Consider the following 115,343-nt stretch of genomic DNA (forward strand, 5'->3'; position numbering starts at 1 on the left):
CTCGATGGTCCGCACCACATGGCGCCCTCCTGCGGCGTCCGGGATGTCCAGCCTGCGGGGGCGGATGCCGGTCGCGACGACCAGCCCGTCGTAGGCTTTCTCGCTGCCGTCGGCCAGCGTGACCGTGCCGGCAGCGAGATCGGCGGCGACGGCGCCGTTGCCTGTGGTGATCGAGACGTCCGCCATCGAGCGCTTGAGCCTGAAGGCGAGCTTCCCCAGCGCGGCCGCGGTGTCCATGGCCTCGTCGGTGAGGATTTCCTTGGAAAGCGGCGGCCGGTTGTAGGGCGGGTGGATCTCATCTCCGATGACCTCGATGGCCCCGTCCCAGCCGGCCGAGCGCAGCTGCTCGGCGGCGCGCAGGCCGCCCATCGATGCCCCGACGATCAGGATCTTCTTCTGGCTGGTGTCCATGGCTCGTTCTCTTCTCCTTTGGCCGGGATGGCTCTATAGGTTGCCTTCGCCGTTGATGAAGATCGCCTGCACCGGGCAGACGTCCATGGCTTCTTCCATTTCATCCATGTAGTCGTCCTCGAAGGTCTCGGTGTACTCGAGGATGCCTTCATCGTTCATGCGGAAGACTTTTGGTGCGGCAATGGCGCACTGGCCGTGGTTGTCGCACAGGGAGCGGTCGACGTAAACGGAATTCAGGGTTGTCTGGGTCATGGTCTTGTCCTTTGCGGAAGGTCGCTGGTTGGTTCTCGGCGCAGGCTAGCGGCGATCGAAGGCGATGGGCAACTTGACCGGTCCGGTGTTGCCGGAGTCCGGCATCCACACGTCCTGGCCATTCACGCGCATGTTGGTGATGCGGCTGGCGATCAGCGGCAGCGCCTCGCTCATGTCGGCGCGTGCGATGAAATGGCCCAGGCAGTGGTGCACTCCGCCGCCGAAGCCGTAGTGCGGCGGGTGCTCGCCGAGCAGGTCGAGTTCCGGGTTGGGGAAAGCCTGCGGATCGGTGCCCGAGGTCTGGGTGAACAGGTGCACCGTGGTGCCCTTTTCGATGACCAATCCGTTGTGCTCGAAGGTCTCGACGGCCTCGCGGGTTACCCAGGTGACGGTCGGGTTGGTGCGCATGACTTCCTCGACGGCCTTGCCGCCCAGGTCCGGACGCTCGGCCAGCAGGTCCCACTGCTCGGGGTGGCGCATGAAGGACTGGAAGGCCAGCCCGATCTGGTTGCGGGTGGTGTCCATGCCGCCGAAGATCAGCAGCACCACTGCGTTGCGCAGTTCTTCGTCGGTCAGGCTGTCGCCATCGCGATTGGCCAGCACCAGCTTGGACATGAAGTCGTCGCCCGGGTTGGCCTGGCGGTCGCGGATCAGCGCCTCGGCGTATTCGTAGAGTTCGGCGACTGCGGTTTCGACCTTTACCAGGTCTTGCTTGAACGTCACGCCCAGGGCCAGGCCCACGGTGGAGGCGAGCCGCGCGATGGTTGGCCATTCGCTTTCGTCGATGCCCAGCAGGATGGTGAGCACCCGCGTTGCGTAGGGCTCGGCGAAATCGGCGATGACGTCGCACTCGCCCTTATCGATGAAGGCGTCGATGAGCTCGTTGGCCAGAGCCTGGAAGCGCGGGCGCAGACCCTTGACCATGCGTGGAGAGAAGGCAGGGTTCAGCAGGCGGCGGATCCGGTGGTGGTCCTCGCCTTCGAGGACCAGCAAGTTCTTGGTCCACCAGTCGAAGAACAGGCCCGAGTGCACTCCGTTATGTGCCGGCCACTTGGCCGAGCCCTGGATCAGTTTGGGGCTCTTGAGCAGCTTGGCTACGTGTTCGTATTGCAGGACTGCCAACCCGTAGTTGGTGGTTGCGTACCAGCTGGACTCACGGGCGTTGCGCACCTCTTCGGACTGCATCGCGAAGTCCGGGCTGGAAATGTCAAAGTGCGGCACTTGCAGGGTAGGGGTCGGCACGGCTCAACCTTTCACTTACATGGAGTTGTCGATTCAGGCGCCACCCGTTGGATGGGAGTGTGTCTTACGCCATATCGATCATCTTGTTGATGCAACTATGTATCACCACAAGAAACAGTGTCAAGAGATTCGGGAAATATTCGGCGATCTTGCGTAACGCAGATCACCTAGCTGAAGTTGGAACATTTCCTTAATTTTCCGCAAATAAATGGCTTGACCAGCGATTTAATCCCATCTCGCGGCGATTTGGCGCCGGGATGCAGGCATCTCCGTCTTCGAAACTAAACATTAAAAAGCTAATGTTTTGATCACTTGCTACCGTCTCGAATGGAAAGACCGAAGGTGAACCATGGCCTACCAAACCCTTGATCCCGCCACCGGCGAAATCGTCGCCGATTTCTCCACGTTGACCGATGCCGAGGTAGGTGAGGCCGTTGCGCGTTCGGCACGTGCCTACACCACCTGGCGCGCAACCCCGGTTGCCGAGCGTGCGCAGCTGCTGGAGACCCTGGCCGGTTTGTACGAACGTGATCGCGAAGAGCTCGCCCGTATTGCCACCAATGAAATGGGCAAGCCAGTGGATCAGGCACTGGGCGAGATTTCGATGGTGGCCGATATCTACCGCTATTACGCACGCCATGCCGATGAACTGCTGGCCCCGGAAACGTTCACGTCTTCCCTCGGCGGGCAGGCCGAAGTCTCGTTGCAGCCCAATGGCACCGTTCTGGGCATCATGCCTTGGAACTACCCGTACTACCAGGTCGCCCGACTGGTCGCGCCGAACGTCCTGCTGGGGAATACCATCCTGCTCAAGCACGCGGGAAACGTCCCCCTCGCCGCGCTGGCCCAGGAGCGGCTGATGCTGGAGGCCGGATTCCCGGCAGATGTCTACGTCAACTTGTTTGCCACGAGCAGCCAAATCGCAGAGATCGTCATCCCGAACTCCGCGATCTGCGGGGTGTCGCTGACAGGTTCGGAGCGTGCCGGCTCGGCCGTGGCGCAGGTGGCCGGACAGCACCTGAAGAAGGTCGTGCTGGAACTGGGCGGCTCCGATGCGTTTATCGTGCTTGATGACCATAATCTGGACTGGGTGGTGGAACAGGCCGTGAACGGCCGCGTCCGCAATGCCGGCCAGGCCTGCACCGCGGCCAAGCGGATGATCGTCCTCGATGGCGTGTACGAGAAGTTCACGGAGAAGTTCAGTGCCGCGCTGAAGTCGGTGATCCCCCAGGACCCCACCGGGCCTAACGTGCTGCTCGGTCCGCTCTCCTCCCATCGGGCCTTGGATGAGGTCATGGATCTGGTCGAGGACGCGGTGGGCAAGGGGGCCACGTTGCTGGCCGGCGGCCAGCGGGTTCCCGGCCCAGGGGCTTTCATGGAAGCTACCGCACTGGCAGGTGTCACCGAGCAGATGCGAGCCTACCGTGAGGAAATTTTCGGTCCGGTGGCAGTGGTCTACCGGGCGGCGGATGTTGCCGATGCGATCCGCATCGCAAACGACTCCCCCTATGGCCTGGGTGGGCAGGTATTCTCTGCCGATGTAGCAGCTGCTCGTTTCGTCGCCGAGGCGCTGGATACGGGGATGGTGTTCATCAATTCGCTCTCGGAGACGGCACCCGACCTGCCTTTTGGCGGAACCAAGCTTTCCGGGGTGGGACGCGAACTGGGCAAATGGGGATTGGAAGAGTTCGCCAATAAGAAACTGATCCATCTGCCAGAAGCTCGAAGCTAGGAAGACGGCCCGCCCGTCGTCTCGGCGGGTAACGCACAATTCGAGTCCTGGGCTCGAAACGCCTCCAGCACTATGAATTGGCCAAATATTTGGATGGCCACCGATCCAGGGATGGCCATGCACCTGCTCTCCAGGCACCGAATACCGTTGTGAACCAACAATCGAAGCCCGGACATGCAAACGCTTGGATCCGCGAGATTCCGCGGATCCAAGCGATCTCAATGCTGCTACTTCACCGCCGGGAGGACGATACCCAGAAGCATTACCGGCTCCGTGCAGGCTAGATCCGCACCTTCTGGCGCCGCGACAACCCCACGCCGACTGCCAATGCGGCAACGAGCAGGAACAGCACGCCGAAGGAGGATGGGCCGTAGCCGTCCTCCCCCACCAAGCTGGGCAAATTCAACAGGATGATCGCCAGGAAACCGAGCAGTCCGGCCAGCCCCAGCGAGGGGGCGATGCGCCGTTGCCACACCGGACCGCCGGGTTGCTTCGTTGCGAAGAAGGCCAGTACCGCCACCGATGTCAGGGCGAGCAGCAGGACCACGCCCACCGAGGAGATACCGCCTAGCCAGGTGTAGAACTGGTTGATCGGTTCCAGCTTGAGCAGCACGGCCAGCAAGATCAGCACCCCAGTTGCCGTCGAGGCGAGAACCGAGGCCTTGGCCGGGGAACCGAGCTTCGGATGCGCCTGGCCCAACGCCGCTGGCAGCACCTTGCGTGCACCGAGCTGGAAGAAGTACCGCGAAGAAATATTGTGGAAAGACAGGATGCAGGCGAACAGGCTGGTGACGAACAGCAACTGGACGATATGCCCGCCGACCGCTCCCAAGTAGGTTTCCGTGGTGCTCTGCAAGAGGGTACCGGCGTTCTGCTCCGCCTTGGACACGATGGTGCTTTCCCCGTTGGCGCTGATCAGCACCCAGCTGGAGAGCGTGTAGAACGCCCCGATGGCGATCAGTGAAATATAGGTAGCTCGCGGGATGGTGCGATCCGGATCCTTCGCCTCATCGCGGAACACCGCAGTAGCCTCAAAGCCCACGAATGACAGGATCGCAAACAGGATGCCGATGCCCGGCGCCCCGGAGACAATTTCCGCCGGACTCACGATGCCGGTGGAAAAGCCCTCCGGTCCGCCGCCGGAAAAGATAACCACCGCATCCAGCACCACGACGATCGCGACCTCGGCAATCAGCAGCACCGCCAGCAGCTTGCCTGACAGCTCGATATTCCGGTAGCCCAGCACCGCAACCAGCACGAAGCAGGCAGCCGCCCACAACCACCACGGCAGATCCGGGCCGCCATAGGATTTCACCAGCTCGCCCATGCCCGGGCCGAAGAGCCCGAAGACGCCAGCTTCCAGGGCCAGGTAAGCCAGCAAGGCGACGAATGCAGCACCGAGTCCGAGACCGCGGCCCAGCCCGGCACCGATGTAGGCATAGAACGCGCCGGCGTTGGGAACAAAACGCGTCATCTGGGTGAAGCCCACCGAGAATAGCAGCAGGACCACCGTGGCAATCACGAAGGAGAAGGGGAACCCGGCCCCGTTTCCGCCGGCGATGCCCAGCGGCACCGGACCGCCAATCACGCCCAGGGGCGAAGCCGCGGCGACGACAATGAAGACGATGGAAGCCACCGAGAGGTTGCCGCGCAGTGATTGGGCAGGAGCCGTTGCAGTGGCTGTCGGAACTGCAGTGAGGAATTGGGCCATCGGAGCACTCCACTAGAACGATTGCGAGAATGTTCCCACCCTAGATTCCGATTCCTGTGTTGCCGAAGCGCTTGAAAAAAAGAGTCATGGTGCGAAACAACTGGCTCCGCAAAGTCATTTTCGGCGGCCGCGCTAGCCGTACCGCGGTCATGTTTTGTCATGCAGCCGTCACGCCGCCAAGAGGTTCCGACATGTTCTGGACAGCAGGTTGTCCCGGAGCCTAGGGCTCCGGGGCAACTTGCTGCTGGCAAAGGGTCAGGAGAATTCAGGAACCTTCGGCAAAGCCATGTTCTGCGCGAAGAACTCGGCCAGTTCCGCACGGGCAGCCAGCGGCAGCACCTGGGCTACATACATGTCCTGGCGGACGACGACCAGGGCGCCTGCCCGGTCGATCCCGCGCTCGGTGAAGATGTCCTGGTGCCCGATCGCCGTGTAGACCTTTTCCCAGTCCATGATCTGTGCCTGGCCCACCTTCGGGAGGAACAGCCGCGGCACCTTATTGATGTCCACGTCGTGGCAATCCTGCTGGTAGATCACCTTGGCATCGAAAACGCTGTCGATATCTTGGCCCTCAGCGGTGTACGCGGTGATTGGCGAATCGGCGGAATGCTCCAGCCAGTCGGCGAGCGCGGCAACCTCCTGCCCCGATTCGTCGGCAAAGGCGTAGAGCCGCCAGCGCCCATTGGCACGGAAGTGGTGCCCCAGGTGCACCGTGGTGGTATCGCACACGCGGGAGACCTGCGCGGACTTGAAGCGCATGCCCACCGGGAAGCCTTCGGCCAGCTGCTGGTGCTCGGTGCCGCCGGTCAGCGAGGACTGCTCGTATCTGGTGTCGAAGCCGCCCGGGAAGTTGGCGGTATTCACGAAGAAGTCGACGATCTCGTGCGGGCCCTCCATTTCCTCCGGGCTGCGCGACATCATCGCCGACCATTCCTTGTCGTAGTCGATGAGCTTCTGCGCTACGTCCTGGCGCTCTTCGTTGTAGGTTTTCAGCAGGGACCCGTCGCTGCGGATCATGGTCACATGATCCCACCGGTTGCCCGCGGGCAGAAGCCCGGGCATCCACTCAGTGGAAGCCGCGGACTTCTATCCCGCACACACCCTAGAGGATCGCTTCGACGATCGGCATCTTGCCGTCGTAGAAGTTCACCGTGGTCCGGCGTGCCGCATTGTTGGCCACCACATGGGTGATCACTTCCGCGACATTCTCGCGGGAGGTCTGCATCCCCTCGCCGTCAGCGTCCGAATCCTTGAGGTTCCCCGCCTCGTCGGCCAGCACCACATGCTTGCTTGCAGGCTCCAAAGTCAGCGCGCCCGGGCCCAGGATCGTGTAGTCCAGGTCGGTGCCGCGCAGGAAGGCATCCGCGTCGTGCTTGGCCTTGGCATAGGGGTAGAAGGAGTTGGACGGGTCCAGGTTGTCCACGTCGACCAGCGCACGGCTGTAGGAGACCATCACGAAACGGTCCACCCCGGCCTGCTTGGCAGCCTTCATGGATCGCACTGCCGCCTCGTAATCCACGGCGCGGGTGCGCTGCTCGTTGCCGCCGCCGGCTCCCGCCGAGAACACAATGGCACTGGCACCGGTGAAGGCTTCCGCCAGCTGGTCCACCTCGGCGCTCTCGATATCGAGGACCACCGGCTTGGCACCTGCTGCCTTGATGTCGGCGGCGTGCTCGGGGTTGCGGATCAGCGAATCGACCGCGTAGCCGCGATCAGCCAGCTTGGGAGCCGCCAGCAGGGCGACCTTCCCATGTCCGCCAATGAGTACTACTCGATTTCCTTCAGCCATGAATTGCTCCTTCTGATTGATGCTCGTATCTGGCACAACGAGGCCTGCCTTGAGCCTATTCCCTTTACTCGCGCCGCCGACCTCTTCCTGAGTGGCAGCTCAATTGACAGCATTCTTGCTGGCAATCGGCGTATTCTCTGCTTTATAGCATTCGCACTCAACCGAGGATGAAGCTCATGAAGCATAAAACCCTGAATTTGGAACTCAGCAACGACCAGTTCGCAGATTTGGCCAATGCCCTTGAAGACCATCGGGACTACTTCAAGAAACGTGCCGATGAAGCGTCCCTCGGTTTCGGGCTCGATACCGGTTACTGGCAGTCCCGCGCTGCCGAGGTCCAGGAGCTGCTACAGCTGGTGCTCAGCTCCGCCAAGCACGAACAGCACTAGCCCGTTTCCTATCCTCTTCCAGGGAGCCAGCACTTTGCCCGCCAGGATTTTCACCATTGGACACTCAACAAGATCCATTGAGGATTTCCTCGCTCTGCTGATGCAGCACGGAATCATGCAGGTGGTGGACGTTCGCAAGCTGGACGGATCCCGCAAGTTCCCGCAGTTCAACTCCGATGCCTTGCAAGCCTCGTTGAAAGCGGCAGGAATCGGCCTGCATCGCGAGGAGGCTCTAGCCGGCAGGCGCCCGGTGAGCCAGAGCGTCGATTTCGAGGTCAACGCGTGGTGGAGGAACCGCAGCTTCCATAATTACGCCGACCACGCACTCGGCGATGATTTCCTCCACGCAATCCAGCAGCTCCAGGAGCGGGCCGTCGGCCAGAAGATTGCGATCATGTGCGCCGAAGCGGTGTGGTGGCGTTGCCACCGCCGAATCATTGCCGATTACCTCTTGGCCCGCGGCGCCGAAGTCCTCCATATCATTGATGGACCCGAGGCCAAGGCCGCTGAGCTGAGCCCTGGCGCCGTGATTGGCCCGCAGCTGAGGATTACCTACCCGGCCGCCTGATACGCGGCGGGAAAGATTAGGCAATAATGCCCTTTATTCCGTCATGGAAATCGTTACCGGTGCAATTCATGACGTTCCCTGACGCGGCCGCCGAAGCAATATGGACTAATTAAACAAGGCTGATGGTTTTTATTTTTCTCGGAAATCTCCCAGTCAACTGGGGTTAGGCTCAGCAAACGCCAAGTTTCACGTCGATCAACCTTGCTAAACAGCGCTTTAAAGTGACCGGGCTAACATAAGGGCGACTTAGCTTAATTAGATCAGATAAGGCTAAGCTAAGTGACAGATCACTTAATAGCGCAACCAACGTCGGTTGCTGTTCGAAGAAGGAATACATGTCCTCCATGAAGCTTCGCGCTGCCGCACTGCTGAGCATCGCCGCACTGTCCCTGACCGCTTGCGGATCCGCAACCGATACCGCTGCCGAGGCCAAGGCCGGCGACGCCAAGACTGTCACCATCACCGACAACGAAGGCGAGAAGACCATCCCGGTTCCCGCCAAGTCCGTCGTTGCAACCGACAACCGCACCTTCGAGACCCTTGATTCCTGGGGCATCGAGCTCACCGCAGGCGCCGTGTCCCTGATGCCGGACACCATCTCCTACACCAAGGACGAGAAGATCCTGGATTTGGGAAGCCATAAGGAACCCAACCTGGAATCGGTAGTCACCGTCGACCCTGACCTGATCATCAACGGCCAGCGCTACACCCAGCACGCCGAGAAGTTCAAGGAACTGGCACCAGAAGCCACCATCGTTTCCCTCGACCCACGCGAAGGCGAGCCATTCAACACCGAGCTGGAACGCCAGGTCACCACCCTGGGCGAAATCTTCGGCAAGCAGGCCGAGGCCAAGAAGCTCGTTGAGGAATTCCAGGCCGCCGAGAAGCGCGTAACCGATGCCTACAACAAGGACGAGACCGTCATGGGCTTGATCGCCTCGGGCGGCGAGCTGGGCTACTCGGCTCCGACCACCGGCCGCACCGTCGGCCCGATGTTCGACTTCCTGGGCCTGACCCCGGCGCTGGAGCTCGAAGAGTCCTCCACCGACCACGAGGGCGACGACGTTTCGGTCGAGGCCATCGCCAAGTCGAACCCTGACTGGATCATCGTCATGGACCGCGACGCAGCTGTTGCCGCTGATGGTGCAGACTACCAGCCTGCCAAGGAACTGCTGGAGAACTCCGAAGCGTTGCAGAACGTCACCGCCGCCAAGGAAGCCCAGGTTATCGTGATGCCGGCTGACACCTACACCAACGAGAGCATCCAGACCTACACCGAGTTCCTGAATGATTTCGCTGACGCCCTGGAAGCTGCCAAGTAAGCGTCTTGAACTCCCCTGGCCTCTAGTGGCGAAGCCGGATTCCGGCTTCGCCACTAAAGCTGTATTCCCACCACATATTTCCACGGCGGCATTATGACAAGCACGACCCTCCCGGCCCGGACCAAGAGCAAGGTCCTCACCGGCAAACTCGCACTGGGCATCCTCGCGGTGCTCGTGCTGCTGGCGTTCTCCCTGTTCACCGGCGTCTACGACATCTTCGGCAAGGACGACGGCGCGATGATGTTCGCCGTCACCCGCATTCCGCGCACCATCGCACTGGTGCTCGCCGGTGCCGCCATGGCCATGAGCGGATTGGTCATGCAGCTGCTGACCCAGAACCGCTTCGTGGAGCCGACCACCACCGGCACCACCGAATGGGCCGGACTGGGCCTGCTGACCATGCTGGTCTTCTTCCCCACCGCCACCTTGCTGGCCAAGATGAGCGTGGCGATTGCCTTCGCCTTCATCGGCACCATGATCTTCTTCCTGTTCCTGCAGCGAGTTTCGCTCAAGGCCTCGCTGACCGTGCCGATCGTGGGCATCATGCTAGGCTCCGTGGTCGGCGCCTTCTCCACCTTCTTCGCCCTGTCCACCGACAAGCTGCAGTCCATGGGCATCTGGCTGGCCGGCTCCTTCACCTCGGTGATCCGCGGGCAGTACGAGGTGCTGTGGATCGTGGCCATCGTGGCAGTAGCCATCTACATCGTTGCCGACCGTTTCACCGTGGCCGGATTGGGCGAGGAAATCGCCACCAACGTGGGCCTGAACTACCGCCAGGTGATGCTGCTGGGCACCGCGCTGATCGCGGTCGCCACCGGCGTGGTCACCGTGGTGATTGGCAATCTGCCATTCCTCGGGTTGATCGTGCCGAATATCGTCTCGATGGTCCGCGGCGACGACCTGCGCAGCAACCTGCCCTGGGTCTGCCTGCTGGGCATCGCGATCACCACGATCTGCGATCTTGTAGGCCGCACCATCATCATGCCGTTCGAGGTTCCGGTCTCGCTGATCCTGGGCGTGCTCGGCGCCGTCGTTTTCATCTTCCTGCTCCTGAGGCAGCGGAAAATTGGCTAATCTCATGACTCACCCCGCCTTGGGCACCCATCACGCCGGCCGCAGCGCAGGACCGCTTCCCACCAAGCAGGTCCGCAAGCGCTACTGGATCACCCTGTCCATCATGATCGGGCTGGCCCTGTTCTTCGGCATCGGCCTGCTGGCATGGGACAACCCCATGCCGTTCGGCTCCGACGGCTTCTGGATCATCGCCAAGCTGCGCGCCAGCAACATCCTGACCATGGTGATCGTGGCGGCCTGCCAGGCCATCGCCACCGTCGCCTTCCAGACGGTCACCAACAACCGCATCATCACCCCATCGATCATGGGCTTCGAAGCCTTGTACCGCGTGGTGCAGACCGGCGCGGTCTTCGTGCTGGGCGTGGCCGGCGTGACCTTCTTTACCGGGGTCAGCCAGTTCGTGTTGCAAGTGGCGATCATGGTGGGCCTGTCGGTGGCGCTGTACGGCTGGCTGCTGTCCGGCAAGCTGGGCAACATCCAGATCATGCTGCTGGTGGGCATCATCATCGGCACCGGGCTGGGTTCCATCGCCACGTTCATGCAGCGCCTGCTGACCCCGAGCGAATTCGACGTGCTCACCGCACGCCTGTTCGGCTCGATGGCCAACGCCGACATGAGCTACATGCCGGTGGCCATCCCGCTGGTGCTGATCGCCGGCGGCTACCTGGTGCTGTCCTCCAAGAAGATGAACATCCTCGCCCTGGGCAAGGAAACCACCATCAACCTGGGCATCAACCACCGCCGCGAAGTCATGAAGAGCCTGTTCTTCATCTCCATCCTCATGGCCGTCACTACCGCGCTGGTTGGCCCGCTGACCTTCCTCGGCTTCCTGGTGGCCACCTTGGCGTACCAGCTGGCCGACACCTATGACCACCGCTTCATCTACCCGATGTCATTCCTCATCGGCTTCGTGGTCCTGGCCGGCGCCTACTTCATCATGAAGAACGTCTTCTACGCCGAAGGCGTGGTTGGCATCATCATCGAAGCCGTCGGCGGCATTACCTTCTTAATCTTCATCCTGCGAAAGGGCCGGCTGTGATTACCCTCAATTCCGTCAGCAAGCAGTACAGCTCCACGGTCTCCATCGGCCCGGTCAGCTTGGAAATCCCCACCGGCGGGATCACCGCGCTGGTTGGCCCGAATGGAGCTGGCAAGTCCACCATGCTCACCATGGTCGGGCGCCTGCTGGGCATCGACCAGGGCTCCATCGAGGTCTCCGGCTACGACGTGTCCAAGACCAATTCCAAGGACCTGGCCAAGATCGTCTCGATCCTGCGACAAGAGAACCACTTCGTCACCCGCCTGACCGTGCGCCAGCTGGTGGGCTTCGGCCGCTACCCGCACTCCAAGGGCCGGCTAACCCAGGCCGATGAAGAGATCATCTCGCGCTCCATCGACTTCCTGGATCTGGGCGAACTGGAAGCCCGCTACCTCGATGAGCTCTCCGGCGGCCAGCGCCAGCGCGCTTATGTGGCCATGGTCCTGGCCCAGGACACCGATACGGTGCTGCTCGATGAGCCGCTGAACAACCTGGACATGAAGCACTCCGTGGTGATGATGCAGCACCTGCACCGTGCCGCCCGCGAGCTGAACCGCACCATCGTGATCGTGCTGCACGACATCAATTTCGCCGGGCATTATGCGGACTACATCTGCGCCATGAAGCAGGGCAAGGTGGTGCACTTCGGCACCCCAGCGCAGATCATGCAGGACGAAATCCTCAGCGAAGTTTTCGAGACCCCAGTCAACGTCGTTCCGGGCCCCAATGGCCCGCTGGCGGTGTACTACTGAGCCCGCGCAACTTCTGCACAGCAAGACCCCATGTGCACAGCAAGACCCCATGACCGCCGCTGGTCATGGGGTCTTGCTGCAACTGTGCACCTTATGCCCCAGCATTTTCGACTAAGCCTTTGGCTTCCCCAGCGCATTTACCGCATCGACGATTGTTGCACCCGGGTGCTCAACGCGATAGTCCTTGATGTCCTGAGCCGACAGACCCGAAGCGTCGCCGGTGACTTCCTGGGGCTTCAGGCCAGTCCAACCCCAGAACATCAGTGCCCAGCAACCGGCAAGCAGCCCCCAAAGGGAATCCTCCAGCAGCGTCATCAGCAGCATTGAGGCTGCTGCCAGCGCCAAAAGAATACTGGTGCGCATTGGCTTTCCCACGGGACCGCCTTCTCGCTGGAATGCCGTTTTGTCTTCCAGCTTCCCAAAAAGCACACAGGCAATCAAGGATGCGGCCCCATCCTTTGGCAGTAGGACTAGTCCACCCACTCCTCGGACAGCAGCGCATAACCCATGGAATCCATCCATTCCCCGCTGCGGTGAAGGCTGTCCTTGCGGCCATGGAATTCTTTGCGCATCCCCAAACGCTCCATCAATCTCCACGATGGCTCGTTGGCGGCAAAGCATTCGGCAGTGACCCGATGCAGACCCAGAGGGCCGAAGCATAATCCAATGGCAGCGTGGACGGCTTCGGTGGCGTAGCCTTTCCCGCCGTAAGCCGGGTCGAAGCTCCAGCCGAGGTTGCCTTCAACCCCCTTGGCACGCTGCGCAATTTCGCTCTGGCCCCAGCCATCCACGATGTTCAGCATGACCGTCCCAATCAGCTCGCTCCCCCGGCCGCTGTCCAGTTCCACTGCCAGATTCTTCAGCGGGTAGTCCTTGGCGAAGAACATGGCGCGGAAATCTTCCAGATTTTCCGGGCCAGCGGTGATCCACTCGGTAACTTCTGCAAGCTGACGGTAGCGCCATAGGGATTCCACATCAGCCGAATTCACCCGGCGCAAACTCAGTCGTTCAGTGCGTACCGGCCAGCTGATCTTCTTCAGCGCATCTTCCATGCTTCAAGAGTAGACGTTCGTTTTCCGGGCATTTCCGAATGCCGTATTCCATTTGCTGCGGTTGACCGTTTGCGGCCCGGACAGCGGCCATGCAAGGCCAAGGAGCAGGCAAATGGCCACAAAGCATGACGCCTGAATACGTGATTAAGGCGACAGTGAAATCAACGTGCCATAAGCATCACTTCAATAAACTGCATTTTTGGTTAAATTGCTGAATTCTCTGGTCGGATAATCCATGGCCGCTAACACGTGTGCCTCCCATCACTAACTTCCTCCCCTTCCGGACTGCCTTATTTGAAGTAAATTAAGTAATTCTACAATCCATTTCATTCCATGTACGTGGACTTCATTTGTGATCCAGATTAACGTTCACTGATAGCCGGATCACCATATATCCGGACCGAGTGACCGGGAGCAAAACGCGCGGCACAACGAGATGTAGGAATGATGATGAACATACAAGCCGAATGGATGCGCGGAGGCACCAGCAAATGCTGGGTCTTCGAATCCGAGCATTTGGAGCAAACGGCGATCAGCCTCGACGAACTGCTGCCCCGGCTCTATGGAAGCCCGGATCCACGGCAGATTGATGGCGTGGGCGGAGCCACTTCCACGACCAGCAAGGCCGTGATCCTCCGCCCGTCCACCGATGCAGGGATCGACGTGGAGTACACCTTCGCCCAAGTCGGGATCGAGGAAGCCACCGTCGACTGGGGCAGCAACTGCGGCAACTGCTCGGCAGTGGTGGGACTGTACGCCATCGAGCACGGCTGGGTCGCCCCGGAAGCAGACGTCACCCGGATCATCACCCGCAATACCAATACCGGCCAGATCATCATCCAGCGCGTAGATACTCCCGACGGGGCCTTGCCGATTGTCCCGCAAGCCCAGATGCCCGGCGTCGTGCGGCCTGGCTACAAGGTTGGGCTTGGCTTCCGCGACCCTGCAGGCAAGACCACCGGCAGCCTGCTGCCCACATCGAACCCCACGGACACCTTGCGCATCGACGGCCGCAACTGGACCGTATCCATGATCGATGCCGGTGCACCGGTCGTCGTCGTCCGCGCCGAGGACCTAGGATTGAATACCGGAAACTACGACTCGTGGATGGCCGCTGTCGAGCTGCAACTGGGCACCTTGGATGAGGTGCGCCGCGAAGCCGCAGTACGCATGGGGCTGGCCGCCACCCTTGGCCAGGCCGCGCGTGCCATCCCGAAGCTGGCGATCGTGGCAGCGCCGGAAGAAGGCTCCGGCAACGATGCCAATGCCATGATGCTCTCGATGGGCAAACCCCATCCAGCACTGGCAATTACCGGAAGCATCGCCTTGACCCTAGGTGCCCGCACACCGGGGACCGTGCTCAGCAGCATCGTGCCTGGCGAACCTCGTGCGACGCTGCGCCTGCGTACCCCGGCTGGCATCATCGAGACCTGGTACGAAGAACGCGATGGCTCGATGACCATCGGCGTGGAACGCACTGCCCGATCCATCGCGACCTCCACCATCCACCTCCCCGAGTCCCTGGGCAACGTCGCCGGGGCCGAGCTAGCAACCGCGAGTCGCTGAGGAGAGCCCCATGACTAAGACTTTGACCGAAGCCGCGCCGCAAGCCGAACCGGGCGACATCGATGTGCAGACCGTAGACCCACGACGGGCCAACCAACGCAAACGACGCAACCTGCTGATCGCGGTCGCAGTGCTCGCCGTTGCGGTGGTTGCCGCACTGCTGGCCGGGCCCGCGCTGTTGGGCTCTCCCCCTGCGCCCGACTCCCAGAATGCGATGACCGCAGATCAGATCATCCCGCTGGTGGTCCTGGTGATCATGTTCATCGTTGCCACCAAGTGGCCGGTGAATATCGGCGTCATGGGACTGGTGGCCGCCTTTGGCGTCGGCTATTTCATGCTCGGCATGAGCGACAAGGAGATCCTGGCGGATTTCCCGGCCAGCATCGTGCTGACCATCATCGGCGTGACCTACTTCTTCAGCATGGCTCAGCACAACGGAACCATCAACGTCATCGTGCAGAACTGCGTACGCATGGTGCGTGGCAGGACCATGCTGCTGCCCTGGGTCTTCTTCCTCGTGGCCGCCGCGCTGACTTCGCTGGGCACGTTCTCTCCGGCAGCGGTTGCGCTGCTGGCCCCGGCTGCCATCGGCTTTGCCTACGAGTCGCGCATCCACCCGCTGCTGATGGGCGCTTTCATCATCAATGGCGCTCATGCCGGCGGATTCTCGCCGCTGTCGGTGTCCGGCGTCCTGGTCCATGACATTGCGATGGAAAATGGTTTCCCGGTTTCGGCCAACGCCCTGTTTGCCGCCAGCTTCGCAATCAACCTGGTCCTCTCGATCCTGACGGTGATCGCCTTCGCACTCATGGGCAAGCTGCGTGCCGGCGATGGTGTCTCGCATACCGAGCTGGATGATTCGCGCAGCACCCGCCCCCGCGGCCAGCAGATCTACACCCTGGTGCTCATCGGGGCCATGCTGGTTTGCGCTCTGGGCTTCGGGTTGCCGATCGGCTTTGTCGCCCTCACCGCGGGCTTGCTGCTGGCGCTGCTGAACATCAAGGAGCAGCACAAGTTCGTTGCCGGGATCTCCTGGTCGACCGTGCTGCTCGTGTCGGGCATGATCACCTACGTTTCGTTGCTCACGCATGTGGGCGTCATCGATACCCTGGCCCACAAGGCGCTGGCGCTGGGTGCGCCGATCCTGATCGCGTTGGTGCTGTGCTACGTGATCGGCGTTGGTTCGGCCTTCGCGTCCTCCACCGCGCTGCTGGCGGCCTTCATCCCGCTGGCCGGGCCGCTGCTGGCAGTCAGCTCGCTGAGCGCCTCCGGCACCGTGGCGGCCATCGCCATCGCGGCAACCGTGGTCGATGTATCCCCGTTCTCCACTGCGGGCGCTCTGGTGGTGGCGAACGTGAAGGAAACGGACCGCCAGCTGGTCTACAAGCAGTTGATGATCTACGCGGGGGCCGTCGTGCTGCTTGCACCCGCGCTGTCTTGGGCACTTCTGGTTCCCACAGGCATCATGTAGGCCTCGCGGCAGAGGAATACGGGCGGGATCCACAAGGATCCCGCCCGTTCCCATTTCCCAATGCCATCTGGTCGTGTGCACTCCGTTTGAGGCAATCGTGCCGTCCGCGACTATTGCTGTTCTAGGCCGTTCGTTCCTACCAATCCGGTCTAGGGAACCGCGTTCAGTCCAGCGGGCAGGCTCAACTGATGGACGGGGAAATTATTCTTCCAGTAGCTGGCGTTGCCGCTCGATGAAACTTGACATGCCCGGAGCGGTGAATGCCACCCAGCCATGTTGCGGCGAATAGATAGTGCCTTCGGCGATCAAGGATGCACACACGGGTGCCAAGCCCTGCGCCGTCTTGCCAAGCACTTGGGCGATGGCTGCACTGCGTGTTCCTTCGTCGCCGTCCATAGCCATGGCTCGTAGATACTCGCGTTCGGCAGGTGTCGCCCGTTCCCAACGGGCGGGAAAGAACCCAGAATCCAGCTGTGCGCGACCCAAGACTTTAGCTGCATGAGCGTTCTCAGCCGTGAAGGGAGACGCAGTTGCCACAGTCCAAATAGCGCTCACGAACGCTTGGAGGAAGTACGGGTAATTTCCCTCTTCGACTGTCAGCTGGTCAAGAGCAGCTTCCGTAAATCTCGGCCCCATCTTGGGCGGATCCTACCAGTGATTCACGCGCGGCGGAATCATCAAGTTTCCTAGTACCATCGGCGTCACTCCCGCACCCGGATGATTAGGGTTTCAATGCAGCGTCCAAATTCATCTGCCTCAAAGTATAGAGAAGTACAGCTATGTATAGAACATATCTATAGTCTTCTATACTTCGCTATACTCATCACCCCTTCATGTTCCGTCAACGGCAATTTCTGCGGCACCACCAGATAAGCACCGGGCCCGGAACATTGACATCGCATCCAGTTGGAAGCACAGGATGCAAGAACGCCGACGCAAGGCTACTTCACAGACGTTCAGTTCGCGGGGGTTTTCCGCGCAGCACCGGCGAGCAAATCAGCACCACCAGACCCGCGATTGGAAACACCAGCAGGGCCAGCCGCAACCCGATGTTTTCGGCAAGGAATCCGACCAGTGGCGGCGAGAGCAAGAAGCCCAATCGCATGAGCCAGGAGACAATGCTCAGGCCAGTTCCCGGGGACAGGCCTGGCAGCTTGTCAGCTTGGTCCATCACCGCCGGGACCAGAGTTGCCGAGCCGAATCCAGCCGCCGCGAATCCCAGCAAGGTGCCCGGCACGCTGGGGAACAGCAAAGCCAAGCCCATGCCGAGCGCTATCAGCGCGCCGCCGAACTGGGCCATGCTGCGCTGGCCAAAGCGGTTGACCATCCCATCGCCGAGGATTCGGCCAACGAACTGGGCGCCAACCAAGGCGATGAACCCGCTGGCCGCCAGCGCCGCTGGTGCCCCGAGCTCACCCAGATACAGTGTCGACCAGGAATTTCCGGCATCCTCGACCATCACTCCAGCCACGGAGATCAAGACCAAGGCGCTCATCATCAGCAGCAGCCGGCCGCGGGACCCTGCTGGGCGCGCGGTCAGGATGGCCTCGGCAGCCGGCGGCGCAACGGGTTCGATGGCCGCCTGTTCAGCAGACCGGGGAAGGCAGAATTTCAATGCGATCAGTGCCACCACTGCAAACAGCCCCATCGATATGCCCAAATGCACCGGCAGCGCCAGGTTCAGCTGGATCGCCCCGGCGGCCATCAAGCCGCCAAGCACCGCTCCGACAGACCACAAGGCGTGGAAGGAGTTCAAGATCGAACGTCCATATCGACGTTGCACCACCAAGCCGTGCGCGTTCTGCCCGACATCCGTAATCGAGTCCATTGCACCGCCCACTGCGAAAGCCAGCACCACCCAGAGCACCCCCGGGGCGCTGCCGGCGGCAAGCAATGCCGCACCGGTAGCCATGGTTCCGAAGACGGCAACTTGCGCGGAACCGAATCGGCGCACCAGCGCACCGGCGGCCAACCCGGCAAGGATCGCCCCGATGGGCCACGCCGTAACCAGCAAGCCGTAGCTTGCGGTGTCCAATCCCAGATCCCGCTTCAACTCGGGAAGACGCGGCGCCATATTGGCAAAAAGCGCTCCATTGGTGAGGAACAGGGCAGCGACTGCTGCACGGGCGCGGGAGTTGGCACTGGATTCGGTGGCTGTCATGGGGCCTTTCACCGCAGCTGGCTGCGGACTGGTCACTGGCGAATGCTGCAATGGCATCCAGCGTCGAGAGTACCAGTGCCGCTGCGGCTGCATGGCGGCACCGTGCCGATAAGCCCGGGAGTTGGGTTTCTCCGGATGGTCAGCCCTCCAGCCAGCTCACCTCTCCGGTCTCCAGGTCGTAGACCGCCGGCACCACCCGGGTCCGCTGTTCTTCCACCGCCTTGCGGATGATGGCAGAGCGCTCGAGCAGCTGCTCAACCACGGCTCGGGCATTGGCCTGCACCACCGTGTCCACCGCTTCGCGTCCCGATCCCTCGACTCCTGCTGTGCGGGCTACGGGTGCAATCTGTGCTGCGAAGTCTTCCATTTCCCCGGGCAACTGCGGGTTCCCGGCATCTTTCTCCATCGCCTTCAGCGTGCCCGTCACCGCGCCGCAGGCGGTGTGCCCGAGGATCACCAGCAGCGGTACCGAATACGGACTGGAGACAGCGAATTCCATGCTGCCCACCAAGGTGTCATCGAGCACGGCACCGGCTGTCCGGGTGACGAACAGGTCTCCAATCCCCTGGTCGAACAGGAGCTCGGGGGTGACGCGGGAATCCACGCAGCCGTGAATCAATGCGAAGGGGCTCTGGTGCTCGGCTTGATCGCTGCGCCGGTCAAGTGCCTGATTGGGGTGCTCCGGCGTGCCGGCGCAATAGCGCCGGTTTCCGGCGCGCAGCACCTGCAGCACTTCGTCGGGGGTCTGCGGCGGTTCGGCCAGATGCGCGCGATCCGCGTCGGGGGCTTGCGGCGAAGCGCAGGCTGCCAGTCCGGCCAGGGCAAGGAACCCGGAAGCGCCGGCGAGCAGACCGCGGCGCGAAGGGCCGGTCGAGGTTGCATCGTTGCATTTGGGGGTTGCTGATTCGGGTTGCGGCATCATGCCTTCCTGTGGCGTCTGATGAGCTGAAAAGCCGGATTATCTATAGCTTGTCAGTAAATAACATCAAGCAGTCTATTGTTATGCATTTGATTCATGAATAGCAGGCGTCATATTTCGGCGAGATTTAATATGCCGGCAACAGGAGGCTGTGATTGACACCACAGCCGTTCTTCGGTTGGATGGGGACTGTCAATCGATTGATTGGCTTTTGAGTCACAAGGTGGTGTCCATGGAACTGGGAAAGGTCCAGCAAGCAGCCGTAGCCTGCTTTGCCCAGCGCGGCTTCGCCGCCACGGGCATCCGCGAACTGGGCAGCGCGGTGGGGCTGAACTCGGCCACCCTCTACCACTATGTCGGCGGCAAGGAAGACCTGTTGCTGGGCATCATGAACGACTGCCTGACCGCCATGATCTCCGGCGCCAAGCAGGCGCTGGATGGCAGCGCAGATCCGGTGCGCCAGCTTGCTTTGCTCGTCGCCTTCCATGTCGGATTCACCGCCACCAACCCCAGCACCGCACGCGTCACCGAATACGAGATGCGCGCGCTGTCGCCCGCCGGCCGCGAGCAGATGCAGGCGCTGCGCGATGCCTACGAGCAGCTCTTCGCCGACGCGCTGCAGGCCGGCGAGCGCCAAGGCAGTTTCAACACCGTGGATTTGGGCATTGCCCGCCTGGCCCTGATGGAAATGGGCACCGGCGTTTCGCACTGGTATCGCAAGGACGGCCGGCTCTCGCTGGCCGAGGTGCAGCTGAACTTCATCTCCCTGGCCATGCGCATCCTCGCGGTGCCCGTCGAATTCCCGCTGCCACCGCAGCAGCTGCCCGTACCCCAGGTAATCGCCAGCGAACCGACCAGCAAGGACTGACTTCGTGAAGACCCTTTCCTCCCAACTGAACCCCGAGCAGTTCCAGCGCAATGCCGCCGACCAGGCGCCGCTGCTGGCCGAACTGCACGAACGGCTGGAACGCGCCGCCCGTGGCGGCTCCGATAAATCCCGGCAGCGGCATGTGGATCGCGGCAAGCTGCTGCCCCGCGAGCGGGTGGACGCGCTGCTGGATGACGGCTCGCCGTTCCTGGAAATCGCCCCGCTGGCCGCCGAGGGCATGTACGACGGCGCGAGCCCCGGCGCCGGAGTAATTGCCGGCATCGGCCTGGTGCATGGGCGGCACGTGCTGGTCATCGCCAATGACGCCACAGTCAAGGGCGGCACCTACTTCCCGATGACCGTCAAGAAGCACCTGCGCGCCCAGGAAATCGCGTTGGAGAACAACCTGCCGTGCATCTACCTGGTGGATTCGGGCGGAGCGTTCCTGCCGATGCAGGACGAGGTGTTCCCCGACCGCGAGCACTTCGGGCGCATCTTCTACAACCAGGCGCAGCTTTCGGCGGCCAAGATCCCGCAGTTGGCAGCGGTGCTCGGCTCCTGCACTGCCGGCGGCGCATACGTGCCGGCGATGAGCGACGAGACGGTGATCGTGCGCAACCAGGGCACGATCTTCCTCGGCGGCCCGCCGCTGGTGAAGGCTGCCATCGGGGAAATCGTCACGGCCGAGGAATTGGGCGGCGGCGACCTGCATGCCAAGACCTCCGGGGTGGTGGACCACCTGGCCGAGAACGACGAGCATGCGCTGATGATCATCCGCGATATCGTCTCCACCCTGCCGGCCAACCCGGCCCCCGCCTGGGGCATCGAGGGGCAGGTGGCCGAGCCGCTGTACCCGGGCAGTGAACTGACCGGCGTGGTGCCGGTGGATGTCAACGCGCCCTACGACGTGCATGAGGTCATCGCCCGCATCGTCGATTCCAGCAAGTTCCACGAGTTCAAGGCCGAATACGGCACCACCCTGGTCACCGGCTTCGCGCACATCCACGGGCACCAGGTGGGCATCATCGCCAATAACGGCGTGCTGTTCTCGGAATCCGCGATGAAGGGCGCGCACTTCATCGAGCTGTGCGACCAGCGCGGCATCCCGTTGCTCTTCCTGCAGAACCTCGCGGGGTTCATGGTGGGCCGCGACTACGAGGCCGATGGCATTGCCAAGCACGGGGCGAAGATGGTCACCGCGGTGGCCACCGCCCGGGTTCCCAAGCTGACCGTGATCATCGGCGGCTCCTTCGGCGCCGGCAACTACTCGATGTGCGGCCGGGCCTACTCCCCGCGATTCCTGTGGATGTGGCCGAACGCGCGGATCTCGGTGATGGGCGGGGCCCAGGCTTCATCCGTGTTGTCCACGGTCAAGCGCGACGGGATCGAGGCGGCCGGCGGCAGCTGGAGCGATGAGGAAGAGGAAGCGTTCAAGGCGCCAATCCGCGAGCAATACGAAACCCAGGGCAACCCCTACTATTCCACCGCCAGGCTATGGGACGACGGGGTCATCGACCCGGCCGATACCCGCCGGGTGCTCGGCCTGGCCCTGGAGGTCTGCGCCCGCCAGCCACTGCCGGAGACCAGCTTCGGCCTCTTCCGGATGTAGTGCGAGGAAAGAACCATGACTGCCAAGCTCTTTGATACCGTCCTGATCGCCAACCGCGGGGAAATCGCGGTGCGCATCATCCGCACCCTGCGCCGCCTGGGCATCGAATCCGTCGCCGTGTACTCCGACGCCGACGCCGGGGCCCTGCATGTGTCCGAAGCCGACCGCGCGGTGCGCATCGGCGCGGCCCCGGCCAATGAAAGCTACCTGGATATCGACGCGGTGATCGCCGCCTGCCGGCAAACCGGCGCCCAGGCGGTCCACCCGGGCTACGGGTTCCTCTCCGAGAACGTGGACTTCGCCCGCGCCTTGGAAGCCGCCGGCATCACCTTCATCGGACCGCCGGTGAACTCGATCAACCTGATGGGCGACAAGATCCGCTCCAAGAACCACGTGCTCTCCCACCAGGTGCCGGTGGTTCCCGGCATCGCCGAACCCGGCCTGGGCGACGAGCAGCTGCTCGCGGCCGCCAAGGAAGTCGGCTTCCCGCTGCTGATCAAGCCCTCGGCCGGTGGCGGCGGCAAGGGCATGTTCGCGGTGGAATCCGCCGAGCAGCTGCCCGAGGCGCTGGCCAGCGCCCGGCGCACCGCGCGCAGCGCGTTTGGCGATGACACCCTGTTCCTCGAGCGGCTGGTGCGCAATCCGCGTCATATCGAGGTGCAGATCCTGGCCGACGCGCATGGGAACACCGTGCACCTGGGCGAACGCGAATGCTCCTTGCAGCGCCGCCACCAGAAGGTCATCGAGGAAGCCCCGGCCCCGCTGTTCGAGAACCTGGAGCACGGCGCGCAGATCCGCGAGCGCATCGGCGCCGCCGCGGTAGCCGCCGCGCAGTCCGTGGGCTACGTCGGCGCGGGCACCGTCGAGTTTCTGGTCAGCGACCAGAACCCCGACGAGTTCTTCTTCATGGAAATGAATACCCGCCTGCAGGTGGAGCACCCGGTCACCGAGGAAGCCGTGCGGGTCAACGGGGAAAAACTGGATCTGGTGCAGTGGCAGGTGCGCATCGCGGCCGGCCAGGCGCTGGACTTCACCCAGGACCAGGTGGCGCTGTGCGGCCATGCCATCGAGGCCCGGCTCTACGCCGAGGACCCGTCCTCGGGCTTCCTGCCTTCGGTGGGCACCGTGCTGCGCGTGAGCGAGCCGGAGAATGTCCGCGTGGATTCCTCGCTGCGCGACGGCTTGGAGATCAGCGCCCACTACGACCCGATGCTCTCCAAGCTCATCGCCTGGGGCGAGGACCGCACCGAGGCGCTGGTCCGGCTGGATCAGGCGCTGGCCGGCACCGTGGTGCTGGGCGTGCTGGCCAACAGCGAGTACCTGCGGCTGCTGCTGGCGGACGAGGATGTGGCGGCCGGACGCCTGGACACCAACCTGATCGAGCGGAAGCTGGACCAGTTCGCCTTCCGCCAGATCAGCGATCGCGAACTGGCACTGGCGGCGCACCTTGAGGACCAGCGGATTCCTGCGGCGAAAACACCCTGGGGCCTGCGTGATGGCTGGCGGGCCCAGCATCGCCGGGCCAGCATCCAGTACTTCGATGCCGAGGCGGCCGAGGGCAAGACCGCGCTGCTCAGGGAGCAGGATACCAGCTTGGTGCGAGTAGGCGGCGAGGATTTCACTGTGCGCCAGGAGCCGGATGGAACCCTGTCCGTCAACGGCCAGCGCACAGCACTCCAGCATGCCTTCGCCGAAGACGGCACGCTGTGGCTGTGCGAGGACGGGTGGACTGCGGCGGTGCGCAAGCTTTCCCGCGAAGAAGTCCTCGAACGCCACCTGGCCACCCTCGCCATCGAGTCCGGGACCTTGTCCCCGCATGTCGAATCCCCCATGCCCGGCACCGTGATCAGCGTGCAGGTTGCCGATGGCGATGAGGTCGCCGCCGGCCAGCTGCTGCTGAGCATCGAGGCGATGAAAATGGAACACCAGCTCCTATCCCCCGCCGATGGCATCGTGCGGATGACCGGCCTGAAGTCCGGGGATCTGGTCAAGGCCAAGCAGGTCGTGGCCACCGTGGAAGCAATGCAGAGTACCGAAGCGAAGCATCAGGAGCAGGACGCATGAGCGAGCAAACCCCCAACCGTGTCGAGCAGCGCGGCCTCTACTTCGACGAGCTGCAGCTCGGCGCCACCTACGTGCACAAGCCCGGACGCACCTTGACCGAAGCGGACAACGTCGCCTTCACGACGATGACCATGAACAACCAGGGCCTGCATCTGGACGCCGCGTGGGCTTCCACCCAGCCCTTCGGCAAACCGCTGGTCAACTCGCTGCTGACCTTGAGCACCATGATCGGCCAGTCGGTGGGCCAGCTGACCGAAGGCACCATCGTGGGGCAGCTGGGCATCAACGACGTGAAGTTCCCGCACCCGATGTTCCACGGCGATACGCTCTACACCGAAACCGAGATCACCGCACTGCGCGAATCCAAGTCGCGCCCCGGCCAGGGACTGGCGTCCATGACGCACACCGGCCGCAACCAGCACGGCGACATCGTGGCAACCGCCACCCGCACCTGCCTGATGTGGACCAGGCAAGCGCACCAGGACTCACTGGAAGCCAAGGGGGAAAATACCGATGGCTAGCTTCCTGATGGGTCCTTCCCTGCTGTTCTGCCCAGCCGACCGGCCCGAGCGCTATGCCAAGGCGGCGCAGCGCGCCGACGCGGTCATCATCGACCTGGAAGATGCGGTGGCGCCCGCGAACAAGGACGCTGCCCGCAGAGCCTTGGTGGAGACCCCGCTGGATCCCGAACGGGTGATTGTGCGCGTGAACCCGGTGGACAGCGAGCACTTCGCCAAGGACTTCGAAGCGCTGGAGCAGACCGCCTACCGCACCGTGATGCTGCCCAAGTGCGAGTCCGCGGAGGATCCGTCCGCGTTGGCCGGATACGACGTGCTGGCGCTATGCGAAACTGCCAAGGGCATCACCAATGCCGGACAGATTGCCGAGGCGCCGAATGTCGTCGCACTGATGTGGGGCGCCGAAGACTTGATCGCCTCGCTCGGCGGCACCTCCTCGCGCGGAGAGGACGGCAGCTACCGCGAGGTGGCGCGGTTCGCGCGGTCGCAGGTGCTGCTCCATGCGGCCACCCACGGCAAAGCCGCCGTTGATTCCGTGTACCTGGACATCCCCGACCTGGAAGGCCTAGGCGCAGAGTCCCGCGATGCCAAGGCTTCGGGATTCGCGGCGAAAGCCTCGATCCACCCCAACCAGATGCCGGTCATCCGCGAGGCGTTCGCGCCCACCGAAGCGGAACTGGACCGCGCGAGGCGGATCCTTGACGCCGCCAAGGAGAACCCAGGGGTGTTTGCCTTCGAGGGGCAGATGGTCGACGAACCGCTGCTGCGCCAGGCCCGGGCCACCTTGGGCAGATAACCCGTTTTCCGCCATGCACTAAAGTGTGTAGCAATGACCGCCGACAGCTGGCCAACGGAGGTTCACATGGCTGTGGTGAAGAAACCCGGTGCCGATGCCCTGGTGTACTTCTGGTTTGCGATTTCACTAGCCGTGCTCGGCGTAGTGATCGGGCAAATCGGCGCGGTCATGATGCTAAACGGCACGTTGGAGCTGAACGTCCTGAACGTGACCACGCTGCACCTGGTTGCCTGGGGCTGCTATGCCGGAGCGGCGATTTTCACCATCGTGGTCATGCACAAGGCCCTGGCAATGCTGATCTATCTGGTGCACCACCAACGCCCGCTGCCTCCACGCAGGATGCCGGTGATCCGCGATGCCCCGGTCACCGCCCAGACTTCCGAGACGAGCCCAGTAAGCCACGCATCAGCTGGCCCGACGGACCTGGCGGATCCGCTGGGCAAGGATGAGCTGCCCTCCGGGTCCAAGCCGAAAACCTTCCCGCGGCAGGCGCTGGGTGCACTGCCCGCGCAGGACCGGCGTCCTCGCAACCGGCGCCAGAACTCCGGCAAAGGCGACGACCCCGCATAGCGAACCCTGCGTCCGCTGCGCTTCGGCAAGTGCAGCAAGTCCCGGTAATGCAAGGCTCTCCACAACCGGGGGAGTCAATATTTGTTCCGCGGGTGTCATGAACTTCGACGCCTGTTGGCCCCGGTGCAATGCTTTAAGCATCGTCTATAAGGAGCGTGCGATTGAGTTCCCGGAAGCTATCGCGGATCCACCGAGCGTGGCTGGTCGCCATCGTGACCACACTGGCACTCGTTGCCACGGCAGCTTTCCGCTCCACCACCGGAGCGTTCTTCGAACCGCTCGAATCCGAATTCGGCTGGCTCCGCTCCCAGCTGTCGACCGCGGTGACCATCAACCTGGTGGTCTACGGCCTGGCGGCACCCTTCGCCGCGACCTTGCTGGAACGCTATTCCATGCGCAAGGTGGCCGCCATTGCCCTGGCGCTGGTGGCTTCGGGCGCCGGATTATCGGTGTTCATCAGCCAAATCTGGCAGTTGTGGGTGCTGTGGGGCGTGCTGGTTGGACTGGGCACCGGGGCGATGGCACTGGTTTTCGGTTCCGTGGTGGCCAACCGCTGGTTCTCCGAACGCCGCGGCCTGGTGATGGGCATCTTCTCCGGCGCGAATGCCGCCGGCCAGTTGGTGTTTCTTCCGAGCATCGTGGTGATCATCGAGCAGTATTCATGGCGGATCGCTGCCCTGGTGGTTGCCGTTTTCGCGGTGCTGATCATCCCGCTGCTGCGCTGGCCTTTTGCCAACTCCCCTGCCGAAGCCGGGGTGCTTCCCTACGGCGGAACCGAAGCCGTTGCCGCTCCGGCAGGCGAACCCCAGCAAGGGTCGATGGCCGCCGCGACGCTCAAGGCCCTGTTCTCGGCTTCGCGCTACCCGGCCTTCTGGGTCCTGGCGATGACCTTCTGGATTTGCGGCTGGTCAACCAACGGCCTGGTACAGACGCACTTCATCCCTGCGGCGCACGACCACGGCATGCCGGCCACGACCGCGTCCGGACTGCTGGCACTGGTAGGCATATTCGACATCCTCGGCACCATCTTCTCCGGGTGGCTGACCGACCGTGTACGCCCGTGGCTGCTGCTTGCGGTGTACTACGCGCTGCGCGGCCTCTCGCTGCTGTTCCTGCACTCGCTGATGGGGCCCACCGTCGAACCGCTGCTGTGGATCTTCATCATCTTCTATGGCCTGGACTGGGTGGCCACGGTGCCGCCTACGGTGGTGCTCTGCCGCCAATACTTCGGTCCGGTCAAGGCAACCGTGGTCTTCGGCTGGGTCTTCGCCTTCCACATGATCGGCGCCGGCGCAGGTTCGCTGACCGCGGGGCTGTCGCGGGAAACCACCGGCAGCTACCTGGCCGCATGGATTACCGCCGCCGTGCTGTGCTTCGCGGCGGCCGTGAGCCTGCTGTTCCTGCCGCGCATGCGCAAGGCCTACGAGGATCCGCAGCTCGAGGAAGTCCGGGTATAGCCCTCACGGCAACACTTGGGCACATCCGTTTAACGCAAAGAACCTCGCAGAGCAGATCATTGCTGATCGTTCTGCGAGGTTTTGCGCATCAGGCTCAAGCCACTGCTACGTCCTTGGAAGGAACGTGCAGCTTCTTGTTGCCGTAGTGCACGGAGAAGAACCAGCCGATGCCGGTCACGATATGGATCAGGCTCAGGCCCACTGCGGTAGCGGCATCCGCTGCGTGCATGATCGGGAAGGCGATCGATGCGACAGCTATAACCAGGCCGACCCACTGCGCGATCTTGCAAATGCCCTTGTTTGCCCGTCCAATCAGGAATACCACCAGGCCGAAGAACAGGATCGGGATCAACGTGAACTGAAGCAGGTGGTCGAAGGCGACAACATCGGTTGGATTCGGACCGATCCGGCGGGATGCTCCAGCGGCGCCAGCCAGGAAGAAAATGATGACGTTCAGGTAGCTGGTGCCCAGCGCCCCGATAATCACTTGGATGAAATTGAATGGGCTGTTGGGCTGTCCCTGAGCCGTCATGGCACTCCTAGAATTGTTGAAAGTTCTCAACCATTCTATTCCTGACCGCCTGTGCCGCGGCTCTCAATAACCCGTGAGAACCGCGACACTTAGCATGGCTATATGTTTTCCAGCTCCGCGATCTCGTTGAACTTCCTGTTCGAGTAGTTCACCGCGATATACCAGGACGCCGCGACCACCAGGTGCATGATGGTCACCGCCAACGCGGTCCCCCAGTCCTCGGCGAAGAACCACTGCACCACCGCCGAGGCCAGCACGACTGCAACGCCGATGACCTGGGCGATGCGGCAGAACCCCGGCTTGGCCCGGCCAATCAAGAAGGTCAGAAACCCGAGAACGAGAATCGGCGGAGCGGTAAAGCGCACGATATGGATGAAGTCCAGGTTCTGGAACAAGCCGCCGGAGTACTCCATGGATGCGCCGATGACCCTGGCAATGAAGTAGGCCAAGACACTCAGCGACATGGCCCCGAAAGCCGCAATCACCACCTGGGCGAAATTGAACGGCATCTTGAATCTAGCCTCAGCCTGCATCGCAAATCATCCCCTTTTACGGCGAATTCGAGCTGAACCGGTAGTTCCACTGTACGCCCGCTGGCGGCAAATGGATCCGCCAATTTTCCGATGCTTCAGGCATCACGTGCACACGGCCGCGCCCTGCCTAGTTCGGGCCGAGCACCATGAACAGCGCATATCCGCCCAGCGCACAGAGCGCCAGCGTGGTCATCAGCACCGCCACCACGTCCGCCTGGACCTTCTCGTGCTTCACCCCGAGGGCCATGCGCCGATAGCGCGCACGCTGCGAGACCAGGATTCCCAGAGCCATCGACGAGGACACCGCGATCAGCAGGATCATGCCGATGCCGTAGTGCGGCAGCCAGCGCAGGAAAACGGCCGAGACCACAAGAAAGGAAACCATCGTGCGATTCCACGCGAAGATGGTCCGCTCGGGCTGCAGGCCCGCATCGGCGATCTCGACGGGTTCGTTCTTCACGAGCCGAGCGACCAGAAGATCATGACGATGGCCGCCAGCGAGGCGACCACCGCGCCGAAGGCAAGCAGCGGGACAATGGCGGGAATCGGCAGCGGGCGGCCGGTGCGCATGCTGCGTTCCACGCGGACCCAGCGCACCGCGGCCCCGGCGGCGATCAGGATGCCGACGCCGATCACCAGCACCGCCAGCCAGGTGCGGAGCGGCGACGGGAACGCCTCGGCGGCGAAGGCCTCCAGCGCGGTGCCGCCGGCAAGGAACGCCAATGACGTGCGGACCCAGGCCAGGAAGGTGCGCTCGTTGGCAAGGGTGAAGCGCGGGTCGGGCTCGCTGCCGTGCGGCAGTAGCCAGCGTGAGATCCGGCTGCGTTCTGGCTCGGACATGACCCTCCTTGGTGTACGTCGATGCTATGAGCATACCCAACCAATCATCGGTGAAACCTATTTAGCTGGTTGATAAAAACAGTTTTACGGATGTGATCCAGCGCATAAGAATTGAATGCAGCACTTGAACGAAAGAAAGGGCGCATTCCATGGCCTCCACCAATCTCAATCCCCACGTCGTGACGCTGGGCACCGCCGGCGGTCCGCGCTGGTGGACCGGCGAGAACGCCGGCAAGCGCGCAGGCATTTCCACCGCCGTCGTCGTGGGCGACAGCGTCTATCTGGTGGATGCCGGAACCGGCGTGGGCAACCAGCTGATGAAGGCAGGATTCACCCCGGCTAACCTTCGCGGCATCTTCCTCACCCACCTGCATTCGGATCACACCATCGACCTGGCGTCGCTGGCCATCTTCGGCATGTTCACCCTGCCAGCCGGCAAGGCCCCGATCTCCATCATCGGCCCGGGCGACCGCGGCGCCCTGCCGCCAGCGTCGCCACGCGCCACCACCGCACCGCAGCCGGTCTTCGCGCAGAACCCGACCCCGGGCACCGCTTCGATGTTCGAGCACCTGATGCAGGCCTACGCCACTGACCTGAATGACCGCGTGATCGACGCGCTGCGCCCCTCCCCGCTGGACCACTTCATCGCCTCGGACATCGAAATCCCTGCCGGCACCGGGTACCACCCCAATGCCAACCCGACCCCGGCGGACTTCGCGCCATTCGAGATCTACCACGACGAGCTGGTCACGGTGACCGCAACCCTGGTCAAGCATCCGCCGATCGCCCCGGCCTTCGCCTTCCGCTTCGACACCGCCGAAGGCTCGGTGACCATTTCCGGGGACACCGCGCCCTGCCGGAACCTGGTGGCCCTGGCGAAGGACACCGACCTGCTGCTGCATGAGGCCATTGACTTCGACTGGGTGGAACGTGCGTACGGTTCGGTGGGCACCTTGGAAGCCCAAGCCTCGATGGACCACCACCGCGCTTCGCACACCTCGCCGGAACAGGCGATCGCGATTGCCCACGAAGCCGGGGCGCGCACCCTTGCGTTGCACCACCTGGTCCCCGGAACCACACCCCTGGAAGTCTGGGAGGCCCACGCCGAGAAATTCTCCGGCAACTACCGCGTGCCCAACGATCTGGACACGATATCCTTTTCCCGCGTCACTAGTGAAATGGCGGCAGCACGATGAGCAGCACCCTGAATAACCACAGCAGCGTGGAGGCGCCAATGAAGGTCCCCTCGCTGAACTCCCCGCAGATGCGCCGGATCCTGGCCTCCAGCTTCATTGGCAGCGCGATCGAATTCTACGATTTCATCCTCTATGCCACCGCGGCCTCGCTGGTCTTCAACAAGGTCTTCTTCGTGGGACTGACCCCAGGCGTGGCAATCTTCGCCTCTTTCGCCACCCTGGCTGTGGGCTACCTGGCCCGCCCTCTGGGCGGCATCATCTTCGGCCACTTCGGCGACAAGATCGGGCGCAAGGGCGTGCTGATCACCTCGATGGCCATGATGGGCGGCGCCTCGACGCTGATCGGGCTGCTGCCTCCCACTGCCCAGATCGGCATGCTGGCCCCGATCGCACTGATTACCCTGCGCATCGTCCAGGGCCTGGCCGTGGGCGGCGAATGGGGTGGCGCCATGCTGATGGCTCTCGAGCACGCGCCGAAGGAACGCCGCGGCTTCGCCGCGAGCTTCGCGAACATGGGCGGCCCGGCCGGCGCCGTGATGGCTACCTTGGCGGTCTCCGCCGTCTCCATCATGCCCAATGAGCAGTTCCTGGCCTGGGGCTGGCGCATTCCGTTCCTGATCAGCATCGCGCTGGTGGGCATCGGGCTGGTCATCCGCCTGAAGGTCACCGAATCCCCGCTGTTCCTGGCCCTGGAAGACAAGGCCGAAGAGCGCAAGACCCCGTTCATGGAGGTCATCACGAAGTACCCGAAGTCGGTCATCCGCGGAACCCTGGTGGGCATGAGCTCCTACACCGTGCAGGGCCTGATGACCGTCTGGGCCATCTCCTACGTGGTCGAGGAAGTCGGTTTGGACCGCACCGCGGTGCTGAACATCAAGGCCATCGGTGCCGCATTGACCGTGGTGGGCATCTGGGTATCCTCCCGCTACTCCGACAAGCTGGGCCGCCGCCCGGTCATGATGGTCGGCATCCTCGCCGGCGCCGTGGCCGCCCTGCCGATCATGTGGATGCTGGAACTGGGCCAGCTGTGGCTGTTCGCCATCGCCCTGTTCGTGGCCAACGGCATCATCCAGGCGTTCATCTTCGGGCCGTTCGGCGCGTTCACCGCCGAACTGTTCCCCACCCGCATCCGCTACACCGGCGCCTCGCTCGTCTACCAGCTCTCCTCCACCGTGGGCGCAGGCTTCACCCCGATGATCGTCGCCGGCCTGGTGCTGCTGGGCGGCGGATCGCTGTGGATCGCCGGCGCCGTCTGGGCTGCCGCGTTCATTGTCGCCGCGCTGGCCATGCGCGGCATCAAGGAAGGCCGCGACGCGGACCTCGAAGCCGAGGAGATGAGCCACTAGAACCTTGGTGCCTGGAGCGCGGAGCCGGCTGGAACCTATGGGTTCCGGCCGGCCTCGCGCTCTTTCTCGGCACCGGTTTCCTCGCAGAAATCCAGGAACGCGCGCAGCCGCAGGCTCAGGCGTTCCGAGGCGGTATAGGCCACGCAGATGTCGCTGACCCCGACCTCGCCTTCGATCTCCAGCACCGACAGCGGCAATCCGTCATAGCTCAGGTTGACCGGCGGACGCTGCACCAGCACGGTGTAGCCCAGTCCGCGGGCCACCATCCCGCGTACCGCCTCGAAGCTCTGCGAACTCCAGCGCACCTTCGGGTCCAAACCCGACATGCGCAGGTTCACCAGCTGGTTATCGCGCACCGTGGGAATGTCCAGGGAAACGAAATCGTCATCGGCCAGCTCGGCGAGCGCAACCGAGGTGCGGTCCGCCAGCCGGTGGTTCCCGCCCACCAGCACATAGGGACGGCCCGACATCACCCGGCGCCAGGAAACCTGCGGCAGCAGGTGGCGGGTATGGGTGAGCACCGCATCCAGGTGGCCCTTGAGCATGCGTTCTTGCAGCTCGGCGCCATCGCCTTCCACCAAGGTCACCTGCAGGTCCGGGTGGACATTGGTGAAGCGTTCGCAGATCACCGGGATCCAGAACGCTGCCAGCGAGGAATAGCAGCCGATCACCAGCGGGCCCGAGAGCTTGGTCTGGCGTTCGACAATCAGGTCCTGCACCTCTTCGGCATGGCGCACCAGCGCCCGCGAATCCAGCAGGAAGTCGGTGCCGACAGCGGTGAGCACCACCCCGCGCGCCCGGCGGCGCACCAGCAGCTGGGAGCCGACGGCGCGCTCCAGCTCGTCCATCGACTGCGACATGGCGGCCTGGGAAATATGGCACTGCTTCGCCGCCGCGGAAATGGAGCCGAGTTCCGCGACGGCGACGAAGTACTGCAGCTGGCGCAGGGTGTAATTTATCACCCACACAGTCTAGCCAGCGGGCGATTCTGCAGGCGCAAAACAACAGGCCCAGCATCGGCAAAGAATGCTGGGCCTGTTACGGAAATGGAAGCTACTTCGAGGCGCCGATCGCCCACACGCGTGGAAGCTCGGTGCCGTTGACCGCCAGGTCGCCAATCAACCGCGCCTTGAAGACCCAAGGGTTGTGGTTGCCCGCGGTTCGGGCATTGCGCCAGTGCCGATCAAGGTTCTTGCTCACGCTCGTCGCGCTGGCAGCCAGCGCATCGAAGGCATGTGTGATGGCATTGAGCACCAGCGGGGTGAGCACCACCTGCGCCTGCGCGCTGGCCAACTCGGCCGCATCATTGGCCGCTTCGTCCTCTTCTGCGCTCGCCTGGCCGGTGTGCAGCGCCAGCGCTGTTTCGTAGGCTCCCTGCAACGCCGCCGAAACGCGTTGAACCGTTGCCGCGGCGGCGAAGGATGCAGCAGAGACCTCGCCGATCACCTGCAGCAGCTGCGGGTCTTCGGCCGCCACATTGGCTGCGGCATGGCTGAAGGTCCGCTTGCGCGCTTTCAGTTCGGCGGCGAAGTCCCGCTCTGCCGCTTTGGCGGAGCCGGCCAGGACCGCCAGCAGCACCTGCTGGTAGAACGCGGTCTGGTACTTGAAACGGGTGTCGAAGTCGATCAGGTCTTCCTCGGCCACCACCGCATCGGTGAACGTGGAGGTTCCGGTACCCGTGGTGCGCTGGCCGAAGCCATCCCAGTCATCGGCCAGCTCGACACCGGGCTGGTGGCGGTTGACCGCGGCGATCACGCGTTTTCCGGTGTCGGTGCGCTCGGCATAGGTGTCCAGCCAGTCAGCGAAAATTGAGCCGGTGGAATAGTACTTGGTTCCATTGATCTTGAACCCTCCCTCGCCGTCCGGGGTGACCTTGGTGATCACGTCGCCGACCTTCACGGTTCCAACCTCGGTCCACGAGTTGCCCACCAGTTCCCCGGCGGCGAAGCGGGCCAGCCACTTGTCACGACCCGGACCCGGCTCTGCCACCAGCCGATCCTCGACGAAGGCGAAGTGCGCGCGCAGCGCCTGGGCGATATTGGAATCAGCGGCCGCAAGATCCACGAACAGCTCGAAGAGCTCAGGCAGGGTCGCCCCGGCCCCGCCGTGCGATTCCGGAACCCGGATTGCGCCGAAGCCGGCGGCAGCCAGGTCCGCGACTGCCTGGTAGGGCAGTTCGCCGGTGCGGTCGCGTTCGGCAGCTCCCTGCGCGATGTCCGCGAAGAGCGGGGCAAAACGGGCTTTGAGCCCTGCAAGCCGAGTGCCAGTTGCAAGTACAGTCATCGTTCAGTCCAATCCGTGGGAATTTCTAGGTGTAGAGCGAGAGCGGCTGGGATTCTCCGCGCAGGAAGTACGCGCCGACCTCGATCTTCTTGTAGTCCACCGGGTCATGCAGCGAGTGGGTGCGCACATTGCGCCAATACAGGTCCAGGCCCACCGAGCTCGCGGTCGAGGATGATCCGGTCACCTCGAAGATCCGGTTCGCCACCTCGACGCCCACCTCGGTGGAAACCACCTTGGCTTCGGCAATTTCCACTGCCAGCGCGGCCCGCTCGGGCTGGGTGACGTCTCCGGCCTTCGACAGCAAGGCATCGAATTTCCGGCCGAGCTTCTCGGTCAGCGCCGCCACCGCGGCGGTGCGGGCCTTGAGCTCCCCGACGATCCGCTGGAAAATCGGATCCTGGGCGTAGGTGTCGGCCTGCGAGAACAGCCAGGCGTTCTTGCGGCCCAGCAGGATCTGCTTGCCACGCTCCAGCGCTCCTTCGGCAATGCCCAGGTAGAAATTGGCGAAAGCCAGCTGGATGCCCGGGGTGAGCAAGGTGGACACCGGTTCGTCGGTGACGAATCCGAGCAAGTCCTCGGCTTCAAGCCTGACGTTGTGGTACTTCAGCGAGTTGGATGCGCTGAGCCGCTGGCCCAGGTAGTCCCAGTCGTCAACGATTTCCAGTCCTTCGATGTCGCGGGGCAGCACGAAGGCGAGAATCTGCCCGTCGTATTCCCCGCCCTGGACCAGCGCGTTGATGACGATGACCTCGCCAACACCGGAACCAGTGGAGAACCGCTTGGCCCCGTTCAGCCGGTACCCATCCCCTTCGACGCTCAGCGTCAGATCCGGGTCAACCGGATTCACCGAATCGCCCCAGAGCCACCCGCCTTCCACGGTGCGTTGCCACCACTTGCCTTGCGCCCCCGCCGGAGCATAGAAGGCAATGCCCGACTGGTTGATGTAGTGGTAGGCCAGCAGCTGCGCGATGGATCCATCGGCCGCCGCCAGGATGCGGACCACGTCGAATGCCGTTTCCCAGTGGGCTCCTGCTCCGCCGAATTCTGCAGGCACCAAAAGGTTCAGCAAGCCGGCTTCGCGCAGCAGCTGCACCTCGGCGAATGGCTGCTGGTTCTTGCGGTCGCGTTCCAGGGCGTCTTGTGCGAGCGTGCCTGCCACCTGCTGGGCAACTTCGCGCCACTGCTCCAGCTCGGTTTCGCTGGCGTTCCCATAGTAGGGAACTCGGCGTAGTCCGGTGTCTTGTACGGTATCTTGCACTGTCATCTTCTTCTCCCTTGCGTTGCAGGTTCCGAAGGACGCAGGGTCCCTGCGATTCCATCGATCCTGGCGTTAGCACTACCTGCGGGATGCAGGCTTGCTGCGGCGTCGCGGAGCCAGGTCTCTCAGCCGCTCTGGATGGGTTGTGCTCCGAGTCAACCACTGCCGGCAGCAGTCACGGAAGGGCACTGTCATGCGAGGGAACGGCAGGACAAAATACGTCATCTTCGAGCCACCTGCTTGCCTGATCGATGGCTGCGCGGCCTTCATATGACACTTGCATGACGAAATTTGAACTCGGGAACTGCGCAACTTCCGAATAGGATGGCTGTTCACGGCGAATAGGCAGGATAGGTGGAACGTGGATCCAGCAAGCGTCATCTCCTTCATGTTCGGGTTGCTGGCCATCACTTTGGTGGCAGCGCTCCTCGCACCCATGGCCCGGGATGGAAAGCTCGCGCGCAATGCGGCCATCGGCATCAGGACGCGCCACACCTTGGCCAGCGACGAGGCCTGGTTGGCAGGGCATCGGCGGGCTGCGCCGCTGGTGGCCGCGGCTTCCTGGGCCGGCTGGGCCATGTTGTCCGGTGCAGCGATCCTCTGCGTGCTGGGCCAGTTCGGTTTCGCCTTCGCCACGACCGGCGCAGGTTATCTGGCCATTATCGTGTTGCTGATGGTCTCGGCTGCCAAAGCGAACCAGGCCGCGCGAGGCATCTAGCGGGCAGGACGTCGCTCTTCGGCTACCGCTTTCAGACACATCCTTAAAGCAACGGATCGCGCCATCGGCAGATGGTGCGATCCATTGCTTGCTGGGCCAGCGTCCTGCTACAGCAGCACGGCTCCCAGGAGCAATACCGTCAGGAAGGCGGCGGTACCCTGAATGGCGGTCGCCACGCTCAAGGTCTTGTATGCGGTAATCACCGGAATGCGGCTGAGCTGCGACACGACCCAGAAGTAGGAGTCGTTGGCGTGCGAGACAACCATCGCACCGGCACCGACGGCCAAGACCGTGAGCACCATGCCCAGTTCCGAACCCAGACCCAAGGAGCCGAGCATCGGCGCGACCAGCGCAGAGGTGGTCACCATGGACACAGTGGACGAGCCCTGCGCGGACTTCAGCGCAGCGGCGATCAGGAACGGCACCGCCAGGCCCAAGCCCAGGCCGCTGAGCGAATCCGAAAGGATCGTGGTCAGATCCGAGGCTGCCAGCACCGCGCCGAAGCCCGCACCGGCACCGGTGATCAGCAAGATCGGGGCAGCGGTGCGCACGGCTTCATGCATCTGCTCATTGAAGACCGCCAGCTTGCTGTCGCCGCTGAGCAGGAAGGTCGCGGAGATCAAGCCGAAGATCAGGGCGATCACCGGAGTACCGATGAAGGAAAGGATTTCCAGGGCAATGCCCTCGCCGAACGGGTGCGAAGGCAGCTTCGCAATGGAAGCGGCGCAGATCAGTACCAGCGGAACCAGGATCGGCATGAATGCCAATGCCGGGCTCGGCAATTTGCCGAAGCTCGCGCGCAGCTGCTCGTAGTCGAGTTCGGAGATGTCGTCATCGCCCTCGCTGGGCAACGGGGTCCACTTGGACTTGTTGAAACGGCTGGCGTAGGCCAAACCTGCCAGCGCAGAGATGGCGGCAACAGGCAAGCCGACGGCGATGATCAGGCCCAGGTTGTCGGCAACCCCGATGCTTTCCGCTGCGGCCAGCGGACCCGGAGTCGGCGGCACCATGGTGTGGGTTGCGTACAGGCCGGTCATCAGGGCGATGGATGTCGCCAGCGCAGAAACGCCGGTGCGCAGGGTGATGGCTTTGCGCAGCGAGTTGAGCACCACGTACCCGGAGTCGCAGAAGACCGGGATGGAAACGATATAGCCGATGATCGACAGCGTCAGGTTGGGGAACCGCGTGCCCAGGACCTTGATCAGCGCATCTGCCATGGAGATCGCGGCACCGGATTTCTCCAGGATCACACCGATCATTGTTCCGAACAGGATCACCAGACCGATGTTGCCCATGGTGCTGCCAAAGGCCGTGGTGACCGTCGAGGCCACGTCGGCCAGCGGAATCCGGTAGGCGAAGGCAGCCAGGATGGCGGCGCCAATGAGGGCGAGGAATGGGCTGATTTTCAAGCGTGCCGTGACCATTACGATGGCCACGACAAGGATCAGCAGAACAAGAAGTTCATACACGGCGGGTTGGCTCCTTTGCCAAAAACAGTAGTTCTCTGCTCCCGGCCCACGATGGCACAACCGGTGGATCAGCCCCGTCGGCAAAGCTGCTCAAAGCCTTGGCTGTTGGACTAGATACCTCCGTGCCGCCACGGAATTCGGGCGCAAAGATCGATCATCCTGCCAATACTAGAAAAACCCGCACCGATTACCTATGGGCACACGACCATATTTGCCCACTTTCGATTTGGGTCAATGTGTGCAAATATCCGGCTACTGCCACAACTGTCACCGCAACCCAGTTCCCGGGTCCTAGAAAATATGCAGCTGGCCCATGGCCGCTCTCGCGTAAATCGCATGCTGGAGTTTCAGTGACTCGCTGGACTGCCGGATGTCCACACCGCTAATCCGGCCGATCCGCTCAAGCCGTTGCACCAAGGTGTTGCGGTGAATATGCAGATCCGAGGCGGCTTGGCTCATCGATGCAGCCGTCGAAACCACCAAGAGGGTTTTGGCTTGTTCCTCGTTGAGCTGTTGCGCCGGAGCGGCGGCATGTTCCAGGCTGCGCGCTGGGGTGCGGGCGATAGCCACCGCAATTTCCCGGCTCCACATTCCGCGCTGGGCATGGCGGGGCACGAGCGACGGGTACCCCAGCAGCACGCGCAGCGCTTCGGTTTCGGCCATGAGCTCCTCCGCAGTTTCCACCGGCATGGACACGAGGAAACGTTCCTCGTTCAAGAGTTCTTCAGCGAAAGCAGGCTCGTGGGCTGCGCGCAGCCTCCAGTACGCACCGGACAGGCTGATCCAAGACGTGCGGTGGTGCTCCTTGGCAGGTTCTTCGAGCAACGGATCCTCGACGCTTCGCGGGAGCCATGCTTCGATGCACTTCGGCCCGCGCAAGCCATGGGCAGCCAGCGAGCGGTCGATGACTTCGGGGGCCACGCGGCCTGCGATCAGCGCAGAAATGATGTCTCGGGCCTCGGTCTCGCGGCGCGCACTGCGCGAGTGCTCGTAGTCCTGGGCGAAGAGCAATTGCACCGTCAAGGCAATCAGGCCGGCCAGCGGTTCCACCTCATGCGGAGCACCGGTCACGCCGACAACTCCGCACAGCTGGCCGTTCAGCGTCAGAGGGACATTGACCCCTGGCAGGGTTCCCGCGGAACCGTCAGCCTGGCTGACCCGGATGATGGCGTTGCGGCTGATTGCCTCGGCGCTGCCGTCGTGGTGGGTGCCGATTCGCGCGGCATCGGTCGAAGCGATGATGACCCCGTGAGCATTCATGATGTTCACGTTGCGGTTGATGGTCGGAGCGATAGTATCAACGACCTTTTGCGCCAATGCGCTGGCCAGCCGAGGTTGCTCCTTTTGATTCATGTCTTCATCCTAGCCGCCACCTTCCATACGGACATGGAAGTCCAAAACAGCTGCTCAAGGTCCTAGGCTCCCACGCTTGGAGATGCTAGGCTCGCTGAAGCAAGTTCTCCCCACGAAAGGTTCATCATGAGTTCAGCTGTCAGCTACCTGACGGGGGGATTTTTGGTCGCTCTGCTCGTGACGTTCAATATGACCTGGAGCCAGCAGCTTCCGGGCCTACTCGGTTTCTCTGCGATTCTGCTCAGCTTCCTCGGACTGGCCGGTTGCATTGTGTACGCAACTCGGTTAGCTCCGAACACCAACAGCTAGAGACCGACTTCCTTCGAACCATGAATTCGCAAGCCACCGGCCAAGTCACAGCAGAATGACTTGGCGGCCTGCGAATCATGGCCGACCAGATTAAAGCTACTTGTTGTTCTCGGCCGCCGCGCGCTCTTTCTCAATGGCCTGCACCTGGACAACCAAGTCGGGGGCAAAGGCATAAAGTTTTCCATCGGCCTGGTGGACCCAGAACCGTCCGCAGAGATCCGTGGTACGCGTCTGGGCGTCGTCTGGCCACCAGTCTGCATCCAACGTTCTAGTTTTGGATATTTCGACTGCTGCCAGATCCTTGGTACGCGGATCGGAAGCGTAGGCCTTAGCCAATTCTGCGTCGGTTGGATCTCCGACTTTGCTCAGAGCGGTGCACTGGCCATCGTTGAGTTTTCCTTCGTAGTCCATCACGAAAATACGTTCGTTGCCTGTGTTGCGCTGCACCAGTTCGATATTTGTTCCGCCTTCAGGAACCCAGTTCGGCAAGAGGCCATCTGCCACAGCTTTGCTGGAGGATTCCGCAGTTCTAGTCGTTGACTCATCCAGCTTGTCCGACAACAGATCGCTGACACTGCATCCGGATAGCAGGAGTGCAAAAATGATGCTCAGGGAGCCAACAGCGAGGTACCTTTTCTTGTTCATGGTTCAATCGTAGAAATCCACCCGCGCAAGGACATCGGCAGGCTGAGGTAACTCGGGACAGCCGATCTCAACCCCTCGGCTGACACCTCACGCCGCCGAAGTCGTCCCAACGCTGGGGTATCGAATAGGGCGCGCTTCGCCTAGGCTGGCACTGGGCATTGCACCAGAGGGGAAGCGAGCAGCCATGGGGTCCACGCCAAGTATTGCAGTCACCGGCTCCACCGGAGCGCTCGGATCACTGGTGGCCCATCAGCTCGCCCACCGCGGGATCGCCCAGCGCCTGCTGGCGCGCACGCCGTCGAAGGCCCCGGAATTGCCCGAGGCCGAGGTGCGGCAATTCGACTATGCCGACCAGTCCGCCAGCGCCGAGGCCCTTGACGGCGTTGAGGTGCTCTTCATGGTCTCCGCTCCGGAAGGGCCGCAGCGGATGGATCTGCACCGTGCCTTCATCGACGCGGCCAGCAAGGCCGGGGTAAAGCAGGTCATCTATACATCCTTTTCCGCCGCGGCACCCGATGCGCTGTTCACCCTTGCCCGCGAGCACCACGCCACCGAGCAATACCTGAAGGAGTCCGGGATGCGCTGGACTTTCCTGCGCGACAGCTTCTACCAGGACCTCATGCCGCACCTTGCCGGGCGGGACGGGGTCATCCGCGGACCGGCAGGCGAGGGCCGCTTCGTTCCGGTCGCCCGGGCCGACGTGGCGCGGTCCGCGGCCGCCGTGCTCGCAGATCCGGCAGAGCATGCCGGCGCCACCTACGAGCTGACCGGGCCGCAGTCCCTGGACATGGCCGATGTGGCACGCATCCTCAGCGGGGCCGGCGGCAAGCAGATCGTGTTCCACGACGAAACCATCGAGGAGGCCTACGCCTCGCGCGCGGTCTTCGGTGCCCCGGACTGGCAGCTGGATGCCTGGGTCAGCACCTATACAGCCATCGCCAGCGATGCGATGTCACAGGTGAGCAACCACGTCGAAATCATCACCGGCACCCCGCCGATGTCCTTCGGGGAATTCCTGCGCACGGCCGGCTGACCCCGAACGTGCAGGCTAGCGCAGGTAGGTGCGCGCCACGCTGAACGCGGTGCGCTCCACCAGGGACAGGGTCTGCGCGGAGAGTTCTGCCAGCGTTGCCGGCCCCGGGGCAATGGAATAAGCGGCCAGGATCCCGGATTCCTCCAGCTGCTCATCGGCCAGGTCCACCGACCCGGCAACCACGATCACCTCGGCGTTCTCGCCGGCTGCCTGCAGCACCCCGGAGACCACCTTTCCGTCCAGCGACTGCGAATCCAGGCGCCCTTCCCCGGTCAGTACCAGATCCGCGCCCTCGAGGATGCCGTGGGCGCCAAGCACTTGCGCCACCAAATCCCAGCCGGGGACCAGATCCACCTGGAAGTAGGATCCGAGGCTGATGGCCAAGCCGCCGGCCGCGCCCATGCCCGGCTGCTCGCGCAGCTTGCGCCCGGTATCGGCTTCCAGCACATCGGCCAGCCGGGCCAGGCCTGCATCCAGGAGCTGCACCTGCTCCTGGCTGGCGCCCTTCTGTGGACCGAAAACCGCGGCCGCGCCCTTGGCGCCGAGCAGCGGGTTGGTGACATCGCAGGCGATCTGCCATTGGACGTTCGCCGCCCGCGGGTCAAGCCGCGAGATGTCGATGGCTGCCAGATTCTGCAGCGCTCCGCCCCCGGCTGGCAGCTTCGCGCCGTCGGCATCAAGGAAGCTGGCGCCCAGCGCGGTGAGCAGCCCGGTGCCGCCGTCGGTAGTGGCCGAGCCGCCCAGGCACAGGATGATTTGCGAGACGCCCAGCTCCAGGGCCCGGGAGACCAGCGCGCCCAAACCGTAGGTCGTTGCCTCCAGCGGCTGGCGCTCGACGTCGCTGACCTGCGGCAGGCCGGCGGCTTCGGCCGCTTCGACCACTGCAATCTTCCCGTCGGCGGACAGTCCCAGCCGGGACGCGACTGGGCGCCCCAGGGCGTCGGTGGTCTGCACGCTGATCGCGTCGGTGCCCCAGGCATCGATCAACGCTTCGAGGGTGCCTTCTCCGCCATCGGCGAAGGGCACCGCGGTGATCTCGACATCGCGTTTGCGGCTGGCCGCTCCCTTGGCGAAGCCGTCGGCCAGGGCCGCGGCCACCTCGCTGGCCCGCCCGCTGCCCTTGAAGGAATCAGGCACGATGGCCACGTTCAACGGACGGGTTGCTGCGGGCGCTGGCTTCTGCATTGGAGTCATGCTTCCCAGCATAGGGAGAACCGGCTCGCGGGCCTATGGAGATTTGACCAAGTTTCGTGCCGGTCGGCCCGTGGATCTATGTGCATTTCGCCCAACGGCCTTCTGTGTACCTTGCCTGTGCGGAAGCATCGAATATGCGTAGCTGAGCCAAAGGGACGGCACAGAAACCGCCAGTAGTGTTGTAAACACCTCTTGAAGGTGCGAGTGATGATCGTAGAAGTTCCCGTTGGATATTGCCCAACGGGAACTTCTCTTTAAGCCCTTTTGGCTTCGCTGTACTCTTCGATCGAGCTGTTGAAGCGATTCAGGTACTTGGCGAATTGCTCGATATCCGCGGAGCTCCAATCGCCCAGGACCTGCTCCAGCGAAGCGATGGACAGCGCGCGGGAATCCGACAGCCGCTCAGCGCCCATCGAGGTCAGGCAGATCTTGCGGGCGACATTTCCCTGGGGATCGGCAATGCGTTCCAGATACCCGTCCTTGATGGCCGCGGTCACCTGGCGTTGCAGAGTCGAGTTATCCAGGCGCAGTGCCTGGCTCAGTTCGGTAATGGTCATCGGGCCCTGCCCGTCAATGCGGCTCATCAGCAGGTACACGCTGCGGTCAAGCCCTCCCGAATGGCGCCGATGGGCGATGGTGTAGCGGCTTAGCATGATCTGCTCGTATTCGATCTCTGCGATGCGGTCCTTGATCCCGGCCTGTTCTTCTGGCATTTCTCCATCATACCCTTGATGTGTAAGATACATATTGTATGTAAGATACATATTGTATGTAAGTTACACATTTGCTTCGGAAGGCTCCCCTGCCCACAACCACCCCCGCCGGAAAAACCAGTTCCGGATTCATCGTCGGCATTCTCGCCACCGCTGGCATCGCCTCATCGCTCACGCAGACGATGGTCGCCCCGCTCATCCCGCAGCTGCCGGAAATCTTCAATACCTCGCCGGATAACACCGCGTGGATCATTACCGCCACCCTGCTGGCGGCCGCAGTGGTCATGCCGATCTCGGGACGGCTGGGCGATATGTTCGGCAAGCGCCGCATCCTGGTCTTGCTGGCTATCCCGCTCATCCTCGGCGGCCTGATCTGCGCGCTCGCGCCGAATACCACGGTGATGATCGTCGGGCGCACCCTGCAGGGCTTCGGCTCCGGCATGGTCCCGCTGGGCATTGCCATGCTGCGCGATCTCGTCGACAAGGAGCGCCTGCCTTCGGCGATCGCCACGGTCTCCGCCACCCTGGGCGTCGGCGGCGCCATCGGCCTGCCGCTGTCGGCGGCCATCACCCAGTTCTCCTCTTGGCGCGTGCTGTTCTGCATCGGCGCGGCGATCACGCTGATCGTGGTCTTGCTGATCCTCAAGTTCATCCCGGTAGCCGGCACCACCCGCAGCACCTGCCGCTTCGACTGGATCGGAGCCATCGGCCTGATCTGCCTGATGCTCGGCGTTTCCAAGAGCTCGACCTGGGGCTGGGGATCGATCCCGGTGCTCGCCCTGCTGATTGCCGCCGTCGTGGTCCTCGTCATCTGGGGCTTCTGGGAATTGAAGACCGCCAGCCCGCTGGTGGACCTGCGCACCGCCGCCATTCCCCGGGTGCTGCTGACGAATATCGCGTCGATCTTCGTGGGCTTCGGCATGTACTCCAGCTCGCTGGTGATGCCGCAGATTCTGCAGATGCCAGCCGAAGCTGGCTACGGCCTGGGGCAAAGCATCCTGGCCGCCGGCCTGTGGATGGCGCCGGCAGGACTGATGATGCTGGTCCTCTCCCCCGTGAGCGGCTGGCTGACCAGTGCCAAGGGCCCCAAGTTCACGCTGGTGCTGGGCATCGCCATTATGGCGCTCGGCTACTCGGCCGGTCCGCTGGGCATGACCAGCACCTGGGGCCTGCTGGCGGTCAGCCTGGTCATCAACAGCGGTGTCGCCCTGGCCTATGGCGCCATGCCTGCCATCATCATGGGCGCAGTGCCGCGCAGCGAGACCGGTGCGGCCAATGGCTTCAACACCCTGATGCGTTCCTTGGGCACCACCTCTGGCGCGGCCATCATCGGGCTGGTCCTTGCGGACATGACCATTGATTTCCATGGCGTCGTACTGCCATCCGAAGCCGGCTTCCACACGACCCTGTGGCTTGGCTCCGGCATTTGCGTGGTGGCAGCGATCATCGCCGCCTGCATTCCCGCCATGGCCAAGCCGAAGCCCGAAAGCGTGGGCACGCCCCAGCCGCTGGCCAGCATCGATTAGCCCAACTCCCAGTATTCAAGGTTTCCGAGGTTTCAGCCCAGCCGGGGCATAGGAAGCACCCCTAGAGTTGAAAGCACTTCATGAAGGTGCGAGTGATGATCGGGCAACTCCCGCTGGGCAACCAGCGGGAGTTGCTTATTTCAGGAACTCCTTCGGAGAACTAAACTGCTGTTACTTCTACTTGGCCAGATAACCGCCATCAACGGGCAGCGACGTGCCGGTGACATAGCTGTTGGCCGGATCAGCGAAATATGCCACGGCACCCGCTACGTCTTCCGGTAGCGCAACCCGCCCCAGCGGGATCGCAGCTGATACCTCGCGCTCGGTAGCCTCGGGGTCGTCTTGGGATGCCAGCCAGTCCTTGAACATCTGCGTTCTGGTCATCCCCGGGGCCACGGCGTTGACCCGGATGTTATGCTCGGCCAATTCCACGGCGGCAGCCTTAGTCAGGGCCAGCATCGCTCCTTTGCTGGCGCTGTACAGGCTCATTGTGGGCACACCTATGCTCGCCAACCGCGAAGTGATGTTGATAATCGACCCGCCACCGAAATCGCGCATCGCGCGTCCTGCGGCTTGAAGGCAAAAAATCGCCGAGAAGGTATTGATCTCAAAGGCCTCGCGGATCTCTTCTTCGGGTGTATCCAGAACCCAATTGGTGTGATCGATGGCTGCATTATTGACCAGCACATCAAGCCTGCCGGTCTTCTCCACCACACTGTCGACCAAGCTCTGGGATGCCCCGGAAGCAACTAGATCAGCCTGGATGAAGCAACCATTCTCACCCAGTTCACTCGCGACATCCTTGCCGCGTTCAGCGTTCCTTCCACTGATCACGACATAAAAACCGTCTTTGACCAGGCGTCGGGCAATCGCAATACCGATTCCCGAGGTTGAGCCCGTCACCAACGCCACTGGCTTGGTTATTTTCACGACGTCATCTCCTTTGATTGCGTTGCTTCCTTGCTTGGTGTCGGCCTGGTCCGGCGTTTGGAAGCGCCTACCAGTTTCTCCCCGCGCTCCAGACGCAGCATGTCGTCACTGCCCGGAATCACATTGCCACGCAGCGAACGGCCCGCAGTTTCCCGGAAAGTGAGTACTGAGACGAGACCGATAATGCCGGCTCCCATCAGATACCATCCGGGCACCAGATCATTGCCGGTAGCTCCAATGATTGCTTCGTTGGCCACAGCTGCGGTCCCTCCGAAGACTGCTGTTGACAGGTTGTACCCGATAGCGAATCCGGAGTACCTCACTGAGGTGGGGAAGAGGGCCGGAAGAGCGGAAGAAATCGTGGACAGCAGTACGACCAGCAAAAGACCCAAAGTTCCGATACCGGCGAGCTGTCCCCACAGCCCTCCCACTTGCATCAGATAGACAGCAGGAACCGAAAGCAGCACGAAACCCGCGCTTGCGGTGACCAGCAGCGGCTTGCGGCCAATTCGATCACTCAATGCACCGAGCGGGACAATCAGCGTGATCATGACCAGCTGGATGAGAACAAGGGTCAGGTTGGATTGGGTCGCATCGTGGCCCAGTGTTGCTGTGAGGTAACTGGGCATGTACGTCAACACCAAATAGAACGCCACATTGACCAGAACGATGAAACCGAAGAGCTTGAGCAGCTGCCACGGGTATTGGAGCAGCAATGCACGAAGTGCCTGGGGCGCCGAGCTGACTGTATTCCCCTTGCTTGAATCATCGGTGAAGGTTTCGGATTCTTCCAGATGCCGGCGCATCCACAGCGCGATTCCGCCCAAGACCAGAGTCAACGCGAACGGCAATCGCCACCAGCCAGCCATCATGCCTTCCTCGCCCACAACCAAGGTGAGCATTGTGCACAAGATCGCGGCAGCGCTGAATCCTGCTAGTGTTCCGAATTCCAGGAACGAACCGTACTTGCCACGCTTGTTATCCGGCGCATGCTCGCTCATGAAAACCGCTGCGCCGGCATACTCGCCTCCGGCTGAGAATCCCTGGACCATGCGCAGCAGCACAAGCAGCGCGGGCGCCAAATATCCTGCCTGTTCGAATGTTGGCAACAGTGCGATGCCAGCGGTGGAAACGCTGATCATCACAATGGTGAATATCAAAATCGTCCTTCGCCCGATCCGGTCCCCCAACGGCCCCAGGACCATGCCGCCTAGCGGACGGACTATAAAGGAGATGGCAAAAGTAGAAAAGGCCAGGATTCGCGGCATGGCGCCTGCATCTTCACCGAAAGTGAAGAATAACTGTGAGATATAGACGATCAGGTACCCATAAATGCCGTAATCGAACCATTCGATCGCATTGCCGATGGCCGAACCGGCCACGGATTTTCGTGCTTGCTTCTTTTCCTCCGGCGTGAAATCCGCTTCGCTTCGGATCTTGGGCAGCTGTGCTTGGGTAGTCATGGTCTTGTCCTTAGCTTTGAGCAGCTTCAAAGGTGCGCAACGCAATAAGCGCATAAGCGCCTGCCGCGGTGCACAAGTCTCGGATGGAAACACTTTCGTTCGGCTGGTGAGCCTGGGAATTAATGTCGCCTGGACCCAGCACAACCGCTGGCACCAGGTGGTGCTGGGCAATGAAACCCGCTTCGCAGGATGCCGTCCAGATTCCATAGTCTCCCGCGGCCCCTAGATCCCGCAGTGACTGGCGGGCTTGGAGCACCAGAGGAGCGTCGGGCTCGGCCAGGAATCCGGGCATGAACATCTGCACGGATCCTTCCACCCCGATCTGCTGGCCGTCTAGATCCAACGCGCGGTCAAGATCCAAGCGGGCCGCCACGAGCAACTCGTCAAGCACCTGTTGCGGGTCCTCTCCCGGCAATAGCCGGCGGTCGATACCCAATACCGCCGCGTCCGGAACGATGGAAGTGCCGTGCCCGGCGTGCAGCGTGCCTACGTTCCAAGTAGCCGGGCCAAGTATCGGATGCCCGTTCTTGGCGAGACGCACCTTGTCCCTGCCGATGAGCGCTACCAGCTTCGCTGCGGCTTCGATGGCACTAGCGCCATCTGCCGGACGGCCAGCGTGAGCGCTGGATCCGCTGATGCGCACCTCCATATTCGCTGCCGCACGGCAGCCAATAATGGCCACTAGATCCGTAGGTTCGGCAACGATGCAGGCAGTGTAGGGTGCGGGAGGCTCTGTATTGATGTAATGGGTTATTCCCAATGCATCAGCTTCCTCATCCACAGTGCAGATCAACGTCAACGGGATCTCTGGTGCTTGGTGGTGGACCGCTGCCATGGCTTCGATAATCGCAGCCAGACCGCCCTTCATGTCCGTTGCCCCGCGACCGACCAGCTGATCGCCTTCCCGCCGAGCTGTGAATGCGTCTGCATGCCAGCCGCTTCCGGCAGGTACGACATCGCTGTGCCCGAGGAACAGTATCCCACCCCCGCTGTTGCCGCCACCGAGGTGGGCCACGAGATTCGGACGCCCCTCGGCCACCTGCTGCAAATGAACGGATGCCCCCAGCTCTTCGAGCATTTCGCGCAGTAGTTGGACAGTGCGTTCTTCGCTGCCACCGGGATTCTCGCTGGGAGCTTCGATCAGCTGTGCGCATCGGCCTACCAGCCGTTCCTGATCGATTCGGGCAAGGACCGAACGCTCCAATTCGCTCATCGATTGCGTCGCCAAGCTCATGCTCCGACCCCGCGCTGGAGCATGTCTTCAATTGCTGCGTGCAGACGCTGCACTCCCTCCGTTATCCGTTCAGGTGTGGAAGTTGCGAAGCACAAGCGCAATGCGTCGGTGAAGGCGCCAGAATCTGCAAAGGCAGGGCCCGGTATATAAGCCACGCCATGTGCCAGGGCTATCGGGAACAGCTCCTGGGTGTCGATCTGCGAGTACCGGCCTTTCAAGGTCAGCCAGAGGAAAAATCCGCCTTCGGGGTCAGTGGCCTCGATATCGTCTCCGAAAGTTTCGGCCAAGGCCCGGCGCATGGCCTGCTTGCGCTCCAAGTAAACGCTGCGCAAGGTCCCCACATGGGTTTCCAAGCGACCTTGAGCCAAGAAGTCCGCCACCAGCTGCTGCATTGGGGCGTTGGTGCAGGTATCCATGGATTGTTTCGCACTGATCGCCAAATCGCGCAAGGCAGGATCCAGTTCCATCCATCCCACGCGCAGCCCCGGTGCCAGCACCTTGGAGAAGGTTCTCACCGAGACGATTCGGGGGTTGCCCGGGCTCAATTCGCTGAAGCCCGGGACTTCCTGGCCGGCGAAGCGCAGCGCACCATAAGGATCGTCGTCAATAATGAATGCTTCCCACTGTTCAGCGAGCTCAATCAGCTTCCGGCGACGTGCTTCGCTGAGCGTGCGTCCCGATGGGTTCTGGAAGTTCGGAATCACGTAGATCACTTTGGGGATCTTGCCGCTGGCCGCCACCAGTTCCGGCAACGCCTCTACAATCAGTCCGTCGTCATCCACCGGCGCTTCCAGAATCTGCCCCTGGTAGCTCAAGGCTGTGGCAATGCCGTTAGTGTAGGTAGGCGATTCGACGATTACCAGGTCGCCTGGGTCCACCATCAGCTTGAAGGCGATGTCCAGTCCCTGCATGCCGCCAGTGGTCACCAGGATCCGTTCCGGGTCCACAGCCTGTCCCTGCCCAGCGGCGAAGGCAACGATCTGCTTGATAAGCGCCGGGTTCCCTTCGGTCGCAGCATAGTCGTAGCGGCCAGTGGCCGGCTGCCGGTAGAGCTCGGCGAGCTCGGCTTCGGGAATCAATTCGGCGTTGGGCGCACCCATGGCGAATCGCACGATGTCGTGTGTCTGGCTGGCCAGCAGCGAGGTCGAGGAATCGATCACCGAGCCCTTAAGCTGGCTGGCTCGGGCGGCAAGACGCGTTGAAATCGGTGCCAGGAAGGATTGTGTAGTCATTTGAAGAGCTCCTTGGGTTGATGATGGTCAGTTCGCGTGGCAGGTCGGCCAGGAATTCGATTCCGTTGGCCGCGACCCTGATGGGTTCCGAGACCTCGAAGCCGAAACCGTCGAGCCACATGCCGGCGATCAGGTGGAAGGTCATGTTCTCTTGCAACAGGCTGTGCTCGCCGGCCCGGAAGCTGATCGTGCGCTCGCCCCAGTCCGGCGGGAAGCCGACGCCGATCGAGTAGCCCAGTCGGGATTCCTTCTCGAAGCCGTGGGCGTTGATCACTTGGGTGAAGGCGCGCGTGACCGCGTCCGGTGTCGCCCCGGGGCGGACCTGGTCGAACGCCGCCTCGATGCCTTCGACAGTTGCTGCGGCCACGCGCTGCAGTGCGCTGCTCGGCTTGCCCAGCACAGCGGTGCGGGCCAGCGGCGCGTGGTACCGCCGGTGCACTCCGGCCAGCTCGATGGAGATCGGGGCGTTCGAGGGCATCGGATCGGCGTTCCAGGTCAGGTGCGGAGTATCAGCTCCGGGCCCGGTGGGCAGCATTGGCACAATCGAGGGGTAGTCCCCAGCGTGGCCTTCCACTCCCCGCGCCTGCGCCGCCATGATCTCGGCGGCCACGTGGTTCTGCGGCCGGCCCGGCTCCAAGGCACCCAGCGCGACGCGCATGCTGTGAGAGGCGACGCGACCAGCGATCCGCATCAGTTCGACCTCATAGTCTGACTTGATGAGCCGCACCCAGTTGACCAGTTCGCGGGACTCGCGCAGTTCCCATTCGCCAAGGGTTGCAGCCAGGGCCTGGTACATGCGCACGGAGAAGAAGTGGGAATCTCCTTCGTAGCCCACCGCGAGCTTACGCCCGTATCCCAGGTCGCGCAGGTGCCTGGCGACCCAATCGCCAGGGTGGATGTCGGGCCTATGGACGATTTCCTCGGGGTAGCCGAAGATCTGCTCGGGGGCGACCCCGCTCGCCGTGCGGTGCGCTCCGTGGGCATCCATGTGGCGCATGTACAGCATCGGCGGTCCATCCAGCGGAAGAACCATCATCTGGGCGGTGTAGAAGGACCAGGCGTTGTACCCACTCAAGTAGTAGAGATTCGCAGGATCCGTGATCAGAAGCAGCTCTAGTCCCTGCTCTGCCATGCGTTCCTTGACGCGTTGTTGCCGGGTTGCGAACTCGGCGATTTCCAGGCTGTCAATGCCTGTTGGGGGCTGCATCATTTCTGTTTTCTTGCTCCTTGCGGAATGAGTGGAATTTTTCTTGTGATCTACACCATAAGACTGCGTTTGAATCAGATAAAGTGGGTGCATCTTGTTCGTATCGTTAAGCAGAACTTACGGGATGTACCGCAGGTGCATCTGCGGCGGAAGAAGGAAATGCTAGATTTCAAAAGGCTCACGCTGCTGCGCGAACTGCATTTGCGTGGAAGCATCGCGGGCACCGCTCGGATGCTAGGCATCAGCCCGTCCGCGGTATCGCAGCAATTGGCCAAGCTCGAAGCGGAAGCAGGGTTGCCGTTACTCGAACAGGTCGGTCGCAGCATCCGGCTAACCCCGGCCGCGCAACACCTGATTGCCAGCGTGGATGAGGCGATCTCGGTACTCGAAGCGGCCAGCGCCGAGCTGGAAACACGACGCAGCCGGATCCAGGGAGTTATCCGCTTCGCGGCATTCAGCACTTTCGCACGTACCTATCTGCCAGATGCCTTGCGGAACATGGCGCTGGTCCATCCCGACGTGGTGGTTGAGTTCACGCAGCTCGAACCCAGCGAGGCATTAGACGCCGTGTCCGGACGACGCGCAGATATTGCCATTGTCGATGAATTCACCCATGTGCCACGCAGAGCGGACTCTGGATTAGTTCGCACATTGATTACTACCGACCAGTTGGATATTTTTCTGCCGCGTCCGGTCGCGAGCATCGCGGAGCTAGCCGATTTTGATTGGGCCTTTGAACCACATGGCACCGATGCCCACATGTTCAGCCGCAATTACTGCCGTGCGCTGGGGTTCGAGCCGAGAGTGCTCTTCGACTCCCCCGATCCCAGATTGCATTACGAGTTGGTGGCGGCTGGTGTTGCTGCCGCTTTCCTGCCCCGCATGGTGTTCAACCGACTGGGCCCAACCGAGGAAAACGTCACCCGCTTCGCGCCGTCACAGAGCCCTGCACCGCCTCCCATGTTCCGGGAAATCTATGCCGTGGGACGCCGCGGCAGCGACCTGCGCCCCGCGGTCAAGAGCTTCTTGCAAGTCTTGCAGGCCGTTGCCGCCTGAATTGAACCACTCGGAGGAAAATGCATGCTTGATCTGAATCGTCTTCGGCTGCTGCGCGAGGTCAGCTTGCGCGGGAGCATGAGCGCCGCGGCTCGCAGCCTGTCATACAGCCACTCGGCAATTTCCCAGCAGCTGGGCCAGCTCGAACGTGAGACTGGGGTCAAGCTGCTGGAACGCGCAGGGCGCAACGTGCAGCTGACCAAGGCAGGTTTGGAATTGGTGGGCAATACGGAAGCGGTCCTTGCCGCGATGGAAAAGGCCGAAGCCGATTTGGCCAGCTCCCACCAACGGGCACAAGGCGCGGTCACGGTGGCAGCTTTCGCCAGTATCAGCCGGGCAGCCATTCCAGCCGCACTGGCTTCCATCGCCGAGACGCACCCCGGCCTTGAAGTGCGCATCCAGCGCTATGAGCCGGAGGATGCGATTATCCGCCTGGCATCGCGCCAGGTCGACGCGATCGTCACCGACTCCTTCCCAGGCACTTCCTCGGGCAGCGCCAACGGCCTGCACACCACCATCATCGGCCAGGATCCGATCCGCGGTTACCTTCCAACCGGACTTCAGATTCCCGACGCCGAGGCCGCAGCCACCCTGCCATGGGTCATGGAACCGGCAGAGTCCGCTGCTGCACAATGGGCACTTCGAGTTTGCCGGGAACGCGGATTCGAACCCCGTGTCCAGCATGTTTCCTCGGACGTGCTCTTCCACCTGCGTCTGGTTGAGCGTGGCCTGGCAGCAGCTTTCCTTCCGGACATGCTCATCCAGGAGACAAGCAGCCAGCTGCAGCCCAGCAACTGGCTTCCGGCCGACCAGAGCCGCACCATCCTGTTCATCACCCGCAAGGGATCGGAGCACAATCTGGCGCTGAATGCCGTGCAACGGGCGCTGGAAGCAGAACTTCACATGCCCCACAACATGTAAGTAAAACTGACAGGAATCTGTCGAAATCTTTCGCTTTTCATAACCGGTTTCGATTTCTAGATTGGTATCAACCCAATCATCCACGACCGGAATGGAACGAATCCGAATGACACTGAATAATCTGACGCTGCCGGACTCGACGGCCAGCGCGAGCATCCTGGAAGCGCCATCGCTCTGGCCAGCACAAGCCCATCTGCCCACGGTTAGCGGGCGCCAGTTGGTTGTCGAACGCGGCGAAGGGTCGTGGCTCTACACCCAGGATGGACGCAAGCTCTTCGACGGTACTGCCGGCCTGTGGCATGCGAACGTAGGCCATGGAAATGCCGAGCTGGCCCAAGCGGCCTACGAACAGATGCTGCAGTTGGAGACCTATCACATCTTCGCTCGCTATTCGAATGACAAGGCGCTGGCCCTGGGCGAGAAGCTGGCAGAACTCAGCCCCATCGACCGCGCCAAGATCATCCTGAACTCGGGCGGTTCGGATGCCATCGATGTGGCATGCAAGCTCGCCCGCCGCCACTGGCAGCGCGAGGGACGGAATTCGAAGAAGATTATCCTCTCGCGCGAACACGCCTACCACGGCCTGCACGCCTACGGCACCTCGATCGCCGGGTTGGAATTCAACCGCGAGGGCTACGGCACCGACTCCCTGGTTCCGGAAACCGCCCGCGTCTCTTTCAACGACCCAGCCCAGGTCGAAGCGCAGGTCAACCGCCTCGGAGCAGAGAATATTGCCGCGCTGGTCACTGAGGCCGTGCAGGGAACCGGTGGAGTCAATCCCCCAGCCCCCGGGTATCTCGAAGCCATCGCGCGAATCTGCCGGGACAACGATATCCTGCTGATCCTCGATGAGGTCATCACCGGTTTCGGGCGCATGGGCACGATGTTCGCCGCCGAATACTACGGCCTCGAACCGGACATGATCACCTTCGCCAAGGGCGTGACCAGCGGCTACGCCCCGCTGGGCGGAGTAATGGTCGCTCCGCGCCTGTGGGAGCCGTTCTACGTCGACTCGCCCGACACCCCGGTCTTCCGCCACGGCGCCACCTATGCCGGGCATGCAACGGCGAGCTCGGTCGCCCTGAAGCACCTGGAGATCCTGGAACGCGAGCAGCTGGTTCCACGCGTGGCCCAGCTCGAATCGGTGCTCCGCCGCGAACTGGACGCGTTGGCTGCGCGCACGGAGGCCATCACCGAGGTGCGCAGCGCCGGCTTGCTGGGAGGCGTTACGCTTCACGAATCGCTGACCGCCGAGCGGGTGTGCGACGACCTGGTGGAGCTGGGCTTCATCGGACGCCCGCTGCGCGGGAACACCATCCAGATCAGCCCGCCATTCATCGTCACCGACGAGGAGCTGTCCATGTTCATCAGCGCCATCGGCGAAGCCATCAATGCAAGGAGCGGCAAGTGAACACTGCAACGCAGCAAGACGCGCAGCTGGCCGCCGCTGATCCCCGCTACATGGCGAATGCCGATGCAGCCATCGCCACGCTGGATTCTCCAGCGCAGGGCATCGCGGTCCACGATCCGGCCACCGGTGAACTGATCGCCCGCGTCCCGGATTCTTCACCCGCAGATGCTCTGGCAGCGGTCGGCCGGGCCGATGCGGCCGGTGCCGACTGGGCCCGCCAAAGCCCCCGGCACCGCGCCCAGGCATTGCACAACTGGTATGAACTGCTCATCGAGCACGGAGAGCAGATCGCCATGCTGATCTCCCGGGAGATGGGCAAAACGCTGGCTGAAGCGCGGGGCGAGGTAAAGTACGGAACCGACTTCGTGCGCTGGTACGCAGAGGAGGCGGTCCGCCCGGCAGGCCAATTCCAACCAGCCCCCGATGGAGGCGCGGATATCCTCACCCGACGCGCCCCAGTAGGGCTAGCAGTGCTGATCACCCCGTGGAACTTCCCACTGGCCATGGCTACGCGCAAGATCGCGCCGGCCCTGGCCGCGGGGTGCCCGGTGGTCATCAAGCCAGCCACAGCCACCCCGCTGACCACATACTTTGCCGTTCAACTGGCCATCCGAGCAGGGGTGCCCGAGCAGCTGATCCAGGTGGTTTCCACCTCGGATGCCACGGGTTTCAGCAGAGAGGTGCTTTCCGATCAGCGCGTGCGCAAAGTTTCGTTCACCGGCTCCACCCCGGTAGGCCGAAGGTTGCTTGAGCTTGCTTCGAAGAATGTGCTGCGCAGCTCCATGGAGCTGGGCGGCAACGCCCCGCTGCTGGTCTTCGACGACGCAGATTTCGAACGCGCCATCGAGGGAACTATCGCAGCCAAGCTGCGCAACGGCGGCCAATCCTGCATTGGCGCCAACCGCATCTACGTCCAGTCCGGCATTGCTGACGAGTTCGCTGCCGAGCTCGCCCGCCGATTTGCCCAAGTAAAGGTCGGTGCCGGGCTCAGCGATGCATCCGGAATCGGTTCGTTGATCGATGGCCGAGCCGTTTCGCAGATGCAGGACTTCACCAACGATGCCCTGGAGCGGGGCGCCCAGCTGCTCACGGGCGGCCACGGCTACGACAGCATCGGCCACTTCTATGCTCCCACGGTGCTGGACCATGTCGGGCCATCCGCACGCGTCGCCGGGGAAGAGATCTTCGGCCCGATTGCTGCGATCCGGCGCTTCGATACCGAGCAACAGGTCTTGGGCTGGGCCAACGACACGGAGTTCGGGCTCGCTGGCTATGTCTTCACCCAGGACCTGGACCGCGCGATGAATGTCGCCGACCAACTGCAAACCGGCATCGTTGGCATCAATCAAGGCGTGCCCTCCAACGCGGCCGCGCCATTTGGCGGAGTCAAGCAGTCCGGCCTGGGCCGTGAAGGAGCCAGCGAAGGCCTAGAGGAATACCAGTCCGTGCGCTTCTACAATATTGCCCGCCGAACCACCGCCGGCTAACCGGGCTTTGGAGCCCACACCACTACAACTACATCTACAGTTACAAAGAAGAGAGTCCAATAATGCACATCTCAGTTGTCAAGGAAATCAAGCCTGCCGAGCAACGCGTTGCCATCACACCTGCCGGTGTTGCAGCGCTAACCGCCAAGGGACATGCAGTTCACGTCGAATTTGGCGCAGGCGACAACGCCGGCTTCAGCGATGATCAGTACGCCGCGGCCGGGGCCCTGCTTGCCACCCAAGCCGATACTTGGGCCAGCGCGGAACTCTTGGTCAAGGTCAAGGAACCAATTGCCAGCGAATACCACTTCCTGCGCGAGGACCTGACTCTGTTCACCTACCTGCATTTGGCGGCAGACCGCCCATTGACCGAAGCGTTGCTGGATGCCGGCACACTATCCATCGCCTACGAAACCGTTCAGGACCACACTGGCTTGCCGCTGTTGACGCCGATGAGCGAAATCGCAGGCCGCTTGGCGGCGCATGCGGCAGCCACCTATCTGACCGGTCCCGAAGGAGGACCGGGCAAGCTTCTTGGCGGTTCGCCAGGCGTAGCTCCGAGCCGTGTCTTGGTCATCGGCGGAGGTGTGGTCGGAACCCAAGCCGCACAACTGGCCTTGGGCATGCAGGCAGAAGTCACCATCCTGGAAATGTCACCGTTGCGTATCCGCCAGCTTGGCGACCTGCTCGGCAACCGGGCACGGGTACTGATGAATGACCCGCTGACCCTGGAAAACGAGTTGGCTCAGGCCGACGTCGTCATCGGCGCCGTGCTGGTTCCGGGTCGTGCTGCGCCCAAGGTAGTCACCCGCGAACAGCTGGGCTTGCTCAAGCCCGGGTCGCTGCTGGTGGATGTGGCCATCGACCAAGGCGGAGCCTTCGAAACTTCGCACGCAACCACCTACCAAGATCCGATCTTCGAAGTGGACGGCATCCGGCACTACTGCGTAGCCAACATGCCGGGCGGCGTGCCGCAGACTTCCACCAAGGCGCTGACCAACGCCACCCTGCCGTACCTGCTGCAGCTGGCGAACCAGGGCGTCGAGCAGGCCTTGGCATCGAATCCGGCCTTGGCCAAGGGAGTCAATACCCGTGGCGGGCGCATTGCCTACTCCGGCGTCGCTTCAGCCTTCACGGACCTGCCGAACACCGAATCCCATTCGTCGCTGGTCTAAAGCGCTGGTGCAATGGAATCAGGATGCATGGCCTACGCGCAGTGCATGCTTATTGCATCCACAGAATGCCGTTCTACAGTTTTAAGTACCTCATGAAGGTGCGAGTGATGACGCGGAAACTGGCACTGTCGGTCTTGCGACAGTGCCAGTTTCTGTATCCAAAATCATTTCCCTGTTTCCAGCAATTCTCGAAACCCCGAACTGCACGCGGGCCGCTGAAATTATTTCCGGCAACCGGCGGCACAGTCTTCTCCAAATCTGCAGTGGACGCTCAGCACCGGCATAGCTTCGCCTCCTATATTGGTAAGTACCTCATGAAGGTGCGAGTGATGATCGAGAATTCCCGGCCGAAGTCTTCGGCCGGGAATTCGAATTTAAGCGTCCTGCTCGCCTCGTGTAGCGCAAATCTCCGGCATCTGCGGGCGCAGGCAACCTCCGCTGCGATAACGTAGACAAGATCCCACTTTGCTTCCCTGGGACACCTGACGAAACGGAGCCCCGGTGAGTACCGCGACCGCTGAATTGACGCCCCTGCAACGGCAGTCGGTGCTGCGCACCCTCAAGTCCCCGCGGCTGCTGAAAACCGAACTGCTCGCCGGCCTGGTCGTTTCCCTGGCACTGATCCCCGAAGTCATCGCGTTCACCGTGATCGCCGGGGTGGACCCGCGCGTAGGCATCTTCGCCTCCTTCACCATGTCGGTGGTCATCGCGATCACCGGCGGGCGCCCGGCGATGATTTCCGCCGCCGCCGGCGCGGTGGCACTGGTGGTCGCCCCGCTGGTGCGCACCCACGGAGTGGAATACCTCTTCGCGGCGGTGGTGCTGGCCGGCATCATCCAGGTCACGCTGGCTGTGCTGGGCGTGGCCAAGCTGCTGCGCTTCATTCCGCGCCAGGTGATGATCGGTTTCGTCAATGGCCTGGCCATCTCGATTTTCTGGGCGCAGATGCCCGAGCTGCGCAATGTCCCGTGGATGGTCTACCCGCTGGTGATCCTCGGCGTCGCCATCGTCTGCTACTTCCCGAAGATCACCAAGGCGGTCCCGGCGCCGCTGATCGCCATCGTGGTGCTCACCGCGATCACCATCTTCGCGAAGGTCTCCGTGCCCACCGTGGGTGACAAGGGGGAACTGCCCGACTCGCTGCCGGTCTTCCACCTGCCCGGCGTGCCGCTGAACCTGGAGACGCTGCAGATCATCGCGCCCTATGCGATCGCGGTGGCTTTCGTCGGCCTGCTCGAATCCCTGCTGACCGCCAAGCTGGTCGATGACATCACCGACACCCCGTCGAGCAAGACCCGCGAGTCCTGGGCGCAGGGCACCGCGAATATCGTCACCGGGTTCTTCGGCGGGATCTGCGGCTGCGCGATGATCGGCCAGACCATGGTGGGCGTGAAGGTCTCCGGCGGGCGCACCCGCATCTCCACCGCCTTCGCCGGCATCTTCATGCTGCTGCTGGCGGTGCTGCTCGGCGACATCGTCGCCCGGATTCCGATGGCCGCGCTGGTCGCGGTGATGATCGTGGTTTCGGCCACCACCTTCGACTGGCATTCAATCCGCCCGAGCACGCTGAAGATGATGCCCAAGAGCGAAACCTTCGTCATGGCCATCACCGTGGCGCTCACCGTGATCACCAGCAACCTCGCCATCGGCGTGGGCGCGGGCATCCTTGCGGCCATGGTGCTCTTCGCCAATCGCGTGGCGCATATGGTCACCGTGGACCGCAGCACTACCGAAGATTCGGCCGTGTACAAGGTCAACGGCGAGCTGTTCTTCGCTTCCTCCAACGACCTGTACATGCAGTTCGACTACGCGCAGGATCCCGAGAAGGTCATCATCGACATGTCAGATTCGCACCTCTGGGATGCCTCGACCGTCGCCGCCCTGGACTCGATCCGCACCAAATACGCGCACTACGGGAAGAGTGTGGAAATCCAGGGCCTGAACGAGGCCAGCCAGAAAATGCAGGACCGGTTAGGCGGCAAGCTCGGCTAGGGCCGGGACTCAACTTTCCCCCGCGGGCTTCCCGCGTTCGGCCGCACGCTGGCGCTTGGAGGCGTACATGTCCCGGTCCGCGCGCAGGATCATGGTGCTCAAGTTGTCATCGGCTCGGGCCTGTGCCGTTCCGAAGCTCCAGGCCAGCTTGGATGAGCCTTCAATGCGCTCCATCAAGAGCTGCGCCTGGCCCATCGTCGTATTGGGGAACACCAGCACGAATTCGTCTCCGCCCAATCGGCAGACCAGGTCTCCGGCACGGATCGAGCTGCGCAGATGCCGCACCAGCTCCTTCAGTGCGCGGTCCCCGGCATCATGGCCGCCCTGGTCGTTGATCTCCTTGAATCCGTCCATGTCCAGCAACGCCACAGCCAGCGGCTTGCGGTACTTCCGCGACGCGAGCAAGGCGGCATCTCCACGCGCCGACAGCCCGACGCGGTTCAAGGCGCCGGTCAGCGCATCAACCTGGGTTTGCTGGCGGAATCGGCGCTTGACGTAGTGGCCGACGAACATCCCAATGACTGTGAAGAAGACCAGGCTCAGCACGTTCAACGGACCGCTTTGGTGCTCGGTGCCTACTGCAGGGCCGAGGAACACCGAGTAGGGAATGGTGAAAGCCATGACAGGATAGATGGTCCACCGGGTGACCGCCGGCGGAAAGAGCCAGGACATATAGAGCGCGATGAGCGGAAATTCCTGGAGCCTGAAGACGATCTGCTCATGGTTGACCGAGAACCCCACGAAGGCGACAAAGGCCGACAACTCGGCCAGGGCCCCGAGATAGGCAATCCACAGTGGAAAACGGTCAAGCAGCATCCACACGGTGATCACCATGGCCAAGGTCCCGGCAACCCTTGCCACCGCCAGCTTCTGGATGAGCGGAGAACTGAAATCATTGCCCAGGTTGACCAGATAGAACACCAGCAGGAATGCCGCCACCATCCCGGTGACAGCAACTTCCAGTCGCTCGATCCTGCGGAGCCTGGCTGGCAGCAGCCGGCTCCACCAGATTCCGTCATCGTTGGCCCGCCGGTTCCTTGTCCTGGGCATGCTGCTCCCGCTTCCTTGTGAATTCATCAGTACCGCGTATCCCTGGCCAGCTTCAGGGTAATATCACCTTCGTACCCAACAGCCTAACCAGCATCATGTTGCCAATCCGCATCGCCAGCCTAGGTGGACCATGAAGTTCGCATTCCAGCCCCTGATCAACCTGCGCTCCGACGCATTGCTGGGCTTCGAGGCGCTGGCACGATTCAGCGACGGACGCCGGCCAGATGAGCACTTCGCCGAAGCCCGGGCCGAAGGCAATCTGCTGGCGCTGGAGCTGCGCGCCCTGGAGGGCATCGTCCACGCCGCCCAGGGACTGCCCGATGGGCTGCTGCTCACCATGAATGCCTCAGGCCCTGCAATCAAGGCCTTCGCGCGCGCGGCCCCGGAACTTGATCCCCGGCTGGACTGGGGGCTGGAACTGCACGAGCTGTCCGCACCGGAAGTTTGCGATGCAGTTCGGACCAATGCCGATGAGCTCGGCTGCCTGCTGCTCGTTGACGATGCCGGCATCGGCTACGCCACAAGAGAGCGCATCCTTCGCCTGAAACCTCACATCGTGAAGCTCGACCGTTCGCTGTTCATCCACTACCTGGCATCGGCCGAAGCCCGCGAGCATGTGGACATCCTGCTGGCGGCCGCCCGCGAGATCAACGCCAAGACCCTTGTCGAGGGGGTCGAAACCGCCGAGCATCTTCAGCTCGCCCGCAGGCTGGACTTCGACTATGCGCAAGGCTTCTATTTCAGCCCCGGCATCGAGCTGGCGGACCTGCCCGTGGCGATGCATGAGCTACACGGACGCCTCGGGATCGATATTCCTGGTTTCTGAGCGGCGTTCGCGTCCCCGTGCGCTGCGGATCCGGATCACCGGCAGCAGCTTGGCCAAGCCCAGGACCAGATAGAGCACGGTGTTGATCGCGACGAACGAGGCGAGCACGGCGAACCAATCGCTGAGCAGCACGCTTTCGGGGAGAATGATTCCCCGCGGGATCTGGACGATGAGATTCATCATGAGATGTTTTCCTTCCGTGCGGCACCCGCGTGGTCGACATGCTTCCAATCCGCGCTGCGGGCAAAGGCGATATCCCCGACGCCCTTGAGGAATGCGAGATCAAGGAAGGCGTCGTAGACCAGCTCGGGAATCACCAGCGCGGCGACGATCCTTGCTCTCCAGCCGCCGTGCCAGACCGTGACCACGCGTTCGACAGCAAAGAGCGCGCCCAGCAGCATCCAGAACGGGAACCACACCCAGGTGTCCATGGAGATCAGCATGATGATCATCAGCGCGAAATAGCTGAACAGCGCGATCACGCCATAGCCGATGCCGATCTGCTGCGCCCAGTACCGGGAGGTCTGCGCGGTGACTCCGTACGCGCCCAGGTTCTCCAAGGCGCCACGCTGCCAGCGCAGCCGCTGCGCCCACAGCATCTTCCAGTTGGGCATCAGCTCGGTGACCACCGTGCAGTCCTGCGGCGACGTGGTCAGCGCGCCGAGGGTTTTCAGCGCGATGGTCAGCTCATTGTCTTCGGTCAAGGCCGCCGTGTCATAGACCTCGCCGGGGGTTCCCGGAAGCACGCTGCCGCGCGCAGCCGCCACCTCGCGCAGGGCCGAGGCGCGGAATACCGAGGCCGTGCCGGTGAGCACGAAGACCCGGCCGTCGCGGCGCGAGATTTCGCGTTGGTAGCGGGTGTATTCGTTGCGCTGGAATTGGCCGATCAGCCCGTGGCCTTCTTCGCCGTGGAACAGCCCGCCCACCGACATCAGCGCGCGGTCCCAGGTGAAGCGGTCCCGGGCGGTTGCCAGGAAGTCCGCGCCGATCTGGCTGTCCGCATCCATCACCATGACGCAGTCGTTATCGCCCATCCCGGGCAGGATGGCATGCAGCGCCTGGTTCAGCGCCCCGCCCTTCTTGTGCTTGTTCTCCACCGATTCGAACACCTCGACCCCGTGCTCGCCGGCGACCTGCACGGTCCGGTCGGTGCAGTTGTCGGCCACCACGATGATGCGCGATGGAGCAAAGCTCTGCTCCTCCAGGGCTTTCAGGGTGTATGGCAGGGAAGCTTCTTCATTGTGCGCCGGAATCAGCACGGTCACGGTGACCGGTCCTGCGTAGACGCCTCGGGTGCGGGCCATCACCGCCTTGGGCGCCAGCGGCCGGCTCGATTTCTCGATCGGCGTCCGGCGATAACGCCAAGTGACCAGACGCTCGCCCAGGACCACCAGCAGCACCAGGATCACCGCGGCGGCAACGGAGAAAACCAGGATCGACAAATCGGGCAGTTCGGAGCTGTAGAAGGTTGTCCAGAGCCTTCCGATGTGGACCTCGATCGGGTTCCACATGCCCACTGGCCGTTCCGCGATGCTCAGCGCCCACACCAGCAGCGAGGCCGCGAGAACCACGATCATGATCACACCGATGCCCACCAAACGGCTGAAATGTTTCTGCACGCACGCACTCCATTTACGTCAAGAATTCCTTGTCGACCCCGAGGTTAGCCCAAGGAAGCCACTTGGAAAACTAGCATGCAGGAAATTCCCGGGCGTAGTATTTATGCTGAACCTCACCTCCACCCAAAGCATCGCTGTGGCTCGCTGACCTGGCTGGCGGCGGGCGGCTACAGCTCCAGCAGTTTCGCCGCGTCCTCGCGCAACTGGTTCTTGCGGATCTTCCCGGTGACGGTGGTCGGGAAATCCTGCAGCACCTGCACATAGGCGGGGATCTTGTAGTGCGCCAGATGCCCGGTGCAATACTCGCGGATCGCCGCCACGTCAAGCGGCTCGCGTCCTGCCTTCATGCGGATGCAGGCACAGATCGCCTCGCCGTACTTCTGATCGGGCACCCCGATCACCTGCACATCCTCGATATCCGGATGCTTGTAGAGGAATTCCTCGATTTCCGCCGGGTAGATGTTCTCCCCGCCGCGGATCACCATGTCCTTGATGCGCCCGACGATGGTGCAGTAGCCGTCCTCGCGCATCACCGCCAGGTCCCCGGTGTGCATCCAGCCCTCGTCGTCGATGGCCGCGCGGGTCTTCTCCTTGTCGTTCCAGTAGCCGAGCATCACCGAGTAGCCGCGGGTGCAGTATTCGCCGGTTTCCCCGCGTTCCAGGGTTTCGCCGCTGGCCGGATCCACCACCTTGATCTCCACATGCGGGTGCACCCGGCCGATGGTGGAGGTGCGGCGCTCGAGATCGTCATCGCTGCGGGTCTGGCAGGATACCGGGCTGGTCTCGGTCATGCCGTAGGCGATGGACACCCCGTCCATGCCCATCTCGTCGATGCAGCGGCGCATCACCTCGATGGGGCAGATGGACCCGGCCATGATGCCGGTGCGCAGCGAGGAGAGGTCGTGGTCCTTGAAGCTGGGATGGTTCTGCATCGCGATGAACATCGTCGGCACCCCGTACAACCCGGTGCACTTTTCCTCGGCCACCACCCGCAACGTAGTTTCGGCATCGAAGCCCGGGGCCGGAATGACGATCGTGGTGCCCCGGCTGGTGCAGCCCAGGTTGCCCATGACCATGCCGAAGCAGTGGTAGAACGGGACCGGGATGCACAGCCGGTCGTGCTCGTCCAGGTCGATCATTCCGGTCACCTGGTAGCCGTTGTTCAGGATGTTGCGGTGGCTGAGCACCGCGCCCTTCGGGTAGCCGGTGGTGCCCGAGGTGTACTGGATGTTGATCGGGTCCTCCGGCTTGGTGGCAGCCAGGCACCGGGACAGTTCCTCGTCGCTGATGCGCTCGCCTTCGGCCAGCAGTTGCTCGAAGTCCGCGGTGTCCACGTAGATAACGCGTTCAAGTTCAGGGGTGTCGGCGCGCGTCGCGTCCACCATCGCACGGTAGTTGCTGGTCTTGAATTCGGAGACCGCCAGCAGCAGGCGCACCCCCGAATGGTTGACCGCGTAGGCGTACTCATGGGTGCGGTAGGCAGGATTGACATTGACCAGGATGACGCCGATTTTCGCGGTGGCGTACTGCGCGAAAACCCATTCGGCGCAGTTCGGCGCCCAGATGCCCACCCGGTCCCCCGCCTGCAGGCCGGCGGCCAGCAGGCCCTTGGCCAGGCGGTTAATCTGCGCGTCCAGCTCGCTCCAGCTCCAACGCCGCCCCGTGGAAGCTTCGACCAGTGCCTCTGCCGGGCCGAAGCGGGCCGCCGTGCGTTCGAAGTTGGCTCCGATCGTCTCTTCGATCAGCTGCGGCTCGCTCTCGCCCTGGGCATAAGCCTTCATCTGCGTACCCCTTCATGGATCGCCTCGTCGAAATCTTCGCGGGCACAAAACCTGTGCCCAGCGTCACATTCACACCCTAGCCGCACCCTTTCCCGCTGCCAAGCACCGGCGCGACCTGCACTTTCAAGCCTGAACCTGCGCCCTGAGATCGGAGGACAGCTCGGTGAGGCACGGCAGGTTTTTCAGCTCCTGGGCAGTTGCATTGTTACCCTGCTCCGCCAGCAGGAGCGCATACTCGTGCCAGGAACGGCGTTCGCCCAGGTCTTCAACTTCACCCTCGTCGGGCAGTAGAGCTCCCTCAAGATGCTCGAGCAGCTCTTGCTCGCTGAGCTTGCCGAATCCGTTGAGGCCGATGGCGCATCCCCGGTCCCAACGGATCGACACCCGGGTGCCATCGTCGAACTCGGCGAACTCGTCGACTTCAACGCCAACCTAGTCCCGGCTACCGGTCGACGACCAAGCGCCCCTGGGCGTGCACCTGGCGCCGACCGCGACAAGAACACCGGTGCTCCCGTTCCGCTTTACCCATGTTGCTGTCCGCGGCGCGACGCCGGCAGGACCATAAGCCATCTCTTCCATATCCCTCCCTGCCAGTACGGCAAATCCATTCATACTTGTAGACTCTCAATCGGCCCAGAATAAGTATTTCACCCTCTTGGATCGCCGCGTTAGAGTTGCCTGCAAGCGTCTTCTGCGCATTCGACGCGCGGTCCGACGATCGGAGCACCATGGACACGAGACTACTTCGCTACTTTGTCGCTGTCGCCGAAGAACGCCATTTCGGCCGCGCGGCGGCGCGCCTGCATATCGCGCAGCCCCCGCTCTCCCAGCAGATCAAGCAGCTTGAGGAGACGCTGAATACCCAGTTGCTGATCCGCACCACGCGCAAGGTGGAATTGACTAACGCCGGCGAACTGCTGCTGAGCCGCGGGCGCATCCTGCTCGCAGAGCTCGACCAGCTCTCCCGCGATGTGCGCACGGTGGGCGAAGGCGCGCTGGGCGTACTGCGCCTGGGCTCCACCGGCAGCGCCACCTCGCGCATCATGCCCAAGCTCATCGAGGCCAGCTCGGAGCAGATGCCCGGCCTCCAATTGAATGTCCAGGGCGAAATGCTCACCCCGCAGATGGTCGAAGGGCTCGTCGAGGGGCGCCTGGACCTGGCGATCCTGCGCCCGCCGGTTCGCGGCACCGAGGTCGACTACATGCTGCTGGACCGCGACCACCTGGCCGTGGCCTTGCCGATGGACCACCCGCTGACCGCCCACGAAGAACTGGAGCTGGAGCAGCTGGCTGGCGAGAAGTTCATCTGCTATCCGCCGTCCTCCGCGGTAAACAACATCATCATGGATTCCTGCCGCCGCGTGGGCTTCGCCCCGCAGATCGCCCAGGTGGCCAGCGAGACTTCCACGCTGCTCACCTTCGTCGCAGCAGGCTTGGGCATCGGGCTGCTGCCCACCACCCATTACCTGCCGCACAGCTCCCGGATCACTTTCCGGCCGCTGCGCAACGCACCGTCCGTCGACCTTGCCATCGCTTGGAAAGCCGGCAACGAGTCCGCGCTGGTGCGCAACTTCCTGGAACTTTGCACATTGCTCAACCCCCTAGAAAGGCTGGACCCCGATGAGAATCCAGCGGATTGAAACAATCCCCTATGCCATCCCCTACAACCACCCGCTGCGCTTTGCCAGCGGAGAGGTGCACACCGCCGACCATGTGCTTGTCCGCGTGCACACCGACGAAGGCATGATCGGCACCGCCGACGCCCCGCCGCGCCCGTACACCTACGGCGAGACGCAGAAGTCCATCGTCGCGATCGTGCAGGATGTTTTTGCCCCGCAGCTGATCGGCCTGGACATCATGGACCGCGCGAAGATCCGCCAGGTGCTGGATAGGACCATCCACAACCAGGTCGCCAAGGGCGCAATCGACATCGCCATCTGGGACGCCATCGGCCAGGCGCTGGGCGCCCCCGTGCACAAGCTGCTCGGCGGCTTCACCGACTCGATGCGGGTGAGCCACATGCTCGGCTTCAAGCCGGCCCAGGAACTGCTCGACGAGGCCCTGCGCTTCGGCGAGCAGTACGGCATCACCACCTTCAAGCTCAAGGTCGGCCGCCGCCCGCTCGCCCTGGACATCGAGGCCTGCCGGGTGCTGCGCGAAGGCCTGGGCCAGGACGTGGAAATCTACCTGGACGCCAACCGCGGCTGGACTGCGAACGAGGCCATGGAGGTGCTGCGCCAGACCGAGGGCCTGGGCCTGAGCCTGCTCGAGGAGCCGTGCGACGCCAAGGAGGCGATGAGCCGCCGCCGGCTGGTCGAGCACTCCCCGATCCCGGTCGTCGCCGACGAGTCCGCGCCCACCGCGGGCGACGCCTCGCGCGAGCTGCTCTCCGGCGGCGCCAACGCGATCTGCATCAAGACCGCCCGCTCGGGCTTCACCGAAGCCACCGAGATCCTCGGCCTGTGCACCGGGCTGGGCGTGGATGTCACCATGGGCAACCAGATCGACACCCAGGTCGGCTCGCTGGCCACCGTCACCTTCGGCGCGGCCTTCGAGGCCACCAGCCGCCGCGCCGGCGAGCTGTCGAACTTCCTGGACATGTCAGATGACCTGCTCGCCGAGCCGCTGCAGATCATCGACGGCCGCATTTCGGTGCGCAGCGTGCCCGGCGTGGGCGCCGCCATCGACGAATCCAAGCTGGCGCGCTACCGCCAGGACCACGCACTTTCCACCTCGAACTAAAGGAATTCCCCATGTTGTTCCTCGCCCGTATGGACGTTGCATTCCCGGACCACCTCACCGCCGAACAGGTCGCCGATTTCCAGGCCCGCGAGAAGGAGTACTCCGCGAGCCTGCAGCGCAGCGGAAAGATGCAGGGCATCTGGCGCGTAGTCGGCGAGTACGCGAACCACTCGCTGTACAACGTCGAGTCCAATGACGAGTTGCACGAAATCCTCAGCGGCTTCCCGATGTACCCGTACATGAAGATCAAGGTCACCGCGCTGGCCAAGCACCCGAATTCGCTGGCCTAGGAAGGTTTCCAGCCAGCGGGTTCCCTCCGTGCGCCAGCCCACATGCATTGATATCCAAGAACTCTCAATCACCGCCAAATAAGTATTTCACTGGGCATAGACACTGCACTACATTGAATATCAATCACCGCAGATGATGGGGGTCACACCATGGGCCCGCATACGTCACACCACACAATTTAGGGGAGTCACCATGACCACCGAAACTCCAGATCAGGCAACTGCAGCCAAGTCCGGCAACGCCGCCACCGACAGCTTCCGCAATTCCGGCAAGCTCGGCAGCATCGAAACCTCCACCGAGCGCGTGAACTTGCTGGCCAGCAAGCTGATCAAGGCCGCGAACGACATCGTGCTCGAGGAACGCGTCACCTACGACGAATTCAACGCGCTGAAGGCCTGGCTGATCAAGGTTGGCGACGACGGCGAATGGCCATTGTTCCTGGACGTATGGCTGGAGCACTCGGTGGAAGAGGTCGCTACCGACCACCGCGACGGCAACAAGGGCTCGATCGAGGGCCCGTACTACGTGCCTGATGCTCCGACCCAGAACTCCCCGGCCACCATCTCGATGCGCGAGGACGAGAAGGGCACCAACCTGCTCTTCCAGGGCCAGGTCCGCTCCACCGATGGCTCGGCGCTGAAGAACGCCAAGATCGAGCTGTGGCACGCCGACGAAGAGGGCTTCTACTCGCAGTTCGCCCCGGGCATCCCCGAGTGGAACCTGCGCGGCACCTTCATTGCCGACGAGGAAGGCAACTTCCAGATCAACACGATGCAGCCGGCTCCGTACCAGATCCCGACCGACGGTGCCTGCGGCCAGCTGATCGCCGCTGCCGGATGGCACGCATGGCGCCCAGCCCACCTGCACCTGAAGGTTTCGGCACCGGGCCACGAGCTGCTCACCGCCCAGCTGTACTTCCCTGGCGACGAGCACAACGACGATGACATCGCATCGGCAGTGAAGCCGGAACTGCTGCTGGACATCCAGCCAGCCGAATCCGGCAACGGCAAGCAGGTCACCTACGACTTCGTTCTCGACCCAGTCAAGTAAGCCCCAGCGCGACCAGGCAAGCGGAAGGCCTCGGCAGGAATGTTCCTGCCGAGGCTTTCCGTGCATTTGAACGGCTCCGGGCGTTGCCGCTGCCTTGGATCAGCCAGCCGCCTTCTTCACCAGCTCGCGGATCTTGTCCTCCGTTGCGGCATCCAGCGAGGTGATGGTCCAGGCAACCGGATGCATGTGCGCGCCGTCCTCGTAGGCGGGATTCACCACTTCGCCAAAGCCGAAGGCAACGAAGTCCTTGTCAGGCTTGATGTAGCAGACGTCCTTGCCGTCCCGGACATAAAACGGAAGGCCCCAGCGGACGATCGGCTCCAGCGAGGGCGCGCTTTGCACGATGATGGCATGAAGCCGCTCGGCAATCTCGCGATAAGGTGCTGGAGCCGCGCTGAGCTTGGCCAGGACAGCGGCGTCGCCCTTCTTGGTGAAGATCATTTCTAGTCCCCTTATAGACGATTGGCGCTGCATGGCAGCGTTTGGTGATGTCGCTTGCGCGATCGCTGCGCTTTCCCGATCGGCACATAATGCACTTTACCGATTCGGGGCCTCTGCTTCACGGTCTTCTGCAATGCAATACCGGCATCCGACGCACGAGCTGCTAGTGATGCCAAGTATTTCGCTTGCACGGTGTTAGGCTACCGGCATGCGCAAGCTTCTAGCCACCTCCGGTGCCGCCATCATCGTGGCCTACGCGGTTTACGGCGCACTGCTCATGAACAATTGGGCAGTGGTCGCAGCCAGTGGAATCCCCCTGGATGAGACCATCGTGCAGATGGCCGCCATGGACCAGGATTACGATTCGCTTGGAGGTTGGGTCTTCGCAGCAATCGGAATTGGCCTCGCCATCTCCTGGCTCGTTTCCGTCATCGCGTCCGGTCGCAAGCTGCCCGCTTGGGCTGCTATTGGGACATGGAGCCTGATCGTTGCTCTCGGCGCACCGGCCTATTTCTTCGCCTCCTTCGCCAACATGAACTCCGTGGGCGATACCTTTGCCGATTGGAACGCCGGCGCCGCTGCTGATCTGGAAGAGCCCCTGTACATCGCCAGCATCCTCGCCTTGGCCTTGCTGGCTGCCATGGGAATCCTTGGCCTCCGTGCGGCTTTGACGCGCCCGCCACGCCCTCTGGCTCAAGCAAGCAGATAAATCCACAGCCACTGCTCCATTCCCGGTACTGGGGATTTTTCACCAGAATCCACATGGATAGCTTTTCGCAGAAACTTTCTAGTTGTTATCCACAATTCGAAAATAAACAGAACACATAGTCGATGTATCGCGGGAAAGTAAATCATGACTACTCCCGCATATTTAGAAGACAACGACGGTGAGCACCGCCTGCCACTGCCACCACCGGGCACCCGCACAGAGTCGCACAAAACCTCCCCGTTCGATGCTCAGCGCGAGCACCAGATGTTCTTCGGCCCTCTCAAGAAAATTGCCAATGAGCTCTATGATGCCGGCCCGGTCAACGGCCCCGGGGACGCATTGGAACGCTTGCAGAAGATCCAGCGCCTTCTGAGCAGCGTCGAAGCTGTCATCTGCGTCTTGCTGGCGGATTCGGTCGAACAGGTCAGCGAATCATTCAGCGATTTCATAGCCACGGAAAATACCCACACGGCAGAGGAAGAAGCTGAAGCCCGAAAGAGCGCCGCATACTACGGCGTGGACCGTGGAAGCGAGCAGACCATCAACTCCAACCTCATCGCCGAGGCGGCTGTCGCATTGAGGGAAAGCCCGCGCAAAGTCAGCAAGCGGATGTTTCACGCCAAAGGATTGCGCCATGTCTGCAAAGCCACGCTCCTCGCGCTGGCCGCCGGCGAGATCACTGCCAAGGCCGCCCACGACATCGTCAAGTACTCCCAAGATCTCGGCCCTGGGCAAGTCTCGCTCATGGAACAGACCCTTCTGCCTCTGGCAAGGACCGCCAGCGACGAGACCGTCTACCAGCGCGCCCGCCGCCTTCATGACCGGCTGAACCCCGACTCTGCCGAGAACCGGCAGAAGGACGCCATGGCCGCCCGCAACGTCAAGGTCTGGAATGACGAGGATGGCATGGCCACCTTGCAGTTGCATCACCGCGCTGATGTCATCCACTCAATCCGCAATTCGATCAAGCAGGTGGCCGCCCAGAGCACTGATCCCAAAGATCCGCGCACCCAAACCCAGCTTGAGGCCGATGCCCTTGCAGACGTATATCTGAATGGATGGCCCGGAATGGAGGGCATGCCGCTGAAGCCACGGGTATCCATCACGATACCGGCCGTGGAAATGCTCGCGAATCCCACTCGCGCCCTTGCCGATCTGGAAGGCTACGGACCCATCCCAATCGGGGTAGCGTTGGAACTCGCGGCAGACGCTCCATCATTCCAGCGCGTGCTGACCGACCCATGGACGGGCGCCGCAATTGACGTGGAACCCAAGAAATACCGGCCTTCGCAGGGGTTGCGCGATTTCCTGCGTCACCGCGACCAGCATTGCGGTTTCCCGGGTTGCCGTCGCCCAGCCGACCGATCAGAAATAGACCACATTGAAGCGTCTGGGCAAGGCGGCCACACGACCCGGCGAAACACCCATCTCTTGTGCAAGCAGCATCAGATGTTCAAGCACGCCCTAGGGTGGAAGGTCTTCGCCTGCCCTGATGGCTCCAAGACGTGGGTGTCTCCGCACGGGCTGCGGTCAATCACGATCCCTAAGAGCGTAGCCAACGTGGCGAACTTTGATCATGTCAACGATCATTGCCCGCAGCGAACATCGGACGACGCAGCTCACAAGGTGCATTTGACCCCCGAAGTGCGGCGCGTGCTGGGCCTTGGCCAAGATGAAGACCTGCCCGACACTGGGACCGGCTAGCACCGGTCGCCCGCTGTGAATTTTGAGTGACAAATTTTTTCAGTCACTAGAACCGCCACACCACCCATAACCCCACAGGAGCAACCGCGATGATTCGCGTTGCGCAGCTGACTGCCGCCTGCATCAAGTCCTGTCTTCCTCCCGTTCAAGCGATACGACTTGAATGAAAAAAATTTTCAGTCACTGCACGCAGGACGAGCCGCACTGCGGATGGCTCGGCTGTCGTTCGTGAATGAAAATTCTTATCAGCCAAGAAGCACTATTCTTCTTGGCCAAAGCGTGCCAAAGCAGCAAGCTCTGTACGGTTGGAGACCGAAAGCTTCGTGTAGATCTTGGTCAGGTGGTACTGCACCGTCTTTGTACCGATATACAACTCTTCGGCGACGCGGCGGTTGCTTGCGCCTTCGCAAACGAGCTTGGCCACGGCTTGTTCCTGCGCCGTCAGCGTCGACCAGTCGGTGCCTTCCTTGCGCAGCATCCCGGTACCACTTGCCTGAAGCTCACGAGTGCACCGATCGATGTACACGGTGGCATCGCAGTGCGTGAAAATCGCCAACGCGCGAGTCAGCGGAGCCACGCATTCGGCCCGCTTGCCGGCGCGGCGCAGGCATTGCCCGTAGTAGAAATCAATTTTCGCCCGGTGGTAAACCGAACCGACGCCCTCCAAACGGCGGATGGCATCTTCAAAGACAAGGCGGGCGCCGTCGATATCGCCGCGAGCTGCCAGCAAGGCGCCTTGCACGCTCAAGAAGCGGGCAGCCCCGGTTTGGTGGCCTGAAGCGACAGCGCTCTCCAGCAACGGCTGAATGAAAGCTTCTGCCTCCTCAAGGCGTTCGCAACGTATGAGCGCCAAGGCATATGTATCTTGCCAGGTCCAGAAGCCCGGCTGGTCTATGCCCTGTGTGCGGTCCAGCCGAAGCAGGGGCTCCAGCGTACGCACGACTTCTTCATGGTTTGCCTGCGCCCGGGCGATCTCGGCCCGCGCCATCCGGTAAGGCATTTCCATGATGGCATAGCTGCCGGTACGAGCCCATGACTTGCGAAGGTGCAGATCAGCCTGCTCCCAATTGCCGCGCAACGCGTGGATCTGCGCCGCGGTCAGTTGGATCAGCGGACGCAGGATCTGGATTTCAGAACGTTCCTGCAGGGCTTGCGCGGATCGAACCGTCTCCAGTGCTTGGTCCCAGTCGCCCATGAGGAACTCAGCGCGAGCAGACCAGGCCTTGGCCCACAACGAGATGCGCAGCGATCCATCGCTGAAGTCCGTGGAGCTGGCCGCAGAAAGCTCGTGCCGGGCAAGCTCCACGCGATCGGTCGCGAGGTAGACCCAGCCCAGCGACATTTCCGCACGCTGGCGCTGGGCTCCTGCCGGAAGGGTGGCCAGCAGATCCATCAGGAGTTGCTCGCCTTCTTCGGCGCGGCCCATCATTGCCAGGCCAAGCCCTTGGATGGCCGCATTCTCGATGGCCAGCGGGCTGCCGACCTGGGCCAGGCGAAGCGATTGCTCAGCCCAGTCAATGATCTTCTGCCCCTTTAGACGGCACAGCGAATCAAGGACTTGGCGTTGCGCGATCACTGCCATCACATCGTGGTCCTGCTCCTGTACCGCGTTCTGCCAGGCGCTCGACAGCCAGCGCCGCGCGGTGTTGGCCCTGCCTTGCAGAATGGAAATGTATCCGGAAAGCACGTCCCGCTCCGGGCTGCTTTCCAAGCTCGCCAACTGGTGCGCGAAGGTTTGCGCCCGCGGCAGCTCGCCGGCGGCAACTATGGCATCCACCGCGTTGAGCAGCAGGGAGTCGCGGCGCATCGGCTCCGGGGACAAATGCATGGCACGGAAGAATGCGGTGGCGGCCGACGACCACTCGCCCCGCTGTCCCTGCGCCCGTGCGTAGTCCCGCAGTTCCAGCGACAGGTTGCCGTCAGGCAGGATGCTCGCATCAGCCCGGTGGCCCAAGCGCTCGCCCTGGTCCTCGACAATGTCGGCGGCGCTAGCATGCAACTTGATGCGGGCGCTCAGCGGGATCTGGTGGTAGACCGCCATTTGCACCAGGGCGCTCTCGAATCCGAGCCGAACCTTGCCGCTGTGGCCGTGGGCCTGCGCCAGCGAAGAGTCGAGAATCTGCTGGATCGGCTCCAGCGGATCGTCCTCCCCGACCAGCTTGGCGATGACATCGATCCGAGCCTGCACCCCGAGCACCGCGGCGGCTTCCACCAGCGCCCGGGCGCGCGGATCCAGCCCATCCAGCAGCTCGATGACGTGCAAGGACAGGGCGCGCGGGGCAGGCGGCCAGCGGTCGAACTGCTCCCAGCCCTGCTCCGGATATTCCTGGGCCAGCTCGATGACCGCTTGCAGGTTGCCCTGCGTGTAGTGCACCAGCTGCTCGGCGGCCGTGGGCGGCAGGTCGATCCCCGTTCTGGCACAGACGATCTCGCGGGCATGCGCGGGACTGGGAACTTCCAGCTGGAGGATCTTCAGTTGGCTGTCGGCCAGGAATTCGCGGGTTTCCGGTGACAGCCGTGCAAGGTTCTGCTCGCGCATCACCAGCACGATGAGCACCGGTTCATTGCGCAATCGGCGCCAGGCATAGTGCAGCGCCTGGAAGCTGAGGTCATCGACCCACTGCGCATTTTCCAGCACCAGCACCCGCGGGTGCTGCGCATCCCTGCGCAGATGCTGAAGCAGCGCTTCGCCCAGCGCCCCGGACGAGCCTGCATGGCTGCGCTGCAGCAACGGGGCCAAGGCGGCCCCAGGCTGGGCGGTCTCCCAGCGCGAGGCCGTCACCAGCTGCACCGCTTGGCCGGCCACACGGGTCAGCAGCGTCTTGATGATGGTGCTCTTGCCGCTGCCCCGCGGCCCCTTGAGCACGGCAAGCATGCTGCCGTTATGCTGGACGTCGCGCGAAAGGTCGGCAAGCGCATCCTGGGCCTGCTGGGCGCTGAGCATGGCGTTCACCAGCCTTTCTGCGTTGCTGCTTGGCGTTCCGATGTGCCGCTACTCCCCTGTTCCGGCACCAGCCAGCACTTTTTGCGTGCTGCGCGGCGCGGCCGAACGGGCTAGCGGGACGCAGGCGGTGACCAGCGTTCCAACGATAGCAACTGCGGCGAACACATAGAACGCGGTACCCGGGGAAACCCCGGCCGAGAGCAGCAGTCCGCCGAGCAGCGGCCCGAAAATTCCGCCCAGCCGCCCGAATCCGGCGCACCAGGCCACCCCGGCCCCGCGGGCAGCACTGTGGTAGTAGTTCGACACAAAACCGTAGATCAGCACCTGGGTGCCGATGGTTCCCACCCCGGCCACCGCCACCAGGGCAAGCAGCAGCACCAGCGGGAGCTTGAGCGTCATCAGCACCATTGCCAGCGCGGCCAGGAAGAAGGTCAGCGCCACAACTTGCTTGGGGCCGACGCGGTCGGCGGCCACCGAGGCCAGCAGCCCGCCGAAGACCGCCGCGAGGTTCAGCACCAGCAGGAACAGCAGCGAGTGGGACTTGCCGTAGCCTGCCTGCTGCATGATTTCCGGCATCCAGGTGTTCAACCCGTAGGTCAGCAGCAGGCCGGCGAAGCTCATCATGCCCAGCAACGCGGTGGGCAGCGCGTAGCGCTTGGTGGCCAGTGCGGCGAAGCCTGCCCGTTCGGCCTTGACCTGCCCGGCCTCGGCATCGTTTGGAAGGTCCAGCTGCATGCCGGTGCGTGCCGCCAGTGCGCGGGCTTCGTCCACGCGGCCGCGGGAAAGCAGCCATTGCGGGGATTCGGGCAGCTTGGACCAGGCCATCGGCAGCAGGAACAGCAACGGCAGCGCGCCAATGAGGAACAGCCCGCGCCAGCCGATCGCCTCGCTGAGCACCATAGCCAGCAGCGAGGCGAGCACGCCACCGGCCGGCACACCGGAGTAGACGATCGCGTTGTAGTAGTTGCGGCGGTGCTTCGGCGCGAATTCGGCCACCACCGCGCCGGCGGTGGCGACGAGCGCGCCCACGCCCATGCCGGTGGCGAAACGCAGGATGCCGAACCACAGGGTGTCGGCCGCCAGCGCGGTCAGGCCCATGCCGACGGAAAACCAGATGATGCCGGTGATCATGGTCTTGCGCCGGCCGATGTAGTCGCCGATCGCGCCGGTGGCCAGCGCGCCGACCATCACGCCCAGCAGCGCGTAGCTGCCCAGCAGGCCGGCGGTGGCCTCATCGAGCTGGCCGAGCTGGCTGGGGTCGGACAGCAGCGTGGAGACGATGGTTCCGAAGACCACCAGGTCGTAGCCGTCGAAGATCAGCGAGATGGCGGCGATGGCCACCACCCAGCGCACGGTGCTGGCGGCGTTGCTGCGGGAAATGGTGCTGGTGTTCACGTGTTTTTCCGTTCGTTCGCGGTGACCGGGAAACCTCGTTGTTCCCCGGAAAATACGTGCCCGGCGAAAAGTGCACGGCCGGGATGGTGCTGATGGTGCTGATGCGGCAAACGGGCCGTGAAGACGAGCCGTTTGCCTGCTGATGATGCGTTGCCGCTGTGGCGCTTTTCGCTAGCCGAGGTCCCCTCCGGCCACCGCGAGGGTGGAGCCGGTGATGTAGGAGGCTTCGTCGGAGGCGAGGAACACGATCGGCGCGGACTGCTCGTCCAGGGTGCCGTAGCGCTTGAACAAGCTGGAATCCACGGTCTGGTCCACGATGGCCTGGTACCAGGCCTTTTCCTGCTCGCCACTCGGAGCCGGGCCGCGCTTGACAACGCGTTCCGGGGCTTCGGTGCCGCCGGGGGCGGTGGCGACTACGCGGATGTTCTTCGCCGCGCCTTCCATGGCCAGCGCCGAGGTGATGGCCTTGACCCCGCCCTTGGCTGCCGCGTACGGGACGCGGTTCATGCCGCGGGTGGCGACCGAGGAGACGTTCACGATAGTGCCCCGCCCGGCTTCGACCATGAGCTCGAAGACCGCGCGGCACATCCACAGGGTCGGGAAGAGCGAGCGCTGGATTTCCTTCTCGATCTCTTCCGGCGCGTAGTGCTCGTAGGGCTTGGCCCAGATGGTCCCGCCGACGTTGTTGACCAGCACATCGACGCGGCCGAACTGGTCCTTGGCGGCGGTGACCGCGGCCAGCGCCCCCTGGAAGGTTTCCAGGTCTGCGGTCACGCTCAGCGCGGTGGCGCCGTGGGCGCGCAGGCCCTCGGCGACCTCGTGGATCAGCGGCGCGCGGTCCACGAGCACCAGTTCCCCGCCCTCGGCGGCGATGCGCCGGGCCACGGACCAGCCGATGCCCTGGGCGGAACCGGTGACCATGACAACCTTGCCGGCGAAGCGGCCCGGGTGGAAGGATTCGGGCAGCCCGGCGGCCTCGGTCTGGTTCACCGGACTCTGCGTGGCGCTCACTGGGCAGCTGCCTTGGAGGCGGCGGCCATGGTGGCCTTGGCGTGCTGGTTGTGCGCGGTGATCGCCGCGCGAGCGGCGGCGATGTCCTGCTTTTCGAAGGCCGCGACGATTTCCAGGTGGTCAGCGTCCACGGCTCCGTCGATCCAGTGCTCCTGGCGCAGCACGGCGGCCATCAGCGCCGGAACGTCCAAGCGGCGGTAGGCCTGCAGCAGGTGCTCGTTGCCGACGGCCTTGAACAGGAACTCGTGGAAAGCGTCATTGGTGACGGTGAATTCCTCGGCGTTGACGAACTTCTCGCCGTCCAGGGTCTTGCCGGCCAGTTCGGCCAGGACCTTGAATTCGCCCAGCTGGCCTTCGGCCAGCTTGCCCATGGTCAGCTCGACGACGGCCAGTTCCAGTGCCATGCGGGCATCGAACTGCGCTTCGAAGCTGGCATGCTCCTCGCCAATCTCGTAGCCCTGGGCTGCTGGCTCGGCGGCAGCTGCTGGCGTTGCCGGTGCTTCTGCTGCGGCTGGTGCGGCCGGCTCGGCCTCCGCCTCGGGCACGACTGCCAGCGCGAACTTCTCGTAGTAGAAGTTCTGCGGCTTGATGCCCTCGGCTTCCAGGTGGCGGCGCACGCCTTCCACCATGGGCGGCGGGCCGCACAGATAGATGTCCACGTCACCCTCGGCCAGGTGATGCGGCTCGAAGTGGTTGGTGACGTAGCCCTTCTTCTCGGAGGCGCTGTCCGGGTCACCCACCACGGTGTCGAAGCTGAAGCCCTCGATGCGCTGGGTGTAGTCCTGCAGCACGTCCAGCTCCACCAGGTCGATGTCGGTGTTCACGCCGTAGATCAGGTGCACCGGGTGCGGGTTGTCCATGCCGGCCAGCTTCTCCAGGATGGCCAGCAGCGGGGCCAGGCCGGTGCCGCCGGCCAGCAGCAGCGACTGGCGCTTGGGTTCGCGCAGGAAGAAGCTGCCCATCGGGCCGGTGAAGGTGATGCGGTCGCCCACCTTGGCGGTATCGCGCATGTAGGTGGACATCAGCCCGCCGTCGGTGATGCGGATCAGGAAGGAGACGATCTCGACGTCAGGGCCGGAGCTGAAGGAATAGGAGCGGGTCTGCCCGCCGGAGCCGGGCACCTCGATGTTCACGTACTGGCCCGGCAGGAAAGACAGCTCTTCGCGGTTGTCCACCTTCAGGCTGAAGGCGTAGGTGGTCTCGGAGATGCGGCGGATCTCAGTCAGCGTGGACTCGAAGAAGGAGGCCGAGGTCTTGGCGACATCCGAGGTGGTCGGGATCTGCAGCACGAGGTCGGATTCGGGGACCATCTGGCAAGGCAGGCAGTAGCCGGCATCTGCTTCGTCGTCGGTCAGGGCTTCTTCGATGTAGTCGCCGCCGTCGTAGGTACCCGACTCGCAGAAGGCCTTGCAGGTGCCGCAGGCGCCGTCGCGGCAGTCCAGCGGGATGTTGATGCGGGCTTTGTAGGAGGCGTCGGCGACGGTTTCGTTCGAGCCGACCTTGATGAAGCGGGTGATTCCGTCTTCGAAGGCGAGTGCTACCTGATGGGACATGGCATGCTCATTTCACAAATTTCGGGGATGGGTGAGCTGGCGGGGCCTGCACTGGCCCCGCCGCCCACGGAGGTGTCGCTTTAGATGTGGTAGATGTCCACCACGTGGTGGATGTAGTCGTTCTTCAGCACGACCTTCTTCGCGGTGATCACCGGCGCGGTGCCGGAGTAGTCGATGGTGTAGAAGGAGGTGCCGAAGTAGGTGTCCACGTTCTGGTAGCGGTAGTACAGGGTGAACCAGTTGAACCGGATATCCACCTTGTCCCCGTCGACCGACAGGATCTCCACGTTGGTGATGTTGTGGCCGGTGCGCGGCTCAGGCAGCGAGGTGGCCGAGGAGCGGTCGGTCTTGATGCGGAAGACGCGGTCTTCCAGGCCGCCGCGGTTCGCGTAGTAGATCAGCGAGATCTCGCGCTGCGGGTCCTCGGTCAGCTGCTCGTCGTCGGCCCACGCAGGCATCCAGAAGGTGGCTTCCGGGTGGTAGCAGTCCAGCCAGCGGTCGAAGTCGCGGTCGTCGAGGAAGCGGGCTTCCTGGTAGAGGAACTGCGCGATGTCCGCGGTGGTGATTGGGCCGTTGGACGTCGGGGCCTCGGTCATTGCAATGGTGCTCATCTGTATGTCCCTTCTGCCTTAGTTCTGTTCTGCGCGTTCGTTGTCCACGGCCCGGCGCATGGTCTGCAGCCAGTAGCCGTGCTGGATCGGGTACAGGCCCTCGTCCTCGGTGCGGGCGCCGGAGGAGATGGGCTTCAGCCCCACCTTGTCGGCGTTCTCGTCCGGACCGGTGATCTGGTGGGCCTGGCCGCGCGAGAGGTCGTTCCACTGGGCCGCGGTGGCCAGGTAGGTCTTCTGGCAGGAGCGGAATTCTTCCAGGTCATCCGGGGTGGCCATGCCCGAGGCGTTGAAGAAGTCCTCGTACTGGCGGATGCGGGCGGCGCGCGCGGTATCCGATTCGCCCACCGGGGCGAAGCAGTAGATGGTCACCTCAGTCTTGTCCACGGAGATCGGGCGGAAGACGCGGATCTGCGAGCCGAACTGGTCCATCAGGTACACGTTCGGGTACAGGCACAGGTTGCGCGAGATGCCGATCATCCAGTCGGCCTTGGCTTCGCCGAACTTGGCGACCAGCTCGTCACGCTTCTCGGCCAGCGGGCGGTTGGCAGGGTCCAGCCATTCGGTCCACAGCAACAGGTGGCCGTGCTCGAAGGAGTAGTAGCCGCCCTTCTGCTTGTCCCAGCCGCCGGCATCCATGGTCTTGGTGTCATTCGAGGATTCGCCGTTGGCGCGGCGGGCCTGGGTGGCTGCATAGTTCCAGTGGGTGGCCGAGACGTGGTAGCCGTCGGCGCCGTTTTCCGCCTGCAGCTTCCAGTTGCCGTCATAGGTGTAGGTCGAGGCGCCGCGCAGCACTTCCAGCCCCTGCTCGGACTGGTCGACCATCATGTCGATGATCTTGGTGGCCTCGCCCAGGTGCTCTTGAAGTGGCTTGACATCGGCGTTGAGCGAACCGAAGAGGAAGCCGCGGTAGTTCTCGAAGCGGGCGACCTTGGTCAGATCGTGGGAGCCGTCCTTGTTGAACTGCTCCGGGTAGCCGGCGCCGCGCGAGTCCTTGACCTTAAGCAGCTTGCCCGAGTTGTTGAAGGTCCAGCCGTGGAAGGGGCAGGTGAAGGTGGTGCGGTTATCGGTCTTGCGGCGGCAGAGCATGGCTCCGCGGTGGCTGCAGGCGTTGATCAGGGCGTTGAGTTCGCCCTGCTTGTTGCGCGAGATGATGATGGGCTGGCGGCCGATGTTGGTGGTGTAGTAGTCGCCGATGTTCGGGATCTGGGATTCGTGGGCCAGGTATACCCAGTTGCCTTCCCAGATGTGCTTCATTTCCAGCTCGAAGATCTCTTCGTCGGTGAAGATATTTCGATTGGCGCGGAACTCTCCGGTTTCCGGGCTGTCAACCAGGGCGTTATCCAGCAGGCTGGATACCTCGTTCAGGGTCTCGGTCATGGCGTGGTGTGCTCCGTCCATTCAATGCTCGTCAAAAGGGGAAAACCGCTGCAGCCGGTTTGCATGGATTCAACCTTGGCAGAAAGTGCCCGCGGTCACACTAGGGCTATGCCTAGGCTTGGGCTAGGCATCTGACTACTATGTTTTCGATCGTCTGAGTCAACACCTGTTGCCTATCAATGGATCGGCGTATTCTTTGATACGAGCACCAGCCCACTTTTTGCAAAGCAGGCTCCCCATGCGCGATGAAGGACCCACGGATCATCCGCTGGTCGGCAGCGGCAACCCCGAGGTTCCGCCGCAGGGCCAGCGCTCATTCATGCACATTCTGGTGAATACCGCCGTTGCGAACCTCACCACCAGCTACCTGTGGTTCGCGTTGACCTTCTAGGTGTACCTGGAAACCGAGAACGTCATGGCCACCGGCATCATCGGCGGCGCGTTCATGCTGCTGATCTCCCTGTTCTCCATGGTTTTCGGGACCATCGTGGACAACCACCGCAAGAAATCGGTCTTCGTCTTCTCCGCGCTCATCACCGCGGTAGCCTTCAGCCTGGCCGGGCTGATCTACCTCGTGCTGCCCACCGAAGACATCCTTGACATCGGCGGGTGGCAGTTCTGGATCTTCTGCCTGGTCATCCTGTTCGGGGCGATCGTCGAGCAGATGCGCGGCATCGCGCTGTCCACGACCGTCACCCTGCTGATCCCGGTCGAGCGCCACGCGAATGCCAACGGGCTGGTGGGCACGGTGCAGGGCATCGCCTTCATCGTCACCAGCGTGTTCTCAGGGCTGTCCATCGGGCTGCTGGGGATGGGGTGGACGCTGGCCATCGCCATCATGCTGGTGGTGATCACGATGCTGCACCTGCTGGGCATCTCCATCCCGGAGGAGGAGCCGGAAAAGGAGGAGGGGCGCACCAAGACCAGCGACCTGCGCCTGGGCTTCACCACGGTAATGGCCATTCCGGGACTGTTCGCCCTGATCATCTTCTCGATGTTCAACAACTTCATCGGCGGCACCTATATGGCGCTGATGGACCCCTACGGGCTGACCATCATGCCGGTCGAGGCCTGGGGTATCGCCTTCGGGCTGGCGTCCACCGGCTTCATCGTCGGAGGCCTGGCCATCGCCAAGTTCGGCTTGGGGGCCAACCCGATCCGCACCATGCTCCTGCTGGTGGCCGTCATGGGATTCCTCGGCGCGATCTTCACCATCCGCGAGTGGACCTGGCTGTATGTGCTGGGCATCTGGTTCTACATGATGCTGATTCCCGCGGTGGAAGCCTCGGAGCAAACGGTGATCCAGAAGGTGGTCGCCTTCCGCCGCCAGGGCCGGGTATTCGGCTTCGCCCAGATGCTCGAAGCTGCGGCGGCCCCGATTACCGCCTTCCTGATCGCGCCAATAGCCCAGTACCTGGTCATCCCGTTCATGCGTTCGCCCGAGGGCGATGCCCAGTTCGGCTGGCTGGTGGGGCAAGGCGAGGCGCGTGGCATCGCCTTGATCTTCCTGGCCGGCGGGCTGATCATGATTGTGGTGGCGCTGCTGGCCATGGGCACCGGCCAGTATCGCAAGCTGTCGGCAATTTTCCAGGCAGAATCGCCTGCTGCACCCGAGGAGGCATCACTTGCCAACAAGTCAGAAGACCCTTCCAACTGACGCCAGCGTTGAGGAGTTCATCGAGGCGGCAACCCCGGACAAGCGCCGGATTGACGGCCATGAGCTGGACCGCATCTTCCGCGAAGCCACCGGCGAGGAGCCGGTGATGTGGGGCCCGAGCATGATCGGCTACGGAAGCTATACCTATATCTCCCCTGCCAATGCGCGCACCACCGGCATCTGGCCCAAGACTGGCTTCTCGCCGCGCAAGGCCCAGCTGTCGCTCTATGGCCTGAAGGATCTGCCCGAAGGGGCCGAGCTGCTGCCGCAGCTGGGCAAGTACACCGAAGGAGCCGGCTGCGTGTACGTGAAGAAGCTGGAGGATATCAACCTGGACGTGCTGCGCAAGCTGATCGGCATTGCCGCCTCGCGGCAGGACGACCAGGCGCAATAGCGGGCCGATGTGGCGCTATCTGGCCAGTCGAGCTTTGCTCAAGCGCCTGAGGGCGACGCAGGAACCTGCGACTGCCCCCATCACAATCACTGCTGCGCCGGCGATGAGCGAGACGGTCATCGGCAGCTGCGGGCTGGCGGATTCGGGGAAGGCATCAAAGAGCAGAAGCGTCCAGAAAAAGCCCGGAATCACACCGGCCGCCAAGGAAACGAGGCTCAGCAACAGCGCATGCAGCCAACGGTCGCTGGCGCTGCCCAGCCATGCCATGACGGCGGCTATGGCAAGCCAAGGAAGCATCGGGAAGGCCAAGGGGAACCAGAGGTCGGGCTCAGCCCACCAGGCAGCTCCGGCGATCAAGGGATCAACGATCATCAGCAACACCGCGAAGAGGATTCCGCTGACTGCTGCGAGCCACCTCATGGGCCTTTCGCTCGTCCTGGCCACGGCAGGTCCGCCTATCTGCAACTAGAGCATTTCTTCTTGCCTTGCTCGGCACCCGCAGGGCCATAGCGTTGCGGGTGCCTTGAGCTGCCTTGCTGTACTGCTTTATTCGGCTTCTTCGAAGAAGACCTCGACCTCGGTGATGCCGGCAGAGATGACCGGAACCAGGCGCTCGTCGATGCTGTAGTGCTCGCCATCCTTGGAAATCAGGCCGTAGTCGGCCAAGGAATCCATGGCCGTCCGAGCTTCTGGCAGCACCTCATCGTAAATCTTCGGGCCGCAGTTGCGGCGCAGGCCTTCCAGGTCCCCTTCGCGTCCGGTGGATGCGGTGACCAGCAGGTTGCGCAGCACCAGGTAATGGGCTTCATCGCGCAGGGTGACATCGAAGGTCGGGTTCAGGTGCGCCTGGACACAGCCGACAGCCATCTCGAAGAGCAACTGCGCGCTGCCCGCTTCCTCGCCGGCCACCAGCAGGTCGTAGGCGTCCGGGTCGGTGCGCAGCACCGAGCCGTCGGACTCCACGACTGACATGCGCCCGGCACTCCAGATGTAATTGAAAGCCAGTGGCGCTGGACCGCTAGGGTCGAAGGTTTCAGCATCCAGGCCAACGGCGTTGAGCACCTTGGCGCGCGGGGCTTGCGCCTCTGCGGAGAAGTCTTCCATGTCCACGCCCTCGGCCAGCGCCTCTGCATAGGCCTTGACCTGGGTGAACAGCTTGGTTCCGCGCAGCAATTCGCACAGTTCCGCATCGCCTTCGGCGAAGCCGTTGAGGGTGTCTTCCAGCATCTCGCGCAGGGCTTCGAGGTTTTCCGCTGGACCCTGCCAGAGCTTGCGGTCATCGACGAAGTTGAAGTACTCCAGCCAGGTGGTGAAGATCGGTTCTGGCGCCAATGATTCCGGCAGGTTGCCAAGGTGCATGGCCAGGGTCTCGCCGAAGACATCGACGTCCATGTCGAACAGGTTGGAGCTGCGGGCGTTGTCGGCGTACTCGCCGGCGATCTGGCCGATGAGGTCCGACTGCATGCCCGCTGCCTGTGACGCCTGTTCGGCAGTGAACACAGGGACCTGCTCCGCGACCCAAGCCGTGTAGTCGCCGCGAAGCGCGTCGACCTGCGCTTCAGCCTGGATCTTGAACACGCTGCGGCCGCGAACTGCCGCCTTGGCAGGATTTCCTGCGCCCGAATTCTTCTTGCCTTGACGCTTCTTGCTGGCCATGAGCCGTCCTTTAATTCCGAAATTGGTCTCTGGTTAAAGCCTACGGTGCCCACCCGGAACCGGGCGAAAAGCGCGATGCGGCTCACCTGCTCAGAAACGCGTTCGGATACCCCGCCGATCTGTAGACCATTTGTCCTTCAACATGCTCACTTGCTGTTTTCTTGTCCACTTTCATTGACCATTGGCGCTTGATCCGACAAGATAAACAGCAGAGACGAATGTAGCCTACGACACAATAATTCGAGTTCTGCAGGATATCTGCGACGGGGTCCATTAATGAACTTGGATTTCCTAGTAGTTTCGTCGGCGAGCATGGCCTAGGTCCCTGGAACTCGGAATTATGGATGGCTTCCGGCACTCGGAGGTTCGGGCGGAAACTGCTGCGATAAGAGGAGAAAAATGATGAAGATCGCGGTTCTGATCAAAGAAGTCCCGGATACCGGAGAAGACCGCCTGCTGGATCTGGAGACCGGCCTGGCTGATCGCGCCGCTTCAGAAGTGGTGCTCGATGAAATCGGCGAACGGACCTTGGAAGTCGCGTTGAAGCACGCTGACGCGAATCCTGGAACCGATATCACCGTGCTGACCATGGGGCCGGAATCGGTCCAGGCCACCTTGCGCAAGGCCTTGGCCATGGGAGCCGCCGACGCCGTGCACATCAACGATGAAGAGCTGCTCGGAGCCGATCTGGTGCTCACCGCGCAGGTGCTTGCGGCGGCTTTGCGCCGGGGCAATTACGACCTGATCCTCACCGGCAACATGTCCACCGACGGTTCGGCCGGCATGCTCCCGGTGATGCTGGCCGAGCTGCTTGATCTTCCAGCCGCGACGTCCCTGTCCTCGGTGGACATTGCCGACGGCGCGATCAGCGGCTTGCGCGAGCTCGATGGAGCCGCGGCCAAAGTCAGCGCTCCGCTGCCGGCGGTCGCTTCGATCACCGAAGCATTGCCCGATGCCCGCTTCCCGAATTTCAAGGGCATCATGGCAGCCAAGAAGAAGCCGATCGAATCCTTGTCCCTGGCGGACTTGGGCGTCGAGGCGCTGCCTGCCGATACCGCGCGTTCCATCATGGTTTCGGTGGCCCAGCGCCCGCCGCGCACCGCTGGGACCATCGTGACCGATGACGGCGAAGCCGGCAACGCCTTGGCCGAATTCCTCGTCAAGAACAACCTGGTGTGAGCGGAAAGAGAACCATGACTGATTTTGCTGCTGATTCAATTCTCGTTTTCCTCGAGACCACCCCTGCCGGAACGCTGGCCAAGAACCACGCGGAGCTGCTCGGTGCAGCCTCCACCGTGGGCACCCCGGTCGCCTTGGTGACCGCCCCGGCAGGATCCGTTGAAACCCTGGCGGAACAAGCCAGCCAGGCTGGTGCCGCGCAGGTGCTCACCGCAGTTGTCGAGTCGCCGGTGCTGACCGCGCCGATGGCTGACGCGCTGCAGCAGGCCTTCGCCGTAGTCCAGCCGCAAGCGGTGATCCTGGGGCATACCCTGACCTCGCGCGAAGTGGCAGCACGCTTCGCGGTGCGCAACCGCTTGGCGCTCAGCGTGGATGCCCTCGGCGTTTCGCGCGATGACCAGGGAATCATCGCAGCCCACTCGATCTACGGCGGCGCGTACTCGACCCACAGTGCCCCGACCTTCGGCGCTCCGGTGATTACCGTGCGCGTGGGCAGCATCGAAGAGCGCGCCCAAGCCCAGCCGGCGAGCGCCACCGCACTGGAGGTCGTCGCAAGCGGCAAGCCGGAGATCGAGGTCAAGGAACTGGAAACTGCCGAAACGGCATCGACCCGTCCCGAGCTGCGTTCCGCGGCTCGCGTGGTTTCCGGCGGTCGCGGCCTGGGCAGTGCAGAGCAGTTCGATCTGGTGCACCAGCTGGCCGATGCCCTGGGGGCAGCCGTGGGCGCTTCGCGCGCCGCCGTGGATGCCGGCTACGTCGAGCATGCCGCGCAGGTAGGCCAGACCGGTGTTGCGGTCTCGCCCCAGCTGTATGTCGCGCTGGGCATCTCAGGAGCCATCCAGCATAAGGCAGGCATGCAGACCGCCAAGACCATCGTTGCCATCAACAAGGACGCCGATGCGCCGATCTTCGAGATCGCCGACTTCGGTGTGGTCGGCGACGTTTTCAAGGTCGTCCCCCAGTTGATTTCCGCGCTTGAAGCACGCAAGGCCTAATTGCCATGACTGCACCTGAGCAATCCATCCGGCAGGGCCTGCCCCGCGTGGCCGGAGGCGAGCCCTGGCCCCCGGCCGAGCTGTTCGCTTCCGTGGCAGCCATCGCTGACGCAACCGTTGCGGAGCCCACGAAGGCTGAGCCAGTTGCCGAGCCCATTCTCGAACAGCCAGTCAGCTCACCTGCTCCCGCCGAACCAACCCCTGCCGAAACACCTGCTGTTGCCGCGGCCAGCGCTGCGTCCGCGCAGACTGTTGCCAGCCAAGTACCGGTAGTTGGATCGCCGCGCCGGGGCCTGCCACGAGTTGCCGGCGGCGAGCCATGGCCTCCTGCAGGAAATCCTGTTGCCGCGAGCGCTCCGGCTGCCGCAACGCAGCAGGTGTCGGCGGCTGTGCCAGCTTCCGAGCCGGCAACCACACCGGTCGCTGAACCGGCGAAGACATCACCGGTTGAAACGGCGCCGGCAGCCAGCAAACCAGTTCCCCCGGCGAATGCGGCACCGGTCGCGGCGAATTCCAGTGCAGATGCACCGGCAGTTCGCCGCGGACTTCCGCGGACCGCTGGTGCAGAAGCCTGGCCGCCAAGTTCATTCGTGGCTGCACCCGTAGCCGCAGCGGCCCCGGCAGCATCTGCGGAACCTGCGGAACCTGCAGCCAGCGTCCCAGAAAACGTTGCTGTTGCCGCTCCGGTTGCGCCAGCACCCGTTGCTGAAGACGCCCAGGCCGCACCGGCCGCACCGGCGAAGGCCGAACCAGCACCGGCAGAACCGGTTGCCCAGGCATCCAGTGCGAAGGCCGCTCCCTCGGCCACGGCAGATGAAACGCCAGCAGCCCCTGCGCGTACCCGCATGGGCATGCAGAAATCTGCGGCTCCGGCGGCGCCAGCAGTGGCGGCAGAAAAGGCATCTTCCGCAAAACCTGCAATCACCCCGAAGCCCCAGGCCTCGGCAAAGAGCAAGAAGGAAGCGGTCAAGCATGGTCCGCTGACCACCAAGCAGTGGGTGCTCGCTGGAATCGTCGGCGCGTTCGCCGCATTGGGCCTGGCCACTGCCGTGGTGCTCATTGCCCGCGGCATTGCCGGAATCGATGGGGTCGAGTCCTTCATGGAACGCTACCCGGGCGAATACCATCTGCCGGAATCAGCACCCATCGGCTTCCCCGGCTGGCTGGCATGGAACCATTTCTTCAACTTCTTCCTCATGGTCCTGATCATCCGCTCGGGCATGCTGGTCAGGCATCAAAAGAAGCCGCCTGCCTATTGGTCGTCGAAGCGCAGCCCGAAGGTGAGCATCAACCTCTGGCTGCACCAGGGCCTTGACCTGCTGTGGCTGGTCAATGGCTTGGTGTTCCTCGTGCTGCTGTTCGCCACAGGCCACTGGATGCGCATTGTCCCGACATCGTGGGAGGTCTTCCCGAATGCGATCTCGGCGGCCTTGCAATACCTGACGCTGGATTGGCCTACCGAAAACGGCTGGGTGAACTACAACTCGCTGCAGCAGCTGGCCTACTTCACCACCGTGTTCATTGCCGCTCCGGTAGCGGCGATCACGGGTTACCGGATGAGCGCATTCTGGCCCAAGAACATGCCGGACCTGGCCAAGAAGTACCCGATTGAGGTGGCCCGAGCCCTGCACTTCCCCACCATGCTGTACTTCGTGCTGTTCATCCTGGTGCACGTGATCCTGGTGTTCTCCACCGGGGCGCTGCGCAACCTGAACCACATGTATGCGGCCCAGGGGTCCACCGATCCCGCCGCGTACGCGGATAACTGGGCCGGGCTGCTCTACTTCGCGCTCTCGCTGCTCGTGATCGCCGGTGCGTGGCTGGCCTGCAGGCCAATGATCCTAGCCTCCATTGCCCGCCTCTTCGGCAAGGTCAGTGCAAGGTAGAAACAATAGTTCTTGCCTCTGGCGCAAAACTGATCGCGTACGGGGCCCATCGTCAGTAAGGTCTTCAATAACGGCCTTACTGACGAATGGGGAACACCAAGGATGAGCCACCACCACGAACACCACACCACGCAACTCGACGGCGTCGCCTTCTGGGAAAACCACTACGGCCAATCCGAGCGGATCTGGTCAGGCAGGGTCAACCAGGTCATCGAGGAATTGGTTGCCCCGCTGGACGCCGGCACATCGTTGGACATCGGCTGCGGCGAGGGCGGCGACGTGCTGTGGCTGGCAGCCAACGGCTGGAAGGCTACCGGTGTGGATATCTCGCCCACCGCCGTGAAACGCGCCGCGGAAGAAGCCGCCAAGCTTGGCCTGGATGCGGGACAGGCCCGCTTCATTGCCTCGGATCTGGCCGCGTGGAATACCGGGGAGACCTTTGATCTGGTGACCTTGAGCTTCTTCCAGGCACCTTTCGAATTCCCCCGCGCCGACTTCCTGCGCAAGGCGGCAACGCTGGTCGCACCGGGCGGCCATCTGCTGGCACTGTCCCACGCCTCCATGCCTTCCTTCGCCGGCAAGCCCGATCACCCGATGCCCGCGTTCCCCAGCCCGGAAGAGGAACTGGCGGCCCTGGAGCTGGACCCTGAGCAGTGGGAGGTGCTGTGCGCAGAGATCCGCGAACGCAGCATCATGGCACCGGACGGCAATCCTGCAACCTTGGAAGACTCCGTCGTATTCGTGCAGCGCATAGCGTGAGGAATAGGCTCTGGCCGTGAAGCCGGTTGGCGCGCACTGTTGGATTGCTCAAGGCTTGCTGGAAATGGAGCCATTCAGGTTTTGAAGTCCGCTGATCCTTGCTAGGTTGGCAATCCAACCAACGAAAGGGATGGATTCATGACCGAGAACAACCCTGAAGCACTGCTGAACAAGACAGAAGCCGAAGAGCCCGATACCATTTCCGACCCTGCATTGAATGACGAAGTTGGCCAGGACTGGACCGATGAAGGCGGTGCGACTCCGCATGGGGCCGCGCTGGACGGCCGCCCGGAAATCTAGGACCGGCTGCGCAAGCAGCTAGTTCGACAGGCGTCCCTGCTTATTGACACCACGGAGGCCGGACTGCAACTTTGCAGCCCGGCCTCCGTGGCGTTTTCATGACTAGCCCGGCAGGCACGGCAGCGATCATTCGGCTGAGCTGCCACGAGTACCGCAACACGCAAATCTCGACAATGAACTACACCCGGATGCCTCGTTCACCCATGCCATCGAGAACGCAACGCCAGCGCGTGGGCGAATTGCCGAGCCGGACTGCCACGGGCATCTCGTCCGACGGATATTCCGTTGCTGGCGGGTTGGCTTCTTATCGCCTCTGGCTTGGATCAAGGCCTGCCCCACGTTCAAATGACGCGCACAGGCATGACCGCTAGACTCGGATGGGTTCTGAATTGAGAACCGGTTAATTCGCAATTCCGAGGGACAGAAATCGAGCAATGTCACCACGCACCCTATTCCGCATCGTTGCCAGGGCCGAAGCAGTCACCTGGACGCTGCTGATCATCGCCATGATCCTGAAGTATGTCGTGAAGGTGGGCGACTGGCCGGTTTCCATCGCCGGATTCGTGCACGGTTTCGTCTTCCTCTCCTATGTCGCCACCGGCGTACTGGTCGGCATCAACCAGCGCTGGAGCAAGCGATCCATCGTACTGGCCGCGGCCACCTCGGTGGTCCCCTACCTGACCATTCCTTATGAACGCCGCCTGGAAAAACAGGGACGGCTGGAAGGCGAATGGCGCACCACCAAGAGCGACCACCCCGACGATGACAAGTGGATCGACACGCTGTTCCGCTGGATGGTTGGCCGCCCAGTTCTGACTGCCGTGACCGCCGTCGTGATCGTCGCACTGATCTTCACCGTCATGCTGATCATGGGCCCTCCAGGCGGCCGCGCCTAGCACAGGCTCCTCAGGCAACGACGCTCCAGCGACAACGAAATTGATGGTGGAGGTCGAGGTCCTGGACACCGTGTGCCAGCACATCAACGACCACATGGTGACCTTCTACGCCCGCGCACCGGGCGGCTGGGACATCGAGTACGGCACCGACGGCATGCTCGTGGACGAAAACTACTACACGTTTGAGGAGATCACCGAGGAAATCTCTTGGAGCTACTCGCACCAGGAAAACCGCCCTGCCCGATTCATGCAATTGAATCGAGCAGGGCGATTTGGCGTGCCCCTGCAGTTCCTAGAACTCGAGCTCCAGGTGGGCGTTGATGTGTTCTTTGCTGAAATAGGCCGGATCGACTTCGTCTTCCTCATCGTGCCCGAAGCCGAGGAGCCACTCTGCCACTTCCTCGTATTCCGGGTCCGTCGGGTCCTGAAGAATTTCCAGCTTGGCTTCCCAGCCGCCGACCCCGCCGCTGTCCTCCATCGGGGCCATGCGCCGGCCGCCGGTGCAGCGTGGCAGCTGGCCGCCATCAGCATCCAGGATCTTCTCGACGTCAATGCGGATCTCCCAGCCGTCGCCGAAGTCGTACATGTAATCCAGGCGGTCTTTTTCCTTCTTCAGCAACGAGGAAACCAGGGTTTCCGCTTCATTCTTCTCGTAATCCATGTCGTCAATCTCTGGACCATATGAGGTTCCGCCGAGGCCGCCCTCGTAGAAGATGTGCAGGTGCCCGTCGTACCAGTCGAAGCTCGCCTGGATGATGTCGTGCAGGTCGCCGAGGTTCAGGTCCATGGGAACGAGCACACGACGCCAGATCGGCGGTTTGGCCTCCTTGAGGGTCAGTTTCAATTGCAGCACCTTGCCGGTGTAGGGTTCCTCGCGCTTCAGGCGTTTCGGCTCGACATCGTCCGGGCCGAACATTGCGTCGAACTCTGCATCGTCGAATTCATCCTCATCATCGAGCAAGTCATCCTCAACGTCGGTAATCGCGAGGCGGACAATCGTGGGCACGGTGTAGGTTTCGCCCTCTTCGAGAAGGCCGAGCGAGCTCAGTTCACGCAGGTGCACGTGCGCGGTTTCCCAAACCTCTGGAGACCACTGGTCATCTCGCGGGGCATCCACGCGATGCGGGTTGCCGTCGATTCCCTCGACGATCCACAAGGCGGCCAGCCCCCAGGCTTGGAGGCTGGCTTCCTCCATGCCCTCAGGCTTTTTCATGAACAAGTCCAGGCAGGCTTGGATGAAGTAGAAGTTCGCTTCGAAGGCGTCGGCATCCTCATGCTTCATGATGTCTTCGTGCATCAGACCGCGTTCAGGCTTGCCCTTGTCGGGCAACTTGATGGCATTGACTGATTCCAGCGCTGTGAGCACTACCCCCAACACCACGGGCCGGCGCGATTCATCGACGCCCGCAGGCATGTGATCGGCGAGCGCTGTTGCAGCAGTTTCCAAGAATTCGCCGACCGGCATGCTTCCCCACAGCTTCTTGCCTTCGCCAAGGACCCAAGGCAAGGCAGCACGGGCCAGCTTGCTGATCGGCATGGCCGCAATCTCTGCCAGGGCAGCCTGCGAAACTTCATCGGATGCCATGATCTCGTCAATTTCATCGTTGTCGCCGAAGTCGTCTTCGTCGCCGAATGGATCATGGGCTTCCAGTGCCTCCAGGAACCACCCCAGGCTTTCGTCTTCGCGCTCCCACAGGCCTGAATCGCGCAGGAACTCTGCGTAGTCCGACCAAGCCATGAAGATCATGGTTCCCAGTCCGCTGGCAGCAGCTTCGGGATCTTCGGCTTCTTCGAATTCAAGCATTGAACTGAGCACTGCAAGCAGTTTTGGCGGGTCGAAATCGGTCACCTTGTCCAGGCCGACAACTTCGGCGTAGATGCCCAAGGTTTCACGCACCGTGGCAAGGAGCATCATCGTCATTTCGGGATCATCCCGGTATTTGGCGGCCCACTGCACGAACTGCCCGGTGAGCGCGTCCAGGCCTCGCCCGACCTTCACGCGGTCCATGGAGACGACGCCCGCTTGCAGGCGTGCCGGATGCCCCTGCTTGGGCTTCTGCTTCTGCTGCTTCTTTTTCTTCGCCATTGGACTGCTTTCCTGGTCGCTTGCCTTTACTCCCAAGGCTACGTGGCTGCCGGTTGCTGGAGAAGGATGCCGGACGCGTGTTTTTCCAGATCAGAATTGCCCGAGCAGCTGGTGCCCAAACAGTGCGCATATGAATCGAGTCGCATTCAGTATCTATGTCGTAACCAGTGCGGCTTCAGCGCCCGCGTTGGTAGGGTGACTTCATGATCAACACTGCCCGCCTGCACTCGGACCTGTCACGACTCAGCCGCGAAACCGCGATGATGTCGGCCACGATCGAGACCCTGTCCACCGAAGAAATGGCTGCCGCCTCGCTGTGCGAAGGCTGGAGCCGTGCGCATGTCATCGCGCATCTGGCCTCCAACGGCCGGAGCCTGGTCAAGCTCATCGATTGGGCCACCAGCGGAGAACCGCAGGAGCTCTATGCCTCGCGTGAGGCCCGCGATGCGGAGATCAATGAGCTGGCGGCCCTGCCGCGCGAGGAACTGGTCAAGAAGTTCCAGGACGCTGCCGCCTACTTCGCCGAGCAGTGCGAACGGCTCAGCGGCGATTTGGCTGTCGAAGAGGTGGATCTGCACGGAAAGATCATTCCGGCGACCTCCATCGTGGCGCTGCGCATCGCCGAGGTGGTCATCCACCACCACGACTTGGATACTGCCTGGACCATCGAGGAAGCCGACCCGGATTCCCAGGAGAACGCCGTCGAAGCCGCAGTGCGGACCATGCGCGTGAAGAACGCCCCGGGCATGACGCTGGTGACCGAAGAAGGCGACGAATGGGTCATCGGCGATGGCGCGTTGAAGGTGCGCTCGGACCGCGAAGGCCTGATCGAATGGCTGGCCCGCGGCCAGGCCCGGCATATCGAGGCCGACGGGCCGATTCCTGAGCTTCCTGTCTGGTAGACAGCTGGCACTAATCCCAGCACTGCTGGGCTAGAGCACCAATGGCCGCTGGCCGTGAAATGTTTATCGTTTCACGGCCAGCGGCTTTTTGCGTTCTCGAATGTTCCCGAGATCCTTTCCGCAGGTAAGCGTCATTGTTGCTAATAGAACAACAATGAACGGAAAAGGTGGATTGGATCACATTTTTCATGCATCAATGAGAGTACAGCGAAGGCCGGTTCCCCATGATCGGCGTCGAATTCTTGCATCGGAGATCCAATGCCACGAGCTTTCACCCGCAGATCATTCTTAACCGGGTTGTCCGCCACTGCCGCCCTGGGCGCTTTGTCGGCTTGCGCCCGCTCCGCGGTCGCAGTACCCGGGCTGCCTCACCAGACCGTCTGGTCAACCTACGGGGTGGGCACTGGCACCTACAACGACGTAGCTGCCATCGCCAACACCTTGACCCAGCAAGTCGGGATGCAGGTCCGTTTGATGACTAGCGATACCGGCATTGGCCGCCTCGCCCCGCTGATCAACGGCACCGCCCACTACTCACGCACCGGTGACGAGTACTACTACGCCTTTGAGGGCGACGACGAATACGCCTCTGAAGTCTGGGGTCCCCAACCGTTGCGCCTAGTCATGTCACCCCCTGGCAACTACGGCATTCTGGTCCGCAAAGATTCGGGGATCAAGAAGGTTGAAGATTTGGCGGGCAAGCGATTCCCACGGCTGGTGGCCTCGACCTCGATGAACCGAAAGCTTGAAGGAATCCTCAATTATGGCGGTCTGACCACTGACGATGTGATCCTTGTAGATGTCGCTTACAGCGAGCAGATTGAAGCGATCAAGACCGGGCAAATCGACACCATGTACCAGAATGTGGTTGGCGCCAACGTCTCGGAATTGGCCTCCCAGTACCCCATCCGCTGGATGGATCTGGGCGGCAACGATCCAAGCAAATACGCCACCTGGGAAGACCTCTCCCCGATGATGATCCCCGGTTCCTTCACCGATGGCGCCGGCATGAAGCCAGGGGAAAGCGCGGTCAACCTGCAATACTCGCTGCCCTTGGTGACCTTGGCTGATCGTCCGGCTCAAGAAGTCCAGACCCTGCTGGCGAGCATGGACAAGCACTACGACAAGTTCAAGGACGCGACTCCAGATGCCCACAAGTTCGGCGCGGATGAGGTCATGCTCACCCCCATGGTCATCCCCATGCATGAAGGCAGCGTGGCCTTCTTCAAGCAGGCTGGCCGGTGGACTGCGGATCTGGAAAAACGCAACCAAGCCCTGCTGGAGCGCGAGCAGCTCCTGGCCCAGGCCTGGCCCGATTTTTGGTCAAAGTACTCCGGGGAACCGGACATCGCGGAACGCTGGCGCAAGTGGAAGAAGCAGAACTTCCCCAAGTTGCCCGCAGTCAATGATGTCCCCACCGATTCCGCCAGTACCTCGGCCTAAGGAGAGTCCCCGTGAGCGTTGTATCCGCTAGTCTTCCCTCCACTAATTCCAGCTCCCTCCCCCAGTCACTGACTGCCGCAGCTGTCGAATCTGAGGAACATAATCACCGGCTGACTACCTTCTGGAAATCAGTCATCATCGCGTTGACCATCGCCGGAATCCTGGTGACCATGAATCAGGTCTTTTTCTGGAACCTGTTCAACATGGCGGTGCTGACCAATGCCTTCCTCTACATGCTCACCGCATGTTTCGTACCGATCGTGTTCATCGTCCAGCCACTGCGCAAAGCCACCGGCGGCGAGCGCCCCGGGGTGCCTTGGTATGACGTGCTGTTCCTCCTGGCATTCATGGGCTGCGCTGGTTTCTTCGCCTTCCACGGTGTTGATATCGCCGAGTTCGGCTGGGCCTTCGTCTCGCCAGCCAGCGCGACCGTGATCAGCTACATTTTCTGGGCACTGATCGTCGAGGTGCTGCGCCGCACTGCCGGCTGGATCGTCGCGGCTCTGGCCCTGGTGGTCTCCCTCTACCCGCTGGTCGCCGGCGAGCTGCCCATCGGATTCCTGCAGGGCATCACCTACGACATCAACACACTCGCCCAACTGCACGCCATGGGTTCCGAGTCGATCCTCGGCCTGCCCCTCCAGACCGCCGGATCCGTGCTGGTCGGTTTCCTGCTCTTCGGAGTGGTACTGCAGCATACCGGAGGTGCGGATTTCTTCCACGACCTCTCGCTCTCGCTGTTCGGCCGCTATCGCGGAGGCTCGGCGAAAGTTGCGATCACGAGCTCGGCCGCCATGGGCATGATGAGCGGTTCGGCCGTCTCCAACGTCCTGACCACCGGCCCGATGACTATTCCAGCGATGATCAAGTCCGGGTTCAGCCGCAAGACAGCCGGTGCGGTTGAAGCCACCGCCTCGGCAGGCGGTTCGATCACTCCCCCGATCATGGGCACCGCGGCCTTCCTGATGGTCTCCTTCGTAGGAGTTCCTTACACCCAGATCATCGTCGCGGCAGCCATCCCTGCCTTCCTCTACTACTTGGGCATCTTCCTGCAGGTGGACGGATACGCCGCCATGCACGGGCTGAAGGGCACCCGTAAGGAACTGCTTCCCCGGTTCATTACCTCGCTGATCTCGGGATGGCCCTACATTGCGGCCCTGGGCCTGCTGACCGTGATGCTCTTCTTTGCCGGCTCCGAATCCCAGGTTCCCTTCTGGGTAGTCGGGCTGCTGCTGGTAATTGCCATAGCCAAGCCGCAGCTGAAGTTCGGTGCTGTCGAAGTCCGCGACATGATACTCGACGCCGGCAAGACGCTGGCACAGATCATCGGCATCATCGCCGGTGTCGGACTGATCCTCGGCGGGCTGTCCGCCACGGGCGTCGCCTTGTCGCTGTCCCGCGACCTGATCGCCTTGGTGGGCGAAAGCGTGATCCTGATCCTGATTGCCGGTGCGATCGCCTGCTTCGTGCTGGGTATGGGTCTGACCATCTCCGCGGCCTACGTCTTCCTGGCAATCGTGATGGCTCCGGCACTCACCGCGCTGGGCGTGGACCCGATTGCGGCGCACCTGTTCGTTATCTATTGGGCCTCGGTTTCCTATATCACCCCACCGGTAGGACTCGCGGCCTTCGCTGCGGCTGGAATCTCCAAGGCTTCACCGATGGGGACCTGCGTCGAGGCGATGCGGTTGGGTGCGGTGAAGTACGTCGTGCCCTTCGGCTTCGCTCTGAATCCCGCCCTGGTAGCCCAAGCCGGGCCCTCCGAGATCCTCGTTTCCACGCTGTTCAGCATCGTAGCTGTGGCCGCAATTGCCTGCTCCTTCAGCGGCTGGCTGCTGGTCGTCGAAACCAAATTGCCGGTGGTGCTGCGGGTGGTGCTGGCCGTTGCAGGCTTCGTGCTTTTCCTGCCTGACACCAGCTACCGCTTCATCGCGGTGGCCGTGATTGCCGCAGCATGTGCAATGGCGTACTTGACCCGGCGTTCGAAGGGTTCCGGCCTTCCCGGCAGCAGCTCTGAAACTGCCCCCGGCCAGGCCCGGAGCACCGCCTAGCTGCAATCAACTTCGAAACCCACAACCAGGAGAGAATCCATGGAGCAGAATTTCACACCCCCAGTGATCCTGCGCGAGGACACCGACGGCGTCGCGGTACTGTCCATCAACCGCCCCGAGGCCCTGAACGCGATGAACGGACAGGTCCTCGACGCGCTGTCGGCACAACTGACGCAGATCGCCCAGGACGACAGCATCGACGTACTGGTCTTCACCGGTACCGGGACCAAGTCCTTCGTTGCCGGCGCGGACATCAACGAGCTCGCACAGCGCACCCCGGTCGACGGGCTGGCAGCCCGGATGCAAACGGTATTCTCGCAGATCGCCGCCAGTGCCAAGCCCACGATCGCAGCAGTCAATGGTTTCGCCTTCGGTGGCGGGCATGAGTTGGCCTTGGCCTGCGATATCCGCATCTGTTCGGAGAATGCCCAGTTCGCTTTGCCGGAGACCGGGTTGGGAATCATCCCGGCCGCGGGCGGCACCCAGCGGCTGGTCCGGCTGATCGGCATGGGACGAGCCATCGACATGATGCTCACCGGCAGGCGCATGGATGCCCTGACCGCGTTGACGGCAGGGCTGGTCACCGAACTCACCGATGCGCAATCACTGCTGGAAACCGCACACCAGACCGCGCAGCGCATCCGCAGCAAAGGCCCGTTGGCCATCCGACTGGTCAAGTCAGTGGTTACCCATGGGGCGGACGCCAGCATGGATACCGGGCTGCTGCTCGAAACACTCGCCCAGTCCCTGCTCTACTCCACCGACGAGAAGATCGAAGGCACCCAAGCATTCATCGACAAGCGCAAGCCCGACTTCCGTGCAGCCAGCCGCATCAGCTAAGGAGCATTAAATGACGACGTCAACACCGATTGAGCACATCACCGTTCTGGGTGCCGGGACCATGGGTTCCCAGATCGCCGCGGTCTGCGCCCTATCCGGTTACCGCACCACCTTGGTGGATATCGCAGAAGCACCGCTAGAGCAGGCCACGGCCCAACTGCGCGCGCGACTGGAACGCGATGTCGCCAAGTCACGCCGCACTGCCGCAGATGTAGCCGCCGCTTGGCAAAGGCTCCAGTTCGCTACCGACCGCGATGCCGTCGTGGCCACCACGGACTTCGTCATCGAGGCGGCCGTGGAGGATCTGGAGATCAAGCGCCAGATCTTTGCCTCGCTGGATGCGGTGGCTCCGGCCCACACCATCCTCGCCACGAACTCGTCGAATATCGTCTCCTCGCGGATCGCCGCGGCCACCCATCGCGCAGACAAGGTCTGCAACATGCACTTCTTCAATCCGGCGCTGATCATGAAATGCGTGGAAATCGTTCCGCATGAAGGTACCTCGTCGCAGACCATGGAACGCACCCGCGCGCTGGCCGAGTCATTGGGCAAGGAAGTGGTGCAGCTGAACCGGGAAATTCCGGGGTTCGTCGCTAACCGTTTACTCAATGCCTTGCGCAAGGAAGCTTTGAACCTGATCGACCAGGACATCGCCAGCCCTGCCGATATCGACAAGGCGGCCCGCGATGCGCTGGGCCACCCTATGGGCCCGTTTGAATTAATGGACCTGGTGGGTCTGGATGTCGTCTACCTGATCCGGCTGGCCGAGTACGAGCAGACCAAGGAGGAATCCAGCCTGCCGCACCCGCAGATCAAGCAGTTGTACGAGGCGGGCCGGTTCGGGCGCAAGTCCGGGCGCGGTTGGTACGACTACGCGTCAGCGTAGCTGCGCGGATCCGGGAAGATGCGTTCGGCGACGTTGAGCACGCTGCGCACCGCAGGCGAGAGCTCATTGCGCTGCCAGATCATTCGCACTTCCAGTGCGGTGTTGCCAGAACGCAGCGGAACGAAGTTCACCCCGTCGCAGATGATGTTGTCGCGAATCGAGTCCAGGCTCATCGCGATGCCCATCTCGGCTCCCACCAAGGCCACCAATGTCCAGGAATCCGGGGCAGTCTGCACGATGCGGGGCACGAAACCAGAAGCGATGGACAACGAGTTCATGCGATTCTGCAACGCGCCGCTGAAACCGCCGGGCAGGTTGATCCACCCTTCGTGGGACAGTTCCGAGAGCTCCACGCTCTCGCGGCGGGCCAACGGATGGGATTCGGGCAAGGCAATGAGGATCTGCTCGACGACCAGCAACCGTGAATTCACTTCGGCGGGCAAGAAGTCCCATCGTCCGATGGCGATGTCCAACGAACCGTCCAAAACCCTTTCCAAACCAATATGGGAGAACTGCGAACTATGGAATTCCAAGGTCAGGCCCGCGTGAGTGCGGCGTACGCTGCGTGCCAATTGGCCTACCCGGTCTCCGGTGGAGGCCCCGGCGAAGCCGACCTTCACCCTGCCGGTTTCACCGGTAACGGTGCTTTTCACGGTACCCATGGCAATTTCGGAAGCGTCCACGAGATTCCTGGCCGGCTCCAGCAACGCATGGCCTGCCGAAGTCAGCTCGACTGTACGCGTAGTGCGCGCGAACAGTTGCGCACCAATGGTGCGTTCCAGCTGACTGATCATCCTGCTCAGCGGCGCATGGCCCATACTCAGTTGCTGTGCTGCGCGGCCGAAATGCAGATGATCGGCGACAGCCAAAAATGCTCTGGCCTGTGCAACTTCCATAATTCTCCTTTGACTACGAGCTTTGCTGCCGAACTCCCCACCCCACCATAATGGCCGGATGCTTCAAGCACTAGTACTTTTCCGGCGCAGAGCCGCCACACGCAACCACTGCACTTCACCTGAACCACGAAGCAAGAAAACGAGGCCCACCCATGGTGTCACACCTGAACAACCCCGATGCCACCGCCACCGGCGGCCCGCTGTCCGGCGTAGTTATCGCCGACTTCACCCGGGTTCTGGCCGGCCCGTACTGCACCATGCTGCTGGCCGACATGGGTGCAACAGTCATCAAGGTCGAAGGCCCCACCGGAGATGACTCCCGCCAGTGGGTTCCTCCAGCCCGCGATGGCGTGAGCACCTACTACCTCTCAGTGAACCGCAACAAGAACTCGATCATGCTGGATATGAAGAATCCGGATGACCTGGAAACCGCCTACAGCATCATCGACCAGGCCGATGTCTTCATCGAAAACTTCAAGCCCGGCGGGCTGGCGCAATTCGGCCTGGATGAGCAGTCGGTAGCCCAGCGCTGGCCAGGTATTGTGCACGCATCCATCACCGGCTTCGGCACCGCCGAAGGCGCGCACATGCCCGGCTACGATCTGATCGCCCAAGCAGTCTCCGGAATGATGACCGTCACCGGTAGCCAGGACGGTCCTCCGCAGCGCGCCGGAGTGGCCATTTTCGACGTGGTCATGGGCCTGCAAGCCACCGTGGGCGTGCTCGGCGCACTGCATGAACGCGCCCAGTCGGGCAAGGGTCAGCATCTAGAAATCGACTTGCTGTCGGCTTCCCTCTCCGGGTTGGTCAACCAGACCACCGGCTATGTGGCCTGTGGCAATGTACCCACGCGCATGGGCAACGACCACCCGAGCCTGTTCCCCTACGGACCGTTCAAGGCCGCGGACCGCGACATCATCATCTGCTGCGGCAACGACGCGCAGTTCTCGCGGATGATCGCCCGGCTGGGGTTGTCTGAGTTGGCGTCCGATGACCGTTTCGCCAAGGTCAAGAATCGCAACGCCAACCGCGAGCCATTGCGCACTTTGATGGAACAAGCGCTGGCTGCGAAGAGCGCTGACGAATGGTTCGAGCTGCTCCAGCTCGATGGCGTTCCGGCATCCCCGGTGCTCGGCATCGATGAAGGCGTGGAATTCGCTCAAAAGCTCGGTTTGAACCCGGTGATTCACGCTGGGCAGGGGGCAGACACGGTGCCGCTGATCAAGCACCCGGTGACATTCAGCCGAACCCCTGCTCGCTACGACAAGGCCCCACCGACTCTGGACCAGGACCGGTCAGATGTCCTGGAATGGCTCAGCAAAGCCAAATCAACGACCCGAGGAAAGGAAGGCTATGACCTCGCAGGTATCGCAACCAACGCAGCGCGCTGAAAAGCTAACCTTTCCAGTGCCCATCCGCTGGTCCGACCAGGACGCAAATGGACACGTGAATAATGCCCGGATCCTCACGCTGGTGGAAGAAGGCCGAATCCAAGCCGGATACCACTGGTGGGGTGCGAACCCGGATGAATCCTCACCGCGTGTAGTGCGCGCCATGAGCGTGGACTACCGCAATGCCGTTCATTACGGCCCCGAAACGACCATCGATGTTTGGATTTCGCGGATCGGCACCACCTCCTACACGGTCAGCCAAGAGCTGTTCCAGCAAGGACGTTCCTGCGTAAGCGCCGAAGTGGTCATCGTGATTCTTGATCGCGATACCCGGCAGCCGATGACCTTGCCCGAATCCGTTCGTGAAACTCTGCACGCCAACCTGTTCTCCGATCAGACACCACAGAACTAAGGACACTTCATGACTTCTCCAGCCAACCATTCCGATTTCTTCCTGCTCGACACGGACCTTTCTTCCGAAGAACTGGCGATCCGAGATCGCGTGCGAGCCTACGGCACAAGCCAGGTGCAACCGGTCATCAATGAATACTGGGAACGCGCCGAATTCCCCTATCAGGTCCTGCCGGGCCTCAAAGATCTCGGCGTCGTCGGCACCTTCATCGAGGGCTACGACTGCCCCGGCCTTTCGCGTCGCGCGTCGGGGATCGTCGCCCGCGAGATGGGACGTATCGACGGATCGATCAACACCTTCTTCGGTGTGCATTCGAATCTGGCCATGGGATCGATCTACATGCTCGGCAACGAAGAGCAGCGCCAGCGCTGGCTGCCGCAGATGGCCACATTGCAGAAGACCGGTGCCTTTGCCTTGACCGAGCCAACCCACGGCTCGGACTCCGTATCATTGGAAACTTCTGCCCGCCGCGATGGGGACAGCTGGATCCTCTCGGGCCACAAACGCTGGATCGGCAACGGAGACCAGGCGGATGTCACCGTGGTGTATGCCCGCGACGTGGCCGATGGGAAGGTCAAGGCCTTCGTCGTGGAGAAGGATCCTGAGCACGGTTTCCCGGCCGGCTACCGCCCGCAGGTTATCGTGGGCAAGGTGGGCAAGCGCGGCATCATGCAGGCCGATATCGAAATCGAGAACGTGCGCATCCCGGCCGATAACCGGCTGGAGCACTGCGAATCATTTTCCGCGGTGAACCGGGTGCTGAAGGCGACCCGCGGCGGCGCTTCGTGGGAGGCGCTGGGCCACGGCATTGCCGCCTTCGAGCTGGCGACTTCCTACGCACTGGAGCGCGAACAGTTCGGTGCGCCGATTGCCAGCTACCAGCTGGTCCAGGAGAAGCTGTCCACCATGCTCTCGGACCTGGTGGGCATGCAGTTGATGTGCAATCGCATGGCCGAGCTGCAGGAACGAGACGAGTTCACTGCTCCGATGGCTTCACTGGTGAAGATGACCACCTCGCGCAAAGCCTTGGCGATGTGCCGTGAAGCCCGCGACATGATGGGCGGCAACGGGCTGCTATTGGAAAATCATGTCTCCCGCCATCTGACCGACATGGAAGTCGTCTCGACCTACGAAGGCACCGATTCAGTGCAGGCCCTAATTGTCGGTCGCGATATCACCGGGCTTTCCGCGTTCACCCGAACACGCAGCTCGGTGCTCTCGTAGCTCATCCACCGTGCCGAAACGCCCAGAATCTACTGGAAGCTCCGGCGCGCTGCCTTAACTCGTGTCAGCTTCATTTGGCTTGCTTCAACGGGCAGAATGGACTCGGCCCGCTTGTCGATCTGAAAAGGAGCCTGTATTGATCCCTGTCATTGTGCTCACCGGATATCTGGGGGCAGGCAAGACCAGCCTGCTCAACCGCCTGCTGACCCGCCCGGGCACCCGGGTAGGGGTCATCATCAATGACATCGGCAAGGTCAACGTGGATACCGGGCTGATCACCGGCCAGATCGATGCGGCCGAATCCATTGCCGGCGGCTGCGTCTGCTGCCTGTCCGACAGCAGCGGCCTGGATGAGCTGCTGGAAAAGCTGGGCCAGCCGAAGCTGCGCCTGGATGCCATCATCGTGGAGGCCAGCGGCGCCGCCGACCCGATCAACGTGGACCGGCTGCTGCGCTTCGGCAAGGCCCACGGGGTGCGCTTCGGCGGCATCATCGACGTGATCGACGCGGTGGAGCATGAGCACACCGTGGATACCGCGGCCATGGCACCGGCACGATTCAACGCGACCAGCATGGTGGTGGTCAACAAGCTGGACCGCATTGCCCCGGAGCACCGCGACGCAGTCCTGGACAGAATCAGCGGAAGGATCCGGGACGTCAACCCGCACGTGGCCATCATCCCGGCCTCGCACGCCGCCATAGACCCTGAGCTGGTATTCGACATCGCCTTGGACGAAGACCCGATCGACGAGCTGCCGTTGGCAGCCGCCTCCCGCCCGCACCACGACCACGAGCATGCTCCGCACGCCAACGCGGTAACGGTGCGCTGCCTAGAGCCGGCAGACCCGGGAGCCGTACTGGATCTGCTGGAGAACCCGCCGGCCGCGGCCTACCGGCTCAAGGGACACGTGAAGCTGCGCACCGCTCACGGCACGCAACGCTTCCTGGTCAACATGGTGGGCCGGCAGATCCATTTCGCGCAAGCCACTCCCCACAGCGACCCGGCCGATGACGCGCTGGTCGCCGTGGGCATGGGACTGGATGAGACGGTGGTCGGCGAAGCGCTGGCGGCGGCCTTGGAACCAGCCCGCGAAGATCCTTCCTCGAGGAATCTCACCCGGTTGGAACAGCGGCTGATCTTGAGCAGCGATGCAGCAGATGCCGCGGACGAGCCTGCTGCTGAAGGGTTCTAGCTGGTGCGGGGCTGACGTTAGCAGGTTGGCATCGAGGGCATCTACGGCCCTCGGTCTCACTCGACTTGAAAATTTCCACGTCTGCCTGAGCCACCTAAGAGTCCGCCGGCAAATGTCAATGTGAACCATGCTGCAAAACTGGCGACGACCTCAATCGCCAAGGAACATGCCTGACTTGGCCGTTAATTACGCTGGACTTACTGGAGATGTTACACGCCTATTGGCGCGTTCCCTTAGCGGCGGCGCCGCCCCTCGCGGCGCAGTTGCACGGGGCTTTCCAGTCGGACGGGCACTTCCCACACCTCAGGTAAGTCGCACCATTAAGTGGTACGGCAAGTAGTGGAAGGAGTCCGAGATGTCCATCAGTGCAAGCGAAGCCCGCAAGACGCTCTTTCCATTGATTGAACAAGTCAACGATGATCGCCAAGCTGTCGAAATCGTGTCACGCAAGGGAAATGCTGTTCTCATGGCAGCAGATGAATACGCAGCATGGCAAGAGACCGCGTACCTCTTCCGCTCGCCAGCCAATGCCCGGCGGCTCTTGGATGCCTACGAACGTGCACGGTCAGGAATAACAGAGACCCACGAACTCGACTGGGACGAATAAGTGCGGCTCGTCTGGGATCGGGCAGGATGGGACGACTACGTCCACTGGCAAACGGCCGACCGGCGCGTACTCAAGAGAGTCAACACCTTGATCGAATCATGCCTTCCGGATCCCTTCCAAGGGATTGGAAAGCCCGAACAGCTGAAATACGGGGCCTCCGGCTCATGGTCCCGTCGGATTACCGACGAACACCGACTGGTCTACATCGTGATCGAAGAAGACTTGATCATCCTTCAAGCCCGATACCACTATTGAATGGCGTCCGGCCGTACTAATCGTAGAAAACCTGCAGACGCTGCCGTCCCTGCCCGAACCGCCCGGGGTGATTGCGCTGCACGGCGGCGGTTACAACGTACGCTATGTGCTCCGATTCCTTGGGTGGTGCGTATCGAGGTGCTGTACTGGGGCGATGTTGATCTGGATGGACTGGCAATCCTGGCGTCATTGCGCAGCGTGCGGCCCGATGCCCGATCAGTGATGATGGACCCCGGAACACTCCAGCGCTTCGCGCAGCTGGCGACACCCCATGCCAAGGGGCTGAGCCGTGCGGCACCGACTGGCTTGCTGCCCAACGAGGTCGAGGCCTACGAATTACTGCGCATCCAAGGCGGACAGCGCCTTGAGCAGGAACGCATTCCCTGGGACCATTCGTTGGCCACGTTGGGCATCGAACTAGGGGTGCGACACCCCTCGGGTCTTCCGCCCCGGCGGCACAGAAGCGCGAGGTTGAAACCCTAAATTTTCACTCACACCACCGCACGCACATGTGGCGGCTGATCTTCAGCGGATAGCCGGAAAACGGCTTGCTTTGGAGCGGCGAACCGAGGTGCCTGACCGCTCTGGACTGGGCGGGGAGGTCACCACGACGGGAGACCTGGTCGTAGCGGAGCAACATTTAGTTACCAACAATTAGCTGGCCAGATCTCAACAATTACAAGCGACGGCCCTTGATCCCTTGAATCACGCGGATTTTCTGATCTTCGGGGAGCGCAACAATTACAGATTGCAGTTCCAGCAATTACAGATAGCGGATGTTTTCACCGATTACGGGCACGCAAATGATTCATCCTGCTGCTCCTGTCCACTGGCGAACGCTCGGGTCAGGTCATCGATCCTGTGGAGCATCAACACATGATCTCAGCAGAAGCGTAGCGCCAGTCCGAATTTGCCGGCAGAAAGGCGAACCCGTATCCATGTCTTTCCTGCGGACACAACTAAAGTGCTGCCCACGCCTGTCGTGCATGACCTCCACTTTGGAATCGTCCAACGTTGGACGATTTCATGCTCCTCACGGGTGCAGAGATAAGCCCCCACTCCCAAGACAGCCAACGTTGGCTGATTTCGCGCTTCCCTCGCCTGCCCGGATGCCAACCGATATTGCCGATATTTGTGGTGCATGGGTCCTGATAATCGTTTGGCTCTCAGGCAACAGCCAGGAACCCAAAACCGGAGGCCGCATCCCGCGCGACCCGGCCGTCAGCCCACCATGTCCGAGCAAAGGAAACATCACTGGAACATGAAATGGACACGGTGCGCCGATAGTCGGCGGGTCAGCGCGGGGTGCGGCCCCGGCAGTCTCTGGAAATGAACGCTTACAACGCGATCTGGCGGTTCTGGTCCTTGTAGAGTAGGTAGCGGAAGTTCTCCGGCCCACCGGCGTAGCAAGCCTGCGGGCAGAAGGCGCGCAGGGACATGTAGTCCCCGGCCTCGACCTCGACCCAGTCGCCATTCATCCGGTACACACCCTTGCCTTCCAGCACGTACAGGCCGTGCTCCATGACATGGGTTTCAGCGAACGGGATGGATGCACCTGGTTCAAAGGTCACGATGTTCACGCCGAAGTCGAAGGCCACATCCTCGGGATCCAGCATGCGAGTGGTGCGCCACTTGCCATCGGTGCCCGGCATCGGGCCAGGCTCGATATCGCGTTCGTTGCCGACGACCGGACCCGGAGCGGCGAGGCCGGCCAGGACTTCGTAGCGCTTGCGCAGCCAGTGGAAGCTGGTGGTCTCGGTGCCGTCGTTGCGGACCGACCAGGTGGCGCCGGCTGGCAGGTAGGCGAAGCCGCCGTCCACCAGCACATGCTCGGTGCCCTCGATGACCAAGGTCAGCTGGCCGGTGAGCACGAAGATGAATCCCTGCACCTCGGTCTGCGGTTCCGGCTTGTCTGCCCCGCCGCCGGGGGCGACTTCCACGATGGACTGGGCGAAGGTGGTGGCCCCGCCGGCTACCGGGCGGTTCAGCACCCAGGCACGGGTGTTGGTCCACTCGGGGAAGACGCTGGTGACGATGTCGCGCAGCACGCCCTTGGGGATGACCGTGTAGGCCTCGGTGACGATGGCGCGGTCGGTGAGCAGGTCGCTCTGCGGCGGGTGGCCGCCGAAGTTCGAGTAGTAGGACGAGGAATTCTGGATGGCAGGAACAGTCATGGTGTAGTCCTTAGGCGTGGGAGCGGTTCAAGGCGATCGCCTCGAGTTCGGTCAGGGTGATCTGGGCCAGTTCGGTGACCTCGTCGGCGGTGACCGCACCGCAGGCGACCCCGCGGTGGATGTAGCGGGCCAGGGCACGTGCGGTGGCCGGCTCGTCCATGATGGCCGAGTTGATCCGGTGGACGTAGTTGCGCAACCGGGTGCCGGCGGCCTGCAGGCCTTCGCGGAAGAACGCGAAGGTGGCCAGGTAGCGGGTGGCCAGCTGGTTCTCGTGCATGTCCCAGCCCTGGTAGATGCCGCGGGCCAGGTGGCGGGAGACCAGCCGGGCGTGCAGTTCCCAGGCGGCCGCGATGTTCTCCGGGTCGCCTGCCGGGATGATGTTGGTGGAGCCATCGGACAATTCCACGCCGGTGCCGGCCACGGCCACCTGCATGACGTCCTTGGCGAAGTCGGCGACCGGATGCTCCATTGACTGGTAGCCGGCGGCCACGCCCAGCGAGGCGGAGTAGTCGTAGGTGCCGTAGTGCAGGGAGGAGACCCTGCCCTTCCCGGCATGGATCAGGGTGGCGACCGGGTGGCTGCCATCCGCGGCGATGATCACCTGCGGTGTTTCCACCTGGACCTCGAAGCGGATGCGTCCGGCCTCCAGGCCGTGGGCTTCCTCCAGCTTCTCGGCCAGGAAGACCATGGCCTGGACCTGGTCCACGGTGGTGACCTTCGGCAGCGTCAGGCGCAGCCCCTCGGGCAGGGGGCCGTTGGCGACCAGGCGCGAGATGAACAGGTCCAGCGTGCGGATGCCGCGGGCCCGGGTGGGGGCCTCGAAGCACTTGAAGCGGATGCCGATGCAGGCCGGGGCCTTGCCGGCGGCTACCGACGAGGACACCGAGTCGGCCGCGGCAAGCACTGCCGCGTCCTCCTCGGCATCCGTGCGGTTGCCGTAGCCGTCCTCGAAATCGAGGCGCAGATCTTCGATGGGTTCGCTTGCCAGCTTCGCTGCCACCAGTTCGCCCAGGCGTTCGGGCTCGGCCAGGTCCAGCGTGGCTGCTAGCTGGGCCAGCCCGGCGGCGTTGCCGGCAGCGGCCAGGGCGTTGGCGCCCCAGGCTGCCGGCAGATCCGCGCTGTACTTGTCCCCCGGGACATATACGGTGTGCACCGGCTGGCGGGCCCCGGTTTCTCCCGGGTAGGAGGTTTCCAGCAACCGGTCGGTGGCTGCCAGCTTGGCTTCTACGCTGGCAAGCGTGGACTCATCGAAGGTGTTGCTCATGGCTTGGTCACGTATTCCTTTTCCAAGAGTTCGTAGGCAGGGGTGGTGAGGAAGTCTGCGAAGTCCTCGTCCTTGCCGCTGGTCAGTTTCGCGATCAGGTCTGCGGCCGGCTGGTAGTAGGCATTGAAGTGCTCTTCATTGTCGACCTCCGAGCGCAGGCGTTCAACCTCTTCGGCCAGAATGCCTGCCACCAGTTCCGCGCTGATGGTGTTGCCGGTGTCGGCGGCGACCACCTGGTTGCGGATCTGCTGCCAGATCTGCGAGCGCGAGATCTCTGCGGTGGCGGCGTCTTCCATCAGGTTGTGGATGGCGACCGCGCCGTTGCCCGACAGCCACACGGCAGTGTAGGCCACGGCCACGTAGAGGTTGGCGCGCACGCCGGCCTCGGTGACATCGCCGGGGGCGCTGGCCACGTCCAGCAGCTGGGCTGCGCTGACCTCGACCTCTGGGCGCTGGCGATCGATCTGGTTCGGCTTCTCGCCGAGCTTCGCGTCGAAGATCTCCTTGCACAGCTCGACCAGGTCCGGGTGGGCCACCCAGGAGCCGTCGAATCCGTCATTGGCCTCGCGGGTCTTGTCTGCGCGGACCTTCTCGAAGGCGGCGGCGGTGACCTCGGGTTCGCGGCGGTTCGGGATGAACGCGGCCATGCCGCCCATGGCGAAGGCCCCGCGCTTGTGGCAGGTCTTGACCAGCAGCTCGGTGTAGGCGCGCATCATCGGCGCGGTCATCGACACCGCCGAGCGGTCGGGCATGATGAACGCTTCGCCGGCTTCGCGGAAGGTCTTGATGATGGAGAAGAGGTAGTCCCAGCGGCCTGCGTTCAAGCCCGAGGCGTGCTCGCGCAGCTCGTAGAGGAACTCTTCCATCTGGAAGGCGGCCGGAATGGTCTCGATGAGCATGGTGGCGCGCACGGTGCCGTGGGCGATGCCCAGCTCGGCCTGGGCGAAGGTGAAGACCTCGTTCCACAGGCGCGATTCCAGGTAGTGCTCCATCTTCGGCAGGTAGTAGAACGGTCCCTGGCCGGATTCTGCGAGCACCTTCGCGTTGTGGAAGAAGTGCAGGCCGAAGTCCACCAGCGCGCCCACGGCCGGCTTGCCGTCGATGAGCACGTTGTTCTCCGGCAGGTGCCAGCCGCGGGGGCGGACCACCACGACAGCGCGCGGGGCGTCGGTGCGCAGCGCGTAGGACTTGCCGGTCTTCGCATCGGTGAAGGCCAGGGTGCCGCGGGCGGCGGCCGAGAGGTTGGAAATCGCGTCGATGACGTTGAACCAGCTCGGGGTCGAGGCATCTTCCAGGTCTGCCAGCCAGACCTTGGCGCCGGAGTTCAGCGCGTTGATCGCCATCTTGGCCGGGGAGGCCGGGCCGGTGATCTCCACGCGGCGGTCCTTGAGCGCCTCGGGCGCTTCGGCGACTTTCCAGTCGCCGGTGCGCACGGCTTCGGTCTCCGGGTCGAAGTCGATGGACTTGGCGGCGGAGAACTGCTTGCGGCGCACGCCGCGGGCGGCGAGCAGCTCGTCGCGGGTGCCGGCGAACTTCTGGTGCAGCTTCTCGATGAAGGCCAGCGCCTCGTCGGAGAGGATCTGCTGGGCATCGGCGACATCGGGGATGCTGGTGATTTCAATACTCATGGGTTGTTCCTTAACCTCTTGTGCTCTGTTCCATTGAAAGGGTGCGTTGACATGCACCCTTGGGTCTTGCTGCGCAGCGCCTACTTGGCGGCGGCTGCGTCCTGCACCGCCAGTGCGACATCGGAGGCGACCTGTGGGTCGAATACCGACGGGATGATGAATCCTGGGTTCAGCTCTGATTCGCTGACTCGGGCGGCAATGGCATCCGCGGCGGCCAGGAGCATGGCGTCGGTGATCTCGGTGACGCCTGCATCCAGCAGCCCGCGGAAGAAACCTGGGAATGCCAGGACGTTGTTGATCTGGTTCGGGAAGTCGCTGCGCCCGGTGGCGACCACTGCGGCGTGGCGGCCTGCAATCTCCGGGTCCACCTCGGGATCCGGGTTGGCCATGGCGAAGACGACGGCGCGCTCGTTCATCGCGGCGATATCCGCTTCGTCCAGCACGTTCGGGGCCGAGACGCCGATGAAGACATCTGCGCCGACGACGGCTTCCTTCAGGGTGCCGGTGAAGTTCTCCGGGTTGGTGTTCTGAGAGAGCCAGATGCGGTGCGCATCGGTGTAGCTCTCGTTGCGGCTGATCGCGCCGTTGCGTCCGCAGGCGATGATGTTCTTTGCGCCGCGGGCCATGAGCAGCTGGATGATCGCGTTGCCGGCCGCGCCGACACCGGAAACCACGATGCGCAGGTCCTCGATCTTCTTGTCCACGACTTTCACCGCGTTCAGCAATGCGGCCAGCGTGACAATTGCGGTGCCGTGCTGGTCGTCGTGGAAGACCGGGATGTCCAGCTCCTCGCGCAGCCGCGCTTCGATCTCGAAGCAGCGCGGGGCGGCGATGTCCTCGAGGTTCACACCGCCGTAGACCGGGGCCAGCGCCTTGACGATCTTCACGATCTCGTCGGTGTCCTGGGTGTCCAGGCAGACCGGCCAGGCATCGACATCGGCGAACTGCTTGAACAGCGCGGCCTTGCCTTCCATGACCGGCAGGGCCGCGGCCGGGCCGATATTGCCCAGGCCCAGCACTGCCGAGCCGTCGGTGACCACTGCGATGGTGTTGCGCTTGACCGTCAGGTTGCGCGCATCGGCAGGGTTCTCTGCGATGGCCATGCAGACACGGGCAACACCGGGGGTGTAGGCGCGGGAGAGGTCGTCGCGGTTTCGCAGGGCCACCTTGGGGGTGACCGAGAGCTTGCCGCCCAGGTGCATCAGGAAGGTGCGGTCCGAGACGTTGCGCACGCTCACGCCGTCGAGGTTGTCCAGTGCAGCGCGCACGGTCTCGCCGTGGGCCACGTCGGTGGTGTTGCAGGAAACGTCCACCACCATGTGGGTGTGGTTCGACTCGGTGACATCCAAGGCCGTGATGTGCGCACCGGCCGAGCCGACAGCGCCGGCCAGTTCGCTGGTCGCGGTAATCGACGCAGGCGTCTGGACGCGAAGGGTGAGTGAATATCCCGGGCTTGGTGCTGCCATCTGATCCTCCTGTAAAAGTTTTCCGTATAGTGGATACTATTATCCTCAAAATGAAAATGCAAGAGTGTTTTGTGGCGCGGGGCACGATTTTTTGACGGCTTAATATCGGATCGTGGAAGAAATGGCCGATTCTGCGCTATTCTTGGGACAAGGATTTCGCATCGTAGAAGTAATGCGCAGTCCGTTTCCGAAAACCACTGCCTGTACAAGGAGCAAAGATGACGCAGACTGCCAGCAAGTCCACCACCGGCGGCGTCCAGTCCGTCGAACGCGCTTTTGAGCTCCTGGAAGTCATCGCGCGGGCCGGCGGCGAAGCGGCGCTCAGCGAGCTGGCCGCCGATACTCCCCTGCCATTGCCGACCATCCACCGATTGCTGCGCACCCTGGTGGGCGTGGGCTACGTGCGCCAGCTGCCCAATCGCCGCTACTCGCTGGGCCCGCGGCTGATCCGGTTGGGCGAGGTCGCCAACCGCCAGCTGGGCGCCCTGGCTTCCCCTGCACTGAAGGAACTGGTCGCGAAGCTGGGCGAATCGGCGAATATCGCGGTGCTCGATGGCGATATGGTCACCTACATCGCCCAGGTCCAGTCAGCCCACTCGATGCGCATGATCACCGAAGTAGGCCGCCGCGCCATGCTGCACAACTCCGGGGTCGGCAAGGCCGTGCTCTCGGTGCTCGATGACGAGCGCGTGCAGCGCCTGGTCTCGCAGGCGGGCATGCCGCCGAAGACCGCCAATACCATCACCACCCTGGGCAAGCTGTTCACCGATGTCGAGGCGATCCGCGAGCGCGGCTACGCCGTCGACGAGGAAGAGCAGGAATTGGGCGTCCGCTGCATCGCCGTGCCGGTTCCGGGCGCACCCACGCCGATGGCAATTTCGGTCTCCGGCCCGGTCACCCGCGTGGACGACGAGTTCACGAAGAAGGCCGTTCCGGTATTGCAGGAAGCCGCCCGCGAGCTCGGCCGCCAGCTGGTGGCCGCCGCGGACTAGGCAGGCGGCAATTCCAGCTGGTGCCTGGTCACCTCCGTAACCGCCGAACCGGCGCGCTACTGCGCGAACTGGGTTTCATGCAGCTCCCTGTAGCGCCCGCCGAAGGCCAACAGCTCGCTGTGCGTGCCGCGCTCGACGATGCGCCCGCCCTCCACGACCAGGATCTGGTCCGCCGAGCGGATGGTCGACAGGCGGTGGGCGATGATCAGCGCGGTGCGATGCTCCAGTGCCTCGCCCAGCGCCGCCTGCACCGCGGCCTCATTCGACGAATCCAGGGCCGCGGTTGCCTCATCCAGGATGACCACCTGGGGAGCTGCCAGCAGCAGGCGGGCAATGGTCATGCGCTGGCGTTCGCCGCCGGAGAGCCGGTAGCCGCGCTCCCCCACCACGGTGTCCAGTCCATCGGGCAGGGCGGCGATCACGGGCTTGAGCCGGGCGCGCTCCAGCGCTTCCCAGATCTGCTCTTCGGTTGCTTCCGGCCGGGCCAGGGCCAGGTTGGAGCGGATGCTCTCGTGGAACAGGTGGCCGTCCTGGGTCACCATGGACACAGTTGACCGTAGCGAATCCAGCTTGAGCTGCCGGATATCCTCGCCAGCCAGTTCGATGCTGCCCGAGTCCACGTCATACAGGCGGGCCAGCAGCGAGGCGATAGTGGATTTGCCGGCGCCGGAGGAACCCACCAGCGCATAGGTCTGGCCTGCCGGGATCTCGAAGTCGATATCATGCAGGACTTCTTCGCCGCCCCGGGTGTCAAGGACTGCCACTTCCTCCAGCGAGGCCAGCGAGACCTTGTCCGCGCTCGGGTAGGAGAAGTTCACGTGGTTGAACTTCACCGGCACCGCGCCGGCCTCAAGCCGGCGGGCATTCGGCGCATCGGCAATCAGCGGCTGAAGGTCCAGCACCTCGAAGACGCGGTCGAAGCTGACCAGCGCGCTGGTGATTTCCACGCGGGCGTTGGCCAAGGCAGTCAGCGGCGTATAGAGGCGGGTGAGCAGCATGCCCAGAACCACCACGTCGCCGGCAGCCAGATCGCCACGCACCGCGTACATGCCGCCCAGGCCGTAGACCAGTGCGAGGGCCAGGGCAGCCACAAGGGTCAGTGCGGCAACGAAGTAGAACTGGCGCATGGCCATCTTGACGCCGATATCGCGCACCTTGCCGGCACGCAACGCGAACTGCTCGGACTCGTCCTTGGGCCGGCCGAACAGCTTGATCAGGGTGGCGCCGGGCGCGGAGAAGCGCTCGGTCATCTGGTTGCCCATGGTCGCATTCAGCTCCGCGGATTCACGGCGCAGCAGGGCCACGGACTTGCCGAAATGGCGGGCGGGCAGCAGGAAGATCGGCAGCAGCACCAGTGCGATCAGCGTGACCTGCCACGAGGTGGTGAACATGACTCCGGCGGTGAGCACCAGCGCCACGGTATTGGAAACCAGGCCGGACAGGGTTCCGGCGAAGGCCGACTGCGCGCCGATGACGTCGTTGTTCAAGCGGCTGACCAGCGCACCGGTCCTGGTGCGCGAGAAGAACGCCACCGGCATTTTCTGCACATGGTCGAAGACCGCGGTGCGCAGGTCGTAGATGATTCCTTCGCCCAGGCGCGAGGAGAACCAGCGGACGGCTACGGAAACCACGGCATCCAGGATTGCGATCACCGCCATGAGCAGCGCCAGATTGATGATCGTCCGGATGCCGGATTGCGCGACAATCTCGTCTACCACCCGGCCGGCGAGCACCGGGGTGATCACGGCCAGGACGGCGGCGAGGATGGAGAAGATGACGAAGACCAGCAGGCGGGACTTGTAGCTGGAGGCGAACTTCAGCACCCGCTTGGGAGTGGTGGGAGCATAGGCCTTGCCTTTGTCCCCCGACAGCTTCCATAGCGAATGCCAGGCGGCGCTTTCCATGCTCATTTGCGAGTGCTCTCAATTCTGCCGGAGGTAAACGGTGGATTTCACCTTTGTCCATGATCCCAATAAGCCATCCGCGACTTCTAGGGAGGGTCAGCTTACGGTGGCCGGGCACTGTGAAACAGCTGGATTGCCCGAGGCGCAAGTATTGGTATCCATGCATTAGGAACAGCTTCTGCCCCGGGATCATTCCGCGTAGGCGCACCCTGCAAAAGAGCATCCTTCAATACTGCGCAAATGCGCGTGTTGCCGGATCCCATTTGCGTCAGGTTCGGGATCATCACCTGTCAAACTCTGAATATTCCATGATCCAGAACGATACTATTCCGTATTTCGAAATTATCTTTTTTCATTGCGGAATACTGTGGCGTGGCCTACAGTTGACACCATCCAAGCCCCAGGCACATATCTCGGAGCGAGCCAATCCTCAGGAGCAGCCATGAAAATCAAACCCGCAGACGACTTCCGAGTCGCGGAACCAACCCCCAAGAAGCCTTTCTATACTTCTTTGTTCTTCCAGCTTGGCGTTGCAATCGTCGCCGGCGTCTTGATCGGCCACTTCTTGCCGAAGATTGGATCCGAATTGCGCCCGTTGGGCGACGGATTCATCATGCTGATCAAGATGATCATCGCGCCGCTGATCTTCCTGGTGATCGTCACGGGCATCGCAGCGGTGGGCGACGTCAAGGCAGTGGGACGCGTCGGCGTCAAGGCCTTGCTCTACTTCACCTGCGCCACGGTCTTCGCCCTGGTCTTCGGCCTGATCATTGCCAATGTCTTCCAGCCAGGTGCCGGATTGAGCATCGACCCGTCAACTCTCGACGCCGGCGCCATCGAGGAGAAATCCGGGGAGGCCAAGGGCGCGGCCGACTTCATCCTGGGAATCATTCCGGTCAGCGTGATCGGCGCCTTCGCCGAAAACAACCTGCTGCAGGTGCTGTTCTTCTCGGTCTTCTTCGGCGCGGCAATTGTCGTGGTCGGCCAGGAACGCTGTGCACCGCTGCTCGCGGTGTTCGAGAACATCCTGGAACTGATTTTCAAGGTCATGAGCTGGGTCATGCGCGTTGCTCCACTGGGCGCCTTCGGCGCCATGGGTTTCATCATCGGCCAATACGGCATTGAGACACTGGGCACCTACGCAAAATTGATTCTTGCCTGCTACGCCGCAGCCCTGCTGTTCATCGGCATCCTCTTCCTGGTCGCCTGGGGATTTGCCCGGGTTTCGCTCTGGCAGTTCATCAAGTACACCCGTGAGGAATTCCTGCTGGCCTTGGGCACCGCATCGACAGAATCCGTGATGCCGAGGATCATGACCAAACTGACCAATGCCGGATGCTCCCGTGCCACCACCGGCCTGGTGGTCCCGACCGGATATTCCTTCAACCTCGATGGCGCAGCCATCTACTTGTCCATCTCGCTGCTGTTCCTGGCCCAGGCGTTCGGGCACAATCTCAGCTTCGGCCAGCAGCTCGCCGCGCTGGGCATCCTGCTGCTGACCTCCAAGGGCATGGCAGGCGTCCCCGGATCCTCGTTCCTGGCTTTGTCGGCGACTGCCGCTGCCCTGGGCATCTTCCCGGTGGCCGGCGTGGCCCTGCTGCTGGGCGCAGACCGCATCATGGATTCGATGCGCGTCGCCGTGAACCTGCTGGGCAACTGCGTAGCAACCTTCGTGGTTGCCAAATGGGAAGGGCAGTTCGACCGCGAGGCGATGAAGCGTGCTTTCGCCGGCGAAATCACCAATGAGGATTCGGCCCGCATGCTCGGACGCGATGAGGAATGGGAAGAACTGGAAGCCGACCGCGTAGCCAACGGCGGCCAGCCTTCGCCGAAGTTCGGTGGCGGCCCCTCCCCGGATGCCTTGCCAAAGTTCGATATGAGGCCCGCAACTGAAGCAGAAGCGGCTGCGGCCACGCAGAGAAGCAACTCCGGTGACGAACGCGCAGAAGCGCGCAGCTGAGGCAGCTACGTTGCCGGCAGGGCAACTGCGGGGAGCCTGACCACAGAGCGGCCGGGTGCACTGGAAATACTCCAGTGCACCCGGCCGTTCCATGTTCCAGCAGCCGCGCTCGCCCGAAGGCGGGCTTCGCTGGATGGTGCTCCAACCGGAATCCGAAGCCACGATCACGCCATTGGCCCTGGTCCTGCTAGCGTCTGACCGCCCAGTTGTCATCGATCATGGCGGCGAAGTCAAAAGCCTCGTCAAGGATCTCGCGCAGCGTGCTGCCGGTGCTGCCGGTGTTGCCAACCCAGCGGTCCAGCGCATGGTCGTACAGGGACAAGCCCAGCAAGGCGGCGGTTTCAGCCAGCCGCTGGTTCGCGCAGAACGGCGAGAGTGCCTGGGCCAGCGTCACCTGCTGCTCACGCAGCGATTCCTGCCAGCTGGCCCGCAGCGCAGGGGTGCTCCTGATCAATTCAATGCGGCTGATCATTGTCGCCGGATCCTTTTCAGCGAACTCCACTGCCGACTCAAAGCTGCGGCGCAGGAGCTCGAGCAAGCTCTCCCCCGGCTGCGA

Annotated in this window: 104 protein-coding genes, 2 pseudogenes and 1 riboswitch (2 of these 107 cut by a window edge); of the genes and pseudogenes, 56 read left to right on the plus strand and 50 right to left on the minus strand. The window is 62.8% G+C overall.

What is annotated here, in order from left to right; translation table 11 throughout:
- The 3 genes in view from BKX98_RS09625 to BKX98_RS09635 are tightly spaced (at most 45 nt apart) and all read right to left on the minus strand, a layout consistent with a single transcriptional unit that may run on beyond the window.
- Positions 1–411 carry the 5' end (the start) of an NAD(P)/FAD-dependent oxidoreductase gene (locus BKX98_RS09625; RefSeq protein WP_073707063.1) on the minus strand. 822 nt of this gene lie to the left of the window's left edge, so 411 of the gene's 1,233 nt are visible here — the first part of the coding sequence; it begins with the start codon at positions 409–411; its stop codon lies off the left edge, out of view.
- A gap of 33 nt (positions 412–444) precedes the next feature.
- The gene (locus BKX98_RS09630; RefSeq protein ID WP_073707064.1) at positions 445–663 is read right to left on the minus strand and encodes a ferredoxin; all 219 of its coding nucleotides are present in this window, start codon (positions 661–663) and stop codon (positions 445–447) included.
- 45 nt (positions 664–708) lie between these two features.
- On the minus strand, positions 709–1,905 hold the full coding sequence (locus BKX98_RS09635; protein WP_073707065.1) for a cytochrome P450: 1,197 nt from the start codon (positions 1,903–1,905) through the stop codon (positions 709–711).
- 349 nt (positions 1,906–2,254) lie between these two features.
- On the opposite strand from BKX98_RS09635, the gene BKX98_RS09640 reads away from it, so the two are divergent.
- Positions 2,255–3,637: an NAD-dependent succinate-semialdehyde dehydrogenase gene (locus BKX98_RS09640; RefSeq protein WP_073707066.1), complete on the plus strand. Its 1,383-nt coding sequence runs from the start codon at positions 2,255–2,257 to the stop codon at positions 3,635–3,637.
- 280 nt (positions 3,638–3,917) lie between these two features.
- On the opposite strand, the gene BKX98_RS09645 is transcribed toward BKX98_RS09640, so the two are convergent.
- The 3 genes from BKX98_RS09645 to BKX98_RS09655 form a co-directional block, all read right to left on the minus strand.
- Positions 3,918–5,348, minus strand: coding sequence for an APC family permease (locus tag BKX98_RS09645; protein ID WP_073707067.1), 1,431 nt, complete (start codon positions 5,346–5,348; stop codon positions 3,918–3,920).
- A 255-nt stretch (positions 5,349–5,603) separates the two neighbouring features.
- Positions 5,604–6,365, minus strand: a complete 762-nt coding sequence (locus BKX98_RS09650; RefSeq protein ID WP_158024680.1) for a hypothetical protein — start codon at positions 6,363–6,365, stop codon at positions 5,604–5,606.
- 85 nt (positions 6,366–6,450) lie between these two features.
- Positions 6,451–7,137, minus strand: coding sequence for an SDR family oxidoreductase (locus tag BKX98_RS09655; RefSeq protein ID WP_066143451.1), 687 nt, complete (start codon positions 7,135–7,137; stop codon positions 6,451–6,453).
- Positions 7,138–7,313: 176 nt separating this feature from the next.
- Here BKX98_RS09655 and BKX98_RS17260 point away from each other — a divergent pair, with 176 nt between their 5' ends.
- From BKX98_RS17260 to BKX98_RS09685, 6 genes are all read left to right on the plus strand, one after another.
- Positions 7,314–7,526, plus strand: a complete 213-nt coding sequence (locus tag BKX98_RS17260; protein ID WP_038992925.1) for a hypothetical protein — start codon at positions 7,314–7,316, stop codon at positions 7,524–7,526.
- A gap of 34 nt (positions 7,527–7,560) precedes the next feature.
- Positions 7,561–8,094: a DUF488 family protein gene (locus tag BKX98_RS09665; protein WP_073707069.1), complete on the plus strand. Its 534-nt coding sequence runs from the start codon at positions 7,561–7,563 to the stop codon at positions 8,092–8,094.
- A gap of 335 nt (positions 8,095–8,429) precedes the next feature.
- The gene (locus BKX98_RS09670) at positions 8,430–9,416 is read left to right on the plus strand and encodes a siderophore ABC transporter substrate-binding protein (RefSeq protein ID WP_073707070.1); all 987 of its coding nucleotides are present in this window, start codon (positions 8,430–8,432) and stop codon (positions 9,414–9,416) included.
- Positions 9,417–9,509: 93 nt separating this feature from the next.
- Complete coding sequence (locus BKX98_RS09675) at positions 9,510–10,490, plus strand: ABC transporter permease (RefSeq protein WP_143181085.1); 981 nt, start codon at positions 9,510–9,512, stop codon at positions 10,488–10,490.
- Positions 10,491–10,494: 4 nt separating this feature from the next.
- Positions 10,495–11,529 (plus strand): iron chelate uptake ABC transporter family permease subunit, encoded by a 1,035-nt coding sequence (locus BKX98_RS09680; RefSeq protein ID WP_052253974.1) that lies wholly within the window; start codon positions 10,495–10,497, stop codon positions 11,527–11,529.
- Entirely contained in the window at positions 11,526–12,281 is a 756-nt protein-coding gene (locus tag BKX98_RS09685; protein WP_073707071.1) for an ABC transporter ATP-binding protein, read from the plus strand. The genes BKX98_RS09680 and BKX98_RS09685 overlap by 4 nt, the downstream gene beginning before the upstream one ends.
- A gap of 111 nt (positions 12,282–12,392) precedes the next feature.
- Here the strand turns inward: BKX98_RS09685 and BKX98_RS09690 are convergent, their stop codons facing one another.
- Positions 12,393–12,656, minus strand: a complete 264-nt coding sequence (locus BKX98_RS09690) for a hypothetical protein (protein WP_143181086.1) — start codon at positions 12,654–12,656, stop codon at positions 12,393–12,395.
- A gap of 95 nt (positions 12,657–12,751) precedes the next feature.
- Positions 12,752–13,333: a GNAT family N-acetyltransferase gene (locus tag BKX98_RS09695; RefSeq protein ID WP_073707073.1), complete on the minus strand. Its 582-nt coding sequence runs from the start codon at positions 13,331–13,333 to the stop codon at positions 12,752–12,754.
- A gap of 450 nt (positions 13,334–13,783) precedes the next feature.
- Here BKX98_RS09695 and BKX98_RS09700 point away from each other — a divergent pair, with 450 nt between their 5' ends.
- Positions 13,784–14,899 (plus strand): PrpF domain-containing protein, encoded by a 1,116-nt coding sequence (locus BKX98_RS09700; RefSeq protein WP_073707254.1) that lies wholly within the window; start codon positions 13,784–13,786, stop codon positions 14,897–14,899.
- Between the two features lie 10 nt (positions 14,900–14,909).
- Positions 14,910–16,370 (plus strand): SLC13 family permease, encoded by a 1,461-nt coding sequence (locus BKX98_RS09705; protein ID WP_073707074.1) that lies wholly within the window; start codon positions 14,910–14,912, stop codon positions 16,368–16,370.
- 201 nt (positions 16,371–16,571) lie between these two features.
- Here the strand turns inward: BKX98_RS09705 and BKX98_RS16840 are convergent, their stop codons facing one another.
- The 3 genes from BKX98_RS16840 to BKX98_RS09720 form a co-directional block, all read right to left on the minus strand.
- Positions 16,572–16,856 carry a hypothetical protein gene (locus tag BKX98_RS16840; RefSeq protein ID WP_158024681.1) on the minus strand — a complete coding sequence of 95 codons (285 nt, stop codon included), beginning with the start codon at positions 16,854–16,856 and terminating at the stop codon, positions 16,572–16,574.
- A gap of 460 nt (positions 16,857–17,316) precedes the next feature.
- Positions 17,317–18,531 (minus strand): MFS transporter, encoded by a 1,215-nt coding sequence (locus BKX98_RS09715; RefSeq protein WP_073707255.1) that lies wholly within the window; start codon positions 18,529–18,531, stop codon positions 17,317–17,319.
- 139 nt (positions 18,532–18,670) lie between these two features.
- A complete protein-coding gene (locus BKX98_RS09720; RefSeq protein ID WP_158024682.1) occupies positions 18,671–19,450 on the minus strand; it encodes a carbonic anhydrase in 780 nt (259 codons plus the stop codon).
- A gap of 232 nt (positions 19,451–19,682) precedes the next feature.
- Between BKX98_RS09720 and BKX98_RS09725 the strand changes: the two genes are divergently transcribed.
- From BKX98_RS09725 to BKX98_RS09755, 7 genes are all read left to right on the plus strand, one after another.
- Positions 19,683–20,318 (plus strand): TetR/AcrR family transcriptional regulator, encoded by a 636-nt coding sequence (locus BKX98_RS09725; RefSeq protein ID WP_073707076.1) that lies wholly within the window; start codon positions 19,683–19,685, stop codon positions 20,316–20,318.
- Positions 20,319–20,322: 4 nt separating this feature from the next.
- Positions 20,323–21,927: a carboxyl transferase domain-containing protein gene (locus BKX98_RS09730; RefSeq protein ID WP_073707077.1), complete on the plus strand. Its 1,605-nt coding sequence runs from the start codon at positions 20,323–20,325 to the stop codon at positions 21,925–21,927.
- Positions 21,928–21,942: 15 nt separating this feature from the next.
- Positions 21,943–23,991: a biotin carboxylase N-terminal domain-containing protein gene (locus BKX98_RS09735; RefSeq protein WP_073707078.1), complete on the plus strand. Its 2,049-nt coding sequence runs from the start codon at positions 21,943–21,945 to the stop codon at positions 23,989–23,991.
- A complete protein-coding gene (locus BKX98_RS09740; protein WP_073707079.1) occupies positions 23,988–24,512 on the plus strand; it encodes a MaoC family dehydratase in 525 nt (174 codons plus the stop codon). The genes BKX98_RS09735 and BKX98_RS09740 overlap by 4 nt, the downstream gene beginning before the upstream one ends.
- Complete coding sequence (locus BKX98_RS09745) at positions 24,505–25,305, plus strand: CoA ester lyase (RefSeq protein WP_073707080.1); 801 nt, start codon at positions 24,505–24,507, stop codon at positions 25,303–25,305. Before BKX98_RS09740 ends, BKX98_RS09745 begins: the two co-directional genes overlap by 8 nt.
- 33 nt (positions 25,306–25,338) lie before the next feature.
- Positions 25,339–25,875 (plus strand): hypothetical protein, encoded by a 537-nt coding sequence (locus BKX98_RS09750; protein ID WP_073707081.1) that lies wholly within the window; start codon positions 25,339–25,341, stop codon positions 25,873–25,875.
- A gap of 155 nt (positions 25,876–26,030) precedes the next feature.
- Positions 26,031–27,332, plus strand: coding sequence for an MFS transporter (locus BKX98_RS09755; protein WP_073707082.1), 1,302 nt, complete (start codon positions 26,031–26,033; stop codon positions 27,330–27,332).
- Between the two features lie 94 nt (positions 27,333–27,426).
- Here BKX98_RS09755 and BKX98_RS09760 read toward each other — a convergent pair whose 3' ends face one another.
- The 4 genes from BKX98_RS09760 to BKX98_RS09775 form a co-directional block, all read right to left on the minus strand.
- Positions 27,427–27,864, minus strand: coding sequence for a DUF6069 family protein (locus BKX98_RS09760; protein ID WP_038992912.1), 438 nt, complete (start codon positions 27,862–27,864; stop codon positions 27,427–27,429).
- Between the two features lie 98 nt (positions 27,865–27,962).
- On the minus strand, positions 27,963–28,373 hold the full coding sequence (locus tag BKX98_RS09765) for a DUF6069 family protein (protein ID WP_233125334.1): 411 nt from the start codon (positions 28,371–28,373) through the stop codon (positions 27,963–27,965).
- Positions 28,374–28,524: 151 nt separating this feature from the next.
- Positions 28,525–28,857: a DUF202 domain-containing protein gene (locus BKX98_RS09770; protein ID WP_073707084.1), complete on the minus strand. Its 333-nt coding sequence runs from the start codon at positions 28,855–28,857 to the stop codon at positions 28,525–28,527.
- On the minus strand, positions 28,854–29,237 hold the full coding sequence (locus BKX98_RS09775) for a YidH family protein (RefSeq protein WP_066143268.1): 384 nt from the start codon (positions 29,235–29,237) through the stop codon (positions 28,854–28,856). The genes BKX98_RS09770 and BKX98_RS09775 overlap by 4 nt, the downstream gene beginning before the upstream one ends.
- 149 nt (positions 29,238–29,386) lie before the next feature.
- On the opposite strand from BKX98_RS09775, the gene BKX98_RS09780 reads away from it, so the two are divergent.
- Entirely contained in the window at positions 29,387–30,433 is a 1,047-nt protein-coding gene (locus tag BKX98_RS09780) for an MBL fold metallo-hydrolase (protein WP_073707085.1), read from the plus strand.
- Entirely contained in the window at positions 30,430–31,779 is a 1,350-nt protein-coding gene (locus BKX98_RS09785; RefSeq protein WP_073707086.1) for an MFS transporter, read from the plus strand. The genes BKX98_RS09780 and BKX98_RS09785 overlap by 4 nt, the downstream gene beginning before the upstream one ends.
- Before the next feature lie 35 nt (positions 31,780–31,814).
- Here the strand turns inward: BKX98_RS09785 and BKX98_RS09790 are convergent, their stop codons facing one another.
- From BKX98_RS09790 to BKX98_RS09800, 3 genes are all read right to left on the minus strand, one after another.
- Positions 31,815–32,741, minus strand: coding sequence for a LysR family transcriptional regulator (locus tag BKX98_RS09790; protein ID WP_038993412.1), 927 nt, complete (start codon positions 32,739–32,741; stop codon positions 31,815–31,817).
- A 91-nt stretch (positions 32,742–32,832) separates the two neighbouring features.
- Positions 32,833–34,062: an acyl-CoA dehydrogenase family protein gene (locus BKX98_RS09795; protein WP_073707087.1), complete on the minus strand. Its 1,230-nt coding sequence runs from the start codon at positions 34,060–34,062 to the stop codon at positions 32,833–32,835.
- Between the two features lie 25 nt (positions 34,063–34,087).
- A complete protein-coding gene (locus BKX98_RS09800) occupies positions 34,088–35,326 on the minus strand; it encodes an acyl-CoA dehydrogenase family protein (RefSeq protein ID WP_083586733.1) in 1,239 nt (412 codons plus the stop codon).
- Between the two features lie 48 nt (positions 35,327–35,374).
- A riboswitch (SAM riboswitch) is annotated at positions 35,375–35,465 on the minus strand.
- Positions 35,466–35,681: 216 nt separating this feature from the next.
- Between BKX98_RS09800 and BKX98_RS09805 the strand changes: the two genes are divergently transcribed.
- On the plus strand, positions 35,682–36,038 hold the full coding sequence (locus BKX98_RS09805; protein WP_073707088.1) for an SdpI family protein: 357 nt from the start codon (positions 35,682–35,684) through the stop codon (positions 36,036–36,038).
- A gap of 107 nt (positions 36,039–36,145) precedes the next feature.
- On the opposite strand, the gene BKX98_RS09810 is transcribed toward BKX98_RS09805, so the two are convergent.
- From BKX98_RS09810 to BKX98_RS09825, 3 genes are all read right to left on the minus strand, one after another.
- Positions 36,146–37,507, minus strand: a complete 1,362-nt coding sequence (locus BKX98_RS09810) for a GntP family permease (RefSeq protein ID WP_073707089.1) — start codon at positions 37,505–37,507, stop codon at positions 36,146–36,148.
- Positions 37,508–37,798: 291 nt separating this feature from the next.
- Positions 37,799–38,860 carry a sugar diacid recognition domain-containing protein gene (locus tag BKX98_RS09815; RefSeq protein WP_073707090.1) on the minus strand — a complete coding sequence of 354 codons (1,062 nt, stop codon included), beginning with the start codon at positions 38,858–38,860 and terminating at the stop codon, positions 37,799–37,801.
- A 405-nt stretch (positions 38,861–39,265) separates the two neighbouring features.
- A complete protein-coding gene (locus tag BKX98_RS09825) occupies positions 39,266–39,814 on the minus strand; it encodes a hypothetical protein (protein WP_073707091.1) in 549 nt (182 codons plus the stop codon).
- Positions 39,815–39,998: 184 nt separating this feature from the next.
- On the opposite strand from BKX98_RS09825, the gene BKX98_RS09830 reads away from it, so the two are divergent.
- Complete coding sequence (locus tag BKX98_RS09830; RefSeq protein ID WP_073707092.1) at positions 39,999–40,847, plus strand: SDR family oxidoreductase; 849 nt, start codon at positions 39,999–40,001, stop codon at positions 40,845–40,847.
- A gap of 15 nt (positions 40,848–40,862) precedes the next feature.
- Here BKX98_RS09830 and BKX98_RS09835 read toward each other — a convergent pair whose 3' ends face one another.
- Both BKX98_RS09835 and BKX98_RS09840 read right to left on the minus strand, forming a co-directional pair.
- Positions 40,863–42,041 carry a glycerate kinase gene (locus tag BKX98_RS09835; RefSeq protein ID WP_073707093.1) on the minus strand — a complete coding sequence of 393 codons (1,179 nt, stop codon included), beginning with the start codon at positions 42,039–42,041 and terminating at the stop codon, positions 40,863–40,865.
- Between the two features lie 254 nt (positions 42,042–42,295).
- Positions 42,296–42,754, minus strand: coding sequence for a MarR family winged helix-turn-helix transcriptional regulator (locus BKX98_RS09840; RefSeq protein ID WP_073707094.1), 459 nt, complete (start codon positions 42,752–42,754; stop codon positions 42,296–42,298).
- Positions 42,755–42,825: 71 nt separating this feature from the next.
- Here BKX98_RS09840 and BKX98_RS09845 point away from each other — a divergent pair, with 71 nt between their 5' ends.
- A complete protein-coding gene (locus tag BKX98_RS09845; RefSeq protein WP_233125335.1) occupies positions 42,826–44,280 on the plus strand; it encodes an MFS transporter in 1,455 nt (484 codons plus the stop codon).
- Between the two features lie 177 nt (positions 44,281–44,457).
- Here the strand turns inward: BKX98_RS09845 and BKX98_RS09850 are convergent, their stop codons facing one another.
- Genes BKX98_RS09850 through BKX98_RS09870 form a run of 5 tightly spaced genes read right to left on the minus strand, consistent with a single transcriptional unit; the run spans position 44,458 to position 50,349 of the window.
- Positions 44,458–45,210 carry an SDR family NAD(P)-dependent oxidoreductase gene (locus BKX98_RS09850; protein WP_073707095.1) on the minus strand — a complete coding sequence of 251 codons (753 nt, stop codon included), beginning with the start codon at positions 45,208–45,210 and terminating at the stop codon, positions 44,458–44,460.
- On the minus strand, positions 45,207–46,727 hold the full coding sequence (locus BKX98_RS09855) for an MFS transporter (RefSeq protein ID WP_233125356.1): 1,521 nt from the start codon (positions 46,725–46,727) through the stop codon (positions 45,207–45,209). The genes BKX98_RS09850 and BKX98_RS09855 overlap by 4 nt, the downstream gene beginning before the upstream one ends.
- Positions 46,684–47,886: a M20 family metallopeptidase gene (locus BKX98_RS09860; protein WP_233125336.1), complete on the minus strand. Its 1,203-nt coding sequence runs from the start codon at positions 47,884–47,886 to the stop codon at positions 46,684–46,686. The genes BKX98_RS09855 and BKX98_RS09860 overlap by 44 nt, the downstream gene beginning before the upstream one ends.
- 17 nt (positions 47,887–47,903) lie before the next feature.
- Positions 47,904–49,139, minus strand: a complete 1,236-nt coding sequence (locus BKX98_RS09865; protein WP_073707098.1) for a PLP-dependent aminotransferase family protein — start codon at positions 49,137–49,139, stop codon at positions 47,904–47,906.
- The gene (locus BKX98_RS09870) at positions 49,075–50,349 is read right to left on the minus strand and encodes a Xaa-Pro peptidase family protein (protein ID WP_073707099.1); all 1,275 of its coding nucleotides are present in this window, start codon (positions 50,347–50,349) and stop codon (positions 49,075–49,077) included. The genes BKX98_RS09865 and BKX98_RS09870 overlap by 65 nt, the downstream gene beginning before the upstream one ends.
- 24 nt (positions 50,350–50,373) lie before the next feature.
- Between BKX98_RS09870 and BKX98_RS09875 the strand changes: the two genes are divergently transcribed.
- From BKX98_RS09875 to BKX98_RS09905, 6 genes are all read left to right on the plus strand, one after another.
- On the plus strand, positions 50,374–51,402 hold the full coding sequence (locus BKX98_RS09875; protein ID WP_083586734.1) for a LysR family transcriptional regulator: 1,029 nt from the start codon (positions 50,374–50,376) through the stop codon (positions 51,400–51,402).
- Between the two features lie 24 nt (positions 51,403–51,426).
- The gene (locus BKX98_RS09880; protein WP_073707101.1) at positions 51,427–52,323 is read left to right on the plus strand and encodes a LysR family transcriptional regulator; all 897 of its coding nucleotides are present in this window, start codon (positions 51,427–51,429) and stop codon (positions 52,321–52,323) included.
- Between the two features lie 106 nt (positions 52,324–52,429).
- A complete protein-coding gene (locus BKX98_RS09885; protein ID WP_073707102.1) occupies positions 52,430–53,734 on the plus strand; it encodes an aspartate aminotransferase family protein in 1,305 nt (434 codons plus the stop codon).
- Positions 53,731–55,221, plus strand: a complete 1,491-nt coding sequence (locus BKX98_RS09890; protein ID WP_198934359.1) for an NAD-dependent succinate-semialdehyde dehydrogenase — start codon at positions 53,731–53,733, stop codon at positions 55,219–55,221. The genes BKX98_RS09885 and BKX98_RS09890 overlap by 4 nt, the downstream gene beginning before the upstream one ends.
- A gap of 62 nt (positions 55,222–55,283) precedes the next feature.
- Positions 55,284–56,396: an alanine dehydrogenase gene (gene ald / locus BKX98_RS09895; RefSeq protein WP_038992894.1), complete on the plus strand. Its 1,113-nt coding sequence runs from the start codon at positions 55,284–55,286 to the stop codon at positions 56,394–56,396.
- A gap of 501 nt (positions 56,397–56,897) precedes the next feature.
- Positions 56,898–58,388, plus strand: a complete 1,491-nt coding sequence (locus BKX98_RS09905) for a SulP family inorganic anion transporter (protein WP_073707104.1) — start codon at positions 56,898–56,900, stop codon at positions 58,386–58,388.
- Positions 58,389–58,397: 9 nt separating this feature from the next.
- Here the strand turns inward: BKX98_RS09905 and BKX98_RS09910 are convergent, their stop codons facing one another.
- Positions 58,398–59,438, minus strand: a complete 1,041-nt coding sequence (locus tag BKX98_RS09910) for a GGDEF domain-containing protein (protein WP_158024683.1) — start codon at positions 59,436–59,438, stop codon at positions 58,398–58,400.
- Between the two features lie 130 nt (positions 59,439–59,568).
- On the opposite strand from BKX98_RS09910, the gene BKX98_RS09915 reads away from it, so the two are divergent.
- Positions 59,569–60,264, plus strand: a complete 696-nt coding sequence (locus BKX98_RS09915) for an EAL domain-containing protein (protein WP_073707106.1) — start codon at positions 59,569–59,571, stop codon at positions 60,262–60,264.
- Here the strand turns inward: BKX98_RS09915 and BKX98_RS09920 are convergent.
- The 4 genes from BKX98_RS09920 to BKX98_RS09935 form a co-directional block, all read right to left on the minus strand.
- Positions 60,226–60,447 carry a hypothetical protein gene (locus tag BKX98_RS09920; protein ID WP_223308829.1) on the minus strand — a complete coding sequence of 74 codons (222 nt, stop codon included), beginning with the start codon at positions 60,445–60,447 and terminating at the stop codon, positions 60,226–60,228. The two genes, BKX98_RS09915 and BKX98_RS09920, sit on opposite strands and share 39 nt — an antisense overlap.
- Positions 60,444–61,883 carry a glycosyltransferase gene (locus BKX98_RS09925; protein WP_233125337.1) on the minus strand — a complete coding sequence of 480 codons (1,440 nt, stop codon included), beginning with the start codon at positions 61,881–61,883 and terminating at the stop codon, positions 60,444–60,446. The genes BKX98_RS09920 and BKX98_RS09925 overlap by 4 nt, the downstream gene beginning before the upstream one ends.
- A gap of 167 nt (positions 61,884–62,050) precedes the next feature.
- Complete coding sequence (locus BKX98_RS09930) at positions 62,051–63,664, minus strand: AMP-binding protein (protein ID WP_073707107.1); 1,614 nt, start codon at positions 63,662–63,664, stop codon at positions 62,051–62,053.
- 123 nt (positions 63,665–63,787) lie between these two features.
- Entirely contained in the window at positions 63,788–64,048 is a 261-nt protein-coding gene (locus BKX98_RS09935; RefSeq protein ID WP_073707108.1) for a hypothetical protein, read from the minus strand.
- A 344-nt stretch (positions 64,049–64,392) separates the two neighbouring features.
- On the opposite strand from BKX98_RS09935, the gene BKX98_RS09940 reads away from it, so the two are divergent.
- The 4 genes from BKX98_RS09940 to catA all read left to right on the plus strand — a co-directional run bounded on the left by BKX98_RS09940 (position 64,393) and on the right by catA (position 67,747).
- Positions 64,393–65,304 carry a LysR substrate-binding domain-containing protein gene (locus BKX98_RS09940; RefSeq protein WP_073707260.1) on the plus strand — a complete coding sequence of 304 codons (912 nt, stop codon included), beginning with the start codon at positions 64,393–64,395 and terminating at the stop codon, positions 65,302–65,304.
- A complete protein-coding gene (locus tag BKX98_RS09945; RefSeq protein ID WP_073707109.1) occupies positions 65,285–66,406 on the plus strand; it encodes an enolase C-terminal domain-like protein in 1,122 nt (373 codons plus the stop codon). Before BKX98_RS09940 ends, BKX98_RS09945 begins: the two co-directional genes overlap by 20 nt.
- 11 nt (positions 66,407–66,417) lie before the next feature.
- Positions 66,418–66,696 carry a muconolactone Delta-isomerase gene (gene catC, locus BKX98_RS09950; protein ID WP_038992889.1) on the plus strand — a complete coding sequence of 93 codons (279 nt, stop codon included), beginning with the start codon at positions 66,418–66,420 and terminating at the stop codon, positions 66,694–66,696.
- A gap of 193 nt (positions 66,697–66,889) precedes the next feature.
- Complete coding sequence (gene catA / locus BKX98_RS09955) at positions 66,890–67,747, plus strand: catechol 1,2-dioxygenase (RefSeq protein WP_073707110.1); 858 nt, start codon at positions 66,890–66,892, stop codon at positions 67,745–67,747.
- A gap of 99 nt (positions 67,748–67,846) precedes the next feature.
- Here catA and BKX98_RS09960 read toward each other — a convergent pair whose 3' ends face one another.
- Positions 67,847–68,188 carry a DUF1801 domain-containing protein gene (locus BKX98_RS09960; RefSeq protein ID WP_233125338.1) on the minus strand — a complete coding sequence of 114 codons (342 nt, stop codon included), beginning with the start codon at positions 68,186–68,188 and terminating at the stop codon, positions 67,847–67,849.
- A 208-nt stretch (positions 68,189–68,396) separates the two neighbouring features.
- On the opposite strand from BKX98_RS09960, the gene BKX98_RS09965 reads away from it, so the two are divergent.
- Together BKX98_RS09965 and BKX98_RS09970 are read left to right on the plus strand one after the other, a co-directional pair.
- Complete coding sequence (locus tag BKX98_RS09965; protein WP_073707111.1) at positions 68,397–68,897, plus strand: hypothetical protein; 501 nt, start codon at positions 68,397–68,399, stop codon at positions 68,895–68,897.
- 348 nt (positions 68,898–69,245) lie between these two features.
- The gene (locus BKX98_RS09970) at positions 69,246–70,601 is read left to right on the plus strand and encodes an HNH endonuclease signature motif containing protein (RefSeq protein ID WP_158024684.1); all 1,356 of its coding nucleotides are present in this window, start codon (positions 69,246–69,248) and stop codon (positions 70,599–70,601) included.
- 259 nt (positions 70,602–70,860) lie between these two features.
- On the opposite strand, the gene BKX98_RS09975 is transcribed toward BKX98_RS09970, so the two are convergent.
- The 6 genes from BKX98_RS09975 to benA form a co-directional block, all read right to left on the minus strand.
- Positions 70,861–73,545, minus strand: coding sequence for a LuxR family transcriptional regulator (locus tag BKX98_RS09975; RefSeq protein ID WP_073707113.1), 2,685 nt, complete (start codon positions 73,543–73,545; stop codon positions 70,861–70,863).
- Between the two features lie 48 nt (positions 73,546–73,593).
- Positions 73,594–74,940, minus strand: a complete 1,347-nt coding sequence (locus BKX98_RS09980; protein WP_073707114.1) for an MFS transporter — start codon at positions 74,938–74,940, stop codon at positions 73,594–73,596.
- 171 nt (positions 74,941–75,111) lie between these two features.
- Positions 75,112–75,951 carry a 1,6-dihydroxycyclohexa-2,4-diene-1-carboxylate dehydrogenase gene (locus BKX98_RS09985; protein ID WP_121867643.1) on the minus strand — a complete coding sequence of 280 codons (840 nt, stop codon included), beginning with the start codon at positions 75,949–75,951 and terminating at the stop codon, positions 75,112–75,114.
- A complete protein-coding gene (gene benC / locus BKX98_RS09990) occupies positions 75,948–77,504 on the minus strand; it encodes a benzoate 1,2-dioxygenase electron transfer component BenC (RefSeq protein WP_073707115.1) in 1,557 nt (518 codons plus the stop codon). The genes BKX98_RS09985 and benC overlap by 4 nt, the downstream gene beginning before the upstream one ends.
- 80 nt (positions 77,505–77,584) lie before the next feature.
- The gene (benB, locus tag BKX98_RS09995) at positions 77,585–78,100 is read right to left on the minus strand and encodes a benzoate 1,2-dioxygenase small subunit (protein WP_073707262.1); all 516 of its coding nucleotides are present in this window, start codon (positions 78,098–78,100) and stop codon (positions 77,585–77,587) included.
- Positions 78,101–78,133: 33 nt separating this feature from the next.
- A complete protein-coding gene (gene benA / locus BKX98_RS10000) occupies positions 78,134–79,492 on the minus strand; it encodes a benzoate 1,2-dioxygenase large subunit (protein WP_073707116.1) in 1,359 nt (452 codons plus the stop codon).
- A gap of 238 nt (positions 79,493–79,730) precedes the next feature.
- Here benA and BKX98_RS10005 point away from each other — a divergent pair.
- A pseudogene (locus BKX98_RS10005) lies at positions 79,731–81,149 on the plus strand (MFS transporter).
- Entirely contained in the window at positions 81,118–81,543 is a 426-nt protein-coding gene (locus BKX98_RS10010; protein WP_073707117.1) for a DUF1801 domain-containing protein, read from the plus strand. Before BKX98_RS10005 ends, BKX98_RS10010 begins: the two are co-directional and overlap by 32 nt.
- Before the next feature lie 15 nt (positions 81,544–81,558).
- Here BKX98_RS10010 and BKX98_RS10015 read toward each other — a convergent pair whose 3' ends face one another.
- The gene (locus tag BKX98_RS10015) at positions 81,559–81,963 is read right to left on the minus strand and encodes a hypothetical protein (RefSeq protein WP_038992881.1); all 405 of its coding nucleotides are present in this window, start codon (positions 81,961–81,963) and stop codon (positions 81,559–81,561) included.
- 126 nt (positions 81,964–82,089) lie between these two features.
- The gene (locus BKX98_RS10020) at positions 82,090–83,199 is read right to left on the minus strand and encodes a hypothetical protein (RefSeq protein ID WP_066143144.1); all 1,110 of its coding nucleotides are present in this window, start codon (positions 83,197–83,199) and stop codon (positions 82,090–82,092) included.
- Between the two features lie 402 nt (positions 83,200–83,601).
- On the opposite strand from BKX98_RS10020, the gene BKX98_RS10025 reads away from it, so the two are divergent.
- From BKX98_RS10025 to BKX98_RS10045, 6 genes are all read left to right on the plus strand, one after another.
- Positions 83,602–84,378, plus strand: a complete 777-nt coding sequence (locus tag BKX98_RS10025) for an electron transfer flavoprotein subunit beta/FixA family protein (protein ID WP_038992878.1) — start codon at positions 83,602–83,604, stop codon at positions 84,376–84,378.
- Positions 84,379–84,392: 14 nt separating this feature from the next.
- Entirely contained in the window at positions 84,393–85,373 is a 981-nt protein-coding gene (locus tag BKX98_RS10030) for an electron transfer flavoprotein subunit alpha/FixB family protein (protein ID WP_073707118.1), read from the plus strand.
- A gap of 5 nt (positions 85,374–85,378) precedes the next feature.
- A complete protein-coding gene (locus BKX98_RS10035) occupies positions 85,379–87,259 on the plus strand; it encodes a cytochrome b/b6 domain-containing protein (protein ID WP_083586736.1) in 1,881 nt (626 codons plus the stop codon).
- A gap of 102 nt (positions 87,260–87,361) precedes the next feature.
- Positions 87,362–88,018 carry a bifunctional 2-polyprenyl-6-hydroxyphenol methylase/3-demethylubiquinol 3-O-methyltransferase UbiG gene (locus BKX98_RS10040; RefSeq protein ID WP_073707119.1) on the plus strand — a complete coding sequence of 219 codons (657 nt, stop codon included), beginning with the start codon at positions 87,362–87,364 and terminating at the stop codon, positions 88,016–88,018.
- 138 nt (positions 88,019–88,156) lie between these two features.
- Positions 88,157–88,318 (plus strand): hypothetical protein, encoded by a 162-nt coding sequence (locus BKX98_RS17135; protein WP_198934371.1) that lies wholly within the window; start codon positions 88,157–88,159, stop codon positions 88,316–88,318.
- A 434-nt stretch (positions 88,319–88,752) separates the two neighbouring features.
- The gene (locus BKX98_RS10045) at positions 88,753–89,214 is read left to right on the plus strand and encodes a DUF3817 domain-containing protein (RefSeq protein WP_038992873.1); all 462 of its coding nucleotides are present in this window, start codon (positions 88,753–88,755) and stop codon (positions 89,212–89,214) included.
- Positions 89,215–89,506: 292 nt separating this feature from the next.
- On the opposite strand, the gene BKX98_RS16665 is transcribed toward BKX98_RS10045, so the two are convergent.
- Entirely contained in the window at positions 89,507–91,300 is a 1,794-nt protein-coding gene (locus BKX98_RS16665) for a plasmid pRiA4b ORF-3 family protein (RefSeq protein WP_083586737.1), read from the minus strand.
- Positions 91,301–91,503: 203 nt separating this feature from the next.
- Here BKX98_RS16665 and BKX98_RS10055 point away from each other — a divergent pair, with 203 nt between their 5' ends.
- The 5 genes from BKX98_RS10055 (at position 91,504) to BKX98_RS10075 (ending at position 97,422) form a co-directional block, all read left to right on the plus strand.
- Positions 91,504–92,202 (plus strand): maleylpyruvate isomerase family mycothiol-dependent enzyme, encoded by a 699-nt coding sequence (locus BKX98_RS10055; RefSeq protein WP_038992870.1) that lies wholly within the window; start codon positions 91,504–91,506, stop codon positions 92,200–92,202.
- 258 nt (positions 92,203–92,460) lie between these two features.
- Positions 92,461–93,645: a TAXI family TRAP transporter solute-binding subunit gene (locus BKX98_RS10060; protein WP_073707120.1), complete on the plus strand. Its 1,185-nt coding sequence runs from the start codon at positions 92,461–92,463 to the stop codon at positions 93,643–93,645.
- A gap of 11 nt (positions 93,646–93,656) precedes the next feature.
- Positions 93,657–95,696 (plus strand): TRAP transporter permease, encoded by a 2,040-nt coding sequence (locus BKX98_RS10065; protein ID WP_233125340.1) that lies wholly within the window; start codon positions 93,657–93,659, stop codon positions 95,694–95,696.
- A gap of 39 nt (positions 95,697–95,735) precedes the next feature.
- Positions 95,736–96,536 carry an enoyl-CoA hydratase/isomerase family protein gene (locus BKX98_RS10070; protein WP_073707121.1) on the plus strand — a complete coding sequence of 267 codons (801 nt, stop codon included), beginning with the start codon at positions 95,736–95,738 and terminating at the stop codon, positions 96,534–96,536.
- A 10-nt stretch (positions 96,537–96,546) separates the two neighbouring features.
- Complete coding sequence (locus BKX98_RS10075; protein ID WP_038992866.1) at positions 96,547–97,422, plus strand: 3-hydroxyacyl-CoA dehydrogenase family protein; 876 nt, start codon at positions 96,547–96,549, stop codon at positions 97,420–97,422.
- Here BKX98_RS10075 and BKX98_RS10080 read toward each other — a convergent pair.
- Positions 97,407–98,318 (minus strand): LysR substrate-binding domain-containing protein, encoded by a 912-nt coding sequence (locus tag BKX98_RS10080; RefSeq protein ID WP_038992864.1) that lies wholly within the window; start codon positions 98,316–98,318, stop codon positions 97,407–97,409. The two genes, BKX98_RS10075 and BKX98_RS10080, sit on opposite strands and share 16 nt — an antisense overlap.
- 152 nt (positions 98,319–98,470) lie before the next feature.
- On the opposite strand from BKX98_RS10080, the gene BKX98_RS10085 reads away from it, so the two are divergent.
- The 7 genes and pseudogenes from BKX98_RS10085 to BKX98_RS10115 all read left to right on the plus strand — a co-directional run bounded on the left by BKX98_RS10085 (position 98,471) and on the right by BKX98_RS10115 (position 103,882).
- Entirely contained in the window at positions 98,471–99,709 is a 1,239-nt protein-coding gene (locus BKX98_RS10085) for a CaiB/BaiF CoA-transferase family protein (RefSeq protein ID WP_052253958.1), read from the plus strand.
- A complete protein-coding gene (locus tag BKX98_RS10090) occupies positions 99,672–100,121 on the plus strand; it encodes a thioesterase family protein (protein ID WP_073707122.1) in 450 nt (149 codons plus the stop codon). The genes BKX98_RS10085 and BKX98_RS10090 overlap by 38 nt, the downstream gene beginning before the upstream one ends.
- Positions 100,122–100,130: 9 nt before the next feature.
- Positions 100,131–101,345, plus strand: coding sequence for an acyl-CoA dehydrogenase family protein (locus BKX98_RS10095; RefSeq protein ID WP_073707123.1), 1,215 nt, complete (start codon positions 100,131–100,133; stop codon positions 101,343–101,345).
- A 136-nt stretch (positions 101,346–101,481) separates the two neighbouring features.
- Positions 101,482–102,537, plus strand: a complete 1,056-nt coding sequence (locus BKX98_RS10100; protein ID WP_073707124.1) for a GTP-binding protein — start codon at positions 101,482–101,484, stop codon at positions 102,535–102,537.
- 355 nt (positions 102,538–102,892) lie between these two features.
- On the plus strand, positions 102,893–103,144 hold the full coding sequence (locus tag BKX98_RS10105) for a type II toxin-antitoxin system Phd/YefM family antitoxin (RefSeq protein ID WP_038992858.1): 252 nt from the start codon (positions 102,893–102,895) through the stop codon (positions 103,142–103,144).
- Complete coding sequence (locus tag BKX98_RS10110) at positions 103,145–103,399, plus strand: Txe/YoeB family addiction module toxin (protein ID WP_073707125.1); 255 nt, start codon at positions 103,145–103,147, stop codon at positions 103,397–103,399.
- Between the two features lie 67 nt (positions 103,400–103,466).
- Positions 103,467–103,882, plus strand: a pseudogene (locus tag BKX98_RS10115) (Wadjet anti-phage system protein JetD domain-containing protein).
- A gap of 854 nt (positions 103,883–104,736) precedes the next feature.
- Here the strand turns inward: BKX98_RS10115 and BKX98_RS10120 are convergent.
- From BKX98_RS10120 to BKX98_RS10135, 4 genes are all read right to left on the minus strand, one after another.
- Positions 104,737–105,573, minus strand: coding sequence for a bifunctional allantoicase/(S)-ureidoglycine aminohydrolase (locus tag BKX98_RS10120; protein ID WP_073707127.1), 837 nt, complete (start codon positions 105,571–105,573; stop codon positions 104,737–104,739).
- Between the two features lie 10 nt (positions 105,574–105,583).
- The gene (locus tag BKX98_RS10125) at positions 105,584–106,837 is read right to left on the minus strand and encodes an aldolase (protein WP_073707128.1); all 1,254 of its coding nucleotides are present in this window, start codon (positions 106,835–106,837) and stop codon (positions 105,584–105,586) included.
- Complete coding sequence (gene aceB / locus BKX98_RS10130) at positions 106,834–108,465, minus strand: malate synthase A (protein WP_073707129.1); 1,632 nt, start codon at positions 108,463–108,465, stop codon at positions 106,834–106,836. The genes BKX98_RS10125 and aceB overlap by 4 nt, the downstream gene beginning before the upstream one ends.
- Before the next feature lie 80 nt (positions 108,466–108,545).
- A complete protein-coding gene (locus tag BKX98_RS10135) occupies positions 108,546–109,931 on the minus strand; it encodes an NAD-dependent malic enzyme (RefSeq protein ID WP_073707130.1) in 1,386 nt (461 codons plus the stop codon).
- 218 nt (positions 109,932–110,149) lie between these two features.
- On the opposite strand from BKX98_RS10135, the gene BKX98_RS10140 reads away from it, so the two are divergent.
- Positions 110,150–110,923 (plus strand): IclR family transcriptional regulator, encoded by a 774-nt coding sequence (locus BKX98_RS10140; RefSeq protein ID WP_073707131.1) that lies wholly within the window; start codon positions 110,150–110,152, stop codon positions 110,921–110,923.
- Between the two features lie 56 nt (positions 110,924–110,979).
- On the opposite strand, the gene BKX98_RS10145 is transcribed toward BKX98_RS10140, so the two are convergent.
- Positions 110,980–112,833, minus strand: coding sequence for an ABC transporter ATP-binding protein (locus tag BKX98_RS10145; RefSeq protein ID WP_073707132.1), 1,854 nt, complete (start codon positions 112,831–112,833; stop codon positions 110,980–110,982).
- Positions 112,834–113,269: 436 nt separating this feature from the next.
- Between BKX98_RS10145 and BKX98_RS10150 the strand changes: the two genes are divergently transcribed.
- Positions 113,270–114,787 (plus strand): cation:dicarboxylate symporter family transporter, encoded by a 1,518-nt coding sequence (locus BKX98_RS10150; protein ID WP_073707133.1) that lies wholly within the window; start codon positions 113,270–113,272, stop codon positions 114,785–114,787.
- 187 nt (positions 114,788–114,974) lie between these two features.
- On the opposite strand, the gene BKX98_RS10155 is transcribed toward BKX98_RS10150, so the two are convergent.
- Positions 114,975–115,343, minus strand: the 3' portion of a protein-coding gene (locus BKX98_RS10155; RefSeq protein ID WP_073707134.1) for a TetR family transcriptional regulator. Its footprint extends 237 nt past the window's final position; only the last 369 of its 606 coding nucleotides appear in the window; its start codon lies off the right edge, out of view; its stop codon occupies positions 114,975–114,977.

Origin of the sequence: Glutamicibacter sp. 0426, from assembly GCF_001906485.1 — a bacterium.
Classification (GTDB): domain Bacteria; phylum Actinomycetota; class Actinomycetes; order Actinomycetales; family Micrococcaceae; genus Glutamicibacter; species Glutamicibacter nicotianae.

Excerpts from the sequence above, each read along its gene's own strand:
- BKX98_RS09630 (WP_073707064.1), bottom strand. The coding sequence starts at position 663 with ATGACCCAGACAACCCTGAATTCCGTTTACGTCGACCGCTCCCTGTGC.
- BKX98_RS09640 (WP_073707066.1), top strand. The coding sequence starts at position 2,255 with ATGGCCTACCAAACCCTTGATCCCGCCACCGGCGAAATCGTCGCCGAT.
- BKX98_RS09645 (WP_073707067.1), bottom strand. The coding sequence starts at position 5,348 with ATGGCCCAATTCCTCACTGCAGTTCCGACAGCCACTGCAACGGCTCCT.
- BKX98_RS09650 (WP_158024680.1), bottom strand. The coding sequence starts at position 6,365 with ATGATCCGCAGCGACGGGTCCCTGCTGAAAACCTACAACGAAGAGCGC.
- BKX98_RS09655 (WP_066143451.1), bottom strand. The coding sequence starts at position 7,137 with ATGGCTGAAGGAAATCGAGTAGTACTCATTGGCGGACATGGGAAGGTC.
- BKX98_RS17260 (WP_038992925.1), top strand. The coding sequence starts at position 7,314 with ATGAAGCATAAAACCCTGAATTTGGAACTCAGCAACGACCAGTTCGCA.
- BKX98_RS09670 (WP_073707070.1), top strand. The coding sequence starts at position 8,430 with ATGTCCTCCATGAAGCTTCGCGCTGCCGCACTGCTGAGCATCGCCGCA.
- BKX98_RS09675 (WP_143181085.1), top strand. The coding sequence starts at position 9,510 with ATGACAAGCACGACCCTCCCGGCCCGGACCAAGAGCAAGGTCCTCACC.
- BKX98_RS09680 (WP_052253974.1), top strand. The coding sequence starts at position 10,495 with ATGACTCACCCCGCCTTGGGCACCCATCACGCCGGCCGCAGCGCAGGA.
- BKX98_RS09695 (WP_073707073.1), bottom strand. The coding sequence starts at position 13,333 with ATGGAAGATGCGCTGAAGAAGATCAGCTGGCCGGTACGCACTGAACGA.
- BKX98_RS09700 (WP_073707254.1), top strand. The coding sequence starts at position 13,784 with ATGAACATACAAGCCGAATGGATGCGCGGAGGCACCAGCAAATGCTGG.
- BKX98_RS09705 (WP_073707074.1), top strand. The coding sequence starts at position 14,910 with ATGACTAAGACTTTGACCGAAGCCGCGCCGCAAGCCGAACCGGGCGAC.
- BKX98_RS09715 (WP_073707255.1), bottom strand. The coding sequence starts at position 18,531 with ATGACAGCCACCGAATCCAGTGCCAACTCCCGCGCCCGTGCAGCAGTC.
- BKX98_RS09720 (WP_158024682.1), bottom strand. The coding sequence starts at position 19,450 with ATGCCGCAACCCGAATCAGCAACCCCCAAATGCAACGATGCAACCTCG.
- BKX98_RS09725 (WP_073707076.1), top strand. The coding sequence starts at position 19,683 with ATGGAACTGGGAAAGGTCCAGCAAGCAGCCGTAGCCTGCTTTGCCCAG.
- BKX98_RS09735 (WP_073707078.1), top strand. The coding sequence starts at position 21,943 with ATGACTGCCAAGCTCTTTGATACCGTCCTGATCGCCAACCGCGGGGAA.
- BKX98_RS09740 (WP_073707079.1), top strand. The coding sequence starts at position 23,988 with ATGAGCGAGCAAACCCCCAACCGTGTCGAGCAGCGCGGCCTCTACTTC.
- BKX98_RS09745 (WP_073707080.1), top strand. The coding sequence starts at position 24,505 with ATGGCTAGCTTCCTGATGGGTCCTTCCCTGCTGTTCTGCCCAGCCGAC.
- BKX98_RS09750 (WP_073707081.1), top strand. The coding sequence starts at position 25,339 with ATGACCGCCGACAGCTGGCCAACGGAGGTTCACATGGCTGTGGTGAAG.
- BKX98_RS09760 (WP_038992912.1), bottom strand. The coding sequence starts at position 27,864 with ATGACGGCTCAGGGACAGCCCAACAGCCCATTCAATTTCATCCAAGTG.
- BKX98_RS09765 (WP_233125334.1), bottom strand. The coding sequence starts at position 28,373 with ATGCCGTTCAATTTCGCCCAGGTGGTGATTGCGGCTTTCGGGGCCATG.
- BKX98_RS09775 (WP_066143268.1), bottom strand. The coding sequence starts at position 29,237 with ATGTCCGAGCCAGAACGCAGCCGGATCTCACGCTGGCTACTGCCGCAC.
- BKX98_RS09780 (WP_073707085.1), top strand. The coding sequence starts at position 29,387 with ATGGCCTCCACCAATCTCAATCCCCACGTCGTGACGCTGGGCACCGCC.
- BKX98_RS09785 (WP_073707086.1), top strand. The coding sequence starts at position 30,430 with ATGAGCAGCACCCTGAATAACCACAGCAGCGTGGAGGCGCCAATGAAG.
- BKX98_RS09795 (WP_073707087.1), bottom strand. The coding sequence starts at position 34,062 with ATGACTGTACTTGCAACTGGCACTCGGCTTGCAGGGCTCAAAGCCCGT.
- BKX98_RS09800 (WP_083586733.1), bottom strand. The coding sequence starts at position 35,326 with ATGACAGTGCAAGATACCGTACAAGACACCGGACTACGCCGAGTTCCC.
- BKX98_RS09815 (WP_073707090.1), bottom strand. The coding sequence starts at position 38,860 with ATGAATCAAAAGGAGCAACCTCGGCTGGCCAGCGCATTGGCGCAAAAG.
- BKX98_RS09825 (WP_073707091.1), bottom strand. The coding sequence starts at position 39,814 with ATGAACAAGAAAAGGTACCTCGCTGTTGGCTCCCTGAGCATCATTTTT.
- BKX98_RS09830 (WP_073707092.1), top strand. The coding sequence starts at position 39,999 with ATGGGGTCCACGCCAAGTATTGCAGTCACCGGCTCCACCGGAGCGCTC.
- BKX98_RS09835 (WP_073707093.1), bottom strand. The coding sequence starts at position 42,041 with ATGACTCCAATGCAGAAGCCAGCGCCCGCAGCAACCCGTCCGTTGAAC.
- BKX98_RS09840 (WP_073707094.1), bottom strand. The coding sequence starts at position 42,754 with ATGCCAGAAGAACAGGCCGGGATCAAGGACCGCATCGCAGAGATCGAA.
- BKX98_RS09855 (WP_233125356.1), bottom strand. The coding sequence starts at position 46,727 with ATGCGCTTATTGCGTTGCGCACCTTTGAAGCTGCTCAAAGCTAAGGAC.
- BKX98_RS09860 (WP_233125336.1), bottom strand. The coding sequence starts at position 47,886 with ATGAGCGAATTGGAGCGTTCGGTCCTTGCCCGAATCGATCAGGAACGG.
- BKX98_RS09865 (WP_073707098.1), bottom strand. The coding sequence starts at position 49,139 with ATGACTACACAATCCTTCCTGGCACCGATTTCAACGCGTCTTGCCGCC.
- BKX98_RS09870 (WP_073707099.1), bottom strand. The coding sequence starts at position 50,349 with ATGATGCAGCCCCCAACAGGCATTGACAGCCTGGAAATCGCCGAGTTC.
- BKX98_RS09875 (WP_083586734.1), top strand. The coding sequence starts at position 50,374 with ATGAGTGGAATTTTTCTTGTGATCTACACCATAAGACTGCGTTTGAAT.
- BKX98_RS09880 (WP_073707101.1), top strand. The coding sequence starts at position 51,427 with ATGCTTGATCTGAATCGTCTTCGGCTGCTGCGCGAGGTCAGCTTGCGC.
- BKX98_RS09885 (WP_073707102.1), top strand. The coding sequence starts at position 52,430 with ATGACACTGAATAATCTGACGCTGCCGGACTCGACGGCCAGCGCGAGC.
- ald (WP_038992894.1), top strand. The coding sequence starts at position 55,284 with ATGCACATCTCAGTTGTCAAGGAAATCAAGCCTGCCGAGCAACGCGTT.
- BKX98_RS09910 (WP_158024683.1), bottom strand. The coding sequence starts at position 59,438 with ATGCCCAGGACAAGGAACCGGCGGGCCAACGATGACGGAATCTGGTGG.
- BKX98_RS09915 (WP_073707106.1), top strand. The coding sequence starts at position 59,569 with ATGAAGTTCGCATTCCAGCCCCTGATCAACCTGCGCTCCGACGCATTG.
- BKX98_RS09920 (WP_223308829.1), bottom strand. The coding sequence starts at position 60,447 with ATGATGAATCTCATCGTCCAGATCCCGCGGGGAATCATTCTCCCCGAA.
- BKX98_RS09930 (WP_073707107.1), bottom strand. The coding sequence starts at position 63,664 with ATGAAGGCTTATGCCCAGGGCGAGAGCGAGCCGCAGCTGATCGAAGAG.
- BKX98_RS09940 (WP_073707260.1), top strand. The coding sequence starts at position 64,393 with ATGGACACGAGACTACTTCGCTACTTTGTCGCTGTCGCCGAAGAACGC.
- BKX98_RS09945 (WP_073707109.1), top strand. The coding sequence starts at position 65,285 with ATGAGAATCCAGCGGATTGAAACAATCCCCTATGCCATCCCCTACAAC.
- catC (WP_038992889.1), top strand. The coding sequence starts at position 66,418 with ATGTTGTTCCTCGCCCGTATGGACGTTGCATTCCCGGACCACCTCACC.
- catA (WP_073707110.1), top strand. The coding sequence starts at position 66,890 with ATGACCACCGAAACTCCAGATCAGGCAACTGCAGCCAAGTCCGGCAAC.
- BKX98_RS09960 (WP_233125338.1), bottom strand. The coding sequence starts at position 68,188 with ATGATCTTCACCAAGAAGGGCGACGCCGCTGTCCTGGCCAAGCTCAGC.
- BKX98_RS09965 (WP_073707111.1), top strand. The coding sequence starts at position 68,397 with ATGCGCAAGCTTCTAGCCACCTCCGGTGCCGCCATCATCGTGGCCTAC.
- BKX98_RS09975 (WP_073707113.1), bottom strand. The coding sequence starts at position 73,545 with ATGCTCAGCGCCCAGCAGGCCCAGGATGCGCTTGCCGACCTTTCGCGC.
- benC (WP_073707115.1), bottom strand. The coding sequence starts at position 77,504 with ATGTCCCATCAGGTAGCACTCGCCTTCGAAGACGGAATCACCCGCTTC.
- benB (WP_073707262.1), bottom strand. The coding sequence starts at position 78,100 with ATGACCGAGGCCCCGACGTCCAACGGCCCAATCACCACCGCGGACATC.
- benA (WP_073707116.1), bottom strand. The coding sequence starts at position 79,492 with ATGACCGAGACCCTGAACGAGGTATCCAGCCTGCTGGATAACGCCCTG.
- BKX98_RS10015 (WP_038992881.1), bottom strand. The coding sequence starts at position 81,963 with ATGAGGTGGCTCGCAGCAGTCAGCGGAATCCTCTTCGCGGTGTTGCTG.
- BKX98_RS10020 (WP_066143144.1), bottom strand. The coding sequence starts at position 83,199 with ATGGCCAGCAAGAAGCGTCAAGGCAAGAAGAATTCGGGCGCAGGAAAT.
- BKX98_RS10025 (WP_038992878.1), top strand. The coding sequence starts at position 83,602 with ATGAAGATCGCGGTTCTGATCAAAGAAGTCCCGGATACCGGAGAAGAC.
- BKX98_RS10030 (WP_073707118.1), top strand. The coding sequence starts at position 84,393 with ATGACTGATTTTGCTGCTGATTCAATTCTCGTTTTCCTCGAGACCACC.
- BKX98_RS10035 (WP_083586736.1), top strand. The coding sequence starts at position 85,379 with ATGACTGCACCTGAGCAATCCATCCGGCAGGGCCTGCCCCGCGTGGCC.
- BKX98_RS10040 (WP_073707119.1), top strand. The coding sequence starts at position 87,362 with ATGAGCCACCACCACGAACACCACACCACGCAACTCGACGGCGTCGCC.
- BKX98_RS17135 (WP_198934371.1), top strand. The coding sequence starts at position 88,157 with ATGACCGAGAACAACCCTGAAGCACTGCTGAACAAGACAGAAGCCGAA.
- BKX98_RS10045 (WP_038992873.1), top strand. The coding sequence starts at position 88,753 with ATGTCACCACGCACCCTATTCCGCATCGTTGCCAGGGCCGAAGCAGTC.
- BKX98_RS16665 (WP_083586737.1), bottom strand. The coding sequence starts at position 91,300 with ATGGCGAAGAAAAAGAAGCAGCAGAAGCAGAAGCCCAAGCAGGGGCAT.
- BKX98_RS10055 (WP_038992870.1), top strand. The coding sequence starts at position 91,504 with ATGATCAACACTGCCCGCCTGCACTCGGACCTGTCACGACTCAGCCGC.
- BKX98_RS10060 (WP_073707120.1), top strand. The coding sequence starts at position 92,461 with ATGCCACGAGCTTTCACCCGCAGATCATTCTTAACCGGGTTGTCCGCC.
- BKX98_RS10070 (WP_073707121.1), top strand. The coding sequence starts at position 95,736 with ATGGAGCAGAATTTCACACCCCCAGTGATCCTGCGCGAGGACACCGAC.
- BKX98_RS10075 (WP_038992866.1), top strand. The coding sequence starts at position 96,547 with ATGACGACGTCAACACCGATTGAGCACATCACCGTTCTGGGTGCCGGG.
- BKX98_RS10080 (WP_038992864.1), bottom strand. The coding sequence starts at position 98,318 with ATGGAAGTTGCACAGGCCAGAGCATTTTTGGCTGTCGCCGATCATCTG.
- BKX98_RS10085 (WP_052253958.1), top strand. The coding sequence starts at position 98,471 with ATGGTGTCACACCTGAACAACCCCGATGCCACCGCCACCGGCGGCCCG.
- BKX98_RS10090 (WP_073707122.1), top strand. The coding sequence starts at position 99,672 with ATGACCTCGCAGGTATCGCAACCAACGCAGCGCGCTGAAAAGCTAACC.
- BKX98_RS10095 (WP_073707123.1), top strand. The coding sequence starts at position 100,131 with ATGACTTCTCCAGCCAACCATTCCGATTTCTTCCTGCTCGACACGGAC.
- BKX98_RS10105 (WP_038992858.1), top strand. The coding sequence starts at position 102,893 with ATGTCCATCAGTGCAAGCGAAGCCCGCAAGACGCTCTTTCCATTGATT.
- BKX98_RS10120 (WP_073707127.1), bottom strand. The coding sequence starts at position 105,573 with ATGACTGTTCCTGCCATCCAGAATTCCTCGTCCTACTACTCGAACTTC.
- BKX98_RS10125 (WP_073707128.1), bottom strand. The coding sequence starts at position 106,837 with ATGAGCAACACCTTCGATGAGTCCACGCTTGCCAGCGTAGAAGCCAAG.
- aceB (WP_073707129.1), bottom strand. The coding sequence starts at position 108,465 with ATGAGTATTGAAATCACCAGCATCCCCGATGTCGCCGATGCCCAGCAG.
- BKX98_RS10135 (WP_073707130.1), bottom strand. The coding sequence starts at position 109,931 with ATGGCAGCACCAAGCCCGGGATATTCACTCACCCTTCGCGTCCAGACG.
- BKX98_RS10140 (WP_073707131.1), top strand. The coding sequence starts at position 110,150 with ATGACGCAGACTGCCAGCAAGTCCACCACCGGCGGCGTCCAGTCCGTC.
- BKX98_RS10145 (WP_073707132.1), bottom strand. The coding sequence starts at position 112,833 with ATGAGCATGGAAAGCGCCGCCTGGCATTCGCTATGGAAGCTGTCGGGG.
- BKX98_RS10150 (WP_073707133.1), top strand. The coding sequence starts at position 113,270 with ATGAAAATCAAACCCGCAGACGACTTCCGAGTCGCGGAACCAACCCCC.